The following is an 83,374-nucleotide window of genomic DNA, read 5'->3' as shown; positions in this document are numbered from 1 at the left end:
CATGAACCTCTTCTCCCAGGGGATCGACCCGATGATCGACTTCTCGGACATGGACCACATCCGCCGCACCGTGGAGTACTGCAACCAGCTCCCGGGTATGGCGGCCGCATACCCACACTTCGTGACACCTCGTTCGGGGGTGAGGGGGCGTCCCGGCTGTTCACCCGCGCGTCGCTGTCCCGTCCGGGCCGTGTGGTTGGGTGGGGCCATGACCAAGAAGCTCGTATGCCTGGATGTGGACGGAACGATCGTGGACCACGACGGGCACCTGCATGAGCCCGTGCGTGAGGCCGTCAAGGCCGTCGTCGCGGCGGGCCACCACGTCGTGATCGCCACGGGGCGCTCCCGCGGGGCCACGCTGCCGGTGGGGGAGTCCCTCGGGATCGACGCCGGCTACATGGTCTGCTCGAACGGCGGCGTCACCCTGCGCCTGGACCGCGGCCTGGAGGACGGCTACGAGGTGACGGACTGCCGCACGTTCGAGCCGCGCTCCGTGCTCACGCAGCTGCGCCGCCGCCTGCCCAGCGCGAAGTACGCCGTGGAGGTCCCGGACGGCCGGTTCCTCTCCACCGAGCGCTTCCAGGACGCCTCCTTCGGCGTGGACGCCACGGGCACCACGTTCGACGCGCTCATGGACGCCACCGCCGTGCGCCTCGTGGTGTTCTCCACGGACTCCTCGGCTGAGGAGTTCGGCCGCGCGGTGGAGGGCATCGGCCTCTCCGGCGTGACGTACTCCGTGGGTTGGACGGCGTGGCTGGACGTCGCCGCGGCGGGCGTCACGAAGGCCTCGGCGCTGGAGGGGCTGCGCACCGTGCTCCACGTGGGCATCGAGGACACCGTGGCGGTCGGGGACGGCCGCAACGACCTCGAGATGCTGCGCTGGGCCGGCCGCGGCGTGGCCATGGGCCAGGCCGTGCGCGAGGTCAAGGAGGCCGCGGACGAGGTGACCGGCGGGGTGGACGACCACGGCCTCGCGGACGTGCTGTGGTCGCTCGTCCCGGAGGCCGACCGCCCCGCGGGCGTGCGCGTGCAGGAGCCGGCGGCCGTCTGACGGCCCACCGGCGCTGAGCCTGATGCTCCCGCCGCTACCCGGCTGGCGCGGCGGCTGGAACGCAGGGGTCAGCCGTCAGCGGGGAGTCGGGCGCCGGTGGGCTGCAGGGGGAGGGCTGTCTCAGGCGGCATCGACGAGGCCCAGCAGCCGCGCGGCAGCCGGCCGGCAGGCGTGCTCCTCGTTCCAGAACGCGCGCTGCGTCGCCTGGGACACCGCCTGCACCGTGATCCCCAGTGCTTCGGCGGCGGGCCTCTGCTGGCCGCGCACGCCGGGGACGAGCAGGTCCAGCACGGCCCACTCCGCCTCGGTGCGCGTCCACACGAGCTGGCCCACCAGTTTGAGCACCGCCTCGGCCTCCGCCGCGGCCGTCTCGTCCCGGCCCCGCACGGCCAGCGGGATGCGCGCGGTGGAGAGGGCGGCCGCCTCCACGGCGCGGCGCGCGGCGGAGAGCGCCGGCCCGCCGGCGTCGTGGACGTCCCCGGACTCCGGCAGGCCCGGCGTCCCGTCCGCGTGCATCACGCCCCCGACGCCGACCCCCACGTTCCAGCGCCGCTCCCGCAGCGCGCGCAGCGCCACGTCCACGGCGAGGGCAGGGTCCTCGACCGCGCCGATCAGCTCGTCGCCCACGGAACGCTGGAAGGGCAGCGCCGCCGCCGCCTCGAGCCCGGGCACTGCGTCCAGGCTGCGCAGGAAGGCGTCCACGCGATCGCCGGCGTCGGGGGTGTCCCGCTGGTTGAGGGTGAGCACGAGCATGCGCTCGATTGTGCCAGCGCAGACGGCGGCCGCCCACCCGGATGGGTGAGCGGCCGCCGTCGTGCGTGGCGCGGGACGCGCCGGGGGTGGTCCGGGGGTCAGCGGCCCTGCGGCACGTCGGTCTCGGAGCCCTCCTCGGTGGCCGGCTCGGCCTCCTCGGTGTCCACGTCGCGGCCCTGCGGCTCGTCGGACGGGGAGTGCTCACCGGCGGCGGCGAAGCGCTCGATGGAGGCTTCGAGCTCCTTCTCGGCGTCCGCGCGGCCCTGCCAGCCCTCGGCCTTGACCCACTTGCCCGGCTCGAGGTCCTTGTAGCGGGTGAAGAAGTGCTCGATCTCCGCCTTGAGGGATTCCTCGACGTCCTCGAGCTCCACGATGTGGTCGAACCGCTTGTCTGCGGGGACGCACAGCAGCTTGGCGTCGCCGCCGCCGTCGTCGGTCATGTTGAACACGCCGACCGGGCGGGCCTCCACGATGCAGCCGGGCACCAGGTCGAAGCCCGGCAGGAACACGAGGGCGTCCAGCGGGTCGCCGTCCTCGCCGAGGGTGTTCTCGAAGTAGCCGTAGTGCGTGGGGTACTGCATCGAGGTGAACAGCACGCGATCCAGGCGCAGGCGGCCGGTCTCGTGGTCGAACTCGTACTTCACGCGGGAGCCCGCGGGGATCTCGATGGTGACGTCGTGCGCCATGGCTTCTCCTTCAGACAGGGGCGATTCCCGGACGGCGGGCGCGCCGCCCGGCGGAACTGTCGCCAGCCTACCGCCGCGCCCCGCCACTGCGACGGAGGGGCGCGTGAGGCAGGGCACTCGCGGCTGGGCGTGGGCGCTGATCGTCCTGGGGCTCCTGGCCGTGGCGACCGCACTGGCACTGCTCCTGGGAGGACGGGGCGGAGAGGTGGGCGAGGGGTCCGCCACGCCCGCCCCCGCGCCGCCGGCCACGTCCTCCGAAGCGGGCCCGGGCGGGCCCGCGACTCCCTCCTCCGCCGGCTCCCCTCGGATCACCAGCTCCGTGCGCCTCGGGGACGGCTGCCTCGCGGCGGAGCACGGCACGCAGGTGCGCGGCGTGGACGGCGCGTCCACGTGGACCGAGGTCGCGGACTGACGCCGGCACGCCGCGGCGGCTTTGCACCTGCAACCGCGGGTCCGTCATCATGGTCGGCATGGCTCTCACCGATCACGACCTCCGGGACAACCTCGACCAGCAGCGCGCGCTCTACGGGCAGCCGCTGGGCGAACGGTTCGGCGTCCTGCGCGAGGCGTACGGGGTCAGCCAGCGTTCCCTGGCCGGGGTCCTCGGCCTGTCCGCGCCGATGCTCTCCCAGCTCGGCTCCGGGCAGCGGATCAAGATCGGCAACCCCGCCGTCTACGCGCGCCTCGTCATGCTCGAGGAGCGCATGGGAGAGGGCGACCGCGCCGCCGTGCTGGAGGAGGTCCGCGCGTCGGACCCCGTGCTGACCACGCGCGTGCGTGCGGTCACCGGTGACGGTGCGGCGGCGACGTCGGACGCGCGCCTCGATGACGCCGCACCCGACGCCTTCGCCGCGGCCCATCACCACCGGGCGAGCGCGGCGCAGTGGGACGCGGTGCTCGAGGCCGCGCGCCGCAGCGGCGCGGACGAGCTCGTCGCCCTCTTCTCCGCGGCCCGGTCCGTCGCCGCGGGCGACGCCACCCCGGTGGCGTCGTGACCGACCGTCGCTCCGATCGCACGATCGTCGTCCTCTGCGTGCTGCTGGCGCTGGCCGTGGCCACCCTGCTCGGCATGCTGGCCCGGGACTTCCTGCTCCCGCGACTGGCCTCGGGGCCCGCCCCCTCGGCGGTCTGGTCCGCCCCCGCCCCGTCCCCCTCCCCGACGACGACGCCGTCCCCCTCCCCGACGCCGCGGGCCTCGACCTCGGCCCCGGGGGAGGTGCCCTCGGCCGCCGCGGTGGCGGACGCGGTCGAGCCGGGGCTGGCGGCGGCCCCGGGGGTGGCGTCCGCGGAGTTCCGTGACCTCGCCACGGGGCGGGTGCTGTTCTCCCGGCGCGCGGACGAGCCGGTCGCGCCGGCGTCGGCCATGAAGCTCCTGACGGCCGCAGCCGCCGTGGACGCGCTCGGCCCGGACACCGCTCTCACCACCCGCGTGGTCGCCCGTCCGGCGGCGGACGGCGGAGCCACGGAACTGGTGCTCGTGGGCGGCGGCGACGTCCTGCTCGGCACGGGGGCCTCGGACCCTTCGAGCGTGGCGGGCCGCGCCGGCCTGCGCACCCTCGCGGAGCGGACCCTGGCCGGGCTGGACGAGCGCGGCGTCACCGGCCGGGTGGTGGTGAGCACGGACCTGCGCCTGTTCGAGGACGAGGCCCCGCTCAACCCGGCGTGGTCCACGGGGATGGTGGAGAGCGGCAACATCGCCCCTGTCCAGCCGCTGGCCACCTACGGCGGGCGGGCCACGCCGGGGACCGGACAGGACCGGCTGGCGGACCCGGCCGCGTCCGCCGCCCGCACCTTCCAGGCCGAGCTCGCCGCCCTCGCGGAGGACGCGGCGGAGGCGGGCGAGGGCGGCGTCGAGGTGGACGTGCGGGAGGAGGTCCCCGCGACGCAGGCGCCCCGCGAGGAGGTGCGCGCGGCCGCGTCCGTGGCGGAGGTGACGTCCGCTCCCGTCCGCGCGCAGGTCGAGCACATGCTCATGCACTCGGAGAACCAGGTGGCCGAGGCCCTCGCGCACACCGCGGCCGCGGCGGCCGGGCTCCCCGCCACCCACGACGGCGCCGCCGCGCTCCTCGAGCGTCGGGTCGCGGCGCTGGGCGTGGACACGGCGGGCATGGACGTCGTGGACGCCTCCGGCCTCGCCGCCGCCAACCGGGTGAGCCCGGAGCAGCTCGTGGAGGTGGTGACGGGGCTCTCGGCGGAGCCGGCCCAGGACGGGGTGCTGGACGCGCTGCCGCGCCCCGGCGAGGACTCCACGCTGGGCGAGCGCTTCCCGTCCCCGCCCGCACGCGGCGCCGTGGCCGCCAAGACCGGCACCCTCGACCAGACGGTCTCCCTCACCGGCACCGTCACCACGACGTCGGGGCGGGTGCTCGCGTTCAGCGTGGTGTGCTCCGAGGTCGACTGGCAGATCGAGCCGGCGCGGGCGGCGATCGACGAGGCGGTGGCCGCGGTCGCCGCCCTGTGAGCGGGCACCGGACCCGGTCCCGTGTCCGGCGCCTGTGATGGGATGGGCCGCATGAGCGCAGACCAGCCCCGCATGTCCGGCGGCCCCACCGCCGGCCCGGCCGCACCCGCCGTGCACCCCGTGGACTGGGCGTTCGCCGCCCGCACGGCCGAGGCCCTCACCGTGGCCGGGCCGCGCACCTCCGCGCGGGAGGCGCGCGGGGAGGCCGAGGGCCTCCGTGCGGCCGCGGCGGCCTCCGTGCCGCACGTCCACCGGCTGACCGGACTCGAGGCGGCCCGGGACCTGCTCGACTCCCAGGTGCTCGTGGTGGACCGCCCCACGTGGTCCCGCGCGAACACGCAGTCCTTCGCGGCGCTTCTGGGCCCCACGTTCGCACACCTGCAGGCCACGCGCCCGGCTGAGTACGAGGCCGCCACCACGCCCGTCGCGACGCGCGCCACCGCCCTGGAGATGGGCGGCATCCTCGCGTGGCTCTCCGCCAAGGTGCTCGGCCAGTACGACCCGTTCAGCGCCCTCCCGGGGCCCGACGGCGTCCCCGCCGGCCCCGCGGGCGGCCGCCTGATGCTCGTGGCGCCGAACGTGGTGCAGGTGCGCCGCGAGATCCACGTGGACCCCGCCGACTTCCGGCTCTGGGTGTGCCTGCACGAGCAGACCCACCGGGTCCAGTTCGCCGCCGCCCCGTGGCTGCGCGGGCACCTGCGGTCGGAGATCACCGGGCTCACCGGCGGGCTGTTCGACAAGGCCGAGTCCCTGCCCGAGCGGCTGCGCTCCGCCCTGGCCGCCGCGAACCCCCTGGCGGGGTCCGTGCGGGGTCGGGGCGGCGGCGTCGCGAGCCACGCCGGCGGGGAGGCGGGCCCGGCTGTGACGTCGGGCCGGCCGAGCCTGGGCCTGCTCGGCGCGTTCCAGGACGAGGAGGACCGGGAGCGCCTGTCCCGCGTGACCGCCGTGATGTCCCTGCTCGAGGGCCACGCGAACGTCGTCATGGACGCCGTGGACTCCTCCGTCGTGTCCTCCGTCAAGACCATCCGCCGCCGCTTCGACGAGCGCGGGGACCGCCGCTCCGCGGTGGACCGGGCGATCCGCCGGATCCTGGGGATGGACGCCAAGATGGCCCAGTACCGGGACGGCCAGCGGTTCGTGGACGCCGTGGTCGGGGAGATCGGCATGGACGGGTTCAACGTGGTGTGGGACGCCCCGGAGCTGCTGCCGAGCGAGGCGGAGATCCACGCGCCCGAGACGTGGGTGGCGCGGATCCGCGCCGAGGCCTGACGGGTCCGCTCCGGTGACGCTCCCCGCCCTGGACGCGGTCACCCCGTGGCCGCGGCGCGCCCGCTGGCCGGGGGCCCTCCACCGCGCCGTGGCCGCGGTGCGGACGGTCCTCGGACCGGACGCCGAGGGCGGCGCGACCGGTGGGCGCGGGTCGTCTCGGGCGCGGGCCGAGGAGGGCGCGCAGGCCCCCCGGGCACTCGTGGCGCTGTCCGGCGGGGCGGACTCCCTGGCCCTCGCGGTGACCTGCGCCGTGCTGACGGCGACGCGCGCCGGGCGGCCGCTGGGTCCGGTGGGCGCCGTCGTGGTGGACCACGGGCTGCAGGACGGCAGCGCGGCGGTCGCGGCGGCCGCCGCGCAGGTCGCCCGCGGCCTCTGCCTGGACCCCGTCACCGTGACGCCCGTGCGGGTGGTCCCCGCGGGGGACGGCCCCGAGGCCGCGGCCCGCACCGCGCGTCGGGAGGCTCTGGCCCGCGCCGCCGAGGCCGCGTCCGCCGACGCCCTCGCCCTCGTGCTCACCGCGCACACCGCCGACGACCAGGCCGAGCAGGTGCTCCTCGGTCTCGCCCGAGGATCCGGCACCCGGTCGCTCGCGGGGATCCCGACGCGCGGGACCCTGCCCGGCGGCATCCCCGTGGCCCGGCCCCTGCTCGGCCTCACCCGGGCGGACACCGAGGCGATCTGCCGGTGGGCCGGGATCGCCTGGTTCGAGGACCCCCACAACCGGGCCCCGGCCCTGCTGCGCTCGCGGATCCGCACCCGCGTCCTGCCGGCCCTCGAGGACCCCGACGCCGGCCTCGGCCCCGGCGTGCGCGACGCCCTCACGCGCACCGCCGCCCTGGCCGCCGAGGACGCCGACGCCCTCGACGCGTGGGCCGGTCGGGAGTTCGCGGGCCTGCTCCTGGGGGACGCGCGTGCCGCTGCGGGTGCTCCGGACCCCGTGGCCGAGGCGGGGCGCCCCGTGGGGGAGGCGCCCGGCGTCGTGGTGGCGCTCGATCTGGACGGGCTGGCCGCCCTGCCGCCGGCGGTGCGCCGCCGGGTGATCGTCCGCGCCGCCCGCCGGGCGGGGGCGGAGGACCTCTCTCGGGAACGGGTGCTCGCCGTGGAGACCCTCGTCACGGGGGCCCGCCGGGGCGGCACGTCGGCCGGTCCCGTGGAGCTGGCCGGCGGCGTGCGTGCGGTCCGGGAGGGGCCCGGAGTGACGTGCGTCGCGGAGTCCTCCGGGCAGGCCGACGGTGGGGGCCCGTGTGCCAGACTGGTCCTCATCCCCCGACGCCCCGGCTGCTGACCGCGACCGGGCGCCGGCCCCACCCGCACGAGCACCCAGGAGCGGCACCCGCATGGACGCACAGGATGTCCGGAAAGACCTCACCCACGTCCTCATGAGCAAGGAGGAGGTCCAGGACACCATCACGGACCTCGCCGCGCAGATCGACCGCGACTACGAGTCCAAGGACCTCCTGATCGTGGCCGTGCTCAAGGGCGCCGTGATGGTGGTCGCCGACCTCACCCGGGCCCTGCACTCGCACGTCGAGATGGACTTCATGGCCGTGTCCTCCTACGGCTCCGGCACCAAGTCCTCCGGCGTGGTGCGGATCCTCAAGGACCTCGACGCGGACCTGACCGGCCGCCACGTGCTGATCGTGGAGGACATCATCGACTCGGGGCTGACCCTCTCCTGGCTCAAGGCGAACCTCGAGTCCCGCGGCCCGGAGTCGGTGGAGATCTGCGCGCTGCTGCGCAAGCCGGACGCGATGAAGGTGGAGATCGACGTGAAGTACGTCGGCCGCGACATCCCCAACGAGTTCGTGGTGGGCTACGGCCTCGACTACGCCGAGAAGTACCGCAACCTGGACTTCGTCGGCACGCTGGCCCCGCACGTCTACAGCTGACCCCTGCCGCCCGCGGGGGAGAGGGGGCTGTCCACCGGCGGCGAACTCCCCGCGGCCCGTCCCCGCGCCGCTCCGCCCGCCCGGTACCGTGGTGCAGTGACCCAAGGCCCGGGCCGCGCCTCCGTGCACCCGGCCCGCGTCCCGCCGGGACATGGCAGACCAGGAGACAGACGGACCGTGAAGAAGCTGTTCAACAAGCCCTACGTCTGGATCCTGCTCGGGCTCCTCGTGCTGGGGATGGCCATCCCGCTGGCCACGAGCCAGGGCGGCCGCGCGATGGTGGACACCAACGTGGGCATGTCCATGCTGAAGGACGACAGGGCCGTGGAGGCCCGCGTGGTCGACGGCGACCAGCGCGTGGACCTCTCCCTCCGTGAGCCCTACGAGCAGGACGGCCGGGACCTCGGCAAGGACGTCTACTTCCACTTCTCCGCGGCGCGCGCGGACGACGTCGTCGCGGCCGTGGACCAGTCCGCGCTGGACGGCTACACGGACGAGCCGGTGCGCAGCAACTGGCTCACCTCGCTGCTGGGCCTCATGGTCCCGTTCCTGCTGATCTCCCTGTTCTTCTGGTTCCTCCTCTCCCGCATGCAGGGCGGCGGCGGCAAGGTCATGCAGTTCGGCAAGTCCCGCGCGAAGCTCATCAACAAGGACAACCCGGACGTCCTGTTCAAGGACGTCGCCGGCGCGGACGAGGCCGTGGAGGAGCTCGAGGAGATCAAGGAGTTCCTCACGGTCCCGGACCGCTTCCACGCGGTGGGCGGCAAGATCCCCAAGGGCGTGCTGCTCTACGGCCCTCCCGGCACGGGCAAGACCCTGCTCGCCAAGGCCGTGGCCGGCGAGGCCGGGGTGCCCTTCTACTCGATCTCCGGCTCGGACTTCGTGGAGATGTTCGTGGGCGTGGGCGCCTCCCGCGTGCGCGACCTCTTCGAGCAGGCCAAGAACAACGCGCCGGCCATCATCTTCGTGGACGAGATCGACGCCGTCGGCCGGCACCGCGGCGCGGGCATCGGCGGCGGCAACGACGAGCGCGAGCAGACCCTGAACCAGATGCTCGTGGAGATGGACGGCTTCGACGCCTCCACCAACGTGATCATGATCGCGGCCACCAACCGCCCGGACGTCCTGGACCCGGCGCTGCTGCGCCCCGGCCGCTTCGACCGGCAGATCCCCGTGGAGGCCCCTGACCTGGAGGGCCGCGCGAAGATCCTCGAGGTCCACGCGCAGGGCAAGCCGATCGCCATGGACGTGGACCTGCGCTCCCTGGCCAAGCGCACCCCGGGCTACACGGGAGCGGACCTGGCGAACGTCATCAACGAGGCGGCGCTGCTCACGGCCCGCTCGAACAACAACGTGATCGACGACAAGGCCCTGGACGAGGCCGTGGACCGCGTGATGGCGGGCCCGCAGAAGCGCACGCGCCTCATGAACGAGCACGAGCGCAAGGTCACGGCCTACCACGAGGGCGGCCACGCGCTCGTGGCGGCGGGCCTGCGCAACTCCGCCCCCGTCACCAAGATCACGATCCTGCCGCGCGGCCGCGCCCTGGGCTACACGATGGTGGTGCCGGAGAGCGACAAGTACTCGGTCACCCGCAACGAGCTGCTCGACCAGCTGGCCTACGCGATGGGCGGCCGCGTGGCCGAGGAGGTCGTCTTCAAGGACCCCTCCACCGGCGCGGCCAACGACATCCAGAAGGCCACCGAGACGGCGCGCAAGATGGTCACCGAGTACGGCATGAGCTCCCGCGTGGGCGCCGTGAAGCTCGGCACGGGGGACTCCGAGCCGTTCGTGGGCGGGGGCTCCGGCAGCTCGTCCCGCGAGTACTCCGACGAGCTGGCCTCCCTCGTGGACGCCGAGGTCCGCGCCCTCCTCGACGGTGCGCACGCCGACGCCCACTGGGTGCTCACCGAGAACCGTGACATCCTCGACCGGCTCGCCTACGAGCTCCTCGAGCGGGAGACCCTCAACCAGGAGGAGATCGCCGAGATCTTCGCGGACGTGCGCAAGCGTCCGGAGCGGGAGCTCTGGCTCGCGGCCGACGAGCGCCTCCCCCACGACGTGCCGCCGGTCCTCTCCCCGGTCGAGCGCCGCTCGCGCCGCGACGCGGAGGAGCAGGCGCCCGTCGGCACCTCGGACAGCACGGTGCCGGTCGCTCCCGAGGGCGCGCCGCCGTCGTCGCTGGGCGGAGACGCCCCCGGCGGCACGCCGCCGGCCACCGGCCCGGGCAACGCGCCCGGCCCCGGGAAGGGGCCGACGTGGTGAACCCGGACCTGCTCCTGCACGACGACGGCCCGATGGGCGAGGACGACGCGTTCCCGGGCGTGCCCGGCACGTTCGATCCGCGCTCGACCGCCGTGGACCGGCCGCGCATCGAGCGGGCCGTCCGGGAGATCCTCGAGGCGATCGGCGAGGACCCGGACCGCGAGGGGCTGCAGGACACCCCGAAGCGCGTGGCCAAGGCGTACGCGGAGTTCTTCGCGGGCCTGCACCAGAGCCCCGAGCAGGTGCTGGGCACCACGTTCGACATCGCGCACGAGGAGCTCGTGCTGGTGAAGGACATCCCCTTCTACTCCACGTGCGAGCACCACCTGGTCCCCTTCCACGGCGTGGCGCACATCGGCTACATCCCCTCCGCCGAAGGGCGGGTGACGGGGCTGTCCAAGCTCGCCCGGCTCGTGGAGCTCTACGCCCGCCGACCGCAGGTGCAGGAGCGGCTCACCACGCAGGTGGTGGAGGCCCTCATGGAGCACCTGGCGCCGAAGGGTGCGATCGTGGTGGTCGAGGCCGAGCACCTGTGCATGTCCATGCGCGGGGTGCGCAAGCCCGGCGCCAGGACCGTGACGTCCGCCGTGCGCGGGCAGCTGCGGGACCCGTCCACGCGGGCCGAGGCCATGAGCCTCATCATGCACGGCTGAGCGACGTCGGGCGCACCCGCGGGCGCCGCCCCCGAACGAGGAGGACACAGTGAGCACGCGTGAGGCCAACCGGGCCCTGCTGGGCGCCCTGCCCGCGGACCGCACCCTGGTGATGGGCATCCTGAACGTCACCCCGGACTCGTTCTCCGACGGCGGCGCCCACGATGCCGTCGGCCCCGCCCTCGCCCACGCGCGGCGGATGCTCGCCGAGGGGGCGGACATCATCGACGTCGGCGGCGAGTCCACGCGCCCGGGCGCGGAGGCCGTGCCCCCGCAGCAGGAGCAGGAGCGGATCCTCCCGGTCGTCGAGGCGCTGCTGGCCGACGGGGCCGTGGTCTCCGTGGACACGATGCACACGGCCACCGCGCGGGCCGCCCTCGAGCTGGGCCCCGTGATCGTCAACGACGTCTCCGGCCTCGTCCACGAGCCGGACATGCCCGAGCTCATCGCCGAGACGGGCGCGCCGTACGTGCTCATGCACAACCGCGGCAAGCCCCAGGCCATGGACGGACTGGCGGAGTACGCGGACACCGTGCCGGACGTGGTGTGCGAGCTGCGCGCCGTGGCGGAGCGCTTCATGGCGGCGGGCGTGGAGCGCGAGCAGCTGATCCTGGACCCGGGGCTCGGCTTCGCGAAGGCCGGCGAGCAGAACTGGGAGCTGCTGCGCGGCCTCGAGTGGCTGCAGGCGATGGGCCACCCCGTGCTGGTGGCCGCCTCCCGCAAGCGCTTCCTGGGCTCGCTCCTGGAGGACGCGGACGGCGCGGCCCCGGAGCCGACCGAGCGGGACGCCGCCACCGCCGCGGTCAGCGCGCTCTCCGCCTTCCACGGCGTGTGGGCCGTCCGCGTGCACGACGTCCCCTCCAGCGCGGCCGCGGTGCGCGCCGCCGCGGCGTGGCGCGGTGCCTCGTGGCTCGGGAGGTCCCTCTCGGCCGAGGTGCCGGCGTGAGCGCGGCCGGGCACGGCACCGCCCCGGACCGCATCTGCCTGACCGGCCTCACGGCCGCGGGCCGGCACGGCGTGTTCGAGCACGAGCGCCGGGACGGGCAGCCGTTCGTCACGGACGTGGTGCTCCACCTCGACGCCGGCCCTGCCGCCGCCACGGACGACCTCGCCCGCACCGCCCACTACGGCGAGGTCGCCGACACCGTGGTCCGGCTCGTGACGGGCGAGCCGGTGGACCTGATCGAGACGCTGGCCGTGCGGATCGCGGCCGCCGTCCTCGCGGAGCAGCCCGTGGTGGAGGCGGTGGAGGTCACCGTGCACAAGCCGCAGGCCCCCATCCAGCACGACTTCGCCGACGCGGCCGTCACGGTGCTCCGCCGGAGGGAGGAGGGGAGATGAGCCCCGCGTCCCACCCCGCCGAGGGGCCCGCCCCGACGCCGGAGCTGGCCGCCCGCCCGGACGAGCCGGTGACGGCCGTGCTCGCGCTCGGGGCCAACCTCGGGGACGTCCGGGAGACCCTCGACCACGCCGTCGCCGTCATCACCGTCACCCCCGACGTCCATGACGTGAAGGCGTCCCCCCGCGCCGTCACGGCCCCCGTGGGCGGCCCGCCCGAACAGCCGGACTACCTCAACCAGGTGCTCCGGATCCGCACGAGCCTCTCCCCGTGGGAGCTCCTCGGCCTGGCGCACCGGCTCGAACAGGACCACCACCGCCGCCGTTCGGAGCGCTGGGGCGCCCGCACCCTCGACGTCGACCTCATCGCCTACGGCGAGCTGCGCAGCGACCACCCGGACCTCACCCTCCCGCACCCGCGGGCCGCGCAGCGGGCCTTCGTGCTCCTGCCGTGGCTGTGGCTCGATCCCGCGGCCGAGCTCGCGGGCGAGCCCGTCGCGCAGCTCGCCGAGCGCGCCGCCGACGCCGGGGGCGTCCGCCGTGCGGCGCCCCGCCGCGCCCGCCTTCTCGGCGGGCCGGGGCAGGCCGGGAGGGACGCGACGTGACCTCCCTGCGCTCGGCGTGGACCGCCGTCGTGCTGCTGGCTGCGGGCGTGCTCGGCTGGCTCGCCGCCCTGGCCGCGCCCTCGATGGGCCTGCCCGCTCCGGCCGTGGGACGCACCGGCCTCATCACGGCGGCGGCCGTCTGCGTCCTCGTCCTCGCGCTGGCGTGGCGCGTGCGGCGGGACCGCGAGAAGCCCGTGGCCGAGCGCATGGACCCGCTGGCCGCGGCGCGCACGCTGGTCCTGGGCCAGGCCGTCGGCTTCACGGGCGCGGCGCTGGCCGGCTGGCACGCCGGCGTCGCGGGGCAGGTGGCCTCCCACACGGGCACCCGGGCCCCCACCGTGGTGGATGCCGCCCTGCTGACCGTGGGCGGACTGGTGATGCTCGTGGCGGGCCTCGTGGTGGAGGTCTGGTGCAGGATCCCCCCTGAGGAGGATGGCGGCGGCGGCGCGGGCGGGCAGGATGGACTCCCGGGAGGCGGCCGACGGGGCCGCCCCGAGACCGATGGAGGGTATGCACGTGGCCGGGATTGACCAGGACGGCGTGGTCTTCACGCCCGTCTCGCCGAAGCTGACCACCGTGAAGCTGACCGCCTCCACGATCGGACACCTGATCGGGCTGGCGGTCCTCGGCGTGCCGCTCCTCCTCCAGCGTCTCGGCGTGTGGCCCGACTTCTGGACCTGGGCCGCGTGGGGCCTCCCCGCGCTCGTGCTCGTCTCCTGGGTGACGGACCTGGTCCTCATCCCACGCCGAGTGCGGGCCATGGGCTGGGCAGAGCGCGAGGACGACCTGCTGTGGCGCGAGGGCGTGCTGTTCCGCACCCTCAATGCCGTGCCGTACGGACGACTGCAGTACGTGGACACCTCCGACGGCCCGCTCCTGCGCCGCCACGGCCTGCAGACCCTCACGCTCAAGACCGCCGCCTCCGGGCCCGACGTCGAGCTCCAAGGCATCCCCGCCGCCACGTGCGACGAGCTGCGCGAGGTCCTCATGGCCCGCGGCCAGGCCCGGCTGGCGGGGCTGTGAGCGCCGCCGCTCCCCAGCCACCCCGCACCGACGACGACGGCTGGGCCCGCGTCCACCCCGCCTCGCCCTGGGTGAAGGGCTGGACGGGGCTGCTCGTGATGGTCTTCGTCATCGGCCGGGACCTCGTGGAGGACGCCGTGGCCGGGGCGCTCGGCCAGTCCCACACCGCCTCCGGCGACCCCGTGGACCCGCGCTCGCTCCTGATCGGCGGGGCGATCGCCGCGGGCGTCTTCACGCTGGTCTGCCTCGCGTTCTACTTCTCCTGGCGGTTCACGCGCTTCCGCCTCGGCACCGAGGAGATCGAGCTGCGCCAGGGCTGGATCTTCCGCTCCCGGCGCCAGATGAAGTACGACCGCGTCCAGGCCGTCGACCTCCAGCACCCGTTCCCGGCCCGCCTCCTGGGCCTCGCCACCGTGAAGGTGGAGGCAGCCGACGGCGGCGAGTCGGCTCTGGAGCTCGCCTACCTCCGGCGCACGCAGGCCGAACAGGTGCGCCGCGAGATCCTGGACCGCGCCTCTGGGGCGGTGACCGGAGACGTCCCGCCGTCGGCCTCGGCCGCGGACCTGCACCGCGCCGCCGACGAGGGCGAGCTCATGCTCACCGTGCCCCCCGGCCGGCTGGTCGGCTCGGTGCTGCTCTCCGGGTCGGTGGCCGGCGTCGCCGTGGCGTTCGCGCTGTGGGCGGCCGCCGTGTCCGTGGCGGCGCGCCTGGTGCCCTCCTCGTGGCTGGACGGCGAGGAGATGGCGGTGCTCGGCCTGATCGGGGCCCCGGCCCTGCCCCTCGGCTTCGCGCTGCTGGGCGGGCTGTGGTCCGGGCTGAACTCCGGCTGGGGGTTCACGGTGCGCCGCTCCCCGGATGGGCTGCGCCTGCGCCACGGCCTCACCGAGACCACCTCCCAGACCATCCCGCCGGGGCGCGTGCAGGGCGTGACCGTCGCCCAGCCGCTGTTCTGGCGGCCGTTCGGGTGGTATCGCGTGAAGGTGTCCGTGGCCGGCTACGGCGGGGGCTCCGGGGGCGAGCGAAGCACGGCCCTGCCGGTGGGCCGCTGGGAGGATGTGCTCCGGGTGCTCACCGTGGCGGCTCCGGATCCCGGGCTCGACGGCGACCCCCGCGCCGAGGCCGGCCTCACCCCCGCCGGCCTCATGCACCTGGGCCTGCACGGCTCCGGGACCGAGGGCGGCTTTCGGCACATCCCGCGGCGCGCCCGCTGGTGGTTCAACCTGCGGTCCTGGCACCGCACCGGCTGCACCACCACGCGCACGCTGCTCGTGGTGCGGCGCGGGCGGTGGAACCGCTCGTTCCAGACCCTGCAGCACGAGCGCATGCAGACCGCGTCGCTGAACCAGGGGCCGGTGCAGCGGCGTCTGCGGATCGCCACCGTCACGGTGGGCATGGCCGGCGCCACAGCCACCGTTCCGGACCTCGACGAGGCGGAGGCCCTCGAGCTGTTCGCCCTCGAGTCGGGGCACGCCGCCCGGTCGCGCCGCCTGGCCGACCGCAACCGGTGGATGGCCCCCGAGGAGCTCGACCGCTTCGAGCAGCGCACGCGCGAGGTGGCGAGCACCGACGTCGGGCGGCGCGAGCTGGCGGTGGCGGGCGTCGCCGTCGCCCCCCGAGAGGAGAGCGCATGACCGGCGGACTGGACACGAGCCTGGACCCGCGGGAGCGGCCCGGGCGGCTCGGCGTCGGGGTGATCGGCGCGGGGAGGGTGGGCGCCGTGCTGGGCGCGGCCCTGCGGAACGCGGGGCACACCGTCACGGGCGTGCACGCCGTCTCCGAGGCCTCCCGGATCCGGGCCGAGGCGCTGCTGCCGGACGTGCCCGTGCTGGAGGTCCCGGAGATCCTGCGGCGCTCCGAGATGGTGCTGTTCGCGGTGCCGGACGACGTCCTGGGGGAGCTCGTGGCCGGGCTCGTGGCCGCCGGGCACGTGCAGGCCGGCCACCTGCTGGTGCACACCTCGGGCCGCTACGGCGTGGGCGTGATGGGCCCCGTGCGCGCGGCCGGGGCCATCCCGCTGGCCATCCACCCGGCCATGACCTTCACAGGGCTGAGCCTGGACCTCGCCCGACTGCGGGACTGCGTGTTCGGCGTGACCGCGGATCCCGTCGTGTTGCCCGTGGCGCAGGCGCTCGCGGTGGAGATGGGCGGCGAGCCCGTGGTGATCAAGGAGGCGGACCGCGCGGTCTACCACGCGGCGCTGAGCCACGGCTCGAACCACCTCGTCACCGTCACGGCCCAGGCCGCGCAGCTGCTGCGGCAGATCGGGATGGCGGACACCGAGCGGCTGCTGCGCCCGCTCCTGAGCGCCTCGCTCGAGAACGCCCTGGCCGACGGCGACGACGCCCTGACCGGCCCGGTGGCCCGCGGCGACGTCGAGACCGTGCGCGCCCATCGCGACACCCTGCGCGAGCTGGTGGCCGAGGGCATGCCCGCCGACGTGCTGGACACGTGGGAGGCGCTCGCGGCCGCGACCGCTCGGCGCGCCGCCGCCCGCGGGGCCCTGCGCGACGAAGCGGCGGCCCGCGTCCTGGACGTCCTCGCCGAGCCCGACGACGCCTGAGGAGCCCAGCACGTCCACCCCGTCCCGGCGCCGCGCCGACCGGAGGCCGAAGGCGTCCGCTGAAGACGTCCACCACGGTGGTACAGCAGCGGTCACTCCTGCGTGGACGCGGCATGACGCTTGACAACGGCGAGGCTCGACGAGACTCGACGAGGTCGCCCGCACGCTGCCACGGGCGCATGCGCCTCTGGGTGGTGCTGGAGGTCCTGGACTTCTCCGATGTCTCCCGCCTCTTCGACGGCATGCGAGCGGCGGACCGATGGAGCGTGGCGACGCAGAGGGGCCTTCACGTGGAGCTGGCGACGATGGCCTCGTCACAGGCGAAGAAGGCCACGGAGAACCACCCGTTGGCGCGATGGCCACGATGCCGGGCATGGACTCGTTGCCCGCCGTCGAGAGGGGGCTCCGGGAAGGAGGGGACAGGCCGGGCGCCGTCCTCGGTCAGCCTCAGCCGCCCAGCCGGACCGCCGCCTCGAGGGAGTCCACGACCCGCGGCCCGTAGGAGCCGCCGAAGAGGATCGCGTGCACCAGCAGCGGCACCGCCTGGTACGGCGCCACGCGATCGCGCCAGCCCTCGGCCAGGGGGAACGACTCCTCGTACGCGGCGAACGCCTCCTCGCCGAAGCCGCCGAAGAGCTGCATCATCGCCAGCTCCACCTCGCGGTGGCCGCGGTGCGCGCTCGGGTCGATCAGCCAGGAGCGGCCCTCGTGGTCCAGCAGCCGGTTGCCCGCCCACAGGTCCCCGTGCAGCAGCGACGACGGCTCGGCAGGCCCCAGCACCGCCGCGCCCGGGTGGTCCACGGGTGAGTCCGTCCCGAAACCGTCCGTGAGCTCGGCGAGCCGCTCCGCCGTCGCCAGGGCCGCGGTCGGCACGACGCCGCGCCGCTCCGCCTCGCGGGCCAGCGGCACGATCCGCCGAGCGACCCAGGACTCGGCCCACGTGCCGGTGGGCGTGTAGTCCACGGGAGCCTCGCCGAGATAGCCGATCGGGACGCCGTCGTGGGAGCCGAAGGAGTCGGCCTCACCGGCGGGACGGCGCGACCCGGCGTGCAGGGCGGCCAGCTCGCGGCCGAAGGCCTCCTCGGTCTGCGGGGAGGGGCGGCCGCCGGTCCTCACGCGCCCGATCCGCAGGCTGCCGTCGTCCACGTTGAGCACCTTGGGGACCCGGGCGCCGGCCGCCCCGAGCGCGCGCAGCCCGGCGGCCTCCCGCTCGAAGAAGCGCTCGGGCGCTCCGGCGCGGTGCTTGCGGAAGAACGTCTCCTCGGCCTGGTGCTGGACCATGTCAGACCTGCCCGTCCCGGATCGCGGCGACGACGCCGTCGGCCGCGTCCTCGATCTGGCGGTACATCTCCTCGAACTGCCCGCGCGGGCGGCCCCACGGGTCCGGGACCTCGACCACGCCGGCCGTGTCCACGTCCGAGGCGAACTCGCTGAGCAGGCGGACCTTCGCCCGCTGGGCGTCCGTGGTGGCCAGGCGCCGCGCGTCCTCCAGGTTCATGCGGTCCATCACGAGGACGAGATCCGCCCCCTCGAGGTCCTGCGCGCTGAACTGGGCGCCGACGGTGGGGAAGTCGTAGCCGAGCTCCTCGCCGACCTCCCGGGTGAGCTCGTGGGGCTGTTCGCCCACGTGGTCGTCGGCGGTGCCGGCGGAGGCGACCTCGACGTCGTCGAGACCGGCCTCCGCGATCCGGCGCCGCAGCACGGCCTCGGCGGCGGGGGAGCGGCTGATGTTGCCCAGGCAGACCGTCATGATGCGCATGAGGCCAGTGTCCCAAAGGGCGAGGCGGGGGGCCATGCCCGAGCGGGCGGCGCCGTCGTCGCCCGAACGCCTGGCACGATGGATCCCATGACCGAGCAGCCCGATCTGTCCCCCCTGACCGAGACCGAGCAGGAGTGGGTCAGTGCCCGCCGCGACTTCGCCGCGCAGGAGGGCGTGGACCATCTGGACCTGGACGCCGTGAGCGCCTACTACGACCGTCTCGTGGCCCGGGCCGGCGCCGCGGACGTGGACCCGGACGAGCTGGGAGTGCACCTCGACGTCGTCGTGGTGCTGCTGGGGGAGCACCTCGGCGCCCGCCACGGCATGCAGTGGGTGACCCTGAAGGACGACGAGGGCTCCGAGCTCGGCCTGCGCGACCACCTCTCCGACGCCGTGATCTTCCCGCACTCCGTGGTCGGCGAGAGCTGGAACCACGGCGCCACGGGCTGGATGGGCGAGTACGTCGACTGGCTCGGCACGCAGCTGCAGGAGATCCGCGCGAAGGCCCGCGCCGAGGACTGAGGCGGGGCGCCCGGTGAAGGCTGAGGGGGACGCTCAGGTCGCCACCCGGCCACCGGGCCGCCCGGCCACCGGGCCGCCACCGGACCGCCGCCGCGGCTGACCCCTGCGTTCGTGCCGCGACGGACGGGATGCAGCGGCCCGAACGTCGGCACTCTCCTTCGCGGAGGCAGGCGCACACGCCGCTTCCCCAAGGCGTAGCGGCGTGTGCGCCTGCCTCCCGGGGAGGGGCCCGTGTTGCCCCGGTCACACCAGCCCGGATAGAACGGACGGCATGACCTCGCCCGACACATCGTCCCCGGCCGCCTCCCCCACGACCTCGGCCGCCCCCACGCCCGCTTCAGCCCCCACCCCCTTCCACGACCTCTCCGCGTTCGTCGCGCTGCCCCGCGTCTCCGGCCTCACCCTGAGCCCGGACGGCACGCGCCTCGTCACCACCGTCGCCACCCTCAACGGCAAGGGCACCGGCTACGCCACCGCACTGTGGGAGCTCGACCCCGCAGGCGAGCGCCCCGCCCACCGCCTCACCCGCTCCCGGGAGGGCGAGTCCGGCGCCGCGTTCGCCGCGGACGGCACCCTCTACTTCACCTCCACGCGCCCGGACCCCTCCGTCGACGACGCCGACAAGGCCGCCGCGCTCTGGGCCCTCCCTGCCCGCGGCGGCGAGGCCCGCGTCGTGCTCAACCGCCCGGGCGGCGTCTCCGCCGTCACGTGCGCCGCGCACGCCGACCGCGTCGTCGTCACCGCGGAGCGCCTGAGCGGCGCGAGCACCGAGGCCGAGCACGCCCGCCTCGTGCAGGCCCGCAAGGACGCCGGCGTCGACGCGATCCTCCACGCCGGCTACCCCGTGCGCTTCTGGGACCACGACCTCGGCCCCGCCCGCCCCGAGCTCTTCCTCCTCGAGGACGGCCCGGACCCGCAGGGCGTCCCGGAGTCGGACGCCAGCGACGACGGCGCCGCCCCCGCCGACGACGCCGCGCACCACCTGCGCCACCTCACCGGCGTCGACCGCTCCCATGCCTTCGGCCTCGGCGCCGAGGTGGCCCCGGACGGCTCGTTCCTCCTCACCGTCGTGGCCACGGCTGAGGCGCGCGGCAACGTCCGCGAGGGCAGGGTCGTGCGGATTGAGCTCCCCACCGGCGAACACCGCGTCCTGCACGACGTCCCCGGGGAGGACGCCCACGTCGGGCCCGTCAGCCACGACGGCACCCGCGCGATCCTGACCCGCACCCCGGACTCCACGCCGGACTCGGCCGTGGCGCCCCAGCTCTTCCTCCTGGACACGGCCACCGGCGAGACCACCCCGCTCGCCCACGACTGGGATCGCTGGGCCGACGTCGTCGCGTGGCTGCCGGACGACTCCGCCGTCATCGCGCTCGCGGACTCCGACGGCCGCCGCCCGGTCTTCCGCATCGACGTCGCCACCGGCGAGGTCACCCAGGTGACCCACGCGGACGAGGCGTGGTCCGACGTCGTGCTCTCCCCGGACGGGACCACGGCGTACGGCGTGCGCTCCTCCTACCTCTTTCCGCCTGAGGTGGCGCGCCTGGACCTCGTCACGGGCGAGGCCGAGCGCCTGCGGAACCCCGCGGAGCGCCCGGAGATCCCGGGCCGCCTCGAGGACGTCGAGGCCACCGCCGACGACGGCGCGCGCGTGCGCGGCTGGCTCGCCCTGCCCGAGGGTGCGGCCCCCGACGGCGGCCACCCGCTGCTGCTGTGGATCCACGGCGGCCCGCTCGGCTCGTGGAACGCGTGGAGCTGGCGCTGGACGCCGTGGATCGCGGTGGCCCAGGGCTACGCGGTGCTCATGCCGGACCCCGCGCTCTCCACGGGCTACGGCCAGGAGTTCGTCCAGCGCGGCTGGGGCCGCTGGGGTGCCGAGCCGTTCACGGATCTCATGGCCATCACGGACGCCGTCGAGGCGCGCGCGGACATCGACGCGACCCGCACCGCCGCGATGGGCGGCTCCTTCGGCGGCTACATGACCAACTGGGTCGCCGGGCACACGGACCGCTTCCGGGCGATCGTCACCCACGCGTCGCTGTGGGCGCTGGACGGCTTCGGCCCGACGACGGACGCCGCCTTCTACTGGGCGCGCGAGATGAGTCCGGAGATGCAGGAGGCGAACTCGCCGCATCGGTTCGTGGGGGACATCGTCACGCCGATGCTCGTGATCCACGGGGACAAGGACTACCGCGTGCCGATCGGGGAGGGGCTGCGCCTGTGGTCCGAGCTGCTCGCGAAGTCCGGGCTGCCCGCGGCGGAGGACGGCTCCACCGTTCACCGCTTCCTCTACTTCCCGCAGGAGAACCACTGGATCCTCGCGCCGCAGCACGCGAAGGTCTGGTACGAGGTGGTGCTCGGCTTCCTCGCGCAGCACGTGCGCGGCGAGGACGCGCCGGCGGTGCCCGATGTGCTGGGGCTGGGGCGGCCGACGGCGGGCTGACCCTGCTCAGCCGGAGGCCGGGCCGGCGTCCCGGATTCGTCACGCTGGGCGGCCGGTGGCCGGGCCGGCGTCACGCGGGCAGGGGGAATGGGAGGGTCCGCTCCCTCCGCGCAGAAGGAGGAACCCCATGACCTCCCGGATCCCCTCCTCCCCGCCCGGCCCCCTGTGCCGCTCGCGGAGGCAGGCACACACGCCGCTTCCCCATGTCGTAGCGGCGTGTATGCCTGCCTCCTGATGAGGGGCCCGCGTTGCCCCGGTCACACCTGGCCGGATGGAACGGGCGGCATGACCTCGCCCGCGGCGCCGTGGCCCTCGCGGCCGCCGTGGCCGTGAGCGCCCCGCTGGCCGCCCCGCCCGTTGCCGCTCCCTCCTCCCAGGCCCCGGCTCACGCCGCTCACGCCCAGATGGCCGAGAAGGAGGAGCACCCGGGCCAGGGCAAGGGCCACGGCATCCGCCGCGGGCGCTGACTCCCTTCAGGCCAGGGGGCGGCGCGCGGCAGACGCGGCGTGCCGCCCCTCGCCGTCAGCGGAGGATGATTCCGCGTCGGGGAGCCCTTCCCGCTTCCTTCGGGACCCCCTAGGCTGACCGCAAGTCGTCGCATCCGCGTCAATGGGCGGGCGCGACGTGAGCAGAACAAAGGAAGGGAAGTCATGGCGAACAAGAACAACACGTCTCACAACGCCCAGAACGGCGCCCACGCGCCGCAGGGCGAGGACTCGGCCGCCAAGCGCAGGGCCGAGGAGACCGCCGCCGAGGCCAAGGGCCAGGCGAAGAACGTCGCGCGGGACGCCAAGGGCGCCGCGCAGGACCTGGCGCAGACCGCTCAGCATGAGGCCGGCGAGGTCAAGGACGCCGCCGTGCAGCAGGTCAAGTCCCTCGCGGGCACCGTGCAGGAGCAGGTGACCGGCCAGGTCGGCACCCAGCACGAGCGCCTCGCCACCCAGGCCCGCTCCGTCACGGACGACCTGCACCGCGTCCTCTCGGGCCAGCAGCCCGAGTCGGACATGGTCCGCCAGGCCGTCACCGCCGTCGCCGACCGCGCCGAGTCCCTGACCCAGCGCCTCGAGACCTCCCAGCCCCAGGACCTCCTGCGGGACGTGCGCGGCTTCGCCGCCCGCAAGCCCGGCACCTTCCTCGCCGTCGCCCTGGGCCTCGGCGTGGTGGCCGGCCGCCTGACCCGCGGCATGCGCGACGCCGAGCAGCCCGAGCTGACCTCGGGCCGCGACGACCGTGCCCCCCAGCACCGTCGCGAGATGGAGCCCACGGGCGTGCAGGGCGATGTCGCCCCCCACCACATCTCCTCCAGCATCCCGGCCCACACCGGCGACGACGCCCCCCGCGACTCCGACCTGCCCCGCGGCACCATGCCCGTGCCGCAGGTCGACCCGGTGACCGGGATGCCCGTCTCCGCCACGGATCCGTTCGACCAGACCCTTCCCGGGGGCCGCGCATGAGCACGGCCCACGAGACGCACGGACCCGCTCCCGCGGCCGGCAGCACCACCACGGGACACATCGCCGGGGCCCACACCCCCGCGCCGACGCAGGCGGAGGCCCGCGCCGAGCACGAGTCGCTCGGCGAGATGTTCACCTCGTTCTCCGCGAAGCTCTCCACGCTGGTGAGCCAGGAGATCGCGCTCGCCAAGGCCGAGGCCACCGACTCGGCCAAGAAGGCGGGCAAGGGCGCCGGAATGCTGGCGGGCGCTGCCGTCGCCGGCTTCTTCGTGCTGATGTTCCTCTCGATGGCCCTGATGTACGGGCTCGGCGCGCTCATGCCCCTCGGCTGGGCGGCGCTGATCGTGGCCGTCCTGTGGGGCATCGCCGCCGCTGTGCTGGCCTCCATGGGCAAGAAGCACCTCGACAAGATCAAGGGTCTTCCCCAGACCCAGCAGACGCTTCAGGAGATCCCCGAGACCCTGAACCCCGCGAAGGAGACGCGATGACCACGAGCAACAACCCCGATGAGATCCGCGCCGAGATCGAGCGCACCCGCTACGAGCTGGGCCAGGACGTCGACGCGCTGGCCGAGAAGGTCAGCCCCACCAAGGCCGTGAGCCGCCAGACCGAGCGCGTGAAGCACGGAGTGAAGGACGGCCTGCAGTCCGTCAAGGAGAACATCATGGGCACGCCCGACCACCACACCTCCCCGTCTGCCACGGACCGAGCCCGCTACGCGGCCGCGGACGCGCGCAGCACCGCCCATGATGTGGCCGACCAGGCTCGTGGCACTGCCCACGACGTGGCGGATCAGGCCCGTGACTGGGCAGACGACGCCCAGCACGCCGTCCGCCAGGCTCCGGCCCAGGTGCGCGGCCGCACCGCCGGCAACCCCCTCGCCGCCGGCCTGATCGCCTTCGGCGCCGGCATGCTGGTCAGCGCGCTCATCCCGGCCTCCGAGGTCGAGCAGCGCGCCGCCGAGCGCGTGAAGGACCAGGCCGCCCCGCTGGTGGACCAGGCCAAGCACGTCGCGCAGGAGATGGGCGAGGACCTCAAGCCCCTGGCCCAGGACGCCGCGCAGTCCGTCAAGGATGCCGCCGCCGACGCCGCCGACCACGTGAAGGCCGAGGGCGCCGACAAGGCCCAGGGCCTGAAGGCGGAGTCCGCCGACGCTGCCCAGCAGGTCAAGGGGACCGCCAAGAACGCCTGAGTCGCGTTCCACACCACCCCGCGCAGAGGCCTCCGCCGACCACATGTCGGCGGGGGCCTCTGCGCGTCCGCGCCGGGCGGGCGGGCTGTCCGGCCTCCAGCCCCGCCGCTCGCGCCTAGACTCGCCTGCGTGAACGCCGCGTCTCGCCCCTCCGCACCGACCGCCTCCGCGCAGCCCGCCTCTGCACCGTCCGGCGCCTCCGCGCTCACGACGACGAAGCACGCCTTCCGCGCCGGGCTGGCCGCCGCCGTCGATCGCGCCGAGGACGCCGGAGCCGCCGCGGCGACCGTGGGTCTGGTGCCCACGATGGGCGCCCTCCACGACGGGCACGCCACCCTCGTGCGCCGCGCCCGCGCCGAGAACGACGTGGTCGCCGTCAGCATCTTCGTGAACCCCCTGCAGTTCGGGGACCCGGCGGACCTGGAGCACTACCCCCGCACGCTCGAGGCGGACCTGGAGCTGCTCGCCGAGGCTGGAGCGGACGTGGTCTTCGCTCCCAGCACGGCGGAGATGTACCCCGGCTTCCCGGACGCCCCCCTCGTCCGGGTGACGGCGGGCCGGATGGGGACCGTCCTCGAGGGCGCGTCCCGCCCGGGGCACTTCGACGGCGTGTGCACCGTGGTGGCCACGCTCTGGAACCTCGCCCGCCCGCCGCGTGGCGGCGTGCTGCGCAGCTACTTCGGCCAGAAGGACGCCCAGCAGGTCGCCGTGCTGCGGCGTCTCGCCCACGACCTCGACGTCCCCGTGGAGGTGCGGGCCGTCCCGATCGTCCGCTCCGCGGAGGGGCTGGCGCTCTCGAGCCGCAACGCCCGCCTCTCGGACGAGGAGCGCGTCTCCGCCCTCGTGCTCAGCCGGGCGCTGCGCTCCCTCGCGGAGGCTGCGGACGAGGAGACGGTGATCGACGTGGAGGCGGCGCGCCAGATAGTCCGGGACGAGCCCGGAGTCACCCTCGACCACCTCGTGGTGGTGGACCGGGGGACCCTCGAGGAGCTCGGTGCGGAGCTGCTGTGCCAGCCGCTGCGCCGGGACGCCCTCGCGCTCGTGGCCGCGCAGGTGGGCCCCGTGCGCCTGATCGACAACATGGTGCTGTCCGCCCCGGGCGCCTCGCCGGCCGCATGAACCGCGCCGAGCTGTCCGCCCTGTTCGAGGCCCACCCCACCGCGCTGGCCGAGGGCCTGCTCGGCTGCCGCCTCACCGTGGCCGCAGCGGACGGCGCGGTGACCGTGCGCCTCACGGAGACGGAGGCCTACGGGGATGCCGGCGTCGACCCGGGCGCCCACTCGTTCCGCGGGCGCACCGAGCGCAACGCGGCGCTGTTCGGGCCCGTGCGTCACACCTACGTGTACCTGAACTACGGCATCCACAAGTGCCTGAACTTGGTGGGCCACCCCGCGGACCAGGCAGGCGGCGTCCTGCTGCGTGCCGGGGAGGTCGTGGACGGGCGGGGGCTCGCCGTCGGACGCCGCGGCCGGGACACCGCCGTGAAGCTCCTCTCCGGCCCCGGCAACCTGGGCCAGGGGCTGGGCATCACGCTCGCGATGGGCCACGCGCCCGTGGAGCTTGTCGACGACGCCCCGCCCGCCGACTCGGTCTCCCTCTCCGAGGGACCGGCCGCAGACCAGACGATCGCGGCCCCGGGCGCGCCCGCCGACGCCGTGCGTCCGGCCCGCTTCCTCCTCGCGCCCCCGCCGCCGGGGCAGAGCCGCGCCGAGGTGCGGCGCGGTCCGCGCGTCGGGGTGTCCGGGGAGGGCGGGTCCGTGCGCTTCCCGTGGCGCTTCCACCTCGCGGGCGAGGCCAGCGTGTCGGCCTACCGGGCCGGCCGGAACGTGCCGCCCGCCGGGCCGTCCGCGGGGAACTGACGGGGGGCGGGGAACTGACGCGGGGCGGGCAGGCCTTGTCGCCCGCCCCGCGTCAGCGCCTACGGTGAGGGCATGAACAAGAACGAGACGCCCCAGGGCGAGAAGCAGATCACCGTCACCCGCACCATCGACGCCTCCGCCAAGGACATCTTCGACGTGCTGACGCTGCCGTCGAACCACTCGACGTTCGACGGCTCCGGCATGGTGCGCGCGGATGACAAGTCCCAGCGCATCCAGAAGGTGGGCGACGTGTTCACCATGAACATGCACGCCGAGCACATGGGCGGGGACTACCAGACCGACAACCACGTGGTGGCCTACGACCAGAACAAGCTCGTGGGCTGGAAGACCGCCCCCGCCGGCACGGAGCCCAAGGGCTGGGAGTGGGTGTACTCCCTGCAGGACAACGGCTCGGGGAGCACCGACGTGACCCTGACGTACGACTGGAGCGACGTCACGGATCCGGAGCTGCTCGCCAAGAACCTGTTCCCCCTAGTGAGCGAGGAGCAGATGGAGGAGTCGCTCGCGAAGCTGGCCGCCGAGGCCGGCTGAGACTCCCTTCCCCGACGCGCGGCCCGGGCCGGCGGCTAGAGTGCGGAGCAGATCCGCCAGCCGCCCGCCCGGGCCGCTGCTCGTTCTGGACCCAGGAGACGCCGCCGTGACCGCAGACCCCGCCACCGCCCCCTCGCCGCGCGAGGACCTCTACCGCCATGTGAACGGGGAGTGGCTGGCCACCCACCAGATCCCCGCCGACCAGGGCGCGTTCGGCGCGTTCCTGGAGCTGCGCGAGGCCGCCGAGCTCGCGGTGCGCCATCTGTGCGAGGACGCCGTGCGGGAGACGGGGGCGGATGGCCCCACCTCGTCCGGTTCCGAGGAGGACGCCCCCCGCAAGCGCCGGATCGCGGCGATCTACGCCTCGTTCATGGACGAGGAGACCGTGGAGGCGCGGGGCCTCGAGCCGATCGTGGGAGACCTGGCCGCCATCGAGACGGTCTCCACCGCGGAGGAGCTCCTCACCCTCTCCGGCCTGCTGCAGCGTCAGGGCGTCTCCGGGCTCGTGAACACCGGCGCCCTGAACGACGCGGGCGCGCCAGAGCGCATGCTCCTGCACCTGCTGCAGGGTGGGCTCGGCCTGCCGGACGAGTCCTACTACCGTGAGGAGGCCTACGCGGAGATCCTCGCCCAGTACACGGCGCACGTCGGCACCCTGTTCGCGCTCGCGGGCATCGGCGGCGACGAGGCCGAGGCGGTGGCCGTGGGCGAGCGCGTGGTGGCCCTCGAGGCGCGCATCGCCGCCCTGCACTGGGACGTGGTGCGCAGCCGGGACGCGGTGGCCCGCTACAACCTCATGACCCGCGAGCAGCTCCTGGAGCTCTTCCCGCTCGGCGCCGCGTGGCTCGAGGGCGTGGGCGCCCACGGTGCCCGCGCGGACGAGGTGGTGGTGTGGCAGCCGGACTTCCTCTCCGGCGTCCAGGGCCTCCTGGCGGGCGAGGACGCCGCGGACCTGGAGGACTGGAAGCACTGGCTGGAGCTGCAGGTGCTGCGATCCTTCGCGGCCGTCCTGCCGGACCCGTTCGTGCAGGAGAGCTTCGCCTTCTACGGCCGGCGGCTGGCGGGCAGCGAGGAGGTCCGCCCCCGCTGGAAGCGCGCCGTGGCCTTCGTCAACGGGGGTGTCGGCGACGACGTGGGCCGCCTCTACGTGGCGCGTCACTTCCCCGCCGGCCACCGCGAGGCCATGGACGAGCTCGTGGAGCTGCTGATGGAGGCGTACCGTCGCTCCATCTCCGGGCTGGAGTGGATGGGGGAGGAGACCCGCCAGCGGGCCCTCGAGAAGCTCGCGATGTTCCGGCCCATGGTGGGCTTCCCGGAGACGTGGGTGGACTACTCCGCCCTCGAGGTCGACGCGGGGGACCTGGTGGGCAACAGCCGCGCCCTGGCCGCCTTCGGCTGGGAGCACGACCTCGCCAAGATCGAGGAGGGGCCCGATCCCCGCGAGTGGCACATGACCCCGCAGACCGTGAACGCGTACTACTCGCCTCTCGAGAACGCGATCGTCTTCCCGGCCGCCATCCTGCAGCCCCCGTTCTTCGACCCCGAGCGCTCGATGGCCGCCAATCTCGGCGCGATCGGCGCCGTGATCGGGCACGAGATCGGCCACGGCTTCGACGATCAGGGATCGCAGTACGACGGCGCCGGGCGCCTGCACGACTGGTGGACGCCCGAGGACCGCGAGGCCTTCGCGGATCTCACGGCCCGGCTCGTGCAGCAGTACAGCGCCCTCAGCCCGGCTGAGGCGCCGGACCGCTCCGTGAACGGCGAGTTCACCCTCGGGGAGAACATCGGCGACCTCGGCGGGCTGGGCATCGCCCACCGGGCGCTGGAGATCTGGCGCGATGAACGGGACGGCGCCTCCCTGGACGCCGCGGCGGGCGACCGGGAGTTCTTCGCGGCGTGGGCCGCCGTGTGGCGCCAGCTCACCCGACCGGAGACCATGGTCACCCGCATCGCCTCGGACCCGCATTCGCCCAACGAGTTCCGCTGCAACCAGGTGGCCCGGAACATCGACGCGTTCCACGCGGCCTTCGGCACGCGGGAGGGCGATCCCATGTGGCTGGACCCGGAGGACCGCGTCCTCATCTGGTGAGGCCCGGCCCCGCGCGTCGGGGCCGCCCGCTCATGACGGCGCCCCCCGCCCCCCTGCTCGGGGGGCGGGGGGCGCCGCGCCGTTCAGCGGGTCTCGCGCTCGTCCACGAAGCGCAGGAGCAGGGAGGTGAGGGTGTGGATCTCCTCGAGGTCCCACCGCCGCAGGTCCTGCCGGATCCCGCCCCCGGCCGGCCCGCCGCGGACCTCGTCGAGGCGGGCGCGTCCCTCGTCCGTGGCGCTCAGCAGGGCCGATCGCCGGTCCTGCGGATCCGGTTCGCGCCGCACGAGCCCGTCCGCCTCCAGCTCTCGCGTCAGGCGAGAGACCTGTGCGCGGTCCAGGAGCATGTGCTCGGCCAGCGCCGACGGCGTCAGCGGACCCGTGTGGCAGATGGCCGCGAACGCCTTCATCGCCCCCGGCGACATGCCGGGGCTGAGGGCCTCGGCCTGTCGGGCCAGGATCCTGCGGTGCTGCCGGACGAGGTGGGTGAACGCCCCCTCCAGCTCCTGGACGGCGTCCTCGAAGCCCTCGGGCCCCTGGACGGCGGGCGCGTGGGGCTCAGCCACGGCGGACCCGCCCGGCCGCGGCCATGCCGAGGCCGGTCAGGACCGCCGCGGCGATCGCGCCGCCGGCCGTCTGCCACACCCGGCGCGCGGAGGCGGCGGGGCGCCGGGAGCTCCTCGCCGCGTGTCGACGTGCGGTCGGTGCCGCAGCGGTGACGCCCCGCTCCGGGGCCGCGGCGGACGGCGTCGTGGCGGGCGCCGCGGGCACCACGGGGATGCCGCCGGTGGCGGGGAGATCCTGCATGCCCGTGGCGGTGCTGACGGTGGCCAGGTCGGCGCGGGAGGCGTCGAGGCGCTCCGTCGTCGTCATGCGGCCCAGCGGGATGTCGGGGAGGAACAGGATCGCGGCCAGCGCCACCACCGCGAGCGGCACGCCCACGAGGAAGGCCTGGGAGATGCCGGTGGCGTAGATGTCCTCGACGATGACGCGCAGCGCGTCCGGCATCTCCGCAACGCGCGGCAGGCCGCCGGACTGCAGGCGCTGGGCCCACTCGGCGCCCGCCGGACCGAGGCCCTGCAGGGCCGCGCCGATGTCCGCGCGGCGCTCGTCGAGCTGCGTGGGCACGACGTTGGCCACCACGGCGCCCATGACGGCGACGCCGATGCTGCCGCCCAGGGAGCGGAAGAAGGTGACGCCGGAGCTGGCGACGCCCATCTGGCGGGGGTCGGTGGTGTTCTGCACGACGAGCACCAGGTTCTGCATCGTCATGCCGACGCCGGCGCCGAGCAGGAACATGTAGACCGACACCAGCCAGAACGGGGTGTCGTAGTGGAGCGTGCCCAGCAGCGCGGTGCCGGCGATGAGCAGGACCGCGCCGACGATGAGCCAGCGCTTCCACACGCCGGTGCGGGTGATGAGGCCGCCGATGACGGTCGAGGAGACCAGCAGGCCCGCGATCATGGGGATTGTCATGAGGCCGGCCTGCGTGGGGGTGGCGCCGCGGGCCAGCTGCATGTACTGCGCCAGGTAGACCGAGGCCCCGAACATGGCGAGGCCCGTGGCGATCGAGGCGACCGTCGCGAGGGTGAAGGTGCGGTCGCGGAAGAGCGTGAGCGGGATGAGCGGCTCGGACACCTTCAGCTCTGTCGCCACGAACAGGGCCGTGGCGACGGCGGCGCCGGCCAGCATCCACGCGGTGGTGGCGCTCGCCCATTCGAACTGGTGGCCCGCGTTGGTGACCCAGATCAGCAGCAGCGCGGTGGCGACGGAGAGGAACACGATGCCCAGGTAGTCGATCGAGACCGTGCGCCGCTCGCGGGGCGGCAGGTGCAGGGTGCGCTGGACCATGACGAGCGCGAGGACGGCGAAGGGCACGGCCACGAAGAAGTTCCAGCGCCAGCCCCACGCATCGGTGATGAGGCCGCCGGCGAGCGGGCCGCCGACGGTGGCCACGGCCATCACCGCGCCGAACAGGCCCATGTACTTGCCGCGCTCACGCGGGCTGATGATGTCCGCCATGATGACCTGGCTGAGGGCGGCCAGGCCGCCGCCGCCCAGGCCCTGGACCACGCGGCAGGCGATCAGGAACGCGGGGTCGGTGGTGAAGCCCGCCGCCGCGGAGGCGGCGACGAAGATGACGAGGGCGAGCTGGAAGAGGACCTTGCGGTTCACGAGGTCGGCGAGCTTGCCCCAGATGGGGGTGGCGATCGCGGTGGCCAGCAGGGCCGAGGTGATCACCCACGTGTAGGCGTTCTGGTCGCCGCCGATGTCGCTGATGATCACCGGCATCGACGTGGAGACCACCGTGTTGGCGATCATGGAGACGAACATGCCGAGGAGCAGGCCGGTGAGGGCCCGCAGGACGACGCGGTGCCGGGCGGCGTCGGCCGCGGCCTGGCCCAGGGAGGGGCCACCCGTGGTCGGCGCGGCCTCGGGGGACGAGACGGAGGTGGAGGTCATGGGATCCTTCGATGGTTGACCGATGACAATGATTGACTTGTGTCAACTATAGAGACCGGGTGCCGGGCGCGGGCCTCCTCGCGCGGTTAGCCTGGTCACGTCCCCCGAGTCGAGAGTGAGCACCCCATGAGCCCCCGCTTCCTGATGATGACCGCCCTGCCCGAGCCCGGACTGGGCATGCTCCGCGACGTCGGCGAGGTGGTGGACGGCGCCGACGTCGGCGGGGACGAGGCCCTCGCCCGGCTGTGCGCCTCCGGGGACTACGACGTGGTCGTGGCCGCGCTCGACCAGAAGTTCACGGCGGAGGTGCTCGCCGACGCGAAGGTCAAGGGCATCGCCAACTACGCCGTCGGGCACAACAACATCGACGTCGCCGCCGCCACCGAGGCGGGGATCGCCGTCGGGAACACCCCGGATGTGCTCACCGAGGCGACGGCGGACATCGCCCTGCTCCTGCTCCTGGGCGTGGCCCGCCGCGCCGTGGAGGGTGAGGCCATGATGCGCGGCGGCCGGTTCGAGGGCTGGCGTGCCGACCTGCTCGTGGGCAAGGACGTGGCCGGAGCGACCCTCGGCCTGGCCGGCTTCGGCCGGATCGGCCGCGCCGTCGCGCGCCGCGGCCTGGCCCTCGGCATGGACGTGGTCTTCGCGCCGCGCCCCCCGGCCCATCGCGAGGTCGCCTTCGCCGAGCTCGGGGAGTTCGCCGGGAAGGTGGAGCAGGTCCGCTGGGAGGAGCTCGTGGAGCGCTCCGACTACCTCTCCCTGCACGTCCCCCTGACCGAGGACACCCGGCACCTCGTGGACGCGGACGTGCTGCGGCGGATGAAGGACGACGCGGTGCTGATCAACACCGCCCGCGGCCCCGTGGTGGACGAGGCGGCGCTCGTGGCGGCCCTGCGCGAGGGCCGGCTCTTCGGCGCCGGGTTCGACGTGTACGAGGAGGAGCCGGCCATGGCCGAGGGCCTCGCGGACCTGAGCAACGTCATGCTCCTGCCCCACCTGGGGTCCGCCACGCGGGGCACGCGCGCCGCGATGGCGGAGCTGACCGCGCGCAACGCCATCGGCATGGCCACGGGCGGTGAGATCCCGGCGCTCGTGAACCCGGAGGCGCGCCGCTGAGCGACAGTAGACTGGACGACTGTGACCTCCCAGAACTCCATGCCCTCGCAGCCCGCCGCCGTCGACCACCACGACCAGCAGGCCGTCCGCGCCGCCAAGCGCGAGCAGCTGCTGGCCGCGGGCCGCGAGGCCTACCCGGTCCAGGTTCCCCGCACGCACTCCCTCGCCGCCGTCCGGGCCGAGTTCGACGGCAAGCACGAGGCCGGGTGGGAGGAGGGACCCGAGGTCTCCGTCACCGGCCGCGTGGTGTTCCTGCGCAACACGGGCAAGCTGTGCTTCGCCACGCTGCAGGAGACCGGGGAGACCGGCGCGGCCGTGCGCCTGCAGGTCATGGTGTCCCTGGCCGAGGTGGGCGAGGAGTCCCTGGCCGAGTGGAAGAAGGCCGTGGACCTCGGCGACTTCCTCTCCGTCACCGGGCGCGTGATCGTCTCGCGCCGCGGCGAGCTGTCCATCCAGGCCACCGCATGGGAGATGGCCTCGAAGGCGCTGCGTCCGCTGCCCGTGCTGCACGCCGACCTCAACGAGGAGACCCGCGTGCGCCAGCGCTACGCGGACCTGATCGTGCGCGACGAGGCCCGCGAGATGGTCTACCGGCGCGCCAAGGTCACGGCCGCCGTGCGCCGCACGCTCGAGGGCCACGGCTACGTGGAGGTGGAGACCCCCATGCTCCAGCTCGTCCACGGCGGTGCCCAGGCCCGCCCGTTCGAGACGCACCTCAACGCGTTCGACCAGCCGATGACGCTGCGCATCGCCACCGAGCTCTACCTCAAGCGCGCCGTGGTCGGCGGGATCGAGCGCGTCTACGAGATCGGCCGGGTGTTCCGCAACGAGGGCGTGGACTCCACGCACTCCCCTGAGTTCACCACCCTCGAGTCCTATGAGGCGTGGGCGGACATGCACGTGATGGCCGAGCGCATGCAGGAGATCATCCTCAACGCCGCGGACGCCGTGGGCGCCGGTCGGCGCCTCGAGACCGCCAAGGGCGTCATCGACCTCGACGGCGAGTGGGCGTGGGTCTCCGTGTACCCGGGCCTGTCCGAGGCCGTGGGCCGGGAGGTCACCCCGGAGACCGACGCCGAGACCCTGCGCGCGATCGCCGCGGAGCACGCGGTCAAGGTGGACCCGAAGTGGGACGCCCAGAAGCTGGTGATCGAGCTCTTCGGCGAGATCGTGGAGCCCACCCTGATGAACCCCACGTTCGTGTACGACTATCCGCCGGCAGCCCAGCCGCTGGCCCGGCCCCACCGGGACGACGACCGTGTGATCGAGGCGTGGGACCTGATCATCGGCGGCATGGAGCGCGGCACCGCGTTCTCCGAGCTGATCGACCCCGTGGTCCAGCGGGAGCGCCTCACCGCGCAGTCCCTCAAGGCCGCCGCCGGCGACGACGAGGCCATGCAGCTGGACGAGGACTTCCTCCGGGCCCTCGAATACGGCGCTCCGCCGATGGGCGGAATCGGTCTGGGAATCGACCGCCTGGTGATGCTCTTCACGGACGCGGGAATCCGGGAGACCATCCTCTTCCCGCTGCTGAAGCCGGAGGCCTGACCCGTGGAGGTCTTCTGGGAGTATTTCTCGGTCCTCGCCCCGTCGGTGGGGCTCGCGCTCATCTTCTGGCTCGTCATGCGCTCGCTCCTGCGGGCCGACTCCGCGGAGCGCGAGACCATGACCCGGCGCGTGACCGGACGTGACGCCCGTGCGGCGCGCGAGGAGCAGGAGGCCGCCGAGTGGGCCGCCCGCCGGCGCTCCGACCCGCCGCGCTGAGCGCGGCGCCGGCCGTGGCTCCCACCACCGCGCATCGGCATTTACTGCCCGAGAATCCCACTCCCTGGGCGTCCGCCATGAATCCGGACAATGGGCGAGGCCGACCCGTCGGCTTGGGCTATTGTTATTGCCATCTCGCGTGCCCGGAGGCGTGTCCCCATCGTCGGCGGAACATTCCGGCGGATGGCTGAATCCGGTGTCGGATGCACGAGAGCAAGCGATCAGGAAGTGGGAATCGGCAATGGCACAGAAGGTAGAAGTAGTTCTCGTGGATGATCTCGATGGTTCGGCCGCAGTGGAGACCGTGAACTTCGCCCTGGACGGGCGCAACTACGAGGTGGACCTCTCGGAGGAGCACGCTCGCGAGCTGCGCGACTTCCTGAAGCCCTATATGAAGAAGGGCCGGGCGGTGGCCCCGCCGTCGCCCAAGGTCGAGGCCGCGGAGATCCGCAAGTGGGCTGCGGACAACGGCTACGAGGTCTCCAGCCGCGGTCGCCTCCACCGCGACGTCGTGGAGGCCTACCGCAACTCGAAGCGCAAGTGATCCGCATCCCGCGGTGAACCGCGACCCGGCCCCGCGCACGCGGCGCCGGACCCGACGACGACGGGCGGCCGTCTCGCTTCTCCCAGGGGCGAACAGCCGCCCGTCGGCGTTCCCGCGGTGCGTAGTGTCGTGCTCGACCAGACGAGGAGTGTGCCCCATGTTCGAGAGATTCACCGACCGCGCCCGGCGCGTCGTGGTGCTCGCCCAGGAAGAGGCGCGCATGCTGAACCACAGCTACATCGGCACCGAGCACATCCTGCTCGGGCTCATCCACGAGGGTGAGGGCGTCGCCGCCAAGGCGCTGGAGTCCATGGACATCTCCCTGGGCGCCGTCCGCGAGAAGGTCCAGGAGGACATCGGCCAGGGGCAGCAGAACCCGCCCGGCCACATCCCCTTCACCCCGCGCGCCAAGAAGGTGCTCGAGCTGTCGCTGCGCGAGGCCCTGCAGCTGGGCCACAACTACATCGGCACGGAGCACATCCTGCTCGGCCTGATCCGCGAGGGCGAGGGCGTCGCCGCCCAGGTCCTCGTGAAGCTCGGCGCAGACCTCAACCGCGTGCGCCAGACCGTCATCCAGCTCCTCTCCGGCTACCAGGGCGGCGCCCAGGGCGGCAAGGAGACCGCGGGCGCCGGCGTGGGCGCGGGCAGCGACGCCGGCCAGAACGCCGGCTCCGTCGTGCTGGACCAGTTCGGCCGCAACCTCACCGCCGCCGCGCACGACGGCAAGCTGGACCCGGTGATCGGCCGCGCCGGCGAGATGGAGCGGGTCATGCAGGTGCTCTCCCGCCGCACCAAGAACAACCCGGTGCTGATCGGCGAGCCCGGCGTCGGCAAGACCGCCGTCGTCGAGGGCCTGGCCCAGGCGATCGAGCGCGGCGACGTCCCGGAGACCCTCAAGGACAAGCAGCTCTACTCGCTGGACCTCGGCTCCCTCGTGGCGGGTTCCCGCTACCGCGGCGACTTCGAGGAGCGCCTCAAGAAGGTGCTCAAGGAGATCCGCACCCGCGGCGACATCATCCTGTTCATCGACGAGATCCACACCCTCGTCGGCGCGGGCGCCGCGGAGGGCGCGATCGACGCCGCCAGCATCCTCAAGCCGATGCTGGCCCGCGGCGAGCTGCAGACCGTCGGCGCCACCACGCTGGACGAGTACCGCAAGCACATCGAGAAGGACGCCGCGCTCGAGCGCCGCTTCCAGCCCATCCAGGTCCCCGAGCCGTCCGTCGCGGACGCCACCGAGATCCTGCGCGGACTGCGGGACCGCTACGAGGCGCACCACAAGGTCTCGATCACCGACGGCGCGCTCTCGGCCGCCGCCACCCTCGCGGACCGCTACGTCTCGGACCGCCATCTGCCGGACAAGGCGATCGACCTGATCGACGAGGCCGGCGCGCGCCTGCGCATCCGCCGCATGACCGTGCCGCCGGAGATCAAGGCCTACGAGTCCCGGATCGCGGAGGTGCGCACCCAGAAGGAGGCCGCCATCGACGGCCAGGACTTCGAGGGCGCGGCCCGCCTGCGGGACCAGGAGCAGCAGCTCGAGGACGAGCGGAGGCAGAAGGAGGAGGCGTGGCGCACCGGCGCCGACGCCGACGTCGCCACGGTGGACGAGGACCTCATCGCCGAGGTGCTCTCCAAGTCCACCGGCATCCCCGTGTTCAAGCTGACCGAGGAGGAGACCGACCGCCTCAAGAACATGGAGGCCGAGCTCCACCAGCGCGTCATCGGCCAGGACGAGGCCATCAAGTCCCTGTCCCGCGCGATCCGCCGCACCCGCGCCGGCCTGAAGGACCCGAACCGCCCCTCGGGGTCGTTCATCTTCGCCGGTCCCACGGGCGTGGGCAAGACGGAGCTGGCCAAGTCCCTCGCCGAGTTCCTCTTCGGGGACGAGGACGCGCTCATCACCCTGGACATGTCCGAGTTCCAGGAGAAGCACACCGTCTCGCGCCTCTTCGGCGCCCCTCCCGGCTACGTGGGCTACGAGGAGGGCGGCCAGCTGACCGAGAAGGTGCGGCGCCGTCCGTTCTCCGTGGTGCTGTTCGACGAGGTGGAGAAGGCCCACGCCGACCTCTTCAACTCGCTGCTGCAGATCCTCGAGGACGGCCGCCTGACCGACTCGCAGGGCCGCGTGGTGGACTTCAAGAACACCGTGATCATCATGACCACCAACCTGGGCACCCGGGACATCTCCAAGGGCGTCATGACGGGCTTCCAGTCCAGCGCGGACACCTCCACCGGCTACGAGCGGATGAAGGGCAAGGTCCGCGAGGAGCTGCGCCAGCACTTCCGCCCCGAGTTCCTCAACCGGGTGGACGACGTCATCGTCTTCCCGCAGCTGAAGAAGGAGGAGATCGTCCAGATCGTGGACCTCTTCGTGGCCCGGCTGCAGAAGCGCCTGGATGAGAAGGGCCTCACCGTGGAGCTCTCCCAGGCGGCGAAGGACCTGCTCGCCGAGCGAGGCTACGACCCGGCCATGGGTGCCCGCCCGCTGCGCCGCACCATCCAGCAGATGGTGGAGGACCAGCTCTCGGAGAAGATCCTCTTCGGCGAGATCCCGGCCGGCTCCACGATCCACGTGGGGGTGACCGGCGAGGGGGAGTCCGCCGAGCTGACCTTCGAGTTCACCGGCGGCCGCGCCGCGCTCGACGGCGAGGAGCTGGCCGCGCTCGAGGCCGGCCTCGGCTCCACCGGCACGGACTGACCCGGTCCTCCGGCGCCGTCCGCGGGCGCCACGACGACGGCCGCCCTCGCACGCGCGGGGGGCGGCCGTCGTCGTGCGGGGGCTCGGACGGGGCCGCCGGCGCCGCCTCGGACCGCGGCGGTCCTTCCTGTGGGCTTCCGGAGAGTCGGTCGGGGCCTCTTGACCCGTTCTGTGCCACCCCGTTGACTGGCTGATCACAGGGCGCGTCGCATGAGGCGGCCGGCCGGCAGGATGACCAGGAGGAGCAGACACATGGCTGACATCCAGAACTCGATGGACAAGGTGGCGGGCAAGGCCAAGGAGGGCCTCGGCAAGGTCTCCGGTGACGACGAGATGCGCGCCGAGGGCACCACGCAGTCCACCGCCGCCGACGCCAAGGGTGCCGTGCAGGATGCGGGCGACAAGCTCAAGGGTGCCGCCCAGGGCATCAAGGACGGCCTGACCGACGGTCGCTGACGCGATCCGGCGGTCAGCCTGTCCGCGCCGCACTCCGACACCGATTCGACGATCGACGCCGTGCAGGAGCAGGTGCTGAGCCAGAGCGCCGCCACCGTGCAGACCGACGGCGACCTCTGACTCGGCCACGACAGATCACTGACGGGCACTCGCCCGTCGGGCTCATCCCCGAAGGAGAACACCATGGACATGAACAAGATCGGCGACCTCGCCAACCAGCACTCCGACAAGGTCAACAGCGCCGTGGACGGCGCCCAGGAGCAGCACGCCGACAAGCTCGGCGAGCACGCGGGCCTGGTGAACAAGGGCGTCGACGGCGCCCAGGAGAAGTTCCTGAACGACTCCGAGGAGCAGTCCGGCGGCACCCCCGCCTGAGCTCCTCCGCTCCGCGTCGGCCTCCACCCGGGACTCCCGGGCGGGGGCCGACGTGCGTCCTAGACTGGACCCCATGCCCGCCGACCCCCAGCTGACCCTGCGCCCCGCGCGCACGCAGGACGTGCCCGCCATCCAGGCCCTGGTGCAGCCCCTCGCCGAGGAGCGCGTCCTCCTGCAGAAGGAGGCGGTGGCGTACTACGAGGCCATCCAGGAGTTCCTGGTGGTCGAGGACGAGGCGGGAGCCCTCGCCGGGTTCGGGGCCCTGCACGTGATGTGGCAGGACCTGGCCGAGGTGCGCACCCTCGCGGTCGCGGACGGCTTCCGCGGCGCGGGCGTGGGCCACCGCCTGCTCGGCGCCCTCCTCGAGCGGGCGCGGGGGATCGGCGTGTCCCGGGTCTTCTGCCTCACCTTCGAGGTGGAGTTCTTCCGCCGGCACGGCTTCGAGGTCATGGCTGACCAGAGCGCGGTGGACCCCGAGGTGTACGCCGAGCTGCTGCGCTCCACGGACGAGGGCGTGGCCGAGTTCCTCGACCTGGCCCGCGTGAAGCCGAACACGCTCGGCAACACGCGCATGATCCGCGCGCTCTGAGGGGTCTCGGCCCGGGCGGGCGCCCTAGGGGAACCGGAGGGCGCCGTCGTCGTCCGCCACGGCGAGCCCGTCCCGCACGAGCCCGGCGACGCACCGCTCCCACTGCTCGTCCGTGGGCGCGTGTGCGCCCAGGCGTCCGACGGCGGCGGCCCGCTCGCGCACCGCGTCCCGGGGGAGCCGCCCGTCGGCGCGCAGGGCGGCCATCACGGCGCCCCGCACCTGGCGGTCCGTGCCCGCCCACGCCTGCCCCTTCGGCGCGATCTGCGGCGCGGGCGAGCCGGCGGCCACCCACGCGCACCGCTCCAGCAGCGGGCAGCGCTCACATGCGGGCGAGCGGGCCGTGCACACGAGGGCGCCCAGCTCCATGACGGCGGCGTTCCACCGGTTCGCGTCGTCGGGATCGGCGGGCATGAGGGCGCCTGCCAGGCGCATCTCGGCGCGGGTCAGGGCCTTCGGCGGCAGGGCGGTGCCGCCCACCGCGCGGGCGAACACCCGCCGCACGTTGGTGTCCACCACGGTCTCCGGGATGCCGAACGCGAAGCTGGAGACCGCCGCGGCCGTGTACTCGCCCACACCGGGCAGGGCCCGGAGCGCGACGGGGTCCGCGGGCACGCCGCCGCCGTGGCGCTCGACGACGGCGCGCGCCGCCTCCTGCAGCCGCAGCGCCCGCCGCGGGTAGCCGAGCCGGTCCCACGCGGTGAGCACGTCCGCGGTGGGGGCGGCGGCGAGGTCTGCCGGCGTGGGCCAGCGCTCCATCCACGCCCGCCACCGCGGGAGCACGCGCACCACGGGTGTCTGCTGGAGCATGATCTCGGAGACGAGCACGCCCCACGGCGGGCAGTCCGGGTCCCGCCACGGCAGGTCCCGGGCATGCTGCGCGAACCAGTCCAGCACGGCCGCATGGAGCCCTGCCGGGTCGGCGACCGGCGCGGTCTGCGGGGTGTGGCTGGGCATGGCGTCCACTCTAGGACGGCGCCGCGGCCTACCCTGGAACGCATGCCCTCCCACCCCTCCGACGCCCCGCGACCGAAGCCGTCCGCCGCCGTGTACCGCCGCCGGCGCCTCCTGGTGGGGGCGGCCCTGCTGCTCACCCTCCTGATGGCGGCGGTGGCCGTGGGCGCGCTGATCGGACGCGGCTACGGGGAGGGAGGCGGCGAGCCCGCCGCGTCGGACGCCGCATCCTCGTCGCAGAGCCCGGCGCCGTCGTCGTCCGCGCCGGCCGAGTCCAGCTCCGCCGCCGCCTCGCCCACGGAGGCGAGCTCGGCACCGCCGTCCGACGCTGCGAGCGCGTCCCCCACGCCCGATCCGGCCCTCGCGAGCGCCACCGCCTGCGAGCCCTCGGACCTGCGGCTCGCGGCGGCGGTGGACGAGGGGCGCTACCACCCCGGCGACGAGGCGCAGCTGCGCCTGGGCATCACCAACCTCTCCTCCACGCCCTGCAAGCTGGACGTGGGCACGGCCCAGCAGGAGTTCACGGTGCGCGACGCCGCAGGAGCGGACGTCTTCAGCACGCGCGTGTGCCAGCAGGAGCCGACGCATCAGGACATGCTGCTCGACCCCCACGAGGAGCAGTCGGCGGTGTACCGCTGGGACGTGCGGCGCTCGCCGTCGGCCTGCGGGACGCCCGGCGCGGACCCCGCCCCGGGGGAGCACTTCCTCACGGTGGCGCTGGGCGACCTGACGTCCCGACCGGTCTCGTTCCAGGTGCGGCCAAGCACCTCCGCCTCGGCCTCGCCCTCCCCGTCGGACTCGAGCACTCCGCTCCCGGCGCCGTCCGCGGCACCCTCCGGCACGGTCTCCTCCCCGTCCGGCCGGGCTCCGGCGAGCTCGCCCACGACGTCGGCGCGCCCGACGCCGACCCCGCGTCCTCCTTCGCCGCCGGCCTCGGGGCGCCCGGCCGCGTCCTCGGCGGGAGCCACGTCCTCGGCGACCGCCACGCCGTCGCGCTGAGTCCCGAGCCGCGCGGTCCGGCTCAGTCCTGCCGCGCGGGGGCCCCGCCCGTCCACGAGGGGATGGTGCCGAGGGCCTCGCTGAGGGAGCTGACCTCGGCCACCGTGAACCCGGCGGGGATCTCCCCGAGCGGCTCGGGTGAGCGGGGCACGAGCGCGCGGGTGAAGCCGAGGCGGGCGGCCTCGCGCACGCGCCGGCCCACGCCGGGCACGGGACGGACCTCGCCGGCGAGGCCGAGCTCGCCGACGGCGATCATCCCCTGGGGCACGGGTGCTCCCAGCTTGGCCGAGGCCACGGCCACGGCCACCGCGAGGTCCGAGGCCGGCTCGGAGAGGCGCACGCCGCCCACGGTCGCCACGTAGCAGTCGTCCTGGGCGAGGGCGAAGCGGGCCCGGCGCTGCAGCACGGCCAGGAGCATGTTCACGCGTGCGGCGTCCACGCCGGACACGGTGCGCCGGGGGCTCCCGCCGGCCGAGGGGGTGAGGAGGGACTGCACCTCGGCCACGAGCGGGCGCCTCCCCTCGAGGGTGACCGTGACGCACGTGCCCTCCACAGGGTCAGAGACGCCCGAGAGGAAGAGGCCCGAGGGGTCGTCGAGGGACTCGATCCCGTCCTCGCGCAGGTCGAAGCAGCCCACCTCGTCCGTGGGGCCGAAGCGGTTCTTCACGGCGCGCACCAGCCGCAGCCGCGAGTGGCGGTCCCCCTCGAACTGGCACACCACGTCCACGAGGTGCTCCAGGAGGCGGGGCCCGGCGATCGTGCCGTCCTTGGTCACATGCCCCACGAGGATGGTGGTGATGCCCTCCTCCTTGGCCGTGCGGATGAGGCTCCCGGCCACCTCCCGCACCTGGGTGACGCCGCCGGCCACGCCGTCCACCTCCGCGGACTGCAGGGTCTGCACCGAGTCCACGATCACGAGGGAGGGCCTGATCCGCTCGATCTGCCCGAGCGCGCGGCCGAGGTCGGTCTCCGCGGCGAGGTGCAGGGTCTCGGCGAGGGCCCCGATCCGGTCTCCCCGCATGCGCACCTGCGCCGCGGACTCCTCGCCCGTCAGGTACAGCACGGTGCGGGGCTCGGCCGCACCGCCCCCCTCGCCGCCCGCGTCCGCACCCCGGGCCGTCTGCGCCGCCACGTCCAGCAGGAGTGTGGACTTGCCGATCCCCGGCTCGCCGGCCAGGAGGATCACCGCACCCGGCACGAGCCCGCCGCCGAGCACGCGGTCCAGTTCGCGCACCCCGGTGGAGCGGAACGACGCCGCGGAGGCGTCCACCTCTGCGATCCGCGGGGCGGGGGAGGCGACCGTGGACGCGCGGGTGCGGCCCGTCGTCGAGGCGCCCCCGGCCTCCTCGACCGTGCCCCACGCCTGGCACTCCCCGCAGCGGCCCACCCACGTCACGCTGGTCCAGCCGCACTCGGTGCAGCGGTATCCGGGGGCGCGCTTGGCGGGGGTCTTCGTGGCCATGCCGATCACTCTAGGACGGCCCCCGGACGCGCTTGGCCCCGCCGGCGCTCAGACCCGGGGCAGGTACCCCACGGCCGCCTGGTGCGACGCCCCCGTGGCCTCGATGAGGTCCACCATCATCGGGCGCAGCAGCATCACGAGGGCCTCGCCGTGGATCGAGCCCCCGCCGAGCTGCGCCGGGTCGAGGCGGGCGGCCGCGGCACCGAGCGCGTCCCGGGCGCCCGAGAGAGAGCGATGGCGGCCCTCTTCCTGCGGCTCCACGAGGGAGCGGTGCAGCACGTCGACGGCGTCCGCCGCCTCGTCGAACCACGCCGCCAGCCGCTCGCGGTGCTCGTCGTCGAACGAGCCCGAGTCCAGCGCGGTCACCACGCGCCGCGCGACGATCCGCAGGGAGCGCACCGCGAGGTCGGAGCGGTCCGCGGCGTTGGAGACGTCCTCCACGAACGAGCGGGAGGCGCGCTGCAGGGGATTGAAGGTGGCCTGCTCCTCGGCCACCTTCAGCTCCTTGCGGACCTCCTCCAGGGTGGAGTGCGTGCCGCGGCATGCCACGAGCGCCATCCACGCCGCCCGGGAGTCCTCCTCCCGCAGGCTCCTCGAGAGGTCGCGCAGCACCGTGGCCACGGCGTCGAAGAGCCCCTGGAGCTGATGCACGGTGCCGCGGCGCGCGTCCTGCGGGGAGAGGAACGTGACCACGAGCGCCAGCGCGCCGCCCACGAGTGCGTCCCCGCTGCGGGCGAAGGGGCCGCCCTCGCCGATGGGCAGGAGCACCACCAGGACGGACTGCAGGGACATCTGCATGGTGAAGGTGGAGCCCGAGTCGAGGAAGCGGGCCACCATCACGGAGACGAACACCACGACGGCGGCCTGCCACAGGCCGCGGCCCAGCCCGAGCATGAGGAGGTCCCCGATGAGGATGCCCAGCGTGCAGCCGACCGCCACCTCGGCCACCTTCCGCACCTTCGGCTCGCGGTTGAAGCCGAGCGCGATGAGCAGGGCGGTGGAGGCGAAGAGGGGCTGGTCATGGCCGAGCACGGTCTCGGCGAACGCGTACGCGCCCACGGCGCACAGCGCGATGAGAGCGGCGTGCGAGGCCGAGGAGCGCACGCGGGCCCAGCCCGACCGGGCGCGGCGGCGCACGAACACCCCGACCCGTCCCCGCCGGGTCGCCGGAGGCACGGCGGGCAGGGTCCCCGTCGCGGTGGCGAAGCGCTCCGTCATGCCGCACACCCTATGCCGCGCGACCCGCAGGGGGGCCGCGCGGGTCGCGGAGTGACCGACGACACGCCCCTGGGCGCGCTCGGACGCACGCGTTCACCCCGTGTTCACCTCCGGCGGGCTGTGGATTCACTTCGGGCCCCTAACGTCAGCGACGGTGCAGGTCCCGGAACTCCGGCTCCTGCCGGCATCGTCATCCAGAATGAAAGAGGCACTTCCATGAAGGCTCTCCGCATCGGCCGCTCCGCCGCCGTCCTCTCCGTGGCCGCCCTGGCCCTGACCGCCTGTGGCAACGGCGGCGACAGCGCCGCGTCCTCCGCCACCTCCGCCGCCGGCTCGGCCACCTCCGCCGCCGCGACCACCTCGGCTGCCGCCTCCACCTCTGCGTCGGCCTCCGCCTCGACGTCGGCCTCCGGCTCCGCCTCCGAGTCCTCCTCGGCCGCTGCCGCCCCGGCCGCCATCGACGTCCCCACCGCCTCCGGCACCCTGATCGGCTCCGGCGCCTCCTCGCAGGAGGCCGCCATGACCTCCTGGACTGATGGCGTCAAGACCGTCTCCCCGGACCTTCAGGTCCAGTACTCCCCGGACGGCTCCGGCGCGGGTCGCGAGGCCTTCCTGGCCGGCTCCTCCACCTTCGCCGGCTCCGACGCCGCCCTCAAGGACGACGAGAAGGAGCAGGCCAAGGAGGTCTGCGGCGACAAGGGCGCCTTCCACGTCCCGGCCTACGTCTCCCCGGTCGCCGTGGCCTACAACGTCGAGGGCATCGACGAGCTGAACCTGGACGCCGACACGGTCGCCAAGATCTTCTCCAAGGAGATCACCACCTGGAACGACCCCGCCATCGCCGCCCTCAACGAGGGTGCCGAGCTGCCCGACACCGCGATCACCGTGGTGCACCGTTCGGACGAGTCCGGCACCACCGAGAACTTCACCGACTACCTCGCCGAGGCCGCTCCCGAGTCCTGGACCTGGGAGGCCGACAAGAAGTGGCCCTCCGAGATCACCGCCGAGTCCGCTCAGGGCACCAAGGGCGTCGTCTCCCAGGCCGCTCAGACCGACGGCGCGATCACCTACACCGATGCCTCCGGCGTCGGCTCGCTGAAGACCGCCAAGATCGGCGCGGACGGCGCGTTCTCCGAGCTCTCCCCGGAGGCCGCCGCCAAGATCGTGGCCGAGTCCGAGCAGAACGAGGACGGCTCCGTCAAGCTGGACCGGACCAAGACCGGCGAGAACACCTACCCGATCGTGCTGGTCTCCTACCACATCTACTGCAACCAGTACCCCGATCAGGACACCGTCGACCAGGTGAAGTCCTTCGCCTCGTACGTGATCTCCGAGGACGGCCAGAAGGCCGCCCAGGACGCCGCCGGCTCCGCCCCGATCGACGCCGAGATGGCGACCTCCGCCAAGGAGCGCATCGACGCCATCACTGTGGCGGGTTGATCACCGTCCACTGACGCGTGAGCAGTCATACGCACACCGGCCGCTGGCTCCCACGGGGGTCGGCGGCCGGTGTGTGAGCCCATGACGGCATCCCGGCCGGGCGGTGAACCCGGCCACCATCACCCCAGTCCTGAGGGAAGGCATCGTGTCAACATCCGCAACCGAGGCTGCGCCCAGCACCTCCGTCAAGAAATCCGCCCGGGGCGGCGCCGCCGGGGACAAGGTCTTCTCCGGCCTCTCCCTGGCCGCAGGCATCCTGATCCTGCTCATCCTGGCCTTCGTGGCGATCTTCCTGGTGACGGAGTCCCTCCCGGCGCTCTTCCCTGAGGCCTACGGCAAAGAGCTCAAGTCGGCCGACTCCTTCTTCGGGTACGTCGGGCCGCTCATGGCCGGCACCCTCATGGCGGCGATCGTCGCGCTGATCCTGGCCACGCCGGTCGCCGTGGGCGTCGCCCTCTTCATCTCCCACTACGCCCCGCCGAGGATCGCCCAGCCGGTGGCCTACGTCATCGACCTCCTGGCCGCCATCCCCTCCGTGATCTATGGCATCTGGGGCTGGCTCACGCTCGCCCCGCTCATGTGGCCGATCTACGCGTGGCTGAACCAGTACCTGGGCTGGCTGCCCTTCTTCGGCGGTCCGGTGACCGGCACGGGCCGCGTCATCATGACCTCGGGCGTGGTCCTGGCCGTCATGGTGCTCCCCATCATCACGGCCCTGTGCCGCGAGATCTTCACCCAGACGCCGAAGCTCCACGAGGAGGCGGCGCTCGGGCTCGGCGCCACGCGCTGGGAGATGATCAAGATGACCGTCTTCCCGTTCGCCCGCGCCGGCATCATCTCCTCCATCATGCTCGGCCTCGGCCGCGCGCTGGGTGAGACCATGGCCGTGACCATGGTGCTCTCGCCCGGCAAGTTCAGCTCGTCCCTGATCGAGGAGGGTCGCAACAAGACGATCCCCTCGGAGATCGCCCTGAACTTCCCGGAGGCCTACGGCATCCGACTGAACGAACTGATCGCCGCCGGCCTCATGCTGTTCATCATCACGCTAGTGGTCAACATGGTCGCCCGGTGGATCGTGAACAAGCACAAGGAATTCTCGGGAGCCAACTGATGAGCACCGCACTCAACGACTCGCCGACGCGGGAGAACATCCCGTCGTCGAAGCACACGCAGAACTCCCTCACCGCCGGGCAGATGCCCCGCTGGGTGTGGGCAGTGGTGGCCGCAGCCGCCCTTCTCGTGGCCCTGGGCCTCGAGCTCCTCATCAAGGGCGAGGAGTTCCGGGTCGCCCGCCTCGCCGTGATGACCCTCATCTCGTACGTGGTGGGCATGTACATCGTGACGCGTCTGCTGGAGAACCGCCGCAAGGCCACGGACGGCCTGTGGCGCAACCTCGTGTGGGCGGCGTTCCTCATCGCCCTCGTTCCGCTGATCTCCGTCATCTGGTCGGTGATCTCGGACGGCGCTCCGACGCTGTTCGGCAACCCGCAGGTGCTGTGGAACGACATGGACGGCGTCACGGGCACCACGGACGCCGCCTACCTCAACGACGGCCAGCCCCTCGGCGGCCTGCCCGGCGGCTTCGCCCACGCCCTCGTCGGAACGCTGATGATCACGCTCATCGCGACCCTGATCGCGGTGCCGATCGGCCTCCTGACGTCCATCTACCTCGTGGAGTACGGGCGGGACGGCTGGCTCTCGCGGTCCATCATCTTCTTCGTGGACGTGATGACCGGCATCCCCTCGATCGTGGCCGGCCTCTTCGCCTTCGCGGCCATGTCCCTGCTCCTCGAGCTGGTGATGGGCGAGGGCCCCAAGGCGCTGCAGTCGGTGAAGATGGGCCTCACGGCCGCCGTCGCCCTCACTGTGCTGATGATCCCCGTGGTGGTCCGTTCCACCGAGGAGATGCTCCGCGTCGTCCCGAACGAGCTGCGCGAGGGCTCCTACGCCCTGGGCGTGCGCAAGTGGCGCACCATCTCCAAGGTGGTCATCCCCACCGCGATCTCGGGCATCCTCTCGGGCATCACCCTGGCCATCGCCCGCGTCACGGGTGAGACCGCGCCGATCCTCGTGACGGCCGGCTTCGCGACCACCATGAACTGGAACCCGATGGACAACTGGATGACGGCCCTGCCGGTGTACATCTACCGCCAGCTCGTCTCGCCGACGTCGCCGACCGCGTACGACGTGTCCACCGACCGTGCCTGGGCCGCGGCCCTGGTCCTGATCATCATCGTGATGGCGCTGAACCTCATCGCGCGCATGATCGCCAAGGCGTTCGCCCCCAAGACGGGCCGCTGAACCTCGGCCGCCCCGGACATCCGTGCCGGGGCGGCCGAACGGCCCACCCAGACCTCCGCTCCCCAGCGATCCTCGTAAAGGAAGACCAGCTCTCATGTCCAAGCGCATCCAGGCCAAAGACGTCGACGTCTACTACGGCAAGTTCAAGGCGGTGGAGGAGGTCAACATCGACATCGCCCCCCGCACGGTGACGGCGTTCATCGGTCCCTCCGGCTGCGGCAAGACCACGTTCCTGCGCGCCATCAACCGCATGCACGAGGTGCTCCCCGGCGCCTACGTCGAGGGCGAGCTGCTCCTCGACGGCGAGAACGTGTACGGCTCCGGCGTGGACCCCGTGTCCATCCGCTCGCAGATCGGAATGGTGTTCCAGCGCCCGAACCCGTTCCCCACGATGTCCATCCGCGACAACGTGCTGGCCGGCTACAAGCTCAACGGCACCAAGCTCAACCGCGCCGACTCGGACGCCATCGTGGAGAAGTCCCTGCGCGGCGCCAACCTCTGGAACGAGGTGAAGGACCGCCTGGACAAGCCGGGCTCGGGCCTCTCCGGCGGCCAGCAGCAGCGCCTGTGCATCGCCCGCTCCGTGGCCGTGTCCCCGGACGTGATCCTCATGGACGAGCCCTGCTCCGCGCTCGACCCGATCTCCACCCTCGCGGTGGAGGACCTCATCAACGAGATGAAGGAGCAGTACACGGTCATCATCGTCACGCACAACATGCAGCAGGCCGCTCGCGTGGCGGACAAGACCGCGTTCTTCAACATCCAGGGCATCGGCAAGCCCGGCAAGCTGATCGAGTACGACGACACGAACGTCATCTTCAACAGCCCCTCGAACCAGCAGACCGAGGACTACGTCTCCGGCCGCTTCGGCTGAGTCGCTCCCGCTGCGTCGAGACCCCGCCCGGGCCACCCGGGCGGGGTCTCGTCGTCTCCGTGTGCGGTCTCAGACCAGCAGGAGGAGTGCCAGGCCGAGAAGCAGAGCGGCGCCGAGGCATGCCAGCGGCGTGAGCAGCCACCACGCGACCACGCGCAGCACCTGGGGCCAGCGCACGGACGCGTAGGTCTGCGTCTGCCCGGCGCCGACGATGCCGGCGGTGAGGGTGTGGGTGGAGGACAGCGGCAGGTGGAGGACGAGGGAGCCCACGAAGAGCAGGCCCGCGGGCACGGCGGCCGCCACGGCCGCGCGCAGCGGGTCCAGGGCCACGAGGCGCTCCGTGAGGGTCCAGGCGATCCGCCATGCCCCGCCCAGCGTCCCCACGGCCATCGCGAGGGCGAAGACCGCGGCGCTCAGCCCGAACACCCAGGACGCCGCGGGGGCGCCCGGCGGCACGCCTGCGCCCATGAGGCAGATGGCCCAGAGCAGCCCCAGGCGCTGCCCGCCCTGCACGCCGTGGCCCACCGCCGTCGCGCCCCCGGAGACGGCGAGGGCGATCCGGGCGCGGTGCTGCACGTTCACCGTGGAGCCCGTGGTGCCGAGCCGCACGAGCGGCGGGGTGAGGACGCGGGCGAGCCCCCACGCCAGGAGGGGTGAGAGGAGCAGACCCACGGCGACCTCCCATCCCACCCGGTCCATGACCACCGGCTCGAGCTCGTGCCCCAGCTCGAGGTGGGCGGCGAGGTGGGCCCCGGCCAGCGCGGCGAGCAGGGCATGGGTGGTGGAGCCGGGAATGCGCCGCCACCACAGCAGCAGTCCCCACGCGACCGCCACGAGGACAGCCGTGGCCACGGTGATGTGCCCCACCACCCCGGACATCACGTGGGGGGTGAAGAAGGAGACGCTGAGGGTGATCAGGCCCATGCCCAGCACCACGCCGATCCCGTTCAGCAGGGCGGCCATGACGAGGGCCAGTCGCGGCGTCAGGGCGCGGAATCGCACGGGCAGGGCCACGGAGTTGGGTGCGTCGCGGAAGCCCATGACCACGCCGAGGAGGCAGAGGAGGGCGAAGACGAAGCCGAGACCCGCCGTCATCGGGCCGCTCCCGCCTCAGGACTCACGGACGAGCACCACGCCGAGGTCGGTGTTGACGCGGGCAAGGGCCTCCAGGGCGGACTGCAGCGCCCAGGCCACCTCGCGCTGGCGGTGGAAGTCGCGCTGCAGGAGGTCGCGGCCGAGGTCGGCGAGCCAGCTGACCATGATCCGGTCGGTGCGACGGGAGGCGCGCAGCAGCTGCATCCACGTGTCCTCGAGGGCATCCAGGTCGCGCAGCTCGCCCGTGGCGCGCCGCAGCAGGTCCGAGTGGCGCCCCACGGTCTCCAGGACGTCCAGGGCGTGGGGCGGCAGCTCGTCGAGGCCGGCGCGCTGGATGAGCAGGCCGGCGCCCACCACGCGCTGGATCGCCGTGTGCACGCCGCCGGCGAGCAGGTACAGGTCCTGGCGGGGGAGCGGGGTCACGTACGCGCTGCGCAGGGCGGTGAGGAAGGCCATGAGCGAGGCGGAGGAGGACGCGTCGAGCTCCATGAGGTCCCGCTCCATGCGGTCCAGCTCCTCGCCCTTCGCCCCCGGCACCTGGGCCACGGTCTGCACGGCCTTGCCGAGCGCGAGGGTGAGGTCCGCCATGTGGCGCAGGGCGGGGGTGTCCCGGGTCGTGAGCCAGGGCAGGCGGGGGGACATCGGGCACCGTGCTTTCTGCGCGCGGGAGCGGCGGTCCGGCGGTGTGGCGGGCGGCGCGGCCGCCGGGATCGGAGGTCGGGGGAGGTGTCACGACGACGCCGGACCGGGAACGCCTCTCGGCGGAAGGCCGCTCGTGGCGGCTATGTGTTGGAGCCCGGGGTTACCAGCGGCCCGACGCCGTCGCCTCCTAGTCTAACGAGCCGTCGCGCCAGCCTCGAGCGGCCGCCTCCAGGGCATCGGCGGTGGACACCAGGCGGGCGGCACGCGCCGTGAGCCGCGCCGCGTGCGCGGGGTCCGCCGCCTCGGCGGCCTCCGCGTGGTTGACCTGCCCCAGAGCCGCCACCCGCGCGTAGGCGGCCGCCCGCTCGAACGCCACGTCCAGATCGGAGCGGTAGGCCCCCGTGAGGATGGTGTCGGTGAGGCGCCGCAGCTCCTCCGCCCCGGGCGGCTCCACGGCGCCGGCCACGGCGCGCGCGGCGTGGGCCCCGTGCCCGGCGCGGTACCAGGCCGCCCAGCGCTCGCCGTCGCGGGCCGTGGCCTCCTGGAGCGCGTAGAGGCGCCACAGGGCCCCGGCCAGGGAGACGGCGGGCGCGTCCGACCAGAGCTCGGCGAGGGTCTCCACGCCCAGCTCGCGCACGAGCCCCACGAGGCGGGCGACGACGGCGGGGTCCTCCTCCGCCCGCCCGCCCGTCACGAGGGCGTGGGCCAGGCGCGAGGCCGCGGCGGCCACCTCCTGCGGCTCCTCGCCCCCGGCGAAGTGCGCGAGCTCGTCGGGCCGGGACACGCGGGGGCGATGGTGCCGCGTGAGGCCGGAGGCGCTCGAGCTGGCGCCGCGTCCGGCAGGGGAGCGGTGATGGGGCATGGGTGTGCTGCTCCTTCCGGTGCAGACGGCGGCGGGACGCACGCCACGGTAGACCCGCGAGGCCTCGGCTACCATGGCAGGGCACCCGCGAGGGTCGCCGACGCCGGCCGTGTGCCGCCCAGGGGACGAGCGGGTGAGGGCCTCTAGCTCAGCTGGCAGAGCATCGGACTTTTAATCCGCCGGTCGCGGGTTCGATCCCCGCGGGGCCCACCGGACGCGCAGTCCCGCCTCGCTTCGCCCGGGGTGGTCACGGCACGCCGTCTCGCCGTCACGGGACGCGGCGTGCCGTGACCCCTCAGGGCAGCGGAGCCCGTCAGCCCAGGTCGCGGATGCGCTGGGCGGGGATGCCCGCGTACACGCCATTCGGCTCGGTGCTCTTGGTGACCACGGCGCCCGCAGCCACCACACAGCCGGGGGCCACGTCCACGCCGGGCAGGATCGTGCAGCCCGCGCCGAGCCAGCAGCCGTCGCCGATGGTCACGGGCGTCATGCTGAACTTCCCCGCCCGCTGGCGGGCCGGCCCGAGCTCGTGCGAGGCCGTGACGATCCGCACGCCCGGCGCGATGGCCACGTGCTCGCCGACGGTCGTCCCGTTGTCGATCTCCACGCGGCGGTTGACGAACGTGTAGGCGCCGATGACCGCGCCCTTCTCGATCCATGCGCCGGCCTTCACCCAGGCCGTGGGGTGGATGTCCGCGCCGGTGGCGCGGCTGCGGACGCGGTTGGAGGCGGTGCGGACACGAGCGACGAGCGTGGGGGGCAGGCGCTTCATGCCGTCAGTCTAGGGGTGCGGGCCCCCGCGGATCACGGCGTGGACAGGCTCCAGGACCGTGTGCCCGACGGGGTGGGGGAGCCCGCCGTCTCGGTGGGGAACGGGTCGAACGTGGCCGGGCCGGAGGTGGCGGAGGCCGAGGAGGAGGCCGGGGAGCCCGACGCCGGGGAGCCCGACGTCGGTGCCGCGGACCCGGCACCCGATGTCGGCGCCGCGGACCCGGAGCCCGGCTGGGCGGTGGGCGTGGCGCTCGGCGTCGGCGTGGCGGTGAACGGGTTCGGCGGACCGCTCTGCGAGCGGGGCGACGGGTCCGGCGGGGTGTTCGGCGGGACGGTGTTGATGCCGCCGGCGAACACGCCGAGCACGGACAGGAGGAACAGCGCCAGGCCGATCAGGCCGAGGCAGCCGAGGCAGCCGCAGCCGCTGCGGCGTCCTCGACCTCCGGAGATGATGATGGCCACGGGGCGTCCTCCATGCTGGTGCGTCGCGCGTGCGGGTGGGCGTGCGGGGCGAGTCTACGGGGCCCGGCGCGTCCGCGGAGGGTCCGGGCCCTCCTCACGCCCCCAGCACGCGCTCCAGGTAGGGGTTGGCGAACACGCGTCCCGGGTCCACGGCGTCGCGCTGGGCGGTGAAGTCCGCGAACCGCGGGTAAGCGCGGGCGGCCCACTCCGCGTCCCGGTCGTGCTCTTTGCCCCAGTGGGGGCGCCCGCCCAGGGAGACGAGGAGCTCCTCCGCCGCCGCGAAGTACGCGGTGGGGTCCTCCCGGTGGTAGCGGTGCACCGCGAGGTACGCAGACTCGCGCCCGCGCGCGGTGGAGAGCCAGACGTCGTCGGCGGCCACGGTGCGGACCTCCACGGGGAAGGAGACGGCGTCCCCGGCCGCGGCCCGCTCGGCCGCGATGCGCCGCAGGCCCGCGAAGGCCTCCTCGAACCGCTCGAGCGGCACCGCGTACTCCATCTCGCGGAACCGCACGGCGCGCTCGGCCACGAACACCCGGTAGGAGACGTCCGTGTAGGTGCGCTGATCCACGCCGCGCGCGGACACCTGGTTCAGCAGGGGCACGAGACGGGGAGCGCGCGCCCCGAGGCGGCACATCCCCCCGAAGACCCCGTTGGAGAGGAACTCGTCCATCACCGCGGTGCGCACGGACTTGGTGGCCACGCGGACGGGCACGGCGCCTGCGCGGGCGTGCAGAGCGGCGGCGTTGGCCCGGAAGGCGTCGAGGTCCAGGAGGCCCAGGGGTCGGGAGCGCTCGTCCGCCGGCAGGGCGGCGAGCGCGGCGGCGTAGCGCTCGAACGGGGGCGCCGTCGGCGGGGAGACGGGCTTCACACCTAGGATGGAACCATGGCCTCCGCCTCCACACCAGACATCGAGACGCTCAGCTCAGGAAATGCCGTGGCGTGGTCCCGTCCGGCGGGCGAGCGCTCCGGCACGGACCTCGTCCTCGTGCTGCACGGCTACGGCTCCAACGAGCGCCGGGCCGCCCGCACCTTCTTCCCCATGCTCCCGGAGCGCTGCACCGGCCTGGCCGTGCGCGGCGGCTTCGAGATCGACGCGTCCGCCACGGAGGGCGAGGGAGACCCGGGCGCGCACGGCTGGTTCCTGCTGGACCTGCTGCTGCAGTCCGACTTCGCCCAGGTGCTCGCCGCCGCCCACCGCGTCCTCGACGTCCTCGGCTCGCCCGAGGTGGCCGACGCGGGCTTCCGCTCCGTCTCCGTGCTCGGCTTCTCCCAGGGCATGGCCATGGCGACGACGGTCATCCGGCTGCGCCCCGAGGCCTTCACGTGCGGGGTGGGCCTCAGTGGCTTCGCCGTGGACAACGAGCTGCTGGCGATGCTCGACTCGCCCGTCGAAGGCCCCGGCCCCCGCCCCTTCTTCTGGGGCCGGGACGTCGAGGACCCCGTGATCAACCCGGACGCCGTTGCGCACACCCGCGGGTGGGCCGAGGCGCACACCCTGCTCACTGTGCGCTCCTACCCCGGCATGCTGCACGCCACCCACCCGGACGAGGTGCGGGACGTGCGGATCTTCCTCGATTACACCCTCGCCGCCGCGCCGCCGGGATCCTGACGCACACCGTGCGCAGCCACTACGGTGGTCCGCATGGCAAAGAACTCGACGATCGGCCGCTTCGCGTCGGACAAGGCGACGAACCTGGCCCTCAAGTCCGCGCTCGACGAGGACGGCAACCCCACTGAGGCGTTCGAGAAGGTGGTCTTCAAGACGCTGGACATCCAGCGTCCGCTGGTGCTGAAGAACATCCAGCGTCTCCGGGAGAAGCACCCCGGCGACACCCCGGACCAGCTCGCGGAGCGCCTGAGCGAGCAGTACCTCAACGCCGTGACCGGCGCTGGCGCCGCCGTCGGCGGCACCGCGATCATCCCGGGCGTCGGCACCGTGGCCGCGCTGGGCCTGTCGGCCGCCGCCGTCGTGGGCTTCCTCGAGGCCACCGCGCTCTACGGGCAGTCCCTCGCCGAGCTGCACGGCATCAGCACCGCGGACCCCCAGCGCTCCCGGGCCGTCGTGATGACGCTCATGCTCGGCGACGACGCCAAGGAGCTGCTGCGCGAGGCCGCCGGCAAGGCCGGGGCGAAGCAGGACTCCATGGCGGGCCTGAACGCCCTGATGGGAACCTCGAGCGCGGCCGGTGGCGCCGGGGTGGGCGCGATGATGATGGACCAGCTCAAGCGGCGCTTCTTCAAGCGCCTCCTCGTGCGTCAGGGCGCGGGCATGATCGGCCGTGCCGTGCCGTTCGGCATCGGAGCCGTGATCGGCGGCGTGGGCAACCGCGCCATGGGCAAGGCCGTGGTGGAGAACGCGCGTCAGCTCTTCGGCCCGCTGCCCGCCGTGATCCCCGGCGAGCTGCGCGGCGAGTCCGTGCAGGCGGAGAAGGACGACGACGGCGGCTTCCTCGGCGGCCTGCTGCGCGCCCTTCCGGGCGGCAAGGACAAGGACTCGACGAGGTCCTGACGTCCTCTCCTGCCGGCCCGCGACGGCGACGCTCCCCCACGCGGGGTGCGTCGCCGTCGTCGTGGGCGGGGGAGATCAGAACAGCAGTGTGGCCAGCGTGTGGATGGCCAGGCCGGCGAGCGCACCGACCACGGAGCCGTTGATGCGGATGAACTGCAGGTCCCGGCCCACGAGGAGCTCGAGGGTGCGGGAGGTCTGCTCGCCGTCCCACCGCTCCACGGTCTCCTCGATCACGCCGGTCAGCTGCGGGCCGTAGGAGCTGAGCGCGTAGGCGGCGGCGCGCTGCGCGTAGCCGTCCACGCGCTCGCGCACCTCGGCGTCGTCCTGGAGGCGCCCGCCGAGGTCCTGCAGGGCGGCCACGAGGGCGCGGTGCAGGTCGGAGGCGGGGTCGGCGAGGGCGTCCAGCAGGGAGTCGCGCAGGGTGGTCCAGGCGCGGGAGGCCCAGCCGCGCAGGCGCTCGTCCGCGAAGAGGCTCGCCTTGAAGCGCTCCACGGAGGCGCGCGTGTCCGGGTCCTCGCGCATGTCACGGACGAGGCGGTCCAGCCAGTCATCCACCGAGCGGCGGGCCTCGTGGTCCGGGTCGGAGCGGATGCCGGCGAGGTACTTCAGGGTCTCGGCGTGGAGGCGCTCCGCCAGGAGGCGGTCCACCATGTCCGGGCTCCACTCGGGGGAGCGGCGGCGCACCGTCTCGATGAACATCTCCGGGTGGGCGGCCACCCAGTCGCCCGTGTGGTTCACCACGAGCTCGACCACCTTGTCGTGGTGCCGGCCGGCCAGCACGGAGTCCAGCACGCCGGCGAGCGTGGGGGACCAGTCCGGCTCCACCATGTGCTTCTGCATCAGCTGCTGCAGCAGGCGCTGCACGGCCTCATCGTCGGTGGCGGCCATGGTGTGCCGCGCCGCCGTCGCGACCTCCCCGGCCACGCGCCGGGCGTTCGCGTCCTGGCGCAGCCAGCCGCCGGCCGCGTGCGCGACCTGCAGCCCGGCCACCTTCTCCCGCGCGACGTCCGAGTCCAGGAAGTTCTCCTGCACGAACTCGCGCAGCGCCGCCCCGAGCTGGTCCTTCTTCCGAGGGATCAGGGCGGTGTGGGGCACGGGGATGCCGGCGGGGTGGCGGAACAGCGCGGTGACGGCGAACCAGTCGGCGAGCGCGCCCACCATGCCGCCCTCCGCCGCGGCGCGCACGAAGCCCCACGCGGGATGGACCTCCTGGAGTGGGAACGCGATGACGAACACGACGGCCAGCGCCACGAGCAGGCCGGTGGCCACCGACTTCATGCGGCGCAGCCCGGCGGCGCGCTCGAGGGAGGCGGCGCTGAGGACCTGCTGGTCCGAGGCGGCGGAGAGGGACACGTGCGGCTCCTGGAGCGGGCGGAACGGAGGACCGGGCGGAGAGGACGCCGGGGTGAACCGAATGGTCCCCTCCAGTTAACCAGCCCGCCGCCTGGCGTCGGGGCTCCGGGCACCCGCCGCTCCTACGCTCTGGGCGTGCTCCCCCTCGTGATCGCCCACCGCGGTGCGTCCGCCGCCTTCCCCGAACACACCCGCGCCGCCATGCTGCACGCCCTCGCCGTGGGCGCGGACGGCCTGGAGTGCGACGTGCAGCTCACGAAGGACCGCGAGGTCGTCTGCTGGCACGACCCCACCGTGGACCGCACCTCGAACGGCTCCGGCGCGCTCGCGGACCACACCCTGGAGCGGCTGCGCGGCCTCGACGTCACCTCGTGGCACGCGACGCGCGGGCCTCGCGCGGGCGACGGGGCGCGGCCGGGAGCGCAGGCGGGCCAGATCCCCCCGGTGTACGGCGCGCCGGAGGACCAGGTGCTCACCCTGCGGGAGCTCTTCGAGATCGCGACGGCGGCGGACCGTCCGCTGCGCCTCGCGGTGGAGCTCAAGCACCCCTCGCCGTACGGCCACGAGCTCGAGGAGCGCGTGCTGCGCGAGCTGCTCACCTCTGGCTGGGACCCGGAGACGGGCCTGCTCGGGCAGGTGAGCGTCTCCCTCATGAGCTTCCACCCCGGAGCGCTGCAGTACGTGGCGCCGCTGACGGGCCCGGACGCGCTGTGCCCGCTCGTGGACGTGATGCCGGCCGAGATCCCCTCCCGCATCGCCCGCGGTCCGCTCTCCCGGGCCGCCGTGCGCGCCACGGTGCGCCAGACCCTCGCGAACTCCGAGGCCATGGTGTGGCGCGGCCGGGCGAGCCTTGCCGGCCCGTCCGTGGAGTACGTGCGCACCCACCTCGCTGACGTGAAGGCGTGGCTCGCGGCCGGGCGCCGGCTGCGCGTGTGGACCGTGGACGCGCGCGCGGACGTCGAATTCCTCCTGGCCCAGGGTGTGCAGGAGCTGACCACCAACCGGCCGGAGGACGTGCTGCGCTGGGCGGCCGACGCCGTCGCCGAGCGGCGGAGTCGGCGGGACCGCGCGGGGGTCTGAGGCCGCCGGCGTCCCGGAGATGGCGGGACGCCGTGTCGATGCCGCATCCGTCTGTGATCAGGGTTACACTCCCGATCAACACCTCCCCTGTGAGGTGCCTCACTCGCACGTGAGACCTTCCTCGAGCTCTCCCCAGGAGGACCCCATGGCTTCCCCCCTTCAGTGACGCTTCCTGTCCGCGGCCGCCCTCACCGCAGCAGGCGCCCTCCTGATCAGCGGATGCGCCCAGAGCCAGCGCTCGGACACCGGCGCGGACAGCTCCGCGGCCGGCTCTGACGCGCAGCAGGTGGACGGCTCGTTCATCTTCGCCGCCTCCTCGGACCCGAAGACCCTCGACCCGGCCTTCGCCTCGGACGGCGAGTCCCTCCGGGTGTCCCGGCAGATCTTCGAGGGCCTCGTGGGCACCAAGCCCGGCACGGCGGACCCGGCCCCCCTCCTGGCCGAGTCGTGGGAGTCGAGTGAGGACGGGCTGACCCACACGTTCCAGCTCAAGGACGGGGTGAAGTTCCACGACGGCACGGAGTTCAACGCCGAGGCCGTGTGCGCCAACTTCGACCGCTGGTACAACTTCGAGGGCATTCAGCAGGCCGAGACCGTCTCCTACTACTACGGCAAGCTGTTCCGCGGCTTCGCGGACTCCCCGGAGAAGGCCGTGTACAAGTCGTGCGACGCCACCGAGGACCTCAAGGCCACCGTCACCCTGGCCCAGCCCTTCGCCGGGTTCATCCCCTCCCTCTCGCTTCCCGCCTTCGGCATGCAGTCCCCCACGGCCATGGAGGAGTACAAGGCGGACGAGATCGGCGGCACCGCCGAATCCCCGGAGATGTCCGAGTACGCCCGCGAGCACCCCACGGGCACGGGCCCGTACAAGTTCGACTCGTGGAGCGTCGGCTCGGACATCAAGCTCTCCGCCTTCGAGGACTACTGGGGGGACAAGGGCGAGGTCACGGACGTGACCTTCCGCGTGATCGACGACCCGGTGGCCCGCCGCCAGGCCCTTGAGGCCGGGGACGTGGACGGCTACGACCTCGTGGCCCCCGCGGACACCAAGGCCCTCGCCGACGCCGGGTTCAACGTGATCCAGCGCGATCCGTTCACCATCCTCTACCTGGGCATGAACCAGGAGCAGGAGGAGCTCAAGGACGTGAAGGTCCGCCAGGCGATCGCCCACGCGATCGACAAGGACGCGCTCATCCAGCAGACCCTGCCGGAGGGCACCAAGGCCGCGACCCAGTTCATCCCGGACTCGGTCAACGGCTACAGCGACGACGTCACCACCTACGACTACGACCCGGAGAAGGCGAAGCAGCTGCTGACCGAGGCGGGCTACCCCGACGGCTTCACGATCGACTTCAACTACCCGACGGGCGTCTCCCGCCCCTACATGCCGACCCCGGAGCAGGCCTTCTCCAACATCTCCAACCAGCTCGCGGAGGTGGGCATCAAGGTCAACGCCAAGCCCGCCAAGTGGAGCCCGGACTACCTGAACCAGGTGCAGGGCACCGCCGACCACGGCATCCACCTGCTCGGCTGGACCGGCGACTACAACGACACCGACAACTTCGTGGGCGTGTTCTTCGGCCAGGAGAAGCCCGAGTTCGGCTTCGAGAACGAGGAGCTCTTCACCGCCCTCGAGAAGGCGCGCCAGATCCCCACGATCGAGGAGCAGACGCCCGAGTACGAGGAGATCAACCAGCAGATCTCCGAGTTCGTCCCGGCCGTCCCGCTGGCGCACCCGGCGCCGTCGCTCGCCTTCGACAAGCGCGTGGCCTCCTACCCGGCCAGCCCGGTCAACGACGAGGTCTTCAACCAGGTCGACCTCACGGAGTGAACCGGCGCCCCCGCGGCTGACCGGCCCCCTCGCTGACCCGACGGCGGCGGCGCACCCGCTGCGCCGCCGTCGTCCCCTGACCTGACGGGCCCACGGGCCTGGGATGAAGGACTCCCCGTGCTCAGACTCATCGGCAAGCGCCTGCTGCTGCTGATCCCCACCCTGCTCGGCCTCTCGATCCTGCTCTTCGCGTGGGTGCGCAGCCTCCCCGGCGGGCCGGCCACGGCCCTGCTCGGCGACCGTGCCACCCCCGAGGCGGTGGCCCGCGTGAACGCCGCGTACGGCTTCGACAAGCCGATCCTGGAGCAGTACCTCACCTACATGGGGCGGCTGGTCCGGGGTGACTTCGGTAACTCGCTCATGACCAACCGGCCCGTCCTGGAGGAGTTCGCCGAGCGCTTCCCCGCCACGATCGAGCTGTCCGTGTTCGCCATCCTCTTCGCGGTCGTGCTCGGCATCCCGCTGGGCTACTGGGCGGCCCGCAACGTGGGCGGGTGGCAGGACAACCTCGCCGTCGTGCTCTCCCTGCTGGGCGTGGTGGTGCCGGTGTTCTTCCTGGCCTTCCTGCTGAAGTGGGTCTTCGCCGTGCGGCTCGGCTGGCTCCCCACGGACGGCCGCCAGGACCCGCGGATCGACGCGACGCACTACACGAACCTCTACGTGTGGGACGGCATCAGCACGGGGGAGTGGGACGCCGCCCTGAATGCGCTGACGCACCTCGTGCTGCCCGGCATCGCCCTGGGCACCATCCCGCTGGCCATCATCGCCCGCATCACGCGGGCGGCCGTCCTGGACGTGCAGAACGCCGACTACGTGCGCACCGCGCGCGCCAAGGGCCTGGCCCCGGGGCTCATCCGGAACCGCTTCATCCTCCGCAACGCGATGCTCCCCGTGCTCACCACGCTGGGCCTGCAGCTGGGCCTGCTGATCTCGGGGGCGGTGCTCACCGAGACGGTGTTCGCCTTCAACGGCATCGGCCGGTTCCTGCGCGACGCGATCTTCAACCTCGACTTCCCGGTGCTGCAGGGCTTCATCATCCTCATCGCACTGTTGTATTCGCTCATCAACCTGGTCGTGGACGTCTCCTACGGCCTCATCGACCCGAGGGTGCGTGTCCAGTGACGGCGAACCTGCCCCCCGCCTCCGGCGGCCCCGCGGCGCGCGGCGCCGAGGACGAGCTGTACCCGGCCACGGACGGCGCGGTCACCCCGCTGGCCGTCGACACCCCCGGGGTCGAGGCCGTCGGCGTCGCCCCCGGCCAGACGCAGGCCACCACCGAGCCGGGCGCGGAGGCGCGCGGCACCTCCGTGTGGGGGGCCGCCTTCCAGCGGCTGCGCCGCAACCCCGCGGCCATCGCGGGCGCCGTGATCGTGGCGCTCTTCCTGCTCGTGGCGGTCCTCGCCCCGCTCCTGGCCCCGTACGGGGGCACGGAGACGCCGGGCATGCGGGAGATCCGCCCGACGAGCGTGCCCGGGCCCGGCGAGGTGGCCGGCTACCCGCTCGGCCTGGACCGCTTCGGCGGCGACGTGCTCTCCAAGCTGCTGTGGGGCGCCCAGGCGTCCCTGCTGATCGGCGTGGTCTCCACAGCGCTCGGCCTCGTGGGCGGCATGATCCTCGGCCTGCTCGCGGGAGGGTTCGGCGGCTGGGTGGACAGCGTGGTGATGCGCCTCGTGGACATCCTGCTCTCCGTGCCGCACCTGCTGCTGGCGGTGTCCATCGCGGCCATCCTGGGACAGACGCCCTCCGCCGTGATGATCGCGATCGGCGTGGCCCAGGTCCCCGTGTTCGCACGCCTGCTGCGCTCCTCGATGCTCTCGCAGAAGGGCTCGGACTACGTGCTGGCCGCGCAGACCCTCGGGCTCTCGCGGCGCACCATCACCATGTCCCACATCCTGCCCAACTCGCTGGGCCCCGTGATCGTGCAGGCCACCCTCACCCTGGCCACCGCCGTGATCGACGCCGCCGCCCTCTCCTTCCTGGGCCTCGGCGGCGGCCGGCCCGAGACCGCCGAGTGGGGCCGCATGCTCACCTACGCCCAGGCCGAGCTGGGCATCAACCCGTGGCTCGCCTTCCTGCCGGGCCTGTGCATCGCCGTCACCGCGCTCGGGTTCACCCTGCTGGGAGAGTCCCTGCGCGAGGCCCTCGACCCCACCTCCCGGAGGCGCTGACCATGGACCCCCAGCACGACGACGTCGCCCGCGGCTCCGGCTCCCACGTGGCCGGAGCGGAGGGCCCCGTCCCCGCGGCCTCGGCACCCTCTGCCGCGCCCGCGGCACCTTCGCCCGCGCCCGCCGTCGGCGGGCCGCTGCTCGAGATCCGCGGCCTGGACGTGGAGTTCTCCACGCAGCAGGGCACGGTGAAGGCCGTGGAGGGCGCCTCGTTCACCCTGCCCGCCGGCGGCACGCTGGCCATCGTGGGCGAGTCCGGCTCGGGCAAGTCCACCACCGCGATGGCGGCCATCGGCCTGCTGCCGCAGAACGGACGCGTGACCGGCGGCTCCATCCGCTTCGCGGGCCAGGAGCTGGTGGGCATGCCGGACGCGAAGATGCGCCGCATCCGGGGCCGCAGCATCGGCCTGGTGCCGCAGGACCCGATGTCCAACCTGAACCCGGTGACGCGCGTGGGGCAGCAGATCGGGGAGACCCTCCTGACCCACGGGCTGGCCACGCGCAAGGACGTGGAGGAGAAGGTCCTCGCGGTGATGGAGCGGGCGGGGATCCCGGACCCGCGCAAGCGGGCGAGGCAGTACCCCCACGAGCTCTCGGGCGGGCTGCGCCAGCGCGTGCTGATCGCGATCGGCCTGGCCTGCCGGCCGCAGCTGCTGATCGCGGACGAGCCCACCTCGGCCCTGGATGTGACCGTGCAGCAGGTGATCCTGGACCAGATCGACGAGATGACCCGGGAGCTGGGAAGCTCCGTCCTGCTCATCACGCACGACCTGGGGCTCGCCGCCGAGCGCGCCCAGCACCTCGTGGTCATGCACCGCGGCACGGTGGTGGAGCACGGGGACGCCCAGCGGATCCTCGAGGACCCCCAGCACGCCTACACGCGCTCGCTCGTGCAGGCGGCGCCGTCGGTGGCCGCCGCACGCCTCCTCCCCGAGTCCTACGCGGCCGCGCCGGCGCCCCTGGCCGAGGACGCCACCGGTGCCCTGACCACCGTGGCCCTGGACAAGTCCGCCCTCACCCCGCTGGTCGAGATCACCGACCTGACCAAGGTGTACGCGAGCCGTGGCCAGGACGACTTCTACGCCGCCAAGGAGGTCTCGCTCAAGATCCCGCGGGGCAAGACGGTCTCCATCGTGGGCGAGTCCGGCTCCGGCAAGACGACCACGGCACGCATGCTGCTCAAGCTCATCGAGCCGACGTCGGGATCCATCACCTTCGAGGGCAAGGACGTCCTGACCCTCAAGGGCGCCGACCTGAAGGACTTCCGTCAGCGGGTGCAGGCCGTCTTCCAGGACCCCTTCTCCTCCCTCAACCCCTCCTTCACGGTGGGGCGGATCATCGAGGAGCCGCTGCAGGCCTACCGCCGCGGCGGGGCGAAGCAGCGGCGGGCGCGCACCCTGGAGCTCATGGAGCAGGTGGCCCTGCCGGCGCACTTCCACCGGCGCTACCCCGCGGAGCTCTCGGGCGGTCAGCGTCAGCGGGTGGCGATCGCCCGTGCGCTCGCGCTGAACCCGGACCTGATCGTGTGCGACGAGCCGGTCTCCGCCCTCGACGTCCTCGTGCAGGCGCAGATCCTGGACCTGCTCAAGGACCTGCAGGCGGAGCTGGGGCTGAGCTACCTCTTCATCTCCCACGACCTCGCGGTGGTGCGGCTCATCTCGGACTACGTGTGCGTGATGAAGGACGGCGAGCTGGTGGAGGCCGCCTCCTCCGAGGAGGTCTTCACCAACGCGCGCCATCCGTACACGCGGAGGCTGCTGGCCTCGATCCCCGGCAACGAGCTGCAGATCGGCGACGTCGCCTGACCTGCCGCGCTCCGGGTCAGTCCTGCAGCGGCCAGGCCTGCTCGCGCTCCACCACGGTGTGGGCCAGCTGGGCGATCGCCATCTCCTCGTCCGTGGGGACCACGAGCACGGGGATCGCGGAGGCGTCGGCGGAGATCACCCGGGGGTCGTCGCCGCGCTCCATGTTCCGCGCGGGGTCGTACGTCACGCCGAGCGGCTCGAGGCGGTCCAGCACGCGGGCGCGGAACGGCGCCGAGTTCTCCCCGATGCCGGCCGTGAACACGATCGCCTTCGCCCCGCCCACGGCCACGTGGTAGGCGCCGATGTACTTGGCCAGGCGGTAGGACGCGATCTTCAGAGCCTGCCGGGACGCGCGGTGGCCCGCCTCCGCGGCCTCGAGCACCTGGCGCATGTCCGCGTTGCCGGAGAGCCCCAGCAGGCCGGACTCCTTGTTGAGGAGGGTGTCCACCTGCTCGGCCGTGTAGCCGTGGGTGGTGATCAGATGGGTGATGATCGAGGGGTCGACGTCGCCCGAGCGGGTGCCCATCACGAGCCCGGCCAGCGGCGTGTAGCCCATGGACGTGTCGATCGAGCGGCCGTGCCGGATCGCCGTCGCCGACGCGCCGTTGCCCAGGTGGAGGATGACGCCGTCGAACGCCCGGCGCTCCATGCCCAGGTGCCGCGCCGCGAGCCCCGTGACCAGGTCGTGCGAGGTGCCGTGGAAGCCGTACCGGCGGATGCCGTGCTCCGTATAGAGCTCGTCCGGGAGGGCGTACTGCCAGGCCTCCCGCGGCATCGACTGGTGGAACGAGGTGTCGAACACCACCACCTGCGGCAGGTCCGGCCAGCGCTGGGCGACGGCGCGCAGCCCCTGCGCCGCGGCCGGGTTGTGCAGCGGGGCCAGGGGAGCCAGGCGCTCGATCGCGCGGATGACCTCGTTGGTCACGAGGGCCGGCGCGTGGAAGCGCTCCCCGCCGTGCACCACGCGGTGCCCGGCCGCGGCCAGGCGGCGGTCCCCGATCACCGCGGCGATCTCCTCCTCCACCTGGGCGAGGGCGGCCGCGTGGTCCGCGACGCCCGAGCCCGGCACGCCGATGCGCTCGACGAGGCCCTTCGTCACCACGGGATCGGGGGCGTCCTCGCCGTCGAGGGTGAGCTCGCGCACCTGGTACTTCAGGGACGAGGAGCCCGAGTTCACCACGAGCACCAGGAGGGTCTCCTCGGGCAGCTCGCGGGCGGAGACGGTGGGGATCGCGGTGGTGACGGGAGCGGAGCTCATCGCGTCGGTCATGGGGATTCCTTTCAGCCCTGCGCCTGGATGGCGGTGATGGCCACCGTGTTGACGATGTCCTCCACCGTGGTGCCGCGGGAGAGGTCGTTCACGGGCTTGTTCAGGCCCTGCAGCACCGGCCCGACGGCGACCGCGCCCGAGGACTGCTGCACCGCCTTGTACGTGTTGTTGCCGGTGTTCAGGTCCGGGAACACGAACACCGTGGCCTGGCCGGCCACCTCGGAGCCCGGCATCTTGGACGCGGCCACGGCGGCGTTCACGGCGGCGTCGTACTGCAGCGGGCCCTCCACCTTCAGCTCGGGTGCGCGCTCGCGGACCAGCGCGGTGGCCGTCCGCACCTTGTCCACGGCCTCGCCGGAGCCGGAGGCGCCCGTGGAGTAGGAGAGCATCGCGACGCGCGGGTCCACGCCGAACTGGGCCGCCGTCGCCGCCGAGGCCACGGCGATGTCCGCGAGCTGCTCGGCGTTCGGCTCGGGGTTCACGGCGCAGTCGCCGTACACGAGCGCGCGGTCCGGCAGGAGCATGAAGAACACGGAGGACACGATGGACACGCCCGGCTTGGTCTTCACGAACTCGAGCGCGGGGCGGATGGTGTTGGCCGTGGTGTGCGCGGCGCCGGAGACCATGCCGTCCACGTCGCCGAGGTGGACCATCATCGTGCCGAAGTACGCGCCCTCCTGCATGACCTCGCGGGCCCGCTCCACGTCCACGCCCTTGTGGGCGCGCAGCCGCGCGTACTCCTCGGCGTAGCGCTCCAGGTCGGGGGACTCGGCGGGGTCCACGAGCTCGATGCCCGTGAGGTCGATGCCCTCGCGGGAGGCGAGCTCCCTCACCGCGGCGGAGGGGCCGAGGACCACGAGGTCGCACACGTCGCGGCGGTGCAGGATCTCGGCGGCCCGCAGCACGCGGGCGTCCTCGCCCTCGGGGAGGACGATCCGCTGCCGGTCGGCGCGGGCGCGCGAGATCAGCTCGTGCAGGAAGCGCAGGGGCGTCACCGTGGAGGAGCGGGGGAGGTCGAAGCGCTGCAGCAGCTCGTCGCCGTCCACCCTCTGGTGCCAGGCGCCGAGCGCCGCGGCGGTCTTGCGGGGCTGCGCGCTGGAGAGCTCGCCGCGCACGCGGGAGACCTTGGCCGCGGTGGTGAACGTGTCGTCGTGGGTGGCGAGCACGGGGAAGGAGGCGTCCAGGTAGAGGCGCTGCAGCTGGCGGTTCGGCAGGATCCCGTTCGTGAGGATCATGCCCGACGGCGTGGGGAAGTCCGGGGTGAGCGAGGAGGCCACGGTGGCCAGGATCGCGTCGGAGCGGTCCCCCGAGACGATCACGAGGGCCCCCTCCTCGAGGATCTCGAGGAAGTTGCCGCCCTCCATGGAGACGGCCTTGACCTCGGCGACGTCGCGGTCCAGGGTCTGGGCGCCGGCCACCTGCTCCAGCCCGAGCAGGTCCGCCACCTCCGCCACGGAGGGGTGCGTGAGCTCGGGGAGCTCCGGGATCACGTAGACCGGCCACGCGTGGCGGCCCGGGCGCACCGCGGCACGGATCTGCTCGGCGAGGCCCGGGCCGGCCCGGTTGACGATGACGGCCAGCAGGTCGACGCCGGACTCGTCCAGGGAGCGGCGGGCCAGATCCACGGCGTCCGCGGCCTGGGCCGGGGTCAGGCCCGCGCCCGAGGCCACCGCGATCACGGGGGTGCCCAGGTTGCGGGCCAGGTGGGCGTTCAGGTCGAGGTCCACGGACGGGTCCGCGCTGATCAGGTCGGTCCCCTCCACCACCACGACGGCGTCCTGCGACATCGCGTCGAAGTGCTCGACGCAGCGCTCCTGCACCTCGTCGCCGCGGCCCTCGGCCATGAGCGTGCGCGCCTCGGCCGCCGTGAGGCCGCCGCGGGCCTGCTCGGGGCCCAGGCCGAACTGCTCCCGCATCAGCAGCACCATCGGGTCGGTCTCGACGTCGTTCCCCGGGACGATGGGCCGGTAGTAGCCCACGGCGCCGGAGCGCTTGTAGAGGGAGTCGGCGAGGCCGAGGCTGACGAGCGACTTGCCCGCGCCCGTCGAGGTGGTGGAGACGAAGATTCCCTGCGGCATGGGGCCCTTTCGCGTGGCGGTTCGCGTGCGTGCAAGCGGTCCCCTCCACCGTACCGATGCGTCCCGTCCACGGCGCGGTCTGGGCGGCGGCGGGCGGGGGCCTCCGCGCTATAGTGAGCGCACTCACACTGCACCGAAGCCCGTGCACCCGGGGCGGCCGTCGCCGTCGCCTCCCGCGCGCCGACCCCCGATGAGGCACCATGTCCCACACCACCGCCGCCGCCGGGCACGCCCCGGATCCCCGCCATCCCGTGCACAACCCGGCGGTGGTCGGCTTCACGGAGGCCGATCTCAACGAGACGCCGATCCGCCCCAAGTGGAACTCCCTCGGCCCGGGCATCGTGGCCGCCGCGACGGGCGTGGGCGCCGCCGACCTCGTGGCCACCCTGACCGCCGGCTCGCGCTACGGCTACATGCTGCTGTGGGCCGTGGTCCTCGGCGTGATCTTCAAGATCGTGCTCGTGGAGGGCGTGGGCCGCTACTACCTCTCCACCGGCAAGACGATCTTCCAGGGCTGGCGCTCGCTCGGCTCGTGGACGTCCTGGTACTTCGGCCCGTACATCCTCATCTGGGGCTTCGTCTACGGCGCGACGGCGATGTCCTCCACCGCGCTGCCGCTCGCCGCGCTCTACCCGGGCGTGGACAGCAAGGTCTTCGCGATCGGGGCGGGGCTCGTGGGCCTGGGCCTCGTGTGGCTGAACAAGTACCGCCTCATCGAGACGATCATGACCGTGCTGATCGGCATCATGTTCGTCACCGTGCTGCTCTCCGCCGCCCTGACCGCCCCGAACCTCGGCGAGATCCTCTCCGGCCTCGTGCCGCGCCTGCCCGGCAACGACCCGGACGCCATGTTCTACGTGCTCGGCCTGGCCGGCGGCGTGGGCGGCACGATCACCCTCGGCGCGTACGGCTACTGGCTGCGCGAGAAGGGCTGGAACGTCCCCAGGTACATGCGGGTCATGAAGTTCGACAACGCCACCTCCTACATCCTCACCGGCATCTTCGTGATCGCCACGATGATCATGGGCGTCGAGCTGCTGCACTCGGCCGGCCTGGCCATCTCCAAGGGCGACGCGGGCCTGCTCGACGTGGGCAACGTCCTGGCCGAGCGCTACGGCGAGACGTACTCGGTGGTGTTCCTCGTGGGCTTCTTCGCGGCGTCCTTCTCCTCGCTCCTGGGCGTGTGGCACGGCGTGTCGCTGATGTTCGCGGACTTCTGGACCAACTTCCGCCGCCCTGCGGCCGAGATCGACCAGGACGACGCGCCGTCGCTCGCCTCGAAGCCCGGCCGCTTCTTCCTGCTGTGGCTGACCATCCTGCCCATGTCCCTGCTGTTCCTGGACCGCCCGATCTTCCTGATCCTGCTCTACGGCACGCTTGGCGCCCTCTTCATGCCCTTCCTGGCCATCACGCTGCTGTTCCTCAACAACGCGCGTCACGTGCCCCCGCAGTTCCGCAACGGGTGGCTGCGCAACGCGCTGCTCGGCCTGACGGCGCTGGTGTTCGTGGCGATCGGCGTCAACGAGCTGGTCAAGGCGCTGCAGCCGCTGTTCGGCTGACCCGGCGGGCCGGTGCCCGAGAGGGCGACGGCACGGCACACTGGTGCCATGATCGTCGCCTTCTCCGTCGCCCCCTCCGGCCAGCCCGCCGACGCCGCCCACGTCCCCGGTGAGGGGGACACCGCCTCCGTGCACCGCGCCGTCGCGGCCGCCGTCGCCGTGGTGCGGGCCTCCGGGCTGCCGCACCGCACCTCCTCGATGTTCACCGAGGTCGAGGGGGAGTGGGACGAGGTCATGGCCGTGGTGAAGGCCGCGGTCGAGGCGGTCGAGCCGTACGGCTCCCGCGTCTCGCTGGTGCTCAAGGCGGACATCCGCCCGGGCCACGTCGGCGAGCTGGACGGCAAGCTCGAGCGCCTCGAGGCCGCCCTCGCCGAGCAGGGCGGGCCGCGAGCTGCGGCCGCGGGCGACCTCGGGCTCGGCACCGCGGCCTCGGCCCGCGCCACCGCGGACGACGACGGCCGCTGACCCCCGGTTCCGTGGACGAGACGGGCGCTCCCCCCACCGCTCTCGTGGACGAAGCGGGAACCGACGACCCCGAGAGGAGGCCCGCCGTGGCCGCCGTGATCCGCCCCGCCCGCCCCGAGGACGTCGAGGCGCTCCTGCGCGTCAAGGCGCGGTCCTGGCGCGAGGCGTACGGCTCGCTCCTGGCCGCCGAGGTGTTCGACCGCGTGGACGCGCGCGTGCCCGAGGACGTCCCCGCCTGGGCCGCGCTCATCGGATCCGACAAGGACCTGTGGGTCGCCGAGGCCGACGGCGGCCGGCTCGTGGGCGTCGCCCTCGCCGGGCCGTCGCGCATCGAGCGTCCGGCGTGCGGGGAACCGGAGGCCTCGCACGCCTCCGACGCCTCGCACTCCTCCGACGACGGCCCCGCGAGCCCGAGCATGCCTGGACGGGAGCTCATGGTCCTCTACATCCTCGCCGAGACGTACGGCACCGGTGTGGGCGCGCGCCTGATGCGCGCCGCTGCCGGTGACGGCCCGGCCGTCCTGCGCGTCCTGGCGGAGAACCCCCGCGCGATCGCGTTCTACCGCAAGCACGGCTTCGTGGAGGACGGCGCCCCCCAGCCCATGGAGGGCGCGTGGGCCGGGCTGCACGAGCAGCTGATGGTGCGCCGTGGCTAGGCGAGGGCAGGCGCCGCGACGCCGCGGACCCGCCACGGCCGCCGTCGACGCCGGCATCGTCCCGGGCGTCCACGCGATCTCCTCGGGGACGGCCGAGATCGTCGAGGACCCCTTCACGCCGGGTGCGTTCACCCTGCTCGTCAACGGGGTGGAGTCCTCGCCGCTGGACCCTGAGCATCCGGAGCGGATGGGCTTCGAGTACATGCGCTGGGCGGCCGCGGCCGTCGAGGCGCACTGGCCCGATCCCGTCCCGCTGCGCGCCCTGCACCTCGGCGGCGCCGGCTGCGCGCTCGCCCGCTGGGTGGACCACGCCTTCCCCGGCTCGCACCAGACCGCGGTGGAGATCGACGCCGGCCTCGCCGCGCTCGCCCGCGAGCACTTCGGCCTGCCGCGCGCCCCCGCGCTGAAGATCCGCGTGGCCGACGCCGCCGACGTCCTCGCCGAGGCCCACCCGGCCTCCCGCGACCTCCTCATCCGCGACGTCTTCGCCCCGGACCCGGACGACCCCACGGGCGCCCGCCACGTCACGCCGCCGAATCTCACCGGCGCCGCGTCCGCGGAGGCCGCCGCGCGCGTGCTCGCCCCGGGCGGGCTGTACGTGCTCAACGTGGGCGGAGGCCCGGACCTGGCCGCCGTGCGCGCAGAGGTGGCCGCCGTCGTCGGGGCCTTCGACCACCTCGAGGTGATCGCGGACCCGCCCATGCTCAAGGGACGCCGGCGCGGCAACGTGATCGTGGCGGCCTCGGACGCCCCGATCGCCCGCCCCGCCGCGGCCGCCCATGCCGGCGCCGACCCCCGGGACGGCCTCGCCCGGGACCTCCGGATGGACGCCTTCCCGGCGCGCCTCGCCGAGGATCCGCGGGCCTTCACCGCCGGGCTCCCCGCCGGCCGGACCCCGCTCCGGGCGACCCCCGAGGACTAGACTGGGGGCATCGAACCGGCCCCGTCCGGGGGTCGGGGAGCGACTCCAGGAGGTTCGCATGCCCACCGCATCCCAGCACACCGATCCCGGCACGGGTGCCGCCCCGCTCGGCGTCCTGGTGGGCGTGGACGGCTCGGAGCAGTCCGTCTCCGCCGCCCGCTGGGCCCAGCGCGAGGCGTCCCTGCGCGGCGAGCCCCTGACCCTCGTCACGGCCTACACCATGCCCACCTTCTGGGGGTACGGGGCGGAGGCGGGTGCGGCCTACCCCGACGACGACCGCCTGCGCGAGGGCGTCGAAGCCCTCCTGCGGGACGTGGCGGGCCAGCTGGACGCCGACGGCGTGCAGCCCACCCTGCGGGTCGAGGTCGGGGACGCCGCCGGGGTGCTGGTGGACCTCTCGAAGCAGGCGTCCCTGCTCGTCTCGGGCAGCCGCGGCCGCGGGGGCTTCCTCGGCCGCCTGCTGGGCTCCGTGTCCTCGGCGCTGCCGGGCCACGCGCACTGCCCCGTGGCCATCATCCCCGCCGGGGTGGAGGCCTCCCGCGCCGCGGCGGGGGTGCCCGTCGTCGTGGGCGTGGACGGCTCCGAGCAGGGCCGCGCCGCCGCCCTCGTGGCTGCCGAGGAGGCCCGCCTGCGCGGCGCGCCCCTGAATCTCGTGGTCGCCGTGCCGCCCGTGAGCGCCAACGCGGCGTGGCTCGCCGTGAGCCTGGACGAGGAGGCACGGGCCAAGGACATGCAGGAGCTCGTGGACGCCGGCGCCCGCTGGCTCTCCTCCGAGTACCCGGGCCTCGAGGTCACGGGCGAGCTCGTGGACGGCAGCCCCGTGGACGTCATGGTGGAGCAGACCGGCACGGCGCGCCTGACGGTCCTCGGCACGCGCGGTCTCGGCGGGTTCGCCGGCTCCCTCCTCGGCTCCACGAGCCAGGGCGTGGCCCACCACGCGCGCGGACCGGTCATGGTGGTCCCGTTCCGGGAGGACGTCCGGCTGAGCCGCCGCGCGGACCACGGCCCGGTGCGGGAGCAGCCGCAGGCCTGAGCCGCCGGTCCCCGCTCAGCCCCAGCCGAGCTCGTGGAGCCGCTCCTCGCTGATCCCGAAGAAGTGCCCCACCTCGTGGAGGACCGTCACGGTGATCTGCTCCTCGAGCTCGGCGCGGTCCCGGCAGTGCCGCATGAGGGGGCCGCGGAACACCACGATCCGGTCCGGCATCTGCCACGGCACCTCAGCCCGCTCCCCGAGGGGCACGCCCTCGTAGAGGCCGAAGAGCTCGGTGTCCGGGTCCTCCCAGTGCTGGGGCTCGTACTCCTCCTCCACCACCACGACGACGTTGGTCAGCAGGCGCGCCAGCTCGTCCGGGACACGGGTGAGCGCGGCGGACACGGCGGCGTCGAACTCGTCCTCGGACATCCAGTCAGCGGGGTCCTGCTCGGTCACGGAGGCTCCTGGGAGGAATTTGCCGGGCGGTGTGGGGCCACTCTAGACTTCGTGGGTCCACCTCGGGAATCTCGACCCGGACCTGCCCCCATCGTCTAGTGGCCTAGGACACCGCCCTTTCACGGCGGCGACACGGGTTCGAATCCCGTTGGGGGTACGCAGGATCGGCCACGCGGCGTGTGCTCAGGCTCACGCTCCACCCGATTTGCGCGGCGACGCGAGGCTCTGATAGAGTTTCAACTCGTTGCAGAGAAGGAAAGCAGCACAGCAAGGCCCTGTAGCGCAGTTGGTTAGCGCGCCGCCCTGTCACGGCGGAGGTCGCGAGTTCAAGTCTCGTCAGGGTCGCTCGGATCATCCGATCACCGGTATTCGGCAACGGAGTCCGGTGACACATGGTCCAGGCGGTGGAACCCCCGCCGGGCTCTGTAGCTCAGTTGGTAGAGCGTACGACTGAAAATCGTAAGGTCACCGGATCGACGCCGGTCGGAGCCACCACGTGGAGAAGGCCCCCCGCAGCAGCGGGGGGCCTTCTGCGTCGTGCAGGCCGCCATCCAGGCGTTCGCCCATCAGCACCACGCCGGCATCCGAGAGGGCCGAGGCATGACGGAGGCCCCCGCCGTGGCGGGGGCCTCCACCGGCTGAACGGGCCTCAGGAGAGGTCCTCGGCCTCCTCGGCCGGGTCCAGGACGTGCATCGCCTCGGACTCGGCGCCGCGGAGGTCGTCCGGCGTGCGGCCGTCCAGGGGCCAGTCCTGCGGGTCGTCCGTGCTGCCCGGGGCCGGCTGACCGTCGCGGCCGTCCAGCGGGTCGGGGTCGCCGGCGGCGTTGGGATCGGCCAGGAGGTCGGCCTCCAGCTCGATCTCGTTCGGATCCGTGGTCATGGTGCTCTCCTTCTCTCGGGGGTCTGAGGGCGGTGCCCGTCACGGGGCGGTGACGATGACCTTGAGCGCCTTCTCGTCCGCCGCGTGGGTGAACGTCTCATAGGCCTCGTCCCACTGGTCGAACGTGAAGCGGTGGGTCACGAACTCCTCGGGCTTGATGGAGCCGTCCTGGATGCGGCCCAGCAGCTCGGGGGCCGTGGTGGCGTTCACGAGGCCCGTGGTGATGGTGATGTTGTTGATCCACTCGCGGTCGATGGGGAACTCCACCGGCTTGCCGTGCACGCCGAGACCGTCCGCGGTGAGCTCCTGGACCTTCGCCGTGGTGTCCTCCCCGGGGGTGGAGGTGTGCGTGGCGCCGAACTTCCGCGCGGACTCGAGACGGAACTCGTTGCCGTCCACGGCGATGATCGTCGAGGCGCCCTTCGCGGCCGCCGTCATGATGGCGGACAGGCCGACGGGGCCGGCGCCCACCACGAGCACGGTGTCGCCCTCGGGCAGCGGGATGAGGCCGTTGTCCGCGAACGGGACGCGGACCAGCTCGGCCTGCGTGCCGTCGATCAGGTGGCCGAAGACCCAGCCGATGCCGCCCATGGCCTGGCAGTGGGAGGTCAGGCCCTCGCGGCAGTACGAGCAGTCCATGCACGTGGAGAAGCAGGAGATGATGACGCGGTCGCCGACCTTGACGTCCTTCACCTCCGCGCCCGCCTCGGTCACGACGCCGACGCCCTCGTGGCCGAGGATGCGTCCGTCGGGTCGATGAGGGTGGGGTCGGGGACCTCTTCCCAGGCGCGCTGCCCAGGACCGTGGTAGACGTTGGCCTTCATGGGCTGACCTCCTGTGAGGGGATCCCCGGTCCCGGTGCGGAGCCGGATCGAGGGGGCCCGGGTGCTCCGGGACTCCCTCCCCTCCAGCGTAGGGTCGGCGCCCGCTCGAGCCCAGGGGCGAGGCCCGCCGTCGTGTGTGCGCCGTCACGAGCTGCCGTGAGAGCGGACACGATCCTCCGTCCCTCTCCGCGCCCAGCCGTCGGCTCCCCCGTAGGGTGGACGGCATGATCGACGACACTCCGCCCGCGACCAGGGGCACGCCGCCGGGCGTGTCCGCCCCCACCGCCTCCCGATCCGACGACCCCGTTCCCACCACCGCCGCCGACGCCTCCACCAGCGCGGGGCGCGCCCTCGTGCCGGGTGTCTTCTGGCCCACCGCTGCCATCGTCCTGGGATTCGTGCTCGCCACGCTGTTCTTCCCGGACCAGATGACCACCGCCATCTCGGCCGTCCAGGGCGCCATCATCACGAACTTCTCGTGGTGGTACGCCGCCGTCGCGCTGTTCTTCGTCCTCTTCTGCGTCTACCTCGCGTTCTCCCGCAAGGGCGCCATCACGATGGGCAAGCCGGACGAGAAGCCCGAGTTCTCCACCCTGTCCTGGTTCTCCCTGCTCTTCGCCGCCGGCATGGGCATCGGCCTCGTGTTCTACGGCATGACCGAGCCGCTCATGCACTTCGTCTCGCCGCGTCCGGACATCGCGGCGACCAACCCCACCCAGGGCCAGGCCTCGCAGAACGCCCTGGCGACCACGTTCCTGCACTGGGGCCTGCAGCCTTGGGCGATCTACGCCGTCGTGGGCGTGGCCGTGGGCCTTGCCATCCACCGCCGCGGCCGTCCCCTCTCCCTGCGCTGGGCCTTCGAGTCGATCCTCGGCGAGAAGCGCACCCGCGGCGGATGGGGCCACCTCATCGACACCCTGGCCCTCGTGGGCACCGTGTTCGGCGTCGCCACCTCGCTCGGCCTCGGTGTGACCCAGATGGCCGCCGGGCTGCGTGCCCTCGGGTTCGTCCCTGAGGACAGTGCGTGGCTCGAGTACGTGATGATCGCCCTCGTGACCTGCGTCGTCCTCTACACGGTGGTCTCGGGAGTGGAGCGCGGCATGAAGTGGCTCTCCAACTTCAACCTCATCCTCGCCGCGGGCCTGCTCCTCTTCCTGCTGATCGTGGGACCCACCTCCTTCCTCTTCAAGGAGATGGTGCAGTCCACCGGCGCGTACCTGCAGAACTACTTCGCCAACTCCCTCAACGTCTCCGCGTTCTTCGGCGCGGAGGGCGATGCGTGGCAGGCCGGCTGGACGGCCTACTACTGGGGCTGGTGGATGTCCTGGACCCCCTTCGTCGGCATCTTCATCGCCCGCATCTCCCGCGGGCGCACCGTGCGTGAGTTCATCGCCGGCGTGATGCTCGTGCCCACCCTGATCTCGATCCTGTGGTTCGGCATCCTCGGCGGCACCGCCATCTACATGGAGACCGTCCGCCCCGCGGGCTACGAGTCCGTGGTCGGCGCCGACGGCTCGATCGATGCGAACACCGCCCTGTTCCAGGTCGTGGAGCAGCTGCCGGCCGGCAGCGTCATGATGGTCGGCTTCATCCTCCTCTCGGCCGTGTTCTTCGTGACCTCCTCGGACTCCGGCTCGCTCGTGATGGGCATGCTCGCCACGGGCGGCGACGTGAACCCCAAGGTGATGATCCGGATCTTCTTCGCGATCGCCACCGCGTTCATGGCGGCCGCGCTGCTCATGGCCGGCGGCCTGAGCGCCATCCAGACGCTCGCCATCACGATCGGCCTGCCGTTCAGCATCATGATGCTCGTGATGTGCCTGTCCACGTTCCGCATCCTCAGCTACTCCGTGGCCCGCGTGGAGGCCGTGCGCCGCGCGGCCATGCTGGCCTCCATCAAGGACCGTCTCGGCCTCGAGACGGACGATCCGGACGTCGTCGACGGCGGCCCCGTGGCCGCCTCGCAGTGGTGGGCCTCGCTGAGCCGCGACCGCCAGCACAGGATCGCGCAGGTGGCCTCGCCGGGTGCGGACCACGAGATCCGACTCGCCGACGGCACGCCGGCCGGCAGCACGCCGGTGGCGCCGTCGCGGGGACCCTCGGCGGACGCCCCCGGCGGCTCGACCGCCGCGGGCTGACCCCGCGGCAGACCCGACCCCGCACGCAGACGAGCCCTGCGTCGTCGCCCTCATCCGGAAGGAATGAGGACGACGGCGCAGGGCTCGCCTGTGTCTGTGCCGCTCCGCGCGGCGGTCAGTCGTGCTGGCGGACCACCGGCAAGGTGCCCGTGCGGTCGTGCACGGCGGCGGACGTGCGGACGCCGGTGAGGAACCATGCGGCGGTGAGGCACGCGACCCACACGAGGCCGATCAGCAGGGCCTGGCGGGACTCCGGGACGGTGGCCATGGTGATGACCACCGTGGCCACGAAGGCCAGGCCGAGCCATGTGCCGAGGGCGCCGAGCGGCATCGGGTACACCGAGGGGGCCGCGCCCTGCTCCTTCACGCGGGCCTGCATGGCGCGGTGCGAGAGGAAGATCATGGCCCACGTGAAGACCACGGCGAAGGAGGCGACGCCGGCCACGAGGACGAACGCGTCCGGGTTCACGGTGATGAGGATCGCGCCCAGCACCATGACCCCGAGCATCACCACGATGCTCAGCCACGGCACGCCGCCGCGGTTGACGCGGGTGAAGGCCCGCGGCGCCTGGCCGTCGTGCGCCATCGCGTAGAGCAGGCGGCCCGCGCCGTAGATGCACGCGTTGATGGCGGAGATCGCGGCGGTCAGGACCACGAAGTTCAGCAGATGCGGGGCGAACGGCACGCCGAGCCCCTCGAAGATCTGCACGAACGGGCTGGTCTTGCCGTCCACGGCGGTCCACGGCATGAGGGACATGATGACCACCATGGTCAGCACGTAGAAGAGCAGGATGCGGACGGGCACGGCGTTGATGGCCTTCGGCAGCACCTTCTCCGGGTTCTTCGCCTCGCCCGCGGCCACGCCGAGGGTCTCGATGCCGCCGAAGGAGAAGGTCACGATCGTCAGCGCCAGCAGGACGCCGCCGAAGCCCATCGGCAGGAAGCCGCCGTGGTCCACGAGGTTGTTCAGGCCCGCCGGGGTGCCGTCCGTGAAGGAGGCGCCCGTGAACATGAGGATGAGGCCGCCGAAGATCATCGCCACGATGGCGCCGACCTTGATGAGCGTCAGCCAGAACTCGGTCTCGCCGAAGCTGCCGACGTGGGTGAGGTTGACCAGTCCGATCACGAGGATGGTGGCCGCGACCCACGCCCAGCCGGGCACGTCCGGGAACCAGAACGCCATGTACGTGGTGATGGCGGCGGTGTCCGCCACGATCACGACGGCCAGCTCGAACACGAAGGTCCAGCCGGTCACGTAGCCCGCGAAGGGGCCGAGGTAGCGGGAGGCGTACGCCGCGAACGAGCCGGAGACCGGCTCCCGCAGCGTCATCTCGCCGAGAGCGCGCATCACGAGGTACACGGCGGAGCCCGCGATGAGGAAGGCCAGGATGACGCCGGGGCCCGCGGTCTGGATGCCGCCGGCCGAGCCGTAGAACAGCCCGGTGCCGATCGCGGTGCCGAGGGCGATGAACATGATGTGGCGCTGGCTCAGCCCGCGGTGCAGCTGGCTCTCACCGCCGCCGGCCGGGGCGGCGCCTGCGGCATGCGCGCCGGAGGGGGTTGCGTTCACGAGAAGGGTCTCCGCTCAGGGTGTGAATGAGATGACATGCCATGGTGACTCACTCCACAGTGGAGTGGCAAATGTCTGCCACTCCCCGGCAACCCTCGGATCTGCGCTGGTCAGGCCTGCAGCAGCCAGGCCGCCGAGTTGGGGGCCAGGCGGCCGTCGGCGAGTGCGTCCGGGTCCTCGAGGGAGGACAGGGCCTTCGCGTGGCCGGCGGGCAGGTCCAGGGGCTCGGCGCCGAGGTTGGCGATCACGAGCACGGTCCGGGCCGGGATCGGCTCGCCCGAGCCGAGGTGGTGGCCCCCGCCGTTGGTCACGGTGAACGCGAGCACGCCGCGCTCCGGGTCGTGGTGCTCGGACCACGCGAACGTGCCGGTGCCCAGGTCCAGCTCGCCGCGGATCTCCAGCAGCCGGCGGTACAGCTCGAACACGGACCCCTCGACGCCGACCTGGCGGTCCGCGGCCAGCGCCCGGAAGGACTCCGGCTGGGGCAGCCAGGGGGAGACGGGCGCGGTGGACGCGCCGTCGTCGTCGGCGGTGGCCGAGAAGCCGTACGCGGGGGCGTCCGCCTCCCAGGGCAGCGGGATGCGGCAGCCATCCCGGCCGGGCTCCTCCCCGTCCGTGCGGAAGAAGTACGGGTCCTGGCGGTGCTCGGCCGCGAGCGTGGTGTGCTCGGGCAGGCCGAGCTCGTCGCCCTGGTAGATGTACGCCGAGCCGGGCAGGCCCAGCTCGATCATGGCGGCGGCTCGGGCGCGACGGCGGCCCAGCTCCTCGTCCGGCTGCTCGTCGTCGGCGGTGATTCCGGCGGGGTAGGAGCTCGGATCCGTGAGGCCGTAGCGGGAGGCGTGCCGCACGGTGTCGTGGTTGGAGAGCACCCACGTGTTGGGCGCCCCCACCCGCTCGGCCGCCGTGAAGGAGCGCTCGATCGCGGAGGACAGGGACTGCGCGTCCCAGCCGGCCACGAGGTAGGTGAAGTTGAAGGCCTGGTGCATCTCCCCCGGGCGCACGTAGCGGAACGTGCGGGAGAGCGGGGCCACCCAGGCCTCGGCCACCATCATGGGCTCGTGGTCGTAGGAGTCCAACACCCGGCGCCACTGCCGGTACACCTCGTGCACGCGGTCCTGGTCGATGAACGGCATGAGGGGCTCGAAGGTGTCCGGGTCGAACGTGGGGTCGTCGTCCTCGCCGGCGTCCACCACCATGCCCATGCGGGTGTGCTCGGAGTCGGGGTAGCCGGGCTTCTTGATGAGCCCGTGCGCCACGTCCACGCGGAAGCCGTCCACGCCGCGGTCCAGCCAGAACCGCAGGATGGCCTCGAACTCCTCGCGGACCTCCGGGTTCTCCCAGTTCAGGTCCGGCTGCGTGGTGTCGAAGAGGTGCAGGTACCACTGGCCCGGCGTCCCGTCCGCCTCGGTCACGCGGGACCACGCGCCGCCGCCGAAGGTGGAGAGCCAGTTGCTGGGCGGCAGCTCCCCGTGCTCGCCGCGGCCCTCGGCGAAGTGGTAGCGGGCGCGCTCGGGGGAGCCGGGCGAGGTCGCCAGCGCCGCCTGGAACCACGCGTGCTCGGAGGAGGTGTGATTGGGCACGAGGTCCACGATCACGCGGATCCCCGCCGCGTGGGCGGCGTCGATCATCGCATCCGCGTCCTCGAGCGTGCCGAACCGCGGGTCGACGGCGCGGTAGTCCGCCACGTCGTAGCCGGCGTCGTGCTGCGGGGAGAGGTAGAAGGGCGAGAGCCAGATCGCGTCCACGCCCAGGGCCTGCAGGTAGTCCATGCGCGCGGTGACGCCGGGCAGGTCGCCCATGCCGTCGCCGTTGCCGTCCGCGAAGCTGCGCGGGTACACCTGGTAGATCACGGCGTCCACCCACCACGGCGTGGTCGGGCGGTTGCGGGCTTCCGACGGCGGGGTGGTCAGGCGGGTGGCGGGGGATGGCGTGGTCATGGGCTCCAGCCTAGAGCCGGCGGCGGTCGGCGGGTCGGTCTCAGCCCCTCGAGACCTCCGGCAGGCGCAGGCCCGCGACGACGCCCGCGGCCCCGAGCGCGGCGAGGAGGAGGAGCGCCCACGTCGCGCTCGCGGCGGCCAGGGCGGCGCTGATGGCGCCCACCACCAGCAGGATCACGCCCATCGCGGTGTTGGACACCGCCGTGTAGACGGTGCGCGTGTCCCCGGAGGCCATGTCCATGAGGTACGTCTTGCGGCCGACGCGCACGCCCGTGTGCGCGAGCGTGAGCAGGAAGTAGGCGCTCACCAGCAGCACGCCGCCCGCCCCGCTCCCGCCCCGGAACGCCGGCAGGGCCGCCAGCACCACGACGGCGACGATCACCGCCGACGCGATCGCCGCCGTCACCGCCATGAGCAGCCGGCTGGAGCGGTCCGCGAACCGGCCGAAGAGGCGGCCGCCGACCAGCGAGGCCACCCCCGAGGCGATCACGAAGCCGCCGAGGCCGGCGAGCGCGTCCGTGCCGGCGTCGAGGGCCAGCATCACGATGAACGGCGGGCTCAGCGAGGAGACCAGCAGCAGGGAGCGCACGGTGACGAAGTGGCGGAAGTCCCGGTCCTCGCGCAGCAGGGCCCAGGAGCGGCGGGCGAGGGGTCCGTCATCCCCGTCGTCGTCGGCCTCCTTGCCACCCTCCTCGGGGTCCTCGGCGGGCTCGCGCAGGGTCAGGGAGACCCCGGCGACCGCGACCCACAGCGCCGCCCCGACCGTCAGGAGCCCCGCGAGGGCCCCGGCGTCGAGGGAGCCTCCGCCGAGCCCGCGGATGCCCAGCCCGAGGGTGATCGCCACCAGCCCGGCCGCCGTCGTCGCCAGCCCGGTGATCTGCCCGCGCTCGCCCGGGGGCACCACGCGGCCCTGCACGTCCTTGGAGGAGATCGAGCACGGGCAGCGCCCCAGGGAGAAGACGGCCAGGGCCGCCAGGATCAGCACGCCGGCCGCCAGACCCGTCCCGAGTGCGGCGGTGGCGGCCATTGCGGCGACGGATCCCGCCTGCACGAGCGCGCCGAGGGCGAAGACGCGCTTGCGCCGCCGCGCGCGCAGCACGAGCGGGGTGAGGAACGCCTGCGGGAGCATGGAGAGGGACTCGCGGATCGGTTTGAGCAGGCCCGTGAGCGCGGGCGGGACGCCGAGCGCCGCGAACAGCCACGGCAGGACGGTGGAGGCGTTGACGATCTGGTCGCCCGAGGACTGCAGGGTGTTCGCGCCCACGAGGCGCAGGCCGTTGGCCGGGACGTCGCGGCGGACCTGCTCCGGGAGCCTCGCCTCGGCCTCGGGGCTGCGGGTGACCAGGCACGAGTAGATCCTCTCCGTGGTGCTCACTGCGTCCACGCTAGCGGCCACAATGGGCGGATGAAGCACTTCGACGACCCCGTCCTGCAGGCCATGGCCTCGCGCCGGTCCGTCTCCAAGGTGGGCCCGCAGACCCCGTCCGACGAGGAGGTCGCCCGCCTGCTGGCCGCCGTCACCCCGGTGGCGGACCACAAGGCGCTGCGGCCCTGGCGCCTGATCCTGCTGCGCGGGGAGGACCGGCGCGTGCTCGCCGACGCCCTCGACGCCGCCGCGGGCGTCACCCGCGCGACGGGCGAGGTGAACCCCAAGCCGTTCCGGGCGGAGCTGCTGATCGCCGTCGTCGCGAGCCGGACGGAGCACCCGGCGGTGCCGCCGTGGGAGCAGGACGCCACGGCCGCGGGCGCCGCGCACCTGCTCGAGCTCGCGCTGTGGCAGGCCGGGTGGGGCGTGATGTGGCGCTCCGGTCCGTACACGAACGCCGGCGAGGTGCGCGCGGCGCACGGCCTGGGCGAGGGCGAGCTGCTCCTGGGCTGGCTGTACGTGGGGGACGTCGACCCGGCCTTCGCGGCGAAGCTCGCCTCCTCGCACCGCCCGCCGCTGGACCCCGCGCCGTTCCTCTCCCGCATGCCGCGGGGCTGAGCTGCCCGCCGCGACACCCACGCCCGCCCCCCTCACGCCGTCGAGGTGTCACGAAATGTTGGTATCCGGCCCGGATACCAACAATTCATGACACCTCGTTCCAGGGCCCTGAGTGCTCAGTTCGCCCGGGCCAGCATCCCGACGGCCGCCCAACGCCGGTTGAGCCGCTCCTGGGCCACGCCGCCGGTCGCGGCGTCGCCCTCCTCGAGCGCGTCGAGCAGCGTCCAGAGGTCGTACACGGAGTCGTCCGGCCAGACGTGCGACGTGAGCGCTCCGTAGTCCAGCTCGAGCACGGAGTCCGGGTGGAAGGAGCCCAGCCACTCGCCCATCACCGTCAGCTCGCCGAGGAGCTCGGACTCCGGGGCGTGCCGGGCGAGCACCGCGGCCGCGTGCGCGCAGCGCTCCCGGGCGACCGTCACGCGCGCCCGCCGGCAGGCCACCGTCTCCCCGTCCACGAGCCGCTGCACGGGCTCCTCCGGGTCGAACGCCGCGAGCCAGCCGTGCGGCACGCCCCACGTGGCGGTGCGCGTCTGCACGCGGTGGTGGCCGCCCTCGCCGTGCGGCTCGTCCGGGTCCGGGGAGAGCCCCCACTCGTCCTCGAGCTGCACGAGCGCGCGGCCGCGGTTCATGGCGCGGGCCGCCGTCGGGATCGCGGCCTCGAACGCGGACGGCGTCATGGCGCCCTCGAGCAGGGCGGCCGCCATCTCGGCGCGCAGTCCGAGCTCGTCCGGGCAGTAGAACGCGGAGCCGTGGGAGTCCGTCACCACGCGCACGAGCTCGTCCTCGCCGGGCTCGGGGAACGGGTCCGCGGCGCGGCGCACCAGGCGCTGCCGCGCCCGCTCGTCCGCCTCGGCCTCGACCTCGACGCGGGAGCGGTGCGTCCCGGCGATCAGCCGCGCCTGCACCGCGTCCGGGTACGCGGTGAGCGGCTGGAAGACGCGCAGGTGCGCGGTGCCACGGTGCGGCATGCCGGCGGCTCAGCCCAGCTCGACGACGACGGGCGCGTGGTCCGAGGCACCCTTGCCCTTGCGCTCCTCACGGTCGATGAAGGCGTCCGTGACCGTCTCGGCGAGCGCGGGGGAGCACAGCTGGAAGTCGATGCGCATGCCCTTCTTCTTGGGGAAGGCCAGGCCCGTGTAGTCCCAGTAGGTGTACACCCCGGGGCCGGGGTGGCGCGGACGCACCACGTCCTGGAGGCCGGCCTCCTCGAACGCGTGGAACGCGGCGCGCTCGGGCGGGGAGACGTGCGTGTAGCCCTCATCCACGAACAGGTCGATGTCCCACACGTCCTCGTCCTGCGGGGCGATGTTCCAGTCGCCGGTGAGGGCCAGGCGCGTCTGGGGGTCCGCGGCGAGGCGCTCGGCGGCGTGCTCGCGCAGCACCCGCAGCCACTCCAGCTTGTAGGGCATGTGCTCGTCCTGCAGGCCGCGCCCGTTGGGCACGTAGAGGCTCCACAGGCGGACGGGTGCGACGCCGTCGCGCGCCTCGGTGCCCACCGTCGCGCCGATCGCGCGGGACTCCTCGGCCGGGTCCTTGCCCCCCTTGCCGAAGTGCGGCTGGCCGGGGAAGCCGCGCTGCACGTCCGTGAGGCCCACGCGGGAGGCGATGGCCACGCCGTTCCACTGCGAGATCCCGTTGTGGGCCACCTCGTAGCCGGCACGCTCGAAGAGCTCCCACGGGAAGTTCTCGTCCTTGCACTTGGTCTCCTGGATCGCCAGGACGTCGATGTCCTGGCGCTCGAGGAAGGCCTCGACGCGGTCGGCGCGGGCACGGAGGGAGTTGACGTTCCAGGTCGCGATCTTCACCCGGCCAGCCTAACGAAGGGGTCAGCGCCACCAGTCGTCGTGGATGGTCACCGGCGTCGTCCGCTTGTGGCGGGAGCGCAGCCAGATGCCCTCGAGCCGCTCGGCGACCTCCTCGGGGATCTCCCGTCCCTCGAGGTAGTCGTCGATGTGCTCGTAGCTCGTGCCCAGCTCGGTCTCGTCCGTCTGGCCCGGTTTGCCGTCCAGCAGGTCCGCGGTGGGGACCTTGTCCCACAGGTGCTCGGGGGCGCCCATCTCCTTCGCGAGGGCCCGCACCTGGCGCTTGTCGAGGCCGAACAGCGGCAGGATGTCCGCACCGCCGTCGCCGAACTTGGTGAAGAAGCCCGTGGTGGACTCCGCGCCCTGGTCCGTGCCGATCACCAGCTGCCCGTGCGCGCCGGCCACGGCGTACTGCGCGGTCATGCGCAGGCGGGCCTTCACATTGCCCTTGTCGAAGTCGGAGATCTCCTCGCCGACGCCCGCGGCGAAGGCCGCCGCGAGGCCGTCGGTGGCGTCGCCGATGTTGATCGTCACCTCGCGGTCGGCGTCCACGAAGTCCAGGGCGGCCTGGGCGTCGGCCTCGTCGTGCTGCACCTTGTGGGGCAGGCGCACGCCGGTGAACTGGGGCGCCTCGCGGGTCGGGGCCCCGAGGGCGGGCTGCGCGCGGCCCTCCACGACGGCGTCCGCGACGCCCAGCTGCGCACGGCGGCGCTCCACCGCGAGCTGGGCCAGTCGGCCGGCGGCCGTGGAGTCCACGCCGCCGGAGATGCCCAGCACGTAGCCGGACGCGCCGGTGGCCTCGAGGTAGTCCACGAGGAACTGCACGCGGGCCTCGACCTCGGCGGCCGGGTCGATCTCGGGCTTCACGCCCATCTCGTCGATGATCTGCTGCTGGAGTTCACGCATGCGGGACACCCTACGGCGGCGTCCCCGGGTGCGTCCCGGCCCTGGCGTCCCCGGGTGCGTCCCGGCCCTGGCGTCCCCGGGTGCGTCCCGGCCCTGGCGTCCCCGGGGAGGCCTCGGCTCAGGCCTCCGGGTGGCCGAGGTTGCGGGCCACCTGCCGCAGCGTGCGCAGGGTGACGTCGTAGTGCTCGGCGGGCAGGCCCTCCGTCGCGCGCTCGCGCAGGGCGGTCACGGCGGCCGCCACCCGGTCGCCCGCGGACCGGCCGGTCTGGGTGAGGGAGTACAGCTCGCCCTCGTACACCATCCATCCGGACTCCACGAGCTCCTCGAGCTGGCCGGCGACGGCGGCGCGCTGCTCCTCCTCGAACCCACCCGTGAGCTCCGCGGTGGTCCGCGGTGCGGTGGAGAGGACGTTGAGGACCTGCCACTGCGCGCGGGTGAGCCCGTGCTCCTCGAGGGACTGGGCCACCTGGGCCGCGATCAGGGCCTCCGTCACCGTGAGCCAGTGGGAGAGGGGGAGGCCGGAGGGGTGCTGGTGGGTCGTATCGTTCGCCTGGTCCGTCATGGCCCCGAGCGTAGCCAGCGGGGCGCGGGAGCGGCAGGGGGCGGCGCTGGCCGCGATCCGTACCGAGGACACCTCCTTCGTCGAGCAGGTCCGCGCCCTCGGCGTGGAGGACGAGCTGCTCGAGGAGGGCCTGGCCGA

Annotated in this window: 81 protein-coding genes and 4 tRNA genes; 57 read left to right on the top strand and 28 right to left on the bottom strand. The window is 73.4% G+C overall.

Going from position 1 to position 83,374, the window contains the following annotated elements; all coding sequences use genetic code 11:
• Nucleotides 1-208 precede the first annotated feature (208 nt).
• Nucleotides 209-1,051, top strand: a complete 843-nt coding sequence (locus AB0302_RS08195) for an HAD family hydrolase (RefSeq protein ID WP_319075691.1) — start codon at nucleotides 209-211, stop codon at nucleotides 1,049-1,051.
• A gap of 120 nt (nucleotides 1,052-1,171) precedes the next feature.
• On the opposite strand, the gene AB0302_RS08190 is transcribed toward AB0302_RS08195, so the two are convergent.
• Together AB0302_RS08190 and AB0302_RS08185 are read right to left on the bottom strand one after the other, a co-directional pair.
• Entirely contained in the window at nucleotides 1,172-1,804 is a 633-nt protein-coding gene (locus AB0302_RS08190) for a hypothetical protein (protein ID WP_248118405.1), read from the bottom strand.
• A 98-nt stretch (nucleotides 1,805-1,902) separates the two neighbouring features.
• Entirely contained in the window at nucleotides 1,903-2,490 is a 588-nt protein-coding gene (locus AB0302_RS08185) for an inorganic diphosphatase (RefSeq protein WP_366371242.1), read from the bottom strand.
• Between the two features lie 103 nt (nucleotides 2,491-2,593).
• Between AB0302_RS08185 and AB0302_RS08180 the strand changes: the two genes are divergently transcribed.
• From AB0302_RS08180 to AB0302_RS08110, 15 genes are all read left to right on the top strand, one after another.
• On the top strand, nucleotides 2,594-2,902 hold the full coding sequence (locus tag AB0302_RS08180) for a hypothetical protein (protein ID WP_366371240.1): 309 nt from the start codon (nucleotides 2,594-2,596) through the stop codon (nucleotides 2,900-2,902).
• Between the two features lie 58 nt (nucleotides 2,903-2,960).
• Nucleotides 2,961-3,485 (top strand): helix-turn-helix domain-containing protein, encoded by a 525-nt coding sequence (locus AB0302_RS08175; RefSeq protein WP_319075698.1) that lies wholly within the window; start codon nucleotides 2,961-2,963, stop codon nucleotides 3,483-3,485.
• Entirely contained in the window at nucleotides 3,482-4,951 is a 1,470-nt protein-coding gene (gene dacB, locus AB0302_RS08170) for a D-alanyl-D-alanine carboxypeptidase/D-alanyl-D-alanine-endopeptidase (protein WP_366371238.1), read from the top strand. Before AB0302_RS08175 ends, dacB begins: the two co-directional genes overlap by 4 nt.
• A gap of 72 nt (nucleotides 4,952-5,023) precedes the next feature.
• Nucleotides 5,024-6,220, top strand: a complete 1,197-nt coding sequence (locus AB0302_RS08165; RefSeq protein WP_319075810.1) for a zinc-dependent metalloprotease — start codon at nucleotides 5,024-5,026, stop codon at nucleotides 6,218-6,220.
• A gap of 13 nt (nucleotides 6,221-6,233) precedes the next feature.
• Nucleotides 6,234-7,505 carry a tRNA lysidine(34) synthetase TilS gene (tilS, locus tag AB0302_RS08160; protein ID WP_366371236.1) on the top strand — a complete coding sequence of 424 codons (1,272 nt, stop codon included), beginning with the start codon at nucleotides 6,234-6,236 and terminating at the stop codon, nucleotides 7,503-7,505.
• A 52-nt stretch (nucleotides 7,506-7,557) separates the two neighbouring features.
• Nucleotides 7,558-8,109: a hypoxanthine phosphoribosyltransferase gene (hpt, locus tag AB0302_RS08155; protein ID WP_298710738.1), complete on the top strand. Its 552-nt coding sequence runs from the start codon at nucleotides 7,558-7,560 to the stop codon at nucleotides 8,107-8,109.
• A gap of 177 nt (nucleotides 8,110-8,286) precedes the next feature.
• Nucleotides 8,287-10,374: an ATP-dependent zinc metalloprotease FtsH gene (ftsH, locus tag AB0302_RS08150; RefSeq protein ID WP_366371233.1), complete on the top strand. Its 2,088-nt coding sequence runs from the start codon at nucleotides 8,287-8,289 to the stop codon at nucleotides 10,372-10,374.
• Between the two features lie 32 nt (nucleotides 10,375-10,406).
• The gene (gene folE / locus AB0302_RS08145) at nucleotides 10,407-11,027 is read left to right on the top strand and encodes a GTP cyclohydrolase I FolE (protein WP_366371249.1); all 621 of its coding nucleotides are present in this window, start codon (nucleotides 10,407-10,409) and stop codon (nucleotides 11,025-11,027) included.
• 49 nt (nucleotides 11,028-11,076) lie between these two features.
• A complete protein-coding gene (gene folP, locus AB0302_RS08140; RefSeq protein WP_366371231.1) occupies nucleotides 11,077-11,973 on the top strand; it encodes a dihydropteroate synthase in 897 nt (298 codons plus the stop codon).
• Nucleotides 11,970-12,368, top strand: coding sequence for a dihydroneopterin aldolase (gene folB / locus AB0302_RS08135; protein WP_366371229.1), 399 nt, complete (start codon nucleotides 11,970-11,972; stop codon nucleotides 12,366-12,368). Before folP ends, folB begins: the two co-directional genes overlap by 4 nt.
• Nucleotides 12,365-12,970: a 2-amino-4-hydroxy-6-hydroxymethyldihydropteridine diphosphokinase gene (folK, locus tag AB0302_RS08130; RefSeq protein WP_366371227.1), complete on the top strand. Its 606-nt coding sequence runs from the start codon at nucleotides 12,365-12,367 to the stop codon at nucleotides 12,968-12,970. Before folB ends, folK begins: the two co-directional genes overlap by 4 nt.
• Entirely contained in the window at nucleotides 12,967-13,500 is a 534-nt protein-coding gene (locus AB0302_RS08125; RefSeq protein WP_366371225.1) for a DUF3180 domain-containing protein, read from the top strand. Before folK ends, AB0302_RS08125 begins: the two co-directional genes overlap by 4 nt.
• Nucleotides 13,481-13,993: a PH domain-containing protein gene (locus AB0302_RS08120; protein WP_366371223.1), complete on the top strand. Its 513-nt coding sequence runs from the start codon at nucleotides 13,481-13,483 to the stop codon at nucleotides 13,991-13,993. Before AB0302_RS08125 ends, AB0302_RS08120 begins: the two co-directional genes overlap by 20 nt.
• Nucleotides 13,990-15,624 carry a PH domain-containing protein gene (locus AB0302_RS08115; protein WP_366371221.1) on the top strand — a complete coding sequence of 545 codons (1,635 nt, stop codon included), beginning with the start codon at nucleotides 13,990-13,992 and terminating at the stop codon, nucleotides 15,622-15,624. The genes AB0302_RS08120 and AB0302_RS08115 overlap by 4 nt, the downstream gene beginning before the upstream one ends.
• Entirely contained in the window at nucleotides 15,621-16,553 is a 933-nt protein-coding gene (locus AB0302_RS08110; RefSeq protein ID WP_366371220.1) for a DUF2520 domain-containing protein, read from the top strand. The genes AB0302_RS08115 and AB0302_RS08110 overlap by 4 nt, the downstream gene beginning before the upstream one ends.
• Nucleotides 16,554-17,000: 447 nt before the next feature.
• Here the strand turns inward: AB0302_RS08110 and AB0302_RS08105 are convergent, their stop codons facing one another.
• Both AB0302_RS08105 and AB0302_RS08100 read right to left on the bottom strand, forming a co-directional pair.
• Nucleotides 17,001-17,834, bottom strand: a complete 834-nt coding sequence (locus AB0302_RS08105) for a fructosamine kinase family protein (protein WP_366371219.1) — start codon at nucleotides 17,832-17,834, stop codon at nucleotides 17,001-17,003.
• 1 nt (nucleotide 17,835) lies between these two features.
• Entirely contained in the window at nucleotides 17,836-18,312 is a 477-nt protein-coding gene (locus AB0302_RS08100) for a low molecular weight protein-tyrosine-phosphatase (protein ID WP_366371218.1), read from the bottom strand.
• Nucleotides 18,313-18,399: 87 nt separating this feature from the next.
• Here AB0302_RS08100 and AB0302_RS08095 point away from each other — a divergent pair, with 87 nt between their 5' ends.
• The 10 genes from AB0302_RS08095 to AB0302_RS08050 all read left to right on the top strand — a co-directional run bounded on the left by AB0302_RS08095 (nucleotide 18,400) and on the right by AB0302_RS08050 (nucleotide 28,426).
• A complete protein-coding gene (locus AB0302_RS08095) occupies nucleotides 18,400-18,834 on the top strand; it encodes a DUF3806 domain-containing protein (protein ID WP_319075722.1) in 435 nt (144 codons plus the stop codon).
• A gap of 271 nt (nucleotides 18,835-19,105) precedes the next feature.
• Entirely contained in the window at nucleotides 19,106-21,277 is a 2,172-nt protein-coding gene (locus AB0302_RS08090; protein WP_366371216.1) for a prolyl oligopeptidase family serine peptidase, read from the top strand.
• Between the two features lie 248 nt (nucleotides 21,278-21,525).
• Complete coding sequence (locus tag AB0302_RS08085; protein WP_366371214.1) at nucleotides 21,526-21,744, top strand: hypothetical protein; 219 nt, start codon at nucleotides 21,526-21,528, stop codon at nucleotides 21,742-21,744.
• Between the two features lie 183 nt (nucleotides 21,745-21,927).
• Nucleotides 21,928-22,731 carry a hypothetical protein gene (locus tag AB0302_RS08080; RefSeq protein WP_366371212.1) on the top strand — a complete coding sequence of 268 codons (804 nt, stop codon included), beginning with the start codon at nucleotides 21,928-21,930 and terminating at the stop codon, nucleotides 22,729-22,731.
• Nucleotides 22,728-23,219, top strand: a complete 492-nt coding sequence (locus AB0302_RS08075; RefSeq protein WP_298710696.1) for a phage holin family protein — start codon at nucleotides 22,728-22,730, stop codon at nucleotides 23,217-23,219. The genes AB0302_RS08080 and AB0302_RS08075 overlap by 4 nt, the downstream gene beginning before the upstream one ends.
• Nucleotides 23,216-23,923, top strand: a complete 708-nt coding sequence (locus AB0302_RS08070; protein WP_248118561.1) for a DUF3618 domain-containing protein — start codon at nucleotides 23,216-23,218, stop codon at nucleotides 23,921-23,923. The genes AB0302_RS08075 and AB0302_RS08070 overlap by 4 nt, the downstream gene beginning before the upstream one ends.
• Before the next feature lie 237 nt (nucleotides 23,924-24,160).
• On the top strand, nucleotides 24,161-25,042 hold the full coding sequence (gene panC / locus AB0302_RS08065; protein WP_366371247.1) for a pantoate--beta-alanine ligase: 882 nt from the start codon (nucleotides 24,161-24,163) through the stop codon (nucleotides 25,040-25,042).
• Nucleotides 25,039-25,782, top strand: a complete 744-nt coding sequence (locus tag AB0302_RS08060; protein ID WP_366371209.1) for a DNA-3-methyladenine glycosylase — start codon at nucleotides 25,039-25,041, stop codon at nucleotides 25,780-25,782. Before panC ends, AB0302_RS08060 begins: the two co-directional genes overlap by 4 nt.
• Before the next feature lie 72 nt (nucleotides 25,783-25,854).
• Nucleotides 25,855-26,334, top strand: a complete 480-nt coding sequence (locus tag AB0302_RS08055) for an SRPBCC family protein (RefSeq protein ID WP_366371207.1) — start codon at nucleotides 25,855-25,857, stop codon at nucleotides 26,332-26,334.
• Between the two features lie 106 nt (nucleotides 26,335-26,440).
• A complete protein-coding gene (locus AB0302_RS08050) occupies nucleotides 26,441-28,426 on the top strand; it encodes a M13-type metalloendopeptidase (protein ID WP_366371205.1) in 1,986 nt (661 codons plus the stop codon).
• A gap of 83 nt (nucleotides 28,427-28,509) precedes the next feature.
• On the opposite strand, the gene AB0302_RS08045 is transcribed toward AB0302_RS08050, so the two are convergent.
• The gene (locus AB0302_RS08045; RefSeq protein WP_366371203.1) at nucleotides 28,510-28,989 is read right to left on the bottom strand and encodes a MarR family transcriptional regulator; all 480 of its coding nucleotides are present in this window, start codon (nucleotides 28,987-28,989) and stop codon (nucleotides 28,510-28,512) included.
• Nucleotides 28,982-30,886, bottom strand: coding sequence for an MDR family MFS transporter (locus AB0302_RS08040; protein WP_366371201.1), 1,905 nt, complete (start codon nucleotides 30,884-30,886; stop codon nucleotides 28,982-28,984). Before AB0302_RS08040 ends, AB0302_RS08045 begins: the two co-directional genes overlap by 8 nt.
• A 126-nt stretch (nucleotides 30,887-31,012) precedes the next feature.
• On the opposite strand from AB0302_RS08040, the gene AB0302_RS08035 reads away from it, so the two are divergent.
• From AB0302_RS08035 to AB0302_RS08000, 8 genes are all read left to right on the top strand, one after another.
• Complete coding sequence (locus AB0302_RS08035; protein WP_248117816.1) at nucleotides 31,013-32,002, top strand: D-glycerate dehydrogenase; 990 nt, start codon at nucleotides 31,013-31,015, stop codon at nucleotides 32,000-32,002.
• A 21-nt stretch (nucleotides 32,003-32,023) separates the two neighbouring features.
• A complete protein-coding gene (gene lysS / locus AB0302_RS08030) occupies nucleotides 32,024-33,550 on the top strand; it encodes a lysine--tRNA ligase (protein WP_366371198.1) in 1,527 nt (508 codons plus the stop codon).
• Nucleotides 33,551-33,553: 3 nt separating this feature from the next.
• Nucleotides 33,554-33,766, top strand: a complete 213-nt coding sequence (locus tag AB0302_RS08025) for a hypothetical protein (protein WP_366371196.1) — start codon at nucleotides 33,554-33,556, stop codon at nucleotides 33,764-33,766.
• A 241-nt stretch (nucleotides 33,767-34,007) separates the two neighbouring features.
• Nucleotides 34,008-34,310: an Lsr2 family protein gene (locus tag AB0302_RS08020; protein WP_248117822.1), complete on the top strand. Its 303-nt coding sequence runs from the start codon at nucleotides 34,008-34,010 to the stop codon at nucleotides 34,308-34,310.
• A gap of 157 nt (nucleotides 34,311-34,467) precedes the next feature.
• Nucleotides 34,468-37,011 (top strand): ATP-dependent Clp protease ATP-binding subunit, encoded by a 2,544-nt coding sequence (locus AB0302_RS08015; RefSeq protein WP_366371194.1) that lies wholly within the window; start codon nucleotides 34,468-34,470, stop codon nucleotides 37,009-37,011.
• 252 nt (nucleotides 37,012-37,263) lie between these two features.
• Nucleotides 37,264-37,467, top strand: coding sequence for a CsbD family protein (locus AB0302_RS08010; protein ID WP_298710658.1), 204 nt, complete (start codon nucleotides 37,264-37,266; stop codon nucleotides 37,465-37,467).
• 183 nt (nucleotides 37,468-37,650) lie between these two features.
• Nucleotides 37,651-37,842, top strand: coding sequence for an antitoxin (locus tag AB0302_RS08005; RefSeq protein ID WP_298710655.1), 192 nt, complete (start codon nucleotides 37,651-37,653; stop codon nucleotides 37,840-37,842).
• A 73-nt stretch (nucleotides 37,843-37,915) separates the two neighbouring features.
• Nucleotides 37,916-38,431 (top strand): amino-acid N-acetyltransferase, encoded by a 516-nt coding sequence (locus AB0302_RS08000; protein ID WP_319075740.1) that lies wholly within the window; start codon nucleotides 37,916-37,918, stop codon nucleotides 38,429-38,431.
• Nucleotides 38,432-38,455: 24 nt separating this feature from the next.
• Here AB0302_RS08000 and AB0302_RS07995 read toward each other — a convergent pair whose 3' ends face one another.
• The gene (locus tag AB0302_RS07995; protein WP_366371191.1) at nucleotides 38,456-39,385 is read right to left on the bottom strand and encodes an A/G-specific adenine glycosylase; all 930 of its coding nucleotides are present in this window, start codon (nucleotides 39,383-39,385) and stop codon (nucleotides 38,456-38,458) included.
• 42 nt (nucleotides 39,386-39,427) lie between these two features.
• On the opposite strand from AB0302_RS07995, the gene AB0302_RS07990 reads away from it, so the two are divergent.
• Nucleotides 39,428-40,381, top strand: a complete 954-nt coding sequence (locus tag AB0302_RS07990) for a hypothetical protein (RefSeq protein ID WP_366371189.1) — start codon at nucleotides 39,428-39,430, stop codon at nucleotides 40,379-40,381.
• Between the two features lie 22 nt (nucleotides 40,382-40,403).
• Here the strand turns inward: AB0302_RS07990 and radA are convergent, their stop codons facing one another.
• Both radA and AB0302_RS07980 read right to left on the bottom strand, forming a co-directional pair.
• A complete protein-coding gene (radA, locus tag AB0302_RS07985) occupies nucleotides 40,404-41,843 on the bottom strand; it encodes a DNA repair protein RadA (protein WP_366371187.1) in 1,440 nt (479 codons plus the stop codon).
• Between the two features lie 48 nt (nucleotides 41,844-41,891).
• Nucleotides 41,892-43,061, bottom strand: coding sequence for an FUSC family protein (locus AB0302_RS07980; RefSeq protein ID WP_366371185.1), 1,170 nt, complete (start codon nucleotides 43,059-43,061; stop codon nucleotides 41,892-41,894).
• A 216-nt stretch (nucleotides 43,062-43,277) separates the two neighbouring features.
• Here AB0302_RS07980 and pstS point away from each other — a divergent pair, with 216 nt between their 5' ends.
• From pstS to pstB, 4 genes are all read left to right on the top strand, one after another.
• Nucleotides 43,278-44,501, top strand: coding sequence for a phosphate ABC transporter substrate-binding protein PstS (pstS, locus tag AB0302_RS07975; protein WP_248117840.1), 1,224 nt, complete (start codon nucleotides 43,278-43,280; stop codon nucleotides 44,499-44,501).
• A 145-nt stretch (nucleotides 44,502-44,646) separates the two neighbouring features.
• On the top strand, nucleotides 44,647-45,612 hold the full coding sequence (pstC, locus tag AB0302_RS07970; protein ID WP_366371183.1) for a phosphate ABC transporter permease subunit PstC: 966 nt from the start codon (nucleotides 44,647-44,649) through the stop codon (nucleotides 45,610-45,612).
• A complete protein-coding gene (gene pstA / locus AB0302_RS07965; protein WP_366371181.1) occupies nucleotides 45,612-46,802 on the top strand; it encodes a phosphate ABC transporter permease PstA in 1,191 nt (396 codons plus the stop codon). The genes pstC and pstA overlap by 1 nt, the downstream gene beginning before the upstream one ends.
• 94 nt (nucleotides 46,803-46,896) lie before the next feature.
• Nucleotides 46,897-47,676 carry a phosphate ABC transporter ATP-binding protein PstB gene (gene pstB, locus AB0302_RS07960; protein ID WP_319075749.1) on the top strand — a complete coding sequence of 260 codons (780 nt, stop codon included), beginning with the start codon at nucleotides 46,897-46,899 and terminating at the stop codon, nucleotides 47,674-47,676.
• Nucleotides 47,677-47,745: 69 nt separating this feature from the next.
• Here the strand turns inward: pstB and AB0302_RS07955 are convergent, their stop codons facing one another.
• The 3 genes from AB0302_RS07955 to AB0302_RS07945 all read right to left on the bottom strand — a co-directional run bounded on the left by AB0302_RS07955 (nucleotide 47,746) and on the right by AB0302_RS07945 (nucleotide 50,275).
• Nucleotides 47,746-48,771: an inorganic phosphate transporter gene (locus AB0302_RS07955; protein ID WP_319075751.1), complete on the bottom strand. Its 1,026-nt coding sequence runs from the start codon at nucleotides 48,769-48,771 to the stop codon at nucleotides 47,746-47,748.
• 15 nt (nucleotides 48,772-48,786) lie between these two features.
• Entirely contained in the window at nucleotides 48,787-49,413 is a 627-nt protein-coding gene (locus AB0302_RS07950; RefSeq protein ID WP_248117850.1) for a hypothetical protein, read from the bottom strand.
• Nucleotides 49,414-49,600: 187 nt separating this feature from the next.
• Complete coding sequence (locus AB0302_RS07945) at nucleotides 49,601-50,275, bottom strand: hypothetical protein (RefSeq protein ID WP_319075753.1); 675 nt, start codon at nucleotides 50,273-50,275, stop codon at nucleotides 49,601-49,603.
• Nucleotides 50,276-50,412: 137 nt separating this feature from the next.
• Here AB0302_RS07945 and AB0302_RS07940 point away from each other — a divergent pair.
• Nucleotides 50,413-50,485: transfer RNA gene (locus AB0302_RS07940), tRNA-Lys, on the top strand.
• A 103-nt stretch (nucleotides 50,486-50,588) separates the two neighbouring features.
• Here the strand turns inward: AB0302_RS07940 and AB0302_RS07935 are convergent.
• From AB0302_RS07935 to AB0302_RS07925, 3 genes are all read right to left on the bottom strand, one after another.
• On the bottom strand, nucleotides 50,589-51,047 hold the full coding sequence (locus AB0302_RS07935; protein WP_248117854.1) for an acyltransferase: 459 nt from the start codon (nucleotides 51,045-51,047) through the stop codon (nucleotides 50,589-50,591).
• Nucleotides 51,048-51,079: 32 nt separating this feature from the next.
• On the bottom strand, nucleotides 51,080-51,508 hold the full coding sequence (locus tag AB0302_RS07930; RefSeq protein WP_366371178.1) for a hypothetical protein: 429 nt from the start codon (nucleotides 51,506-51,508) through the stop codon (nucleotides 51,080-51,082).
• Between the two features lie 94 nt (nucleotides 51,509-51,602).
• A complete protein-coding gene (locus tag AB0302_RS07925; protein WP_366371176.1) occupies nucleotides 51,603-52,376 on the bottom strand; it encodes a D-arabinono-1,4-lactone oxidase in 774 nt (257 codons plus the stop codon).
• Nucleotides 52,377-52,391: 15 nt separating this feature from the next.
• On the opposite strand from AB0302_RS07925, the gene AB0302_RS07920 reads away from it, so the two are divergent.
• Both AB0302_RS07920 and AB0302_RS07915 read left to right on the top strand, forming a co-directional pair.
• Nucleotides 52,392-53,117, top strand: coding sequence for an esterase (locus AB0302_RS07920; protein ID WP_366371174.1), 726 nt, complete (start codon nucleotides 52,392-52,394; stop codon nucleotides 53,115-53,117).
• 33 nt (nucleotides 53,118-53,150) lie between these two features.
• Nucleotides 53,151-54,017 (top strand): hypothetical protein, encoded by an 867-nt coding sequence (locus AB0302_RS07915; RefSeq protein WP_248117864.1) that lies wholly within the window; start codon nucleotides 53,151-53,153, stop codon nucleotides 54,015-54,017.
• Between the two features lie 75 nt (nucleotides 54,018-54,092).
• On the opposite strand, the gene AB0302_RS07910 is transcribed toward AB0302_RS07915, so the two are convergent.
• Nucleotides 54,093-55,370 carry a DUF445 domain-containing protein gene (locus tag AB0302_RS07910; RefSeq protein WP_248117866.1) on the bottom strand — a complete coding sequence of 426 codons (1,278 nt, stop codon included), beginning with the start codon at nucleotides 55,368-55,370 and terminating at the stop codon, nucleotides 54,093-54,095.
• Between the two features lie 135 nt (nucleotides 55,371-55,505).
• Between AB0302_RS07910 and AB0302_RS07905 the strand changes: the two genes are divergently transcribed.
• The 5 genes from AB0302_RS07905 to AB0302_RS07885 all read left to right on the top strand — a co-directional run bounded on the left by AB0302_RS07905 (nucleotide 55,506) and on the right by AB0302_RS07885 (nucleotide 62,254).
• Entirely contained in the window at nucleotides 55,506-56,450 is a 945-nt protein-coding gene (locus tag AB0302_RS07905) for a glycerophosphodiester phosphodiesterase family protein (RefSeq protein WP_319075761.1), read from the top strand.
• Between the two features lie 172 nt (nucleotides 56,451-56,622).
• Nucleotides 56,623-58,281 (top strand): ABC transporter substrate-binding protein, encoded by a 1,659-nt coding sequence (locus tag AB0302_RS07900; protein WP_366371245.1) that lies wholly within the window; start codon nucleotides 56,623-56,625, stop codon nucleotides 58,279-58,281.
• A gap of 117 nt (nucleotides 58,282-58,398) precedes the next feature.
• Nucleotides 58,399-59,403, top strand: a complete 1,005-nt coding sequence (locus tag AB0302_RS07895; protein WP_319075765.1) for an ABC transporter permease — start codon at nucleotides 58,399-58,401, stop codon at nucleotides 59,401-59,403.
• 89 nt (nucleotides 59,404-59,492) lie between these two features.
• Entirely contained in the window at nucleotides 59,493-60,449 is a 957-nt protein-coding gene (locus AB0302_RS07890; RefSeq protein ID WP_319075818.1) for an ABC transporter permease, read from the top strand.
• Between the two features lie 2 nt (nucleotides 60,450-60,451).
• Nucleotides 60,452-62,254 (top strand): ABC transporter ATP-binding protein, encoded by a 1,803-nt coding sequence (locus AB0302_RS07885; RefSeq protein ID WP_319075767.1) that lies wholly within the window; start codon nucleotides 60,452-60,454, stop codon nucleotides 62,252-62,254.
• Between the two features lie 16 nt (nucleotides 62,255-62,270).
• On the opposite strand, the gene AB0302_RS07880 is transcribed toward AB0302_RS07885, so the two are convergent.
• Together AB0302_RS07880 and pta are read right to left on the bottom strand one after the other, a co-directional pair.
• Nucleotides 62,271-63,524: an acetate kinase gene (locus AB0302_RS07880; RefSeq protein ID WP_248117877.1), complete on the bottom strand. Its 1,254-nt coding sequence runs from the start codon at nucleotides 63,522-63,524 to the stop codon at nucleotides 62,271-62,273.
• 11 nt (nucleotides 63,525-63,535) lie between these two features.
• Nucleotides 63,536-65,602 (bottom strand): phosphate acetyltransferase, encoded by a 2,067-nt coding sequence (gene pta / locus AB0302_RS07875; protein WP_366371170.1) that lies wholly within the window; start codon nucleotides 65,600-65,602, stop codon nucleotides 63,536-63,538.
• Nucleotides 65,603-65,802: 200 nt separating this feature from the next.
• Between pta and AB0302_RS07870 the strand changes: the two genes are divergently transcribed.
• The 5 genes from AB0302_RS07870 to AB0302_RS07850 all read left to right on the top strand — a co-directional run bounded on the left by AB0302_RS07870 (nucleotide 65,803) and on the right by AB0302_RS07850 (nucleotide 70,237).
• A complete protein-coding gene (locus tag AB0302_RS07870; protein WP_366371167.1) occupies nucleotides 65,803-67,161 on the top strand; it encodes an Nramp family divalent metal transporter in 1,359 nt (452 codons plus the stop codon).
• Between the two features lie 48 nt (nucleotides 67,162-67,209).
• Nucleotides 67,210-67,626, top strand: a complete 417-nt coding sequence (locus AB0302_RS07865; protein ID WP_248117883.1) for a thiamine-binding protein — start codon at nucleotides 67,210-67,212, stop codon at nucleotides 67,624-67,626.
• An 86-nt stretch (nucleotides 67,627-67,712) separates the two neighbouring features.
• Nucleotides 67,713-68,282, top strand: coding sequence for a GNAT family N-acetyltransferase (locus AB0302_RS07860; protein ID WP_319075773.1), 570 nt, complete (start codon nucleotides 67,713-67,715; stop codon nucleotides 68,280-68,282).
• Nucleotides 68,275-69,204, top strand: a complete 930-nt coding sequence (locus tag AB0302_RS07855) for a fused MFS/spermidine synthase (RefSeq protein WP_319075774.1) — start codon at nucleotides 68,275-68,277, stop codon at nucleotides 69,202-69,204. Before AB0302_RS07860 ends, AB0302_RS07855 begins: the two co-directional genes overlap by 8 nt.
• Nucleotides 69,205-69,262: 58 nt before the next feature.
• Entirely contained in the window at nucleotides 69,263-70,237 is a 975-nt protein-coding gene (locus tag AB0302_RS07850) for a universal stress protein (RefSeq protein ID WP_298710584.1), read from the top strand.
• Nucleotides 70,238-70,252: 15 nt separating this feature from the next.
• Here the strand turns inward: AB0302_RS07850 and AB0302_RS07845 are convergent, their stop codons facing one another.
• A complete protein-coding gene (locus tag AB0302_RS07845; RefSeq protein WP_248117892.1) occupies nucleotides 70,253-70,633 on the bottom strand; it encodes a metallopeptidase family protein in 381 nt (126 codons plus the stop codon).
• Nucleotides 70,634-70,717: 84 nt separating this feature from the next.
• Here AB0302_RS07845 and AB0302_RS07840 point away from each other — a divergent pair.
• The 3 genes from AB0302_RS07840 to AB0302_RS07830 all read left to right on the top strand — a co-directional run bounded on the left by AB0302_RS07840 (nucleotide 70,718) and on the right by AB0302_RS07830 (nucleotide 71,128).
• Nucleotides 70,718-70,790 (top strand) — tRNA-Glu (locus AB0302_RS07840).
• A gap of 114 nt (nucleotides 70,791-70,904) precedes the next feature.
• A tRNA-Asp gene (locus tag AB0302_RS07835) sits at nucleotides 70,905-70,978 on the top strand.
• Nucleotides 70,979-71,052: 74 nt separating this feature from the next.
• A tRNA-Phe gene (locus tag AB0302_RS07830) sits at nucleotides 71,053-71,128 on the top strand.
• Nucleotides 71,129-71,282: 154 nt separating this feature from the next.
• On the opposite strand, the gene AB0302_RS07825 is transcribed toward AB0302_RS07830, so the two are convergent.
• Together AB0302_RS07825 and AB0302_RS07820 are read right to left on the bottom strand one after the other, a co-directional pair.
• A complete protein-coding gene (locus tag AB0302_RS07825; protein ID WP_366371164.1) occupies nucleotides 71,283-71,513 on the bottom strand; it encodes a hypothetical protein in 231 nt (76 codons plus the stop codon).
• A 39-nt stretch (nucleotides 71,514-71,552) separates the two neighbouring features.
• Nucleotides 71,553-72,227: an alcohol dehydrogenase catalytic domain-containing protein gene (locus AB0302_RS07820; protein WP_366371162.1), complete on the bottom strand. Its 675-nt coding sequence runs from the start codon at nucleotides 72,225-72,227 to the stop codon at nucleotides 71,553-71,555.
• 334 nt (nucleotides 72,228-72,561) lie between these two features.
• Between AB0302_RS07820 and AB0302_RS07815 the strand changes: the two genes are divergently transcribed.
• The gene (locus tag AB0302_RS07815) at nucleotides 72,562-74,475 is read left to right on the top strand and encodes a BCCT family transporter (RefSeq protein ID WP_366371160.1); all 1,914 of its coding nucleotides are present in this window, start codon (nucleotides 72,562-72,564) and stop codon (nucleotides 74,473-74,475) included.
• 115 nt (nucleotides 74,476-74,590) lie between these two features.
• Here AB0302_RS07815 and AB0302_RS07810 read toward each other — a convergent pair whose 3' ends face one another.
• The 3 genes from AB0302_RS07810 to AB0302_RS07800 form a co-directional block, all read right to left on the bottom strand.
• Complete coding sequence (locus AB0302_RS07810; RefSeq protein WP_319075786.1) at nucleotides 74,591-76,045, bottom strand: amino acid permease; 1,455 nt, start codon at nucleotides 76,043-76,045, stop codon at nucleotides 74,591-74,593.
• A gap of 110 nt (nucleotides 76,046-76,155) precedes the next feature.
• Complete coding sequence (locus tag AB0302_RS07805; RefSeq protein ID WP_366371157.1) at nucleotides 76,156-77,982, bottom strand: glycoside hydrolase family 13 protein; 1,827 nt, start codon at nucleotides 77,980-77,982, stop codon at nucleotides 76,156-76,158.
• Between the two features lie 40 nt (nucleotides 77,983-78,022).
• Nucleotides 78,023-79,357, bottom strand: coding sequence for an MFS transporter (locus AB0302_RS07800; protein WP_366371155.1), 1,335 nt, complete (start codon nucleotides 79,355-79,357; stop codon nucleotides 78,023-78,025).
• A 30-nt stretch (nucleotides 79,358-79,387) separates the two neighbouring features.
• Between AB0302_RS07800 and AB0302_RS07795 the strand changes: the two genes are divergently transcribed.
• The gene (locus tag AB0302_RS07795) at nucleotides 79,388-79,966 is read left to right on the top strand and encodes a nitroreductase family protein (RefSeq protein ID WP_366371153.1); all 579 of its coding nucleotides are present in this window, start codon (nucleotides 79,388-79,390) and stop codon (nucleotides 79,964-79,966) included.
• Nucleotides 79,967-80,082: 116 nt separating this feature from the next.
• Here the strand turns inward: AB0302_RS07795 and AB0302_RS07790 are convergent, their stop codons facing one another.
• The 4 genes from AB0302_RS07790 to AB0302_RS07775 all read right to left on the bottom strand — a co-directional run bounded on the left by AB0302_RS07790 (nucleotide 80,083) and on the right by AB0302_RS07775 (nucleotide 83,236).
• A complete protein-coding gene (locus AB0302_RS07790) occupies nucleotides 80,083-80,934 on the bottom strand; it encodes a hypothetical protein (protein WP_366371151.1) in 852 nt (283 codons plus the stop codon).
• A gap of 9 nt (nucleotides 80,935-80,943) precedes the next feature.
• Nucleotides 80,944-81,771: an exodeoxyribonuclease III gene (locus AB0302_RS07785; protein WP_298986398.1), complete on the bottom strand. Its 828-nt coding sequence runs from the start codon at nucleotides 81,769-81,771 to the stop codon at nucleotides 80,944-80,946.
• Nucleotides 81,772-81,792: 21 nt separating this feature from the next.
• The gene (nadE, locus tag AB0302_RS07780; protein WP_248117910.1) at nucleotides 81,793-82,674 is read right to left on the bottom strand and encodes an ammonia-dependent NAD(+) synthetase; all 882 of its coding nucleotides are present in this window, start codon (nucleotides 82,672-82,674) and stop codon (nucleotides 81,793-81,795) included.
• Nucleotides 82,675-82,792: 118 nt separating this feature from the next.
• Nucleotides 82,793-83,236 (bottom strand): MarR family winged helix-turn-helix transcriptional regulator, encoded by a 444-nt coding sequence (locus AB0302_RS07775; RefSeq protein WP_366371148.1) that lies wholly within the window; start codon nucleotides 83,234-83,236, stop codon nucleotides 82,793-82,795.
• Nucleotides 83,237-83,374: the final 138 nt, after the last annotated feature.

The organism is Micrococcus sp. NPDC078436, assembly GCF_040702705.1.
Taxonomy (GTDB): Bacteria; Actinomycetota; Actinomycetes; order Actinomycetales; family Micrococcaceae; genus Micrococcus.
This window is presented reverse-complemented; position numbering and strand designations above follow the sequence as displayed.

Excerpts from the sequence above, each read along its gene's own strand:
- AB0302_RS08195 (WP_319075691.1), top strand. The coding sequence starts at position 209 with ATGACCAAGAAGCTCGTATGCCTGGATGTGGACGGAACGATCGTGGAC.
- AB0302_RS08190 (WP_248118405.1), bottom strand. The coding sequence starts at position 1,804 with ATGCTCGTGCTCACCCTCAACCAGCGGGACACCCCCGACGCCGGCGAT.
- AB0302_RS08185 (WP_366371242.1), bottom strand. The coding sequence starts at position 2,490 with ATGGCGCACGACGTCACCATCGAGATCCCCGCGGGCTCCCGCGTGAAG.
- AB0302_RS08175 (WP_319075698.1), top strand. The coding sequence starts at position 2,961 with ATGGCTCTCACCGATCACGACCTCCGGGACAACCTCGACCAGCAGCGC.
- AB0302_RS08165 (WP_319075810.1), top strand. The coding sequence starts at position 5,024 with ATGTCCGGCGGCCCCACCGCCGGCCCGGCCGCACCCGCCGTGCACCCC.
- hpt (WP_298710738.1), top strand. The coding sequence starts at position 7,558 with ATGGACGCACAGGATGTCCGGAAAGACCTCACCCACGTCCTCATGAGC.
- folE (WP_366371249.1), top strand. The coding sequence starts at position 10,407 with ATGGGCGAGGACGACGCGTTCCCGGGCGTGCCCGGCACGTTCGATCCG.
- folK (WP_366371227.1), top strand. The coding sequence starts at position 12,365 with ATGAGCCCCGCGTCCCACCCCGCCGAGGGGCCCGCCCCGACGCCGGAG.
- AB0302_RS08120 (WP_366371223.1), top strand. The coding sequence starts at position 13,481 with ATGCACGTGGCCGGGATTGACCAGGACGGCGTGGTCTTCACGCCCGTC.
- AB0302_RS08110 (WP_366371220.1), top strand. The coding sequence starts at position 15,621 with ATGACCGGCGGACTGGACACGAGCCTGGACCCGCGGGAGCGGCCCGGG.
- AB0302_RS08105 (WP_366371219.1), bottom strand. The coding sequence starts at position 17,834 with ATGGTCCAGCACCAGGCCGAGGAGACGTTCTTCCGCAAGCACCGCGCC.
- AB0302_RS08100 (WP_366371218.1), bottom strand. The coding sequence starts at position 18,312 with ATGCGCATCATGACGGTCTGCCTGGGCAACATCAGCCGCTCCCCCGCC.
- AB0302_RS08095 (WP_319075722.1), top strand. The coding sequence starts at position 18,400 with ATGACCGAGCAGCCCGATCTGTCCCCCCTGACCGAGACCGAGCAGGAG.
- AB0302_RS08090 (WP_366371216.1), top strand. The coding sequence starts at position 19,106 with ATGACCTCGCCCGACACATCGTCCCCGGCCGCCTCCCCCACGACCTCG.
- AB0302_RS08080 (WP_366371212.1), top strand. The coding sequence starts at position 21,928 with ATGGCGAACAAGAACAACACGTCTCACAACGCCCAGAACGGCGCCCAC.
- AB0302_RS08075 (WP_298710696.1), top strand. The coding sequence starts at position 22,728 with ATGAGCACGGCCCACGAGACGCACGGACCCGCTCCCGCGGCCGGCAGC.
- AB0302_RS08070 (WP_248118561.1), top strand. The coding sequence starts at position 23,216 with ATGACCACGAGCAACAACCCCGATGAGATCCGCGCCGAGATCGAGCGC.
- AB0302_RS08060 (WP_366371209.1), top strand. The coding sequence starts at position 25,039 with ATGAACCGCGCCGAGCTGTCCGCCCTGTTCGAGGCCCACCCCACCGCG.
- AB0302_RS08055 (WP_366371207.1), top strand. The coding sequence starts at position 25,855 with ATGAACAAGAACGAGACGCCCCAGGGCGAGAAGCAGATCACCGTCACC.
- AB0302_RS08040 (WP_366371201.1), bottom strand. The coding sequence starts at position 30,886 with ATGACCTCCACCTCCGTCTCGTCCCCCGAGGCCGCGCCGACCACGGGT.
- AB0302_RS08035 (WP_248117816.1), top strand. The coding sequence starts at position 31,013 with ATGAGCCCCCGCTTCCTGATGATGACCGCCCTGCCCGAGCCCGGACTG.
- AB0302_RS08020 (WP_248117822.1), top strand. The coding sequence starts at position 34,008 with ATGGCACAGAAGGTAGAAGTAGTTCTCGTGGATGATCTCGATGGTTCG.
- AB0302_RS08015 (WP_366371194.1), top strand. The coding sequence starts at position 34,468 with ATGTTCGAGAGATTCACCGACCGCGCCCGGCGCGTCGTGGTGCTCGCC.
- AB0302_RS08010 (WP_298710658.1), top strand. The coding sequence starts at position 37,264 with ATGGCTGACATCCAGAACTCGATGGACAAGGTGGCGGGCAAGGCCAAG.
- AB0302_RS08005 (WP_298710655.1), top strand. The coding sequence starts at position 37,651 with ATGGACATGAACAAGATCGGCGACCTCGCCAACCAGCACTCCGACAAG.
- AB0302_RS08000 (WP_319075740.1), top strand. The coding sequence starts at position 37,916 with ATGCCCGCCGACCCCCAGCTGACCCTGCGCCCCGCGCGCACGCAGGAC.
- AB0302_RS07995 (WP_366371191.1), bottom strand. The coding sequence starts at position 39,385 with ATGCCCAGCCACACCCCGCAGACCGCGCCGGTCGCCGACCCGGCAGGG.
- AB0302_RS07990 (WP_366371189.1), top strand. The coding sequence starts at position 39,428 with ATGCCCTCCCACCCCTCCGACGCCCCGCGACCGAAGCCGTCCGCCGCC.
- radA (WP_366371187.1), bottom strand. The coding sequence starts at position 41,843 with ATGGCCACGAAGACCCCCGCCAAGCGCGCCCCCGGATACCGCTGCACC.
- AB0302_RS07980 (WP_366371185.1), bottom strand. The coding sequence starts at position 43,061 with ATGACGGAGCGCTTCGCCACCGCGACGGGGACCCTGCCCGCCGTGCCT.
- pstS (WP_248117840.1), top strand. The coding sequence starts at position 43,278 with ATGAAGGCTCTCCGCATCGGCCGCTCCGCCGCCGTCCTCTCCGTGGCC.
- pstA (WP_366371181.1), top strand. The coding sequence starts at position 45,612 with ATGAGCACCGCACTCAACGACTCGCCGACGCGGGAGAACATCCCGTCG.
- pstB (WP_319075749.1), top strand. The coding sequence starts at position 46,897 with ATGTCCAAGCGCATCCAGGCCAAAGACGTCGACGTCTACTACGGCAAG.
- AB0302_RS07955 (WP_319075751.1), bottom strand. The coding sequence starts at position 48,771 with ATGACGGCGGGTCTCGGCTTCGTCTTCGCCCTCCTCTGCCTCCTCGGC.
- AB0302_RS07950 (WP_248117850.1), bottom strand. The coding sequence starts at position 49,413 with ATGTCCCCCCGCCTGCCCTGGCTCACGACCCGGGACACCCCCGCCCTG.
- AB0302_RS07945 (WP_319075753.1), bottom strand. The coding sequence starts at position 50,275 with ATGCCCCATCACCGCTCCCCTGCCGGACGCGGCGCCAGCTCGAGCGCC.
- AB0302_RS07935 (WP_248117854.1), bottom strand. The coding sequence starts at position 51,047 with ATGAAGCGCCTGCCCCCCACGCTCGTCGCTCGTGTCCGCACCGCCTCC.
- AB0302_RS07920 (WP_366371174.1), top strand. The coding sequence starts at position 52,392 with ATGGCCTCCGCCTCCACACCAGACATCGAGACGCTCAGCTCAGGAAAT.
- AB0302_RS07915 (WP_248117864.1), top strand. The coding sequence starts at position 53,151 with ATGGCAAAGAACTCGACGATCGGCCGCTTCGCGTCGGACAAGGCGACG.
- AB0302_RS07885 (WP_319075767.1), top strand. The coding sequence starts at position 60,452 with ATGGACCCCCAGCACGACGACGTCGCCCGCGGCTCCGGCTCCCACGTG.
- AB0302_RS07880 (WP_248117877.1), bottom strand. The coding sequence starts at position 63,524 with ATGACCGACGCGATGAGCTCCGCTCCCGTCACCACCGCGATCCCCACC.
- pta (WP_366371170.1), bottom strand. The coding sequence starts at position 65,602 with ATGCCGCAGGGAATCTTCGTCTCCACCACCTCGACGGGCGCGGGCAAG.
- AB0302_RS07870 (WP_366371167.1), top strand. The coding sequence starts at position 65,803 with ATGTCCCACACCACCGCCGCCGCCGGGCACGCCCCGGATCCCCGCCAT.
- AB0302_RS07865 (WP_248117883.1), top strand. The coding sequence starts at position 67,210 with ATGATCGTCGCCTTCTCCGTCGCCCCCTCCGGCCAGCCCGCCGACGCC.
- AB0302_RS07850 (WP_298710584.1), top strand. The coding sequence starts at position 69,263 with ATGCCCACCGCATCCCAGCACACCGATCCCGGCACGGGTGCCGCCCCG.
- AB0302_RS07825 (WP_366371164.1), bottom strand. The coding sequence starts at position 71,513 with ATGACCACGGATCCGAACGAGATCGAGCTGGAGGCCGACCTCCTGGCC.
- AB0302_RS07815 (WP_366371160.1), top strand. The coding sequence starts at position 72,562 with ATGATCGACGACACTCCGCCCGCGACCAGGGGCACGCCGCCGGGCGTG.
- AB0302_RS07805 (WP_366371157.1), bottom strand. The coding sequence starts at position 77,982 with ATGACCACGCCATCCCCCGCCACCCGCCTGACCACCCCGCCGTCGGAA.
- AB0302_RS07795 (WP_366371153.1), top strand. The coding sequence starts at position 79,388 with ATGAAGCACTTCGACGACCCCGTCCTGCAGGCCATGGCCTCGCGCCGG.
- AB0302_RS07790 (WP_366371151.1), bottom strand. The coding sequence starts at position 80,934 with ATGCCGCACCGTGGCACCGCGCACCTGCGCGTCTTCCAGCCGCTCACC.
- nadE (WP_248117910.1), bottom strand. The coding sequence starts at position 82,674 with ATGCGTGAACTCCAGCAGCAGATCATCGACGAGATGGGCGTGAAGCCC.
- AB0302_RS07775 (WP_366371148.1), bottom strand. The coding sequence starts at position 83,236 with ATGACGGACCAGGCGAACGATACGACCCACCAGCACCCCTCCGGCCTC.